This window comes from Streptomyces sp. NPDC030814, from assembly GCF_055572155.1.
The window spans coordinates 56,511-169,755 of record NZ_JBVIDX010000009.1; the positions used below are offsets into that span (position 1 = coordinate 56,511).

Annotated in this window: 100 protein-coding genes and 5 pseudogenes (2 of these 105 only partly in view); 55 read left to right on the top strand and 50 right to left on the bottom strand. The window is 72.1% G+C overall.

Going from position 1 to position 113,245, the window contains the following annotated elements:
• The 7 genes from rhaS to ACZ43N_RS20330 all read left to right on the top strand — a co-directional run.
• Positions 1-803: the 3' portion of a rhamnose ABC transporter substrate-binding protein gene (gene rhaS / locus ACZ43N_RS20300; protein WP_468099125.1), read on the top strand. 280 nt of this gene lie to the left of the window's left edge; only the last 803 of its 1,083 coding nucleotides appear in the window; the start codon falls outside the window, past its left edge; it ends in the stop codon at positions 801-803.
• A gap of 93 nt (positions 804-896) precedes the next feature.
• A complete protein-coding gene (locus tag ACZ43N_RS20305; protein WP_468099127.1) occupies positions 897-1,217 on the top strand; it encodes an L-rhamnose mutarotase in 321 nt (106 codons plus the stop codon).
• A gap of 58 nt (positions 1,218-1,275) precedes the next feature.
• Positions 1,276-2,697 (top strand): BNR repeat-containing protein, encoded by a 1,422-nt coding sequence (locus tag ACZ43N_RS20310; RefSeq protein WP_468099128.1) that lies wholly within the window; start codon positions 1,276-1,278, stop codon positions 2,695-2,697.
• A gap of 109 nt (positions 2,698-2,806) precedes the next feature.
• A complete protein-coding gene (locus tag ACZ43N_RS20315) occupies positions 2,807-3,832 on the top strand; it encodes a LacI family DNA-binding transcriptional regulator (protein ID WP_468099130.1) in 1,026 nt (341 codons plus the stop codon).
• A gap of 146 nt (positions 3,833-3,978) precedes the next feature.
• A complete protein-coding gene (locus ACZ43N_RS20320) occupies positions 3,979-5,280 on the top strand; it encodes an alpha/beta fold hydrolase (RefSeq protein ID WP_468099132.1) in 1,302 nt (433 codons plus the stop codon).
• 2 nt (positions 5,281-5,282) lie between these two features.
• Positions 5,283-6,026, top strand: coding sequence for a PIG-L deacetylase family protein (locus ACZ43N_RS20325; RefSeq protein ID WP_468099134.1), 744 nt, complete (start codon positions 5,283-5,285; stop codon positions 6,024-6,026).
• Positions 6,027-6,069: 43 nt separating this feature from the next.
• Positions 6,070-6,945, top strand: coding sequence for a pentapeptide repeat-containing protein (locus tag ACZ43N_RS20330; protein ID WP_468099136.1), 876 nt, complete (start codon positions 6,070-6,072; stop codon positions 6,943-6,945).
• Here ACZ43N_RS20330 and ACZ43N_RS20335 read toward each other — a convergent pair.
• Positions 6,913-8,478, bottom strand: coding sequence for a cytochrome P450 (locus ACZ43N_RS20335; RefSeq protein WP_468099138.1), 1,566 nt, complete (start codon positions 8,476-8,478; stop codon positions 6,913-6,915). The genes ACZ43N_RS20330 and ACZ43N_RS20335 overlap by 33 nt on opposite strands.
• Before the next feature lie 107 nt (positions 8,479-8,585).
• Here ACZ43N_RS20335 and ACZ43N_RS20340 point away from each other — a divergent pair, with 107 nt between their 5' ends.
• Both ACZ43N_RS20340 and ACZ43N_RS20345 read left to right on the top strand, forming a co-directional pair.
• Positions 8,586-9,194, top strand: coding sequence for a TetR/AcrR family transcriptional regulator (locus ACZ43N_RS20340; protein ID WP_468099139.1), 609 nt, complete (start codon positions 8,586-8,588; stop codon positions 9,192-9,194).
• Between the two features lie 108 nt (positions 9,195-9,302).
• On the top strand, positions 9,303-10,028 hold the full coding sequence (locus ACZ43N_RS20345; protein ID WP_468099140.1) for a DUF2470 domain-containing protein: 726 nt from the start codon (positions 9,303-9,305) through the stop codon (positions 10,026-10,028).
• On the opposite strand, the gene ACZ43N_RS20350 is transcribed toward ACZ43N_RS20345, so the two are convergent.
• The 4 genes from ACZ43N_RS20350 to ACZ43N_RS20365 all read right to left on the bottom strand — a co-directional run bounded on the left by ACZ43N_RS20350 (position 9,996) and on the right by ACZ43N_RS20365 (position 14,477).
• Positions 9,996-11,222, bottom strand: coding sequence for a lactonase family protein (locus ACZ43N_RS20350; protein WP_468099141.1), 1,227 nt, complete (start codon positions 11,220-11,222; stop codon positions 9,996-9,998). The two genes, ACZ43N_RS20345 and ACZ43N_RS20350, sit on opposite strands and share 33 nt — an antisense overlap.
• Positions 11,223-11,410: 188 nt before the next feature.
• Entirely contained in the window at positions 11,411-12,568 is a 1,158-nt protein-coding gene (locus tag ACZ43N_RS20355; RefSeq protein ID WP_468099143.1) for a hypothetical protein, read from the bottom strand.
• A 17-nt stretch (positions 12,569-12,585) separates the two neighbouring features.
• Positions 12,586-13,860 carry an FUSC family protein gene (locus ACZ43N_RS20360; RefSeq protein ID WP_468099145.1) on the bottom strand — a complete coding sequence of 425 codons (1,275 nt, stop codon included), beginning with the start codon at positions 13,858-13,860 and terminating at the stop codon, positions 12,586-12,588.
• A 122-nt stretch (positions 13,861-13,982) separates the two neighbouring features.
• Positions 13,983-14,477: an FBP domain-containing protein gene (locus tag ACZ43N_RS20365; RefSeq protein ID WP_468099146.1), complete on the bottom strand. Its 495-nt coding sequence runs from the start codon at positions 14,475-14,477 to the stop codon at positions 13,983-13,985.
• 484 nt (positions 14,478-14,961) lie between these two features.
• Here ACZ43N_RS20365 and ACZ43N_RS20370 point away from each other — a divergent pair, with 484 nt between their 5' ends.
• Together ACZ43N_RS20370 and ACZ43N_RS20375 are read left to right on the top strand one after the other, a co-directional pair.
• Positions 14,962-15,936 (top strand): phosphotransferase family protein, encoded by a 975-nt coding sequence (locus ACZ43N_RS20370; protein ID WP_468099148.1) that lies wholly within the window; start codon positions 14,962-14,964, stop codon positions 15,934-15,936.
• A gap of 68 nt (positions 15,937-16,004) precedes the next feature.
• Positions 16,005-16,268, top strand: coding sequence for a hypothetical protein (locus ACZ43N_RS20375; RefSeq protein WP_468099150.1), 264 nt, complete (start codon positions 16,005-16,007; stop codon positions 16,266-16,268).
• A 186-nt stretch (positions 16,269-16,454) separates the two neighbouring features.
• On the opposite strand, the gene ACZ43N_RS20380 is transcribed toward ACZ43N_RS20375, so the two are convergent.
• Positions 16,455-17,483, bottom strand: coding sequence for an SDR family oxidoreductase (locus tag ACZ43N_RS20380; protein ID WP_468099151.1), 1,029 nt, complete (start codon positions 17,481-17,483; stop codon positions 16,455-16,457).
• Between the two features lie 132 nt (positions 17,484-17,615).
• Here ACZ43N_RS20380 and ACZ43N_RS20385 point away from each other — a divergent pair, with 132 nt between their 5' ends.
• Positions 17,616-18,272 (top strand): M15 family metallopeptidase, encoded by a 657-nt coding sequence (locus ACZ43N_RS20385; protein WP_468099152.1) that lies wholly within the window; start codon positions 17,616-17,618, stop codon positions 18,270-18,272.
• 301 nt (positions 18,273-18,573) lie between these two features.
• Here ACZ43N_RS20385 and ACZ43N_RS20390 read toward each other — a convergent pair whose 3' ends face one another.
• A complete protein-coding gene (locus ACZ43N_RS20390; protein WP_468099153.1) occupies positions 18,574-19,239 on the bottom strand; it encodes an HAD family hydrolase in 666 nt (221 codons plus the stop codon).
• A 25-nt stretch (positions 19,240-19,264) separates the two neighbouring features.
• Positions 19,265-20,332, bottom strand: a complete 1,068-nt coding sequence (locus tag ACZ43N_RS20395; protein WP_468099155.1) for a PHP domain-containing protein — start codon at positions 20,330-20,332, stop codon at positions 19,265-19,267.
• 269 nt (positions 20,333-20,601) lie between these two features.
• Between ACZ43N_RS20395 and ACZ43N_RS20400 the strand changes: the two genes are divergently transcribed.
• On the top strand, positions 20,602-20,838 hold the full coding sequence (locus ACZ43N_RS20400) for a hypothetical protein (RefSeq protein WP_468099156.1): 237 nt from the start codon (positions 20,602-20,604) through the stop codon (positions 20,836-20,838).
• On the opposite strand, the gene ACZ43N_RS20405 is transcribed toward ACZ43N_RS20400, so the two are convergent.
• The 4 genes from ACZ43N_RS20405 to ACZ43N_RS20420 form a co-directional block, all read right to left on the bottom strand.
• Positions 20,819-21,472 carry a VanZ family protein gene (locus ACZ43N_RS20405; RefSeq protein ID WP_468099157.1) on the bottom strand — a complete coding sequence of 218 codons (654 nt, stop codon included), beginning with the start codon at positions 21,470-21,472 and terminating at the stop codon, positions 20,819-20,821. The genes ACZ43N_RS20400 and ACZ43N_RS20405 overlap by 20 nt on opposite strands.
• Before the next feature lie 94 nt (positions 21,473-21,566).
• Positions 21,567-22,223, bottom strand: coding sequence for a DUF4230 domain-containing protein (locus tag ACZ43N_RS20410; protein ID WP_468099158.1), 657 nt, complete (start codon positions 22,221-22,223; stop codon positions 21,567-21,569).
• A 376-nt stretch (positions 22,224-22,599) separates the two neighbouring features.
• The gene (locus tag ACZ43N_RS20415; RefSeq protein WP_468099159.1) at positions 22,600-22,983 is read right to left on the bottom strand and encodes an anti-sigma factor antagonist; all 384 of its coding nucleotides are present in this window, start codon (positions 22,981-22,983) and stop codon (positions 22,600-22,602) included.
• A gap of 147 nt (positions 22,984-23,130) precedes the next feature.
• Positions 23,131-23,559, bottom strand: a complete 429-nt coding sequence (locus ACZ43N_RS20420) for a MarR family winged helix-turn-helix transcriptional regulator (protein ID WP_468099160.1) — start codon at positions 23,557-23,559, stop codon at positions 23,131-23,133.
• Between the two features lie 106 nt (positions 23,560-23,665).
• Between ACZ43N_RS20420 and ACZ43N_RS20425 the strand changes: the two genes are divergently transcribed.
• The 3 genes from ACZ43N_RS20425 (at position 23,666) to ACZ43N_RS20435 (ending at position 27,328) form a co-directional block, all read left to right on the top strand.
• Complete coding sequence (locus ACZ43N_RS20425) at positions 23,666-25,123, top strand: aldehyde dehydrogenase family protein (protein WP_468099162.1); 1,458 nt, start codon at positions 23,666-23,668, stop codon at positions 25,121-25,123.
• A 70-nt stretch (positions 25,124-25,193) separates the two neighbouring features.
• Positions 25,194-26,303: an NAD(P)-dependent alcohol dehydrogenase gene (locus ACZ43N_RS20430; protein ID WP_468099163.1), complete on the top strand. Its 1,110-nt coding sequence runs from the start codon at positions 25,194-25,196 to the stop codon at positions 26,301-26,303.
• 152 nt (positions 26,304-26,455) lie between these two features.
• On the top strand, positions 26,456-27,328 hold the full coding sequence (locus ACZ43N_RS20435; protein WP_468099164.1) for a hypothetical protein: 873 nt from the start codon (positions 26,456-26,458) through the stop codon (positions 27,326-27,328).
• A gap of 48 nt (positions 27,329-27,376) precedes the next feature.
• Here ACZ43N_RS20435 and ACZ43N_RS20440 read toward each other — a convergent pair whose 3' ends face one another.
• Positions 27,377-27,931, bottom strand: a complete 555-nt coding sequence (locus tag ACZ43N_RS20440; RefSeq protein ID WP_468099166.1) for a TetR/AcrR family transcriptional regulator — start codon at positions 27,929-27,931, stop codon at positions 27,377-27,379.
• Positions 27,928-28,290, bottom strand: a complete 363-nt coding sequence (locus ACZ43N_RS20445; RefSeq protein ID WP_468099168.1) for a DUF1304 domain-containing protein — start codon at positions 28,288-28,290, stop codon at positions 27,928-27,930. The genes ACZ43N_RS20440 and ACZ43N_RS20445 overlap by 4 nt, the downstream gene beginning before the upstream one ends.
• Positions 28,291-28,560: 270 nt before the next feature.
• Here ACZ43N_RS20445 and ACZ43N_RS20450 point away from each other — a divergent pair, with 270 nt between their 5' ends.
• Positions 28,561-28,953 carry a VOC family protein gene (locus tag ACZ43N_RS20450; RefSeq protein ID WP_468099169.1) on the top strand — a complete coding sequence of 131 codons (393 nt, stop codon included), beginning with the start codon at positions 28,561-28,563 and terminating at the stop codon, positions 28,951-28,953.
• 12 nt (positions 28,954-28,965) lie between these two features.
• On the opposite strand, the gene ACZ43N_RS20455 is transcribed toward ACZ43N_RS20450, so the two are convergent.
• Positions 28,966-29,262: a DUF4235 domain-containing protein gene (locus tag ACZ43N_RS20455; protein ID WP_468099170.1), complete on the bottom strand. Its 297-nt coding sequence runs from the start codon at positions 29,260-29,262 to the stop codon at positions 28,966-28,968.
• Between the two features lie 50 nt (positions 29,263-29,312).
• On the bottom strand, positions 29,313-30,329 hold the full coding sequence (locus ACZ43N_RS20460) for a glutathione S-transferase family protein (protein WP_468099171.1): 1,017 nt from the start codon (positions 30,327-30,329) through the stop codon (positions 29,313-29,315).
• A gap of 601 nt (positions 30,330-30,930) precedes the next feature.
• Between ACZ43N_RS20460 and ACZ43N_RS20465 the strand changes: the two are divergent.
• Positions 30,931-31,899 (top strand): annotated as a pseudogene (locus ACZ43N_RS20465) (cation diffusion facilitator family transporter); the annotation flags it as partial.
• An 84-nt stretch (positions 31,900-31,983) separates the two neighbouring features.
• On the opposite strand, the gene ACZ43N_RS20470 reads toward ACZ43N_RS20465, so the two are convergent.
• Positions 31,984-32,433, bottom strand: coding sequence for a nitroreductase family deazaflavin-dependent oxidoreductase (locus ACZ43N_RS20470; protein ID WP_468099172.1), 450 nt, complete (start codon positions 32,431-32,433; stop codon positions 31,984-31,986).
• Positions 32,434-32,736: 303 nt separating this feature from the next.
• Positions 32,737-33,366: a LysE family transporter gene (locus ACZ43N_RS20475; RefSeq protein WP_468099476.1), complete on the bottom strand. Its 630-nt coding sequence runs from the start codon at positions 33,364-33,366 to the stop codon at positions 32,737-32,739.
• Positions 33,367-33,639: 273 nt separating this feature from the next.
• Between ACZ43N_RS20475 and ACZ43N_RS20480 the strand changes: the two genes are divergently transcribed.
• The 4 genes and pseudogenes from ACZ43N_RS20480 (at position 33,640) to ACZ43N_RS20495 (ending at position 35,932) form a co-directional block, all read left to right on the top strand.
• Positions 33,640-34,581 carry a TIGR03619 family F420-dependent LLM class oxidoreductase gene (locus ACZ43N_RS20480; protein WP_468099173.1) on the top strand — a complete coding sequence of 314 codons (942 nt, stop codon included), beginning with the start codon at positions 33,640-33,642 and terminating at the stop codon, positions 34,579-34,581.
• Between the two features lie 128 nt (positions 34,582-34,709).
• A pseudogene (locus tag ACZ43N_RS20485) lies at positions 34,710-35,132 on the top strand (hypothetical protein); the annotation flags it as partial.
• Positions 35,051-35,317, top strand: a complete 267-nt coding sequence (locus tag ACZ43N_RS20490; RefSeq protein WP_468099174.1) for a LuxR family transcriptional regulator — start codon at positions 35,051-35,053, stop codon at positions 35,315-35,317. The pseudogene ACZ43N_RS20485 and the gene ACZ43N_RS20490, both read left to right, overlap by 82 nt.
• 24 nt (positions 35,318-35,341) lie before the next feature.
• A complete protein-coding gene (locus ACZ43N_RS20495; RefSeq protein WP_468099175.1) occupies positions 35,342-35,932 on the top strand; it encodes a flavoprotein in 591 nt (196 codons plus the stop codon).
• Positions 35,933-36,231: 299 nt separating this feature from the next.
• On the opposite strand, the gene ACZ43N_RS20500 is transcribed toward ACZ43N_RS20495, so the two are convergent.
• Positions 36,232-37,026: a phytanoyl-CoA dioxygenase family protein gene (locus ACZ43N_RS20500; RefSeq protein WP_468099176.1), complete on the bottom strand. Its 795-nt coding sequence runs from the start codon at positions 37,024-37,026 to the stop codon at positions 36,232-36,234.
• 64 nt (positions 37,027-37,090) lie between these two features.
• Between ACZ43N_RS20500 and ACZ43N_RS20505 the strand changes: the two genes are divergently transcribed.
• A complete protein-coding gene (locus tag ACZ43N_RS20505) occupies positions 37,091-38,008 on the top strand; it encodes a helix-turn-helix domain-containing protein (protein WP_468099177.1) in 918 nt (305 codons plus the stop codon).
• A gap of 48 nt (positions 38,009-38,056) precedes the next feature.
• Here ACZ43N_RS20505 and ACZ43N_RS20510 read toward each other — a convergent pair whose 3' ends face one another.
• Positions 38,057-39,313, bottom strand: a complete 1,257-nt coding sequence (locus ACZ43N_RS20510; protein WP_468099179.1) for an SLC13 family permease — start codon at positions 39,311-39,313, stop codon at positions 38,057-38,059.
• A 177-nt stretch (positions 39,314-39,490) separates the two neighbouring features.
• The gene (locus ACZ43N_RS20515; protein WP_468099180.1) at positions 39,491-41,905 is read right to left on the bottom strand and encodes a SpoIIE family protein phosphatase; all 2,415 of its coding nucleotides are present in this window, start codon (positions 41,903-41,905) and stop codon (positions 39,491-39,493) included.
• Positions 41,906-42,557: 652 nt separating this feature from the next.
• Here ACZ43N_RS20515 and ACZ43N_RS20520 point away from each other — a divergent pair.
• From ACZ43N_RS20520 to ACZ43N_RS20535, 4 genes are all read left to right on the top strand, one after another.
• Complete coding sequence (locus tag ACZ43N_RS20520; RefSeq protein WP_468099182.1) at positions 42,558-44,801, top strand: glycoside hydrolase family 9 protein; 2,244 nt, start codon at positions 42,558-42,560, stop codon at positions 44,799-44,801.
• 127 nt (positions 44,802-44,928) lie between these two features.
• Entirely contained in the window at positions 44,929-45,177 is a 249-nt protein-coding gene (locus ACZ43N_RS20525; protein WP_468099183.1) for a hypothetical protein, read from the top strand.
• A gap of 3 nt (positions 45,178-45,180) precedes the next feature.
• The gene (locus ACZ43N_RS20530) at positions 45,181-45,558 is read left to right on the top strand and encodes a toxin Doc (RefSeq protein WP_468099185.1); all 378 of its coding nucleotides are present in this window, start codon (positions 45,181-45,183) and stop codon (positions 45,556-45,558) included.
• A gap of 536 nt (positions 45,559-46,094) precedes the next feature.
• The gene (locus ACZ43N_RS20535) at positions 46,095-47,936 is read left to right on the top strand and encodes an RICIN domain-containing protein (protein ID WP_468099186.1); all 1,842 of its coding nucleotides are present in this window, start codon (positions 46,095-46,097) and stop codon (positions 47,934-47,936) included.
• A gap of 156 nt (positions 47,937-48,092) precedes the next feature.
• Here the strand turns inward: ACZ43N_RS20535 and ACZ43N_RS20540 are convergent, their stop codons facing one another.
• Complete coding sequence (locus tag ACZ43N_RS20540) at positions 48,093-48,464, bottom strand: amphi-Trp domain-containing protein (protein WP_468099187.1); 372 nt, start codon at positions 48,462-48,464, stop codon at positions 48,093-48,095.
• 248 nt (positions 48,465-48,712) lie between these two features.
• On the opposite strand from ACZ43N_RS20540, the gene ACZ43N_RS20545 reads away from it, so the two are divergent.
• Together ACZ43N_RS20545 and ACZ43N_RS20550 are read left to right on the top strand one after the other, a co-directional pair.
• The gene (locus ACZ43N_RS20545) at positions 48,713-49,039 is read left to right on the top strand and encodes a carboxymuconolactone decarboxylase family protein (RefSeq protein WP_468099189.1); all 327 of its coding nucleotides are present in this window, start codon (positions 48,713-48,715) and stop codon (positions 49,037-49,039) included.
• 28 nt (positions 49,040-49,067) lie between these two features.
• Positions 49,068-50,498: a DUF2252 domain-containing protein gene (locus ACZ43N_RS20550; RefSeq protein ID WP_468099191.1), complete on the top strand. Its 1,431-nt coding sequence runs from the start codon at positions 49,068-49,070 to the stop codon at positions 50,496-50,498.
• Positions 50,499-50,521: 23 nt separating this feature from the next.
• Here ACZ43N_RS20550 and ACZ43N_RS20555 read toward each other — a convergent pair whose 3' ends face one another.
• The gene (locus ACZ43N_RS20555; RefSeq protein WP_468099192.1) at positions 50,522-51,691 is read right to left on the bottom strand and encodes a lactate 2-monooxygenase; all 1,170 of its coding nucleotides are present in this window, start codon (positions 51,689-51,691) and stop codon (positions 50,522-50,524) included.
• A gap of 459 nt (positions 51,692-52,150) precedes the next feature.
• Here ACZ43N_RS20555 and ACZ43N_RS20560 point away from each other — a divergent pair, with 459 nt between their 5' ends.
• Positions 52,151-52,585 (top strand): protease inhibitor, encoded by a 435-nt coding sequence (locus ACZ43N_RS20560; protein ID WP_468099193.1) that lies wholly within the window; start codon positions 52,151-52,153, stop codon positions 52,583-52,585.
• 444 nt (positions 52,586-53,029) lie between these two features.
• Here ACZ43N_RS20560 and ACZ43N_RS20565 read toward each other — a convergent pair whose 3' ends face one another.
• From ACZ43N_RS20565 to ACZ43N_RS20580, 4 genes are all read right to left on the bottom strand, one after another.
• A complete protein-coding gene (locus ACZ43N_RS20565) occupies positions 53,030-53,221 on the bottom strand; it encodes a hypothetical protein (protein WP_468099194.1) in 192 nt (63 codons plus the stop codon).
• 88 nt (positions 53,222-53,309) lie between these two features.
• A complete protein-coding gene (locus tag ACZ43N_RS20570) occupies positions 53,310-53,753 on the bottom strand; it encodes an STAS domain-containing protein (protein ID WP_468099195.1) in 444 nt (147 codons plus the stop codon).
• 249 nt (positions 53,754-54,002) lie between these two features.
• Complete coding sequence (locus ACZ43N_RS20575) at positions 54,003-54,188, bottom strand: hypothetical protein (protein WP_468099197.1); 186 nt, start codon at positions 54,186-54,188, stop codon at positions 54,003-54,005.
• Between the two features lie 26 nt (positions 54,189-54,214).
• Positions 54,215-55,237 carry a Ppx/GppA family phosphatase gene (locus ACZ43N_RS20580; protein WP_468099199.1) on the bottom strand — a complete coding sequence of 341 codons (1,023 nt, stop codon included), beginning with the start codon at positions 55,235-55,237 and terminating at the stop codon, positions 54,215-54,217.
• Between the two features lie 167 nt (positions 55,238-55,404).
• Here ACZ43N_RS20580 and ACZ43N_RS20585 point away from each other — a divergent pair, with 167 nt between their 5' ends.
• The 5 genes from ACZ43N_RS20585 to ACZ43N_RS20605 all read left to right on the top strand — a co-directional run bounded on the left by ACZ43N_RS20585 (position 55,405) and on the right by ACZ43N_RS20605 (position 62,471).
• Positions 55,405-55,989, top strand: coding sequence for a GNAT family N-acetyltransferase (locus ACZ43N_RS20585; RefSeq protein WP_468099201.1), 585 nt, complete (start codon positions 55,405-55,407; stop codon positions 55,987-55,989).
• Positions 55,990-56,089: 100 nt separating this feature from the next.
• Entirely contained in the window at positions 56,090-57,622 is a 1,533-nt protein-coding gene (locus ACZ43N_RS20590; RefSeq protein ID WP_468099202.1) for an ABC transporter substrate-binding protein, read from the top strand.
• A 299-nt stretch (positions 57,623-57,921) separates the two neighbouring features.
• Positions 57,922-59,388, top strand: a complete 1,467-nt coding sequence (locus ACZ43N_RS20595) for an ABC transporter permease subunit (RefSeq protein ID WP_468099204.1) — start codon at positions 57,922-57,924, stop codon at positions 59,386-59,388.
• Positions 59,385-60,695: an MDR family MFS transporter gene (locus ACZ43N_RS20600; RefSeq protein ID WP_468099205.1), complete on the top strand. Its 1,311-nt coding sequence runs from the start codon at positions 59,385-59,387 to the stop codon at positions 60,693-60,695. Before ACZ43N_RS20595 ends, ACZ43N_RS20600 begins: the two co-directional genes overlap by 4 nt.
• A 606-nt stretch (positions 60,696-61,301) precedes the next feature.
• Entirely contained in the window at positions 61,302-62,471 is a 1,170-nt protein-coding gene (locus ACZ43N_RS20605; protein WP_468099206.1) for an amidohydrolase, read from the top strand.
• Between the two features lie 43 nt (positions 62,472-62,514).
• Here the strand turns inward: ACZ43N_RS20605 and ACZ43N_RS20610 are convergent, their stop codons facing one another.
• The 5 genes from ACZ43N_RS20610 to ACZ43N_RS20630 all read right to left on the bottom strand — a co-directional run bounded on the left by ACZ43N_RS20610 (position 62,515) and on the right by ACZ43N_RS20630 (position 69,609).
• Positions 62,515-65,334 carry an NHLP bacteriocin export ABC transporter permease/ATPase subunit gene (locus tag ACZ43N_RS20610; protein ID WP_468099208.1) on the bottom strand — a complete coding sequence of 940 codons (2,820 nt, stop codon included), beginning with the start codon at positions 65,332-65,334 and terminating at the stop codon, positions 62,515-62,517.
• Position 65,335: 1 nt separating this feature from the next.
• Entirely contained in the window at positions 65,336-67,585 is a 2,250-nt protein-coding gene (locus tag ACZ43N_RS20615; RefSeq protein WP_468099209.1) for an NHLP family bacteriocin export ABC transporter peptidase/permease/ATPase subunit, read from the bottom strand.
• Positions 67,570-68,376 carry a hypothetical protein gene (locus ACZ43N_RS20620; protein WP_468099210.1) on the bottom strand — a complete coding sequence of 269 codons (807 nt, stop codon included), beginning with the start codon at positions 68,374-68,376 and terminating at the stop codon, positions 67,570-67,572. Before ACZ43N_RS20620 ends, ACZ43N_RS20615 begins: the two co-directional genes overlap by 16 nt.
• Before the next feature lie 101 nt (positions 68,377-68,477).
• A complete protein-coding gene (locus ACZ43N_RS20625; RefSeq protein WP_468099211.1) occupies positions 68,478-68,693 on the bottom strand; it encodes a type A2 lantipeptide in 216 nt (71 codons plus the stop codon).
• Positions 68,694-69,195: 502 nt separating this feature from the next.
• Positions 69,196-69,609, bottom strand: a complete 414-nt coding sequence (locus ACZ43N_RS20630) for a PaaI family thioesterase (RefSeq protein WP_468099212.1) — start codon at positions 69,607-69,609, stop codon at positions 69,196-69,198.
• Positions 69,610-69,804: 195 nt separating this feature from the next.
• Between ACZ43N_RS20630 and ACZ43N_RS20635 the strand changes: the two genes are divergently transcribed.
• A complete protein-coding gene (locus ACZ43N_RS20635) occupies positions 69,805-71,244 on the top strand; it encodes a S1 family peptidase (RefSeq protein ID WP_468099213.1) in 1,440 nt (479 codons plus the stop codon).
• A 282-nt stretch (positions 71,245-71,526) separates the two neighbouring features.
• Here the strand turns inward: ACZ43N_RS20635 and ACZ43N_RS20640 are convergent, their stop codons facing one another.
• Together ACZ43N_RS20640 and ACZ43N_RS20645 are read right to left on the bottom strand one after the other, a co-directional pair.
• On the bottom strand, positions 71,527-73,671 hold the full coding sequence (locus tag ACZ43N_RS20640) for a SpoIIE family protein phosphatase (RefSeq protein ID WP_468099214.1): 2,145 nt from the start codon (positions 73,669-73,671) through the stop codon (positions 71,527-71,529).
• Positions 73,672-74,063: 392 nt separating this feature from the next.
• Positions 74,064-74,441, bottom strand: a pseudogene (locus tag ACZ43N_RS20645) (class III lanthionine synthetase LanKC N-terminal domain-containing protein); the annotation flags it as partial.
• Positions 74,442-74,695: 254 nt separating this feature from the next.
• On the opposite strand from ACZ43N_RS20645, the gene ACZ43N_RS20650 reads away from it, so the two are divergent.
• Entirely contained in the window at positions 74,696-77,116 is a 2,421-nt protein-coding gene (locus ACZ43N_RS20650; protein ID WP_468099216.1) for a SpoIIE family protein phosphatase, read from the top strand.
• A gap of 12 nt (positions 77,117-77,128) precedes the next feature.
• Positions 77,129-77,632 (top strand): metallophosphoesterase family protein, encoded by a 504-nt coding sequence (locus ACZ43N_RS20655; protein WP_468099218.1) that lies wholly within the window; start codon positions 77,129-77,131, stop codon positions 77,630-77,632.
• A gap of 16 nt (positions 77,633-77,648) precedes the next feature.
• Here the strand turns inward: ACZ43N_RS20655 and ACZ43N_RS20660 are convergent, their stop codons facing one another.
• The gene (locus tag ACZ43N_RS20660) at positions 77,649-78,752 is read right to left on the bottom strand and encodes an XdhC family protein (RefSeq protein WP_468099219.1); all 1,104 of its coding nucleotides are present in this window, start codon (positions 78,750-78,752) and stop codon (positions 77,649-77,651) included.
• A gap of 137 nt (positions 78,753-78,889) precedes the next feature.
• Here ACZ43N_RS20660 and ACZ43N_RS20665 point away from each other — a divergent pair, with 137 nt between their 5' ends.
• A complete protein-coding gene (locus ACZ43N_RS20665) occupies positions 78,890-79,861 on the top strand; it encodes an LLM class F420-dependent oxidoreductase (RefSeq protein WP_468099221.1) in 972 nt (323 codons plus the stop codon).
• 125 nt (positions 79,862-79,986) lie between these two features.
• Positions 79,987-81,039, top strand: coding sequence for an aldo/keto reductase (locus tag ACZ43N_RS20670; RefSeq protein ID WP_468099223.1), 1,053 nt, complete (start codon positions 79,987-79,989; stop codon positions 81,037-81,039).
• A gap of 218 nt (positions 81,040-81,257) precedes the next feature.
• Here the strand turns inward: ACZ43N_RS20670 and ACZ43N_RS20675 are convergent, their stop codons facing one another.
• Positions 81,258-81,737 carry a hypothetical protein gene (locus tag ACZ43N_RS20675; protein WP_468099224.1) on the bottom strand — a complete coding sequence of 160 codons (480 nt, stop codon included), beginning with the start codon at positions 81,735-81,737 and terminating at the stop codon, positions 81,258-81,260.
• Positions 81,738-82,063: 326 nt separating this feature from the next.
• Here ACZ43N_RS20675 and ACZ43N_RS20680 point away from each other — a divergent pair, with 326 nt between their 5' ends.
• A complete protein-coding gene (locus ACZ43N_RS20680; RefSeq protein WP_468099225.1) occupies positions 82,064-83,929 on the top strand; it encodes a glycoside hydrolase family 5 protein in 1,866 nt (621 codons plus the stop codon).
• Between the two features lie 7 nt (positions 83,930-83,936).
• On the opposite strand, the gene ACZ43N_RS20685 is transcribed toward ACZ43N_RS20680, so the two are convergent.
• Complete coding sequence (locus ACZ43N_RS20685; RefSeq protein WP_468099227.1) at positions 83,937-85,208, bottom strand: YncE family protein; 1,272 nt, start codon at positions 85,206-85,208, stop codon at positions 83,937-83,939.
• Positions 85,209-85,413: 205 nt separating this feature from the next.
• Between ACZ43N_RS20685 and ACZ43N_RS20690 the strand changes: the two genes are divergently transcribed.
• Positions 85,414-86,076, top strand: coding sequence for a TetR/AcrR family transcriptional regulator (locus tag ACZ43N_RS20690; protein ID WP_468099228.1), 663 nt, complete (start codon positions 85,414-85,416; stop codon positions 86,074-86,076).
• An 800-nt stretch (positions 86,077-86,876) separates the two neighbouring features.
• On the opposite strand, the gene ACZ43N_RS20695 is transcribed toward ACZ43N_RS20690, so the two are convergent.
• Positions 86,877-87,673, bottom strand: a protein-coding gene (locus tag ACZ43N_RS20695) for an IS5 family transposase (RefSeq protein WP_468099230.1) whose coding sequence is annotated in 2 segments (ribosomal slippage) — positions 86,877-87,335 and positions 87,338-87,673 — 795 coding nt in all. Because the reading frame shifts where the segments join, the coding sequence is not laid out codon by codon here.
• A 206-nt stretch (positions 87,674-87,879) separates the two neighbouring features.
• On the opposite strand from ACZ43N_RS20695, the gene ACZ43N_RS20700 reads away from it, so the two are divergent.
• Positions 87,880-88,671 (top strand): restriction endonuclease, encoded by a 792-nt coding sequence (locus tag ACZ43N_RS20700; protein WP_468099232.1) that lies wholly within the window; start codon positions 87,880-87,882, stop codon positions 88,669-88,671.
• Here the strand turns inward: ACZ43N_RS20700 and ACZ43N_RS20705 are convergent.
• Positions 88,655-89,299 carry an NAD(P)-dependent oxidoreductase gene (locus tag ACZ43N_RS20705; protein WP_468099233.1) on the bottom strand — a complete coding sequence of 215 codons (645 nt, stop codon included), beginning with the start codon at positions 89,297-89,299 and terminating at the stop codon, positions 88,655-88,657. The genes ACZ43N_RS20700 and ACZ43N_RS20705 overlap by 17 nt on opposite strands.
• A gap of 33 nt (positions 89,300-89,332) precedes the next feature.
• Positions 89,333-90,115, bottom strand: coding sequence for an MBL fold metallo-hydrolase (locus ACZ43N_RS20710; protein WP_468099235.1), 783 nt, complete (start codon positions 90,113-90,115; stop codon positions 89,333-89,335).
• Between the two features lie 92 nt (positions 90,116-90,207).
• Here ACZ43N_RS20710 and ACZ43N_RS20715 point away from each other — a divergent pair, with 92 nt between their 5' ends.
• Positions 90,208-91,182: a helix-turn-helix domain-containing protein gene (locus ACZ43N_RS20715; RefSeq protein WP_468099237.1), complete on the top strand. Its 975-nt coding sequence runs from the start codon at positions 90,208-90,210 to the stop codon at positions 91,180-91,182.
• Positions 91,183-91,280: 98 nt separating this feature from the next.
• Here ACZ43N_RS20715 and ACZ43N_RS20720 read toward each other — a convergent pair.
• Positions 91,281-91,610, bottom strand: a pseudogene (locus tag ACZ43N_RS20720) (helix-turn-helix domain-containing protein); the annotation flags it as partial.
• A gap of 376 nt (positions 91,611-91,986) precedes the next feature.
• Positions 91,987-93,222 carry a glycosyltransferase gene (locus ACZ43N_RS20725; protein WP_468099478.1) on the bottom strand — a complete coding sequence of 412 codons (1,236 nt, stop codon included), beginning with the start codon at positions 93,220-93,222 and terminating at the stop codon, positions 91,987-91,989.
• Between the two features lie 158 nt (positions 93,223-93,380).
• Here ACZ43N_RS20725 and ACZ43N_RS20730 point away from each other — a divergent pair, with 158 nt between their 5' ends.
• Complete coding sequence (locus ACZ43N_RS20730) at positions 93,381-94,769, top strand: hypothetical protein (RefSeq protein WP_468099238.1); 1,389 nt, start codon at positions 93,381-93,383, stop codon at positions 94,767-94,769.
• Positions 94,770-94,825: 56 nt separating this feature from the next.
• On the opposite strand, the gene ACZ43N_RS20735 is transcribed toward ACZ43N_RS20730, so the two are convergent.
• A complete protein-coding gene (locus ACZ43N_RS20735; protein WP_468099239.1) occupies positions 94,826-95,191 on the bottom strand; it encodes a nuclear transport factor 2 family protein in 366 nt (121 codons plus the stop codon).
• A 248-nt stretch (positions 95,192-95,439) separates the two neighbouring features.
• Here ACZ43N_RS20735 and ACZ43N_RS20740 point away from each other — a divergent pair, with 248 nt between their 5' ends.
• Positions 95,440-96,900, top strand: a complete 1,461-nt coding sequence (locus ACZ43N_RS20740) for an aldehyde dehydrogenase family protein (RefSeq protein WP_468099241.1) — start codon at positions 95,440-95,442, stop codon at positions 96,898-96,900.
• Here ACZ43N_RS20740 and ACZ43N_RS20745 read toward each other — a convergent pair.
• The gene (locus ACZ43N_RS20745) at positions 96,888-98,660 is read right to left on the bottom strand and encodes an ABC transporter ATP-binding protein (protein ID WP_468099243.1); all 1,773 of its coding nucleotides are present in this window, start codon (positions 98,658-98,660) and stop codon (positions 96,888-96,890) included. The two genes, ACZ43N_RS20740 and ACZ43N_RS20745, sit on opposite strands and share 13 nt — an antisense overlap.
• Before the next feature lie 195 nt (positions 98,661-98,855).
• Complete coding sequence (locus ACZ43N_RS20750; RefSeq protein ID WP_468099245.1) at positions 98,856-99,449, bottom strand: rhodanese-like domain-containing protein; 594 nt, start codon at positions 99,447-99,449, stop codon at positions 98,856-98,858.
• 71 nt (positions 99,450-99,520) lie between these two features.
• Here ACZ43N_RS20750 and ACZ43N_RS20755 point away from each other — a divergent pair, with 71 nt between their 5' ends.
• Positions 99,521-99,808 carry a metal-sensitive transcriptional regulator gene (locus ACZ43N_RS20755; RefSeq protein ID WP_468099247.1) on the top strand — a complete coding sequence of 96 codons (288 nt, stop codon included), beginning with the start codon at positions 99,521-99,523 and terminating at the stop codon, positions 99,806-99,808.
• Positions 99,809-99,876: 68 nt separating this feature from the next.
• Here ACZ43N_RS20755 and ACZ43N_RS20760 read toward each other — a convergent pair whose 3' ends face one another.
• Positions 99,877-100,623: a sulfite exporter TauE/SafE family protein gene (locus ACZ43N_RS20760; protein ID WP_468099249.1), complete on the bottom strand. Its 747-nt coding sequence runs from the start codon at positions 100,621-100,623 to the stop codon at positions 99,877-99,879.
• 296 nt (positions 100,624-100,919) lie between these two features.
• Positions 100,920-102,275, bottom strand: a pseudogene (locus tag ACZ43N_RS20765) (MBL fold metallo-hydrolase); the annotation flags it as partial.
• A gap of 267 nt (positions 102,276-102,542) precedes the next feature.
• On the opposite strand from ACZ43N_RS20765, the gene ACZ43N_RS20770 reads away from it, so the two are divergent.
• Both ACZ43N_RS20770 and ACZ43N_RS20775 read left to right on the top strand, forming a co-directional pair.
• A complete protein-coding gene (locus ACZ43N_RS20770) occupies positions 102,543-103,631 on the top strand; it encodes an S-(hydroxymethyl)mycothiol dehydrogenase (protein WP_468099250.1) in 1,089 nt (362 codons plus the stop codon).
• Positions 103,631-104,260, top strand: coding sequence for an MBL fold metallo-hydrolase (locus tag ACZ43N_RS20775; RefSeq protein ID WP_468099252.1), 630 nt, complete (start codon positions 103,631-103,633; stop codon positions 104,258-104,260). The genes ACZ43N_RS20770 and ACZ43N_RS20775 overlap by 1 nt, the downstream gene beginning before the upstream one ends.
• Before the next feature lie 149 nt (positions 104,261-104,409).
• Here the strand turns inward: ACZ43N_RS20775 and ACZ43N_RS20780 are convergent, their stop codons facing one another.
• Positions 104,410-105,387 carry a PP2C family protein-serine/threonine phosphatase gene (locus ACZ43N_RS20780; protein ID WP_468099254.1) on the bottom strand — a complete coding sequence of 326 codons (978 nt, stop codon included), beginning with the start codon at positions 105,385-105,387 and terminating at the stop codon, positions 104,410-104,412.
• Between ACZ43N_RS20780 and ACZ43N_RS20785 the strand changes: the two genes are divergently transcribed.
• Positions 105,386-106,300, top strand: coding sequence for an SDR family oxidoreductase (locus ACZ43N_RS20785; RefSeq protein ID WP_468099256.1), 915 nt, complete (start codon positions 105,386-105,388; stop codon positions 106,298-106,300). The two genes, ACZ43N_RS20780 and ACZ43N_RS20785, sit on opposite strands and share 2 nt — an antisense overlap.
• On the opposite strand, the gene ACZ43N_RS20790 is transcribed toward ACZ43N_RS20785, so the two are convergent.
• The gene (locus tag ACZ43N_RS20790) at positions 106,291-106,833 is read right to left on the bottom strand and encodes a hypothetical protein (RefSeq protein ID WP_468099258.1); all 543 of its coding nucleotides are present in this window, start codon (positions 106,831-106,833) and stop codon (positions 106,291-106,293) included. The two genes, ACZ43N_RS20785 and ACZ43N_RS20790, sit on opposite strands and share 10 nt — an antisense overlap.
• Before the next feature lie 72 nt (positions 106,834-106,905).
• Here ACZ43N_RS20790 and ACZ43N_RS20795 point away from each other — a divergent pair, with 72 nt between their 5' ends.
• Complete coding sequence (locus ACZ43N_RS20795; RefSeq protein WP_468099259.1) at positions 106,906-107,727, top strand: SDR family NAD(P)-dependent oxidoreductase; 822 nt, start codon at positions 106,906-106,908, stop codon at positions 107,725-107,727.
• 62 nt (positions 107,728-107,789) lie between these two features.
• Here the strand turns inward: ACZ43N_RS20795 and ACZ43N_RS20800 are convergent, their stop codons facing one another.
• Positions 107,790-108,569 carry a DUF3050 domain-containing protein gene (locus tag ACZ43N_RS20800; protein WP_468099260.1) on the bottom strand — a complete coding sequence of 260 codons (780 nt, stop codon included), beginning with the start codon at positions 108,567-108,569 and terminating at the stop codon, positions 107,790-107,792.
• Between the two features lie 228 nt (positions 108,570-108,797).
• Here ACZ43N_RS20800 and ACZ43N_RS20805 point away from each other — a divergent pair, with 228 nt between their 5' ends.
• The 4 genes in view from ACZ43N_RS20805 to ACZ43N_RS20820 are tightly spaced (at most 51 nt apart) and all read left to right on the top strand, a layout consistent with a single transcriptional unit that may run on beyond the window.
• A complete protein-coding gene (locus tag ACZ43N_RS20805; protein ID WP_468099261.1) occupies positions 108,798-109,385 on the top strand; it encodes an antibiotic biosynthesis monooxygenase in 588 nt (195 codons plus the stop codon).
• Positions 109,386-109,416: 31 nt separating this feature from the next.
• Positions 109,417-111,600, top strand: coding sequence for an aminodeoxychorismate synthase component I (gene pabB / locus ACZ43N_RS20810; RefSeq protein ID WP_468099480.1), 2,184 nt, complete (start codon positions 109,417-109,419; stop codon positions 111,598-111,600).
• Positions 111,597-113,180, top strand: a complete 1,584-nt coding sequence (locus ACZ43N_RS20815) for a benzoate-CoA ligase family protein (protein WP_468099263.1) — start codon at positions 111,597-111,599, stop codon at positions 113,178-113,180. Before pabB ends, ACZ43N_RS20815 begins: the two co-directional genes overlap by 4 nt.
• Before the next feature lie 51 nt (positions 113,181-113,231).
• Positions 113,232-113,245, top strand: the beginning of a protein-coding gene (locus ACZ43N_RS20820) for a class I adenylate-forming enzyme family protein (RefSeq protein ID WP_468099264.1). It continues 1,576 nt past the right edge of the window; the window shows 14 of its 1,590 coding nt (coding positions 1-14); the start codon lies at positions 113,232-113,234; its stop codon lies beyond the right edge, outside the window.

Sequence of the window (113,245 nt, forward strand, 5' to 3'; positions counted from 1 at the left end):
CCTCCAGCGCCACGGACACCTCCGGCCAGGTGAACTACGTCAACACCCTCACCCAGCAGCAGGTCGACGCCATGGCCGTCTCCGCGCAGGACCCGGGCGCCCTGTGCACCGCGCTCAAGCAGGCCATGAGCAACGACATCAAGGTCGTCACCTACGACTCGGACACCAAGCCCGAGTGCCGCAACGCCTTCGTCTCGCAGGCCAGCGCCGAGGACCTGGGCCGTACCGAGGTCCAGCTGCTCGCCGAACAGATCGGCTACAAGGGCGAGATCGCGATCCTGTCGGCCGCGCAGACCGCGACCAACCAGAACACCTGGATCGAGTTCATGAAGGACGAGCTCAAGCAGGACAAGTACAAGAACATCAAGCTCGTCAAGGTCGTCTACGGCGACGACGACGCCCAGAAGTCCTTCCAGCAGACCCAGGGCCTGCTCCAGGAGTACCCGAACCTGAAGGGGATCATCTCCCCGACCACGGTCGGCATCAAGGCCGCCGCCCAGTACCTGTCGGGCTCCAAGTACAAGGGCAAGGTCAAGCTGACCGGCCTCGGCACCCCGAACGACATGCGCAAGTACGTCAAGGACGGCACCGTCGAGGGCTTCGAGCTGTGGGACCCGGCGAAGCTCGGCGAGCTGGCCGCCCGCACCGCGGTGGCGCTGGTCTCCGGCCAGATCACCGGTAAGGAGGGGGAGACCTTCACCGCCGGTGACATGGGCGAGTACACCATCGGCAAGGACGGTGTGATCAACCTCGGCAAGCCCACCGTCTTCACCAAGGAGAACATCGACAAGTTCGACTTCTGACCGGTGGACGGCCGGGCGGAACCCCCGGCCGTCCGATCCCCCGATCGTCCGAACGCGACACAGCCACCCCCTCACCCCCAGGAGCGGTATCTCATGCAGCGCGTCTGCTTCCTGCTCAAGGTCCGCGAGGACCGGATCGACGAGTACCGCGAGCGGCACGCCGCCGTGTGGCCGGAGATGCTCGAAGCGCTCTCGGCCACCGGCTGGCACAACTACTCCCTCTTCCTGCGCGACGACGGCCTCCTCGTCGGCTACCTGGAGACCGAGGACTTCCAGGCCGCCCTCGCCGGCATGGAGGCCACCGAGGTCAACGCCCGCTGGCAGAAGGAGATGGCGCCGTTCTTCGAGTCCCTCGACGGCGCCCGCCCCGACGAGGCCATGAAGCCCCTCACCGAGGTGTTCCACCTGGCCTGAGCCCCCGCTCGACCGGCCCTCCCCCTCCCCATTTCGCACGACAACGGAGTCCCCCGAGATGAAGAGACGTACGCTGCTCGGCGCCGCCCTCACGAGCGCCGTGGTGACCCCCGCCCTCGGCTCCGCCGCCCGCGCTGCCGACCCGGGTCCCTCGGTCGGCCAGACCGGCAGCACCCTGCTGGACAGCCAGGCCATCTACTTCGTCTCCTACGACGGGCTGGTCAACAACAACTCGTTCCAGAAGAACGGCCTGCTGACCTACAAGGGCTACCAGTACGCCGTCTGGTACACCGCCGACCGCAACGCCGTCGTCGGGCGCCGCGCCCTCGGCTCCGCCACCTGGTCCACCGTCAAGGTCGGCCACACGCTGCGCTACAACGACTCCCACAACGTCATCTCCATGGGCGTCTCCGAGGTGGACGGCCGCCTCCACCTCAACATGGACTCCCACAGCGACGGCTTCACCTACGTCAAGTCCGTCGCCGGCCTCATGGACAACCCGGCCGGACTGAGCTGGACCACCAGCCGCTTCGGCGCCCCGCAGTCCACCCTCGACGGGCTCGCCCTCACCACGCAGTTCACCTACCCGCAGTTCATCTCCACCCCCGAGGGAAACCTCCAGCTGAGCTACCGCGCCGGCATCTCCGGCAACGGACGCAACGCCCTCGCCGAGTACAACGGCACCTCCTGGACCAACCTCGGAGAGTGGACCAGCTCCACCGGCACGTACACCAGCGAGCACGGCTCCAGCACGGCCCGGAACATGTACCTGCACGGCATCGACTACGACCGCAACGGCCGCCTGCACGCCATGTTCACCTGGCGCGAGCAGAACGGCGCCGTGATGTGCAACAGCGGCGGCATCACCAACCACGACACCGGCTACGTCTACTCCGACGACCGCGGCCGCACCTGGCGCAACAACGCCGGTACCGTCGTCGGCGTCACCGGCGGCTCCGACCGGGTCTCCGTCAACGACGCGGGCCTCGTCGTCGACCCGCTCAACCCCGACCACTCGCTGATGAACCAGGAGAGCCAGACCACCGACTCGGCCGGCCGCCCGCACGCCATCATCAGCTACGTCCCGGGCCGTTTCGGCCAGTGCACCACGAACTACGTCGCCGACCGGACCGCCAACGGCCGCGCCTTCCTCGTCCGCAAAAGCTCCTCCGGCGCGTGGGCGAAGACCGAGATACCGGTGCCGCTGAACTCCAGCCAGCGCACCAAGCTGGTCCTGGACAAGTACGACAACGCCTATGCGATCTTCCCGTTCGGCCGGATCGCCGGTGCCTCGGTGGCCACCGGGCACACCGACTGGAGGATTCTGTTCGACGGCTCCGGCCTCAACGCCTTCGGTGAGGTCGTCGTCGACGAGACCCGGATCGCGCAGGACAATGTCCTGTCCGTGATGTACCAGGTGAAGTCCAGCGGAACCACGCCGTCGGCGCTCCGCGTCATCGATTTCGCCCTCCCCGCCTGAATCCCGTACGACGGGAGCGTTCCTGCGCGACACGGCCATTCCTGTGGTGGCCCGAAGGTAATGTGAACGTATGCCCGCCGCTCCGCACCTTCCTGGAGGTCCCCACCCCATGGCCCAGTCGGTGGGTATCAAGGACGTCGCCGCCGCCGCCGGAGTCTCCGTCGGCACGGTGTCGAACGTCATCAACCGGCCGGACTCGGTGGCCTCCGGGACCCGGGCCCGGGTGCTGGCCGCCATCGACCGCCTCGGCTACGTCCGAAGCGAGTCGGCGCGTCAGCTGCGGGCCGGGCGGAGCCGGATCATGGGACTGCTCGTACTCGACATGGGCAACCCCTTCTTCGTCGACGTCGCGCGCGGTGCGGAGCGGGCCGCGCGCGACGCCGGGCTCGGCGTGATGGTCTGCAACAGCGCGCAGAGCGCCGGCGAGGAGTCCGAGTATCTGTCGCTCTTCGCCGAGCAGCGCGTCCGGGGCGTGCTGCTGACCCCCGCCGACGCGACCGGACGCAACATCGAGGCGTTCCGCCGCCACGGCATCCCCTTCGTCCTCGTCGACCGCGTCGCCGAGGGCACCACCGAGTGCTCGGTGTCGGTCGACGACGTCGCCGGCGGCGCGCTCGCCGTACGGCACCTGGTGGACGCGGGCCACCGCTCCATCGCGTACGTCAGCGGCCCCTCGGGCCTCAACCAGGTCCGCGACCGCCGCACCGGCGCACTGAAGGCGCTGGAGGAGGCAGGCCTCGGCCCGGAGGCCCTGCGGGAACTGCCCACCGAGCGCCTCGACGTGGCGGCCGGCCGGGACGCGGGAGCCCGTCTCCTCGGCCTCGCCGAGCGTCCCACCGCCGTGTTCTGCGCCAACGACCTGCTCGCCCTCGGCGTCCTCCAGGCCATGTACGCGGCCGGTGTCAGCGTCCCCGACGACCTCGCCATCGTCGGCTACGACGACATCGAGTTCGCCGCCGCGGCCGCCGTCCCCCTCACCTCCGTGCGCCAGCCCGCCGTCACCATGGGCGCCCTTGCCGCCGAGCTGCTCCTGGAGGAGACCGAGGCCGACACCGCGCCGACCCCGCACGAGCACCGCCGGGTCGTGCTCCAGCCGGAGCTGGTGGTGCGCCGCTCCAGCCTCTCGGCGCGCTGAGCGACCGTTCAGCCGCCGCACGGCGACACCGATGCGTGTCCCGACCCGGGAGTCGGCGGGATTTTCTTGATCCACGGGCTCGGCCGGGCGGAGAATCTGTGCTGGACTGGATCATGGCCTGGAATCCGTCCGCGCAAGGAGCCCCGTTGTCCGTCAGCTACCGGCAGCCCGGTGTCGTCCTCACCGACCGCCGCTTCACCGTCCCTCTCGACCACCACGACCCGGCGGGGGAGCGGATCGAGCTGTACGGGCGTGAGGTCGTCGCGAGCGACAAGGCCGGCCGGGACCTGCCCTGGCTGCTCTATCTGCAGGGCGGCCCCGGCTTCGGCGCGAACCGGTTCGTCGGCCGCCAGGCGTGGCTCGACCGGGCCCTGAAGGAGTACCGGGTCCTGCTCCTCGACCAGCGCGGCACCGGCGCCTCCACCCCGGCCAACCGCCAGACGCTCCCGCTGCGCGGCGGCCCCGGGGAGCAGGCCGACTACCTCGCCCGTTTCCGCGCCGACTCCATCGTCCGCGACTGCGAGGCCATCCGCCGAGAGGTCACCGGTGGCGCCCCCTGGACCGTCCTCGGCCAGAGCTTCGGCGGCTTCTGCGCGGTCACCTATCTGTCCTTCGCCCCCGAGGGGCTGAGCACCGCCGTCATCACCGGCGGGCTGCCCTCCCTCGACGCGACCGCCGACGACGTCTACCGGGCCGCCTACCCGCGCATCGAACGCAAGGTCGCCGCCCACTACGCCCGCTACCCGCGGGACGTCGAGCGGGTCCGGCGGATCGCCGAGCACCTGCTCCAGCACGAGGTGGTCCTGCCGAACGGCTACCGGCTCACCGTCGAGGCGTTCCAGTCGCTGGGAATCATGCTCGGCCGCTCCGACGGCAGCCACCGGCTGCACTTCCTGCTGGAGGACGCCTTCGTCCGCACCCCGCAGGGCCCCGCCCTCTCGGACGCCTTCCAGGAGGAGGTCCAGGGACTGCTGTCGTACGCGGGCCACCCGCTGTACGCGCTCCTCCACGAGGCGATCTACGGGCAGGACCCGGGCCCCACGGACTGGGCCGCGGAGCGGGTCCGCGCCAAGTTCCCGCAGTTCGACGCCGCCAAGACCCTCACCGGTGACGGCCCTGTGCTGTTCACGGGCGAGTCCGTCCACCCCTGGATGTTCGAGAACGACCCCGCCCTGCGCCCGCTGCGTGAGACGGCCGAGGACCTGGCGGAGGAACGGGGCTGGGGGCCCCTCTACGACCCGGACCGGCTCGCCGTCAACGAGGTGCCGGTCGCCGCCGCGATCTACCACGACGACATGTATGTCGACACCGCCCACTCGCTGGAGACGGCCCGGGCCATTCGAGGCCTGCGCACCTGGGTCACCGACGAGTTCGAACACGACGGCGTACGGGCCGGAGGGTCGCGGGTCCTGGACCGGCTGCTGGCGCTGGCACGCGACGAGGAGTGACGATGTCCGACGCACCGACCGACCAGCTCCTGCCCCTGCCGGACGACTGGCGGCGCGCACTCGCTGTGGTGGCCCACCCGGACGACCTCGAATACGGCTGTTCGGCGGCGATCGCCGCCTGGACCGACGCCGGACGCGAGGTGGCGTACGTCCTGGCCACCCGGGGTGAGGCGGGCATCGACACCCTGGAGCCCGCGAGGTGCGGCCCGCTGCGCGAGCGGGAGCAGCGGGCCGGTGCGGCCGTCGTGGGCGTCTTCGAGGTCGAGTTCCTGGACCACCGGGACGGCGTCATCGAGTACGGCACCGCCCTGCGCCGGGACATCGCCGCCGCGATCCGCAGACACCGCCCCGAACTGGTGATCACCCTGAACCACCGCGACACCTGGGGCGGCACCGTCTGGAACACCCCCGACCATGTCGCGGTGGGCCGTGCCACCCTGGACGCCGCCCAGGACGCCGGGAACCGCTGGATCTTCCCGGACCTCGTCGACCGGGGCCTGGAGCCGTGGGACGGAGTCCGCTGGGTGGCCGTCGCCGGTTCCCCGCACCCCACCCACGCCGTGGACGCGACCCCCGGCCTGGACCGCGCCGTCGCCTCCCTCCTCGAACACCGCACCTATCTGGAGACGTTGACCCAACAGGACCCCGAGACCTACGCCCGGGACTTCCTCACCAGCCACGCCCGGGCGGCGGGCGAACGCTTCGGCGGGACCCCGGCCGTGGCCTTCGAGGTGTTCCCTCGCTGAACGGCGCGTCCGGCCCCGGTCCGGCGTCGTTAGGGTGAGCCGTATGGAACGAACATCCGGTGATGTGCTCAACCCGAAAGCCCCGCGAGACCCGCACTCTCCGCAGGACCCGCCCGCCCCGCACGACCTGCGGGCCGACTGCGGAAACTGCTTCGGGCTGTGCTGTGTGGCACTGCCCTTCGCCGCCTCGGCGGACTTCGCCGTCGACAAGGCCGCGGGGAAGCCGTGCGGGAACCTCCGGGACGACTTCCGGTGCGGTGTCCACACACGGCTGCGGGACGAGGGCTTCACCGGCTGCACCGTCTACGACTGCTTCGGCGCCGGACAGAAGGTCTCGCAGGTCACCTTCGGCGGCCTTGACTGGCGCACGGGCGGCCGTGAGCACGCCCGCCGGATGTTCGACGTGTTCCCGGTCGTACGCCATCTGCACGAACTGCTCTGGTACTTGACCGAGGCGCTGACGCTGCCCGCCGCCCGCCCGGCGCACGCCGAGGTCCGCCGGGCGCTCGACGAGACCGAGCGACTGACCCGGCGCACGGCCGAGGAGCTGGCGGAGCTGGATGTCGCCGTGCACCGGCAGCGCGTGAACGAGGTGCTGCTGAAGGTCAGCGACCTCATGCGGGCGGGCGCGGGACGGGGGAAGAACCGCAGGGGAGCCGACCTGATGGGCGCGCGTCTCAAGGGCGCCGACCTGCGGAAGGCGAACCTGCGCGGCGCCTATCTGATAGCCGCCGACCTGACGGGAGCCGATCTGCGCGGCGCCGATCTGATCGGCGCGGACCTGCGCGACACGGACCTCACCGACGCCGACCTGACCGGCGCCTTCTTCCTCACCCAGCCGCAGATCAACGCGGCCCGGGGCAGCGCCGGCACGCGCCTCCCGGGGTCAGTCACCCGCCCCGCGCACTGGGCAGCCTGACGCGGACGCCCCGGCCTCCGCGCCTTCGACCGCACCTCCGGTGCCCGGGCCCCGTGCGGTGTCGGCGGCCTCGGCCCGCCCCTCCGCCCGCCGCTCAAGGCGCAGCCGCAGCCCCTCCGGCATCAGCGTCAGCCGCTCGGTGACCGTCAGCCGGTACGCCGGGTCCGGCCGCAGCTCGTAACGGCGCAGCAGCAGCCCCAGCACCAGGGTGGCCTCGTGCAGCGCGAACTGGCGGCCGATGCAGGCCCGTGCCCCCGTGCCGAACGGCTTGTAGGTGTGCGGGGGCCGCGCGCGGACGGCCCCCGCGTCGAAGCGGTCCGGGTCGAACGTCTCGGCGTCGGCGCCCCACACCTCCGGATCCCGGTGCAGCATCGTGGTCAGCACCAGCGCCCAGGCGCCCCGCCGCATCGGATGGACACCGCCGAGCACGGTGTCCTCCCGGGCTTCCCGTGAGTAGGCGGGCGCGGTCGGCCACAGTCGCAGTGTCTCGTCGAGCACCCGCCGGACGTAGCGCACCTTGGCGACCTGGTCGTATGCGGGCCTGGCCGTGTCGCCCCACACCCGGTCCACCTCGGCGCGGGCGCGCGCGGCGAGCTCGGGGCGCAGGGCGAGGTAGTGCAGGGCGAACGACAGGGCGCCCGAGGTGGTCTCGTGCCCGGCGATCAGGAAGGTGATCACCTGGCGGCGCACGTTCTGCGCGGACAGCCGCTCACCGGTCTCCGGATGCGCCGTCTCCAGCATCCGGTCGAGCAGGTCTCCGGCGCCACTGCTCCCGCCGGCACCGGACGACCTGCGTGCGCGTACCACCGCGTCGACCGTGTCGTTCAGGAACGCCATGTCCGCGGTGTTCTGCCGGGCGGCGGCCCGCAGCAGCAGCGGCGCCAGTGGGTCGGGCACGATGTTGCGGCGCTGGGCGTAGGCCAGGACGCCGACCATCGCGGAGACGAAGGGGTGCGGGCGTTCGCGCTCGAAGGAGCCGAAGTCATGGCCGAACCCGGTCCGGGCGATCGTCTCCAGGGTCAGCTTGGTCATGTCGCCGGGCACGTCCACGGACCGCCCGGCCGCACCCGCCCGGTCCCAGTGGTCGATGAGCCGCTCGGTGACGTCGAGCATCATCGGGTGGTACCCGGCCATGGCCTCCCGGCTGAAGCCCGGGGCCAGGACATCGTGGGCGAGCTGCCAGTTGGGCTCGTCGTTGTACGCGGTGAACAGCCCGTCCCCGGCGACCGGCCGCAGATTGGCGACCCCCAGCCCCACATGCTTGGCGAACCGCGACTCGTCCGCCATGTCGGCCGCGAGACCGGCGCCGCCCACGAAGACGATCTCCTTGCCGAACGCCTTCCGCCGGAAGATCGGCCCGAGCCGTCGGCCGAGCCGCATGGAGTCCTGGAGCGGCGTACGGGGGTGGGAGCCGAGGGCGTCGCCGATCAGGGGCAGCCGGTGCGGCGGATGCGGTATCCGGTGGAGCTCCGGCCAGCCCAGCTCCGCGCTGCGGAAACCCCTGGCGGCCGTGATCCCCGTCGTCCCGGTCATGGCACCGTCTCCCTTGTGGGCAGGCCCCGTCGAAGCTGTTGCACTCGGGTTCAATAACGCGCCCAGTCTCGACCCGCTGTTGAACTCGCGTCAAGTAAGGTGACGTCATGACAGCCAAGCAGGGGGAGCGCCCGCGTCGCCGGCTCAGCACCGCCGAGCGGCGGGAGCAGCTCCTCGACGTCGGGGCCCGGCTGTTCTCGGAAAGCCCGTACGACGACGTGTGGATCGAGCAGGTGGCCGAGATCGCGGGCGTCTCGCGGGGGCTGCTCTACCATTACTTCCCGAACAAGCGGGAGTTCTTCGCGGCCGTCGTGGAGTGCGAGAGCGAGCGGATGCTGCGCACGATGACCCCGGCGCCCGGCGGCTCGGCACGTGAGCGGCTCACCAACGGGCTCGACGTCTTCCTCGCGTATGTCGAGGAGCACTCCCACGGCTTCCGGGCCTTCCACCGGGCCGACGCCACCGGCGACCAAGTCGTGCGCAGGGTCTACCAGCGGGCGCTCGCCGCCCAGGAGGCGCAGATCCTCCAGGCGCTCGCGACCGACGCGGAGTTCGGGGCGGCGCTGGACGGGCGGGCCGGGACACGGCTCGCCGTACGGGGGTGGCTGTCCTTCACAACGGCCGTCTGCCTGGAGTGGCTCCGGGGCTCGGAGCTGTCGCGGGAGCAGGTGCGGGACCTGTGTGTGCGGGCGCTCTTCGGGGTCCTCGCTCCCTGACCGGAAGTCATTGCCTTCCGGTCGGGGTCCAAGGAATCGGCGGGTGCCGGTTGGCGTGCGCCCGGATCTTCGATAGCTTAGGCAAGGCTTACCTAAGGGAGGTTTGGGATGGCTGACCGTCACACCTGGACGGCCGCGCCCGCCGCGGCCGAGCGTGCGCGCTCGGTGCTCGCGGCGGCGTGGTCCTGCGCGGTGACCGCCGAGGGCGGCCGCGAGGAGTTCGTCGGCGCGCACACCGTCACCGAGGACGGCCGGGTGATCCTGTGCGTCCCCGAGGACAGCACGCTCGTCGCCGCCGCGATCTGCGCGCCGCGCGGCGAGCCGTCCGCCGTGCTGGAGTTCGCCGACGTGTCGCCGGTCCCTGTTCGCAACCGAGTCCGGGCCAGGCTCTGGCTCGCCGGCTGGTTCGCGCCCAAGGACGGCGACCTCGCATTCCGGCCCACCCGGATCGTGCTGCGCGAACCGTCCGGCGCGGTCGTGGTCGACCTCGACGACTTCGCCGCCGCGGCACCCGACCCGCTGGTCACGGCCGAGCCCCGGCTGCTGACCCACCTCGCCGACGCCCACCCCGACGCCGTCGAGCGACTCACCCGGCTCGTCCCGCACGACACCCTGCACGGCGCCGTACGCGTCCAGCCGCTCGCCGTCGACCGCCACGGCCTCACCCTGCGCATCGAACGGGCCCGGACCAACGGCGACGTACGTCTGACGTTCCACAAACCCGCCGACGACATGGCGCAGCTCACCGAGCGCATGCACGTCCTGCTCTCCCAGGCGAGCGCCGCGTCCTGCCCCCGCGCCCTACAGCGGCAGCGCGCAGACGGCGACGGGTGACGAGAACGCCTCGCCCGCGCGCCGCAGTCCACCGGAGTCCGGATCGACCTGGAAGACACTGACCGCGCTCGACCGCTGGAGCGCGGCGAACAGCAGACCACCGTCGGGGGAGAGGGCGATCTGCCGGGGGAACTCCCCGCCCGCCGGCACCGTGTCCAGCAGCCTCAGCCGGGCGCCCCGCGCCTCGACCGCGTACCGCGTCAGGCTGTCGTGCCCCCGGTTGGCGAGATACGCGTACGCGCCGTTCGGCGTCACCACCAGCTGCGCCGGATAGTTCGTGCCGGACCCCGTCCCCGTGGACTGGGGCTCGCCCGGTGTGAGCCGGCCGCTGTCCGGGTCGTAGGCACAGACCACGACAGTGTTGTCGACCTCGTTGGCCAGGTAGGCGTACCGGCCGTCGGGGTGGAAGGTGAGGTGCCGGGGCCCCGCGCCCGAACGGGTCCGAGCCCGCGAGACCTCGCTCAAGGTGCCCCGGCTCTCGTCGAGACGGTACGTGTACACCGTGTCCGTGCCCAGATCCACGGCCAGGACGTGGCCGCCGTCGGGGCTCGTGACGATCTGGTGCGCGTGCGGGCCCTGCTGCCCCGGGCCCGGTGCCGGGCTGCGGTGCACGACCAGGTCCGTGCGCTCGCCGAGGGCCCCAGAGGGCTCGACGGGATGTACGGCGACACTGCCCGTGCCGTAGTTCGCGCTCAGCAGCCACCGCCCGCCGGGGTGCACGGAGAGGTGGCACGGGGCCTCGCCGCCGCTGCTCCGGGTGCCGAGGACCTTCCGGTCGGACAGCCGCACCGCGGTCACCCCGCCGTCCGCGCGCTCGTTCACGGCGTACAGCGTCCGGCCGTCCGGATGGACCGCGAGATACGACGGATCGCCGACACCGCTGATCGTCCCCCGGCCGGTGATCCGGCCGCTCCGGGCGTCGTACGTCGCCACGCCGATACCGGTGCCGCCGCCTTCCGCCGACGTGTACGTACCGAGGAACAGTGGGCGCGGGCCGGTGGGGGAGGGTGCGGGGGAACGCGCCTGAGCCTCCGTCGCCTCGGCGCTCGCCGAAGGCGAGGAGGGCGAGGTGCCGGTGGTCCCGCCGGTCCCCGAGCACCCCGCCAGGGACGCCGGTACCGCCGTCGCCGCCAGCATGCCCAGAACACGGCGCCTGCTCCAGCCGCCGGGCTCCCGCCCCGCCTCACTCGTCATCCGTCGCACCCCAGGTGTCGCCGTACCGTCCGACACCACCTTGACGGCTACGAGCGGCCCGACGCAAAAAGACGGACGGCGGACGTCGCGCGCCATGCGACGTCCGCCGTGGAGGAGTACGGGGAGGGCCTGGTCCGCCCTGTCGCGGCCCCGCGAGGGCCACGATCCCGGGCCGGCCTGTCCGGCCGCTACCAGTCGCCGTCCTGGATCGGCCGGCCCGGGGCGTCGCCCAGCGGTTTGATCTGGCCGGGGGCGGGCGGCTGCCAGGGGTCGAGGTCGGTGCCGAGCCAGTCGCCGACCGGCTTGACCGCGCCGAGCGCGTCGGCGGGCTCGACGTCGTGCCCGTCCTGGTCGTAGTAGTCGAACCAGGGGAGCCCGGCGTTGGTGTAGGCCGCGCGGTCCACCGGCGACGGCGGCGGGGCCTCACCGGTGATCCGGCGCCACTCGGGCGGGGTGACGAGGTGCACGAAGACCCGGCCGGCCGGCTGCTCCGCCCAGCTGCCGCGCGGCCAGGTGTCCTGGTAGACCTCCTGGCGCATCGAGCCGCCGACACCGAGCCCCATCGCGGCCGGCGCCCGCGGCGGCACCGCCGCGCGGGCCGCGGGCGCGGCGCCGGGAGCCGCCATCGGGAACGCGGCACCCGGAGCCGTCGGGCCGCCGCCGGGAGCCGGGGGAGGCAGGGGCGCGCCGCCGGGCGGCGCGGCCATGGGCGCGGGCATCGGGGCGGCGCCAGGCGGCGGCATCGGGACCGGGCCGCCGTAGCCGCCGACCGGCCCGATGTTCCGCTCGCGCGCGGCCCGCTGCCGCTCCGCCTCCCGCCAGACGGCGAGCTGGGTGTCGTTCAGCGGGAACGACTGCAGCTGCACCCCGCCGAACACCTCCTCACCGGTGACCTGCCCCTCGACCGTCGCACCGAGCCCGAGCGGGACCGCGACGAACTGACGGACGGTGCCCTTGCCGGAGTTGATGCCGTCGAGCCACGGCTGACGTGGCAGCACCACGTAGTTCTGCGGCTTCCGGCTGAGCCGGTTGGTCCACGGTTCGCCCGACACCGCGCACACCTTGCCGACACCGACCTGGAGCGCGGCCGGTTCCAGGGAACCGCCGAAGTGCAGCCACATGGCCTCACGGAGATACACGGGGAGCATCACCCCGCCGCGCGCCCGCATCTCCTCGGGGGCCGTGTGCGGATAGTCCTCGACCCGGCGGATCGGGAAGTCGCCGAGCCCGGGCGGAAGCTGGTGCGTACCCGTCTCGGGCAGGCGCAGCGTGCGGATGAAGCGCACCCGCACACCACCCGGCAGGTGAAGTGTCGTCCCGTCGATCCGCACGGTGCCGTCGGCCATTCCGTACGCTCCCCTCGTCATCGCGTCGTGCTGTGCTCCCTAGTACGTCCAGGGGGGCCGGACCGGTTCCGCCGGGAGGCAAGCGCGATGCGCAGGCGGTCACGCAGACCGGTGAGGCGTGGGGAGCGCTCGCGCTGTTCACGGGTGCAGCGGTCGAGTTCCTCCAGCAGCCGCTGGGAGCGGTGCTCGGTGTCCAGCTCGTCCAGTATGCGGTTGACCTCGGTCAGCACGGCACCGTGCAGCTGCCACTGACTCGAGTCGCGCCGGATCTCCTCCAGCAGCAGCTGGGCGAGCTTGTCGCGGGTCGCGACGGCCGTGGACAGCTCGGCGGCGAGGCGGTCCTCCGCCGACTCGGCGCTGCGGCTGACATCGGTGGTGACGAGCACCGCGAAGCTGACCACCGCGTCACCGATCTCGCCGAGCAGCCGTTCGAGGGTCGCCCCCACCTCGGCGGAGAACAGCGGGCTGGGCTCCCGCTCGCGCGCCAGGTCGGTGAGGGTACGGGCCAGCACGCGCAGCACCACCGTGCAGATCTCCAGCGTGTCCAGGCCGGTGCGCAGCACGACCCGGTGCAGCAGCCCCTCCCGGACCCGTGGATTGAGCTTCAGACTGTCCTCGGCCTGTTTGAGGGCCGCGTCCACCTCGACGATGTCGAAGTCGAGCTCACGCGCCTCGTGCAGCCGTGCCGCCGCCACCTCGAAGGCGGGGCGGCCGGCGGCCTCCTCGCCGACCCGGATCATGAGCTGCCGCATCCGGCGGGCCAGGTCCTCGATGGACTCGCCGGCCGCCTCCACCCACACCGGGGGAGCGAGCAGCAGGTTGAAGGCGAGTCCGACGACGGCGCCGATCAGCGTTTCCAGGACCCGGGTCCACGCCGTGTCACCGACCCTGGTCACCCCGAGCACCAGCATCGCGCTGATCGCCACTTCGGGTACGTACTCGCTGACCCGGACCAGATGACCGACGGCCAGTGAGGCGAGGATCAACAGGGCGAGGCTCCACCAGGTCAGGCCCACCAGCACACTGAAGCCGATGGCGACGACGACGCCCGCGACCACCGAGTTCACCCGGCGGATGCCGTTGGTCAGGGTGGCGTAGAGGGTGACCTGGACGACGAGCAGCGCGGTCAGCGGGGCGGTCAGGGGCGCCGACGACGTGCTGAACTGCAGCGCCACCACATAGGCGACCGAGGCCGCGGCGGCCGACCGCACCGACTGGACGACCACCGGATCCTGTCGCCACTTGGACACCCGTGTGCTCGCCAGGGTCCACACACCACGTACGTCTTGCATCCTTGCGCTGTTCCCCTTGCCGGTCGCCGGACTCCTGACCGAGGACCCTAATCACCGAAACGATTCGGCAGGAGAAGGGGGGTGCCCGCTTGTCCTGCGGTTTCGCCCCACCGGCACGCGGCTCAGTCGTACAGCTTGTCCAGGAATGCGGACAGGTGGCCGACCGTCCGGGCGATCTGCTCCTCCGTGGTGAGGCTCTCCTCGAACCTGCTGCCGGTGTCGAGGGCCTTCTTTCCCCGTACGTACAGGGAGCACGCCAGGTCGGCGCACATGTACACCCCCACCGAGTTTCCCTCCCGTCCGGCCGCGCCCGCCTTGCGGGCCGTCATCAGCGAGACCCCGCTGCCCCGTTGCGTCGTCAGGCACAGCGAGCACATGCTGCGGTGCAGGAAGCCGCGTTGCGCGGAGGGGAACCGCAGGGTGACTCCGACGGGCCGGCCGTCGCGTTCGGTGACCAGATAGCTGCGGTCGGGCGCTCCGGGATCGCGCCAGCCGAGGAAGTCCAGGTCGTCCCATGGCCGTTCGTCGAGGTCGCGGGGCAGGGAGATGCGCTTCGCCTCGCCCTTGGAGCAGTTGATGAACGAGCTGCGGATCTCCTGCTCGGTGAGCGGCTTCATGACGGTCCTCCAGAAGAGCGGTACGACGAGTGCTGCAAAAGCCCAAACCTAGGGTCACTAGGTTCTGGCCTAAGCTACTCAGAACTTCCGGGGAGGGGCCAATGGATTTCACCGCCGCGCCGGGGCGGGCGGCCGCACCCCCGGAGCCAGGGCTCCGAGGGCACAGGTGCGAGCCACCACTTCCGTACGGCCCGTGGCGGCCCCGCGGGCGGACGGACGGCCGCCGCAGGTGGCAGCTGACGCCGTCGACGGTGCGGCCGGTCTCCCGGGCGGCCCGCGCGCTGGTCGCGCCGCCGGCCGGCAGCGCCAGGATGCGGGCCCCGGTGGGACTCACCGGGGGAGCGGCGGAGGTGCGCTGGAGGACCTGATCGCCTCCGGCCGCCATGCGGAGGGCGTCCACGCGGCTGGATGACCGATGTGAACCGTGGGGCCCACCTGGCACAGTGGCCGGGGTATGTCCGGATGCGAACGAAGGGGGACCGCGGTGGACGCGGAGGAGCGCGCTCGGCTCGTACTGGCGGCGGCGGGACTGCCGCCCGAGAGCCTCGCCGAGCGGCTGGCGCTCGGCGGCGGCACGTACAACACGGTCGAGGGACTCCGCCTCACCGACGGCACCCGGCTGGTGCTCAAGGTCCCCCCGCCGTCCACCGTCCCCGGTCTGTCCCACGAGCATGACCTCCTCATCGGCGAGGCCGCGTTCTGCCGGGCGGCCGGGACCGTCGGCGTCCCCGCACCGCGTGTGGTCGGCGCCGCCTTCGACGAGACCGCGCCGACGGGCCGCCACGTCCTGCTGTCCCACTGTCCCGGCGCCGGGTGGGATGGGCTGACGCCACATCAGAAGTCGGTTCTGCGGCGCGAGTTGGGCGGTCTGGTGGCCCGGCTGCACCAGGTCACCGGGCCGGGCTTCGGCTATCCGACCGGTGCCCTCGGCCCCCTCGCCCCCGACTGGCGCACCGCCTTCACCGCCATGTACGACGCCGTGCTCGACGACGCCCGCCGCTACGCCGCCTGGCTGCCCCGGCCCGTCGACGAGGTGGCCCGTACCGCGAAGTACGCCTACGACGCCCTCGACGAGGTGACCGTGCCGAGACTGGTCCACTTCGACCTGTGGAACGGCAACATCCTCGTGGAGCACGGCGCCTCGACCCGAGTGGGCGGTCTGATCGACGGCGAGCGCATGTTCTGGGGTGACCCGGTCGCTGACTTCGTGTCGCTCGCGCTGCTCGGGGACATCCGGCAGGACGCCGACTTCCTGGCGGGCTATCAGCAAGCGGGAGTGGAACCCCACTTCTCGGCCTCCGCCGCCCGGCGCTACGCCCTCTACCGCAGCTACCTCTACCTGATCATGCTGGTCGAGACGGTGCCGCGCGAGGCGGACGAGGACGACGTCGCCTGGCGGCGGGAGCTGGTCGCACCGCAGCTGACATCCGCCCTCGACGAACTGGCCGGCCGGGTCTGAGGACCCGAGGTTTCAGCCGACCGGTACGCGGTACTCGCGCGCGGTGCACGAAAGGAAGGGAGCACGCCGTGACCGATCACAGGCTGGAGGGTCCCGGCGAGAACGGCGACCCGATACCGAGGGACCTGCCCGACCAGCAGGCGCACACCGGCGAGGACCCCTGGGAGGTGGCTCCCGCGCAAGGCACCGGTGGCGCCGAGGACGACGACGCGTCCGGCGAGACAGCCACCGACGTGCCCGACACGGACGAGGCGGGCACCGGACGACAGGGCGCGCCCCGCTCCGGCGGCGTCAACCCCGAGCAGCCCGTCCCCGACGAGCCGTCCGGCTGATCCGCGGGGCCGTGCGGCCGCCCCGCTAAGCAGTGGGCCCCCCATGGCCGCCCACGGCGCACAGAACGCCCACGGCGCACAGAACTCGGCGCCTCCCCGGTGGGACCCGGGGAGGCGCCGTCATGTTCGCGCCGAAGGCGTCAGTCCCACGCCGCCGAGGCCGGACGAACGGCGGGCGGGGCCTGCTCAGCCCACCTTCCGCCCCCGAAGCGGTTCCGTGTCGGCGCCGGCCCCCTGCCGCAGCCCCTCCAGGAACTCCTCCAGCACTTCCACGGCCGTCCGCTCGGGCCGCCAGTGCAACTCGTCGCGTGCCCGGCTGCAGTCCATCAGCGGCAGCCGCACCACCGCGTCGAAGAGGTGCGGCGAGGCGGGCAGCAGCCGCAGGTTCCACGCGGCGGCGACCGCCGACCGGACGGCGGCCCGGGGCAGCCGCATCGGACGCGACCCCGTCATCTCGCCCAGCAGTCCCGCGTCGACGGGCGGCTCCGCCGCCAGGTTGAAGGCGCCGCGCACATCGGAGTGGAGCGCCAGCCGGTACGCGTGGGCGGCGTCGTCGGTGTGCAGCGCCTGCACCCGCAGCCCCGGAATGTCGGGCATGAACGGCAGCAGCTCGGGCCGGGCGAGCGGCCCCGGCAGGAAACGTCCGCCGAAGATCCGGCGCTGCTCGCTGGCCGACTCCCGCTTGAACAGGAACGCCGGCCGCATCCGCACCACCCGTACCTCGGGGTGCTCGTACTCGAAGGAGTCCAGGGCGCGCTCCAGATAGGCCTTCTCCCGGCAGTACGCGGCGTCCGGCCAGCCGTGCGTGGGCCATGACTCGTCGACCGACCGGTCCTTCGGGCCCGGCGAGTACGCGCCGACCGACGAGGCGTGCACCAGGGCCGGGACCTTCGCCGCCGCCACCGCCTCGAAGATACGCATGCTGCCGAGCACATTGGTCCGCCAGGTGGAGGCCGGGTCGTGCGTGGGCTGGAACGCCCACGCGAGGTGCACGACCGCCGCCGCCCCCTCGAACTCCTTCGTCAGATCGGCGTCCTCGGACCCCAGGTCCACGGCCGACCACTCCGTCTTCTCGGGCGACCAGTCCGGAACCCGACGGGCCAGGCCCCGCACGTGTCCGACCCGCGCGTCCTGCGCGAGCAGTCGTACCAGGCTCGTTCCCACATTGCCGGTGGCGCCCGTGATCACGATCTTGTCGCCGGACTCTCCGTTCACCGCTGACTCCTCTCGCGCTGCGACTCCCAGGGGCCGCGCACGAGTACCCGGACGCCGCCGATGCACGCAGCGGCCCGTGCCGGCCGGCCGAATCCCGCGGTGCCGGGACACGCCCACGAGAAGATCGCCCCCATGACCGAGATCATCCTGATGTCCGATCCGAGGGTGGCGGCCGTACCCGTCCAGGACTGCGACGAGCCGCTCGTCGACGTACGCCGGGACGGCCTGCTGCAGGTCGACCCCCGCAAGACCGACGCCACCGGTGCCTACGCCCACCTGCGCGCGGGCGTGCTGGACCGGCTGGTCGAGGCCCAGTCGCTGCTGCCGGACGGACTGCGCCTGCTGTTCGTCGAGGGATACCGGCCCCCGGCGCTGCAACGCCGGTACTTCGACGAGTACGCGGCCGAGATGCGCGAGCTGCACCCCGACTGGGACGCCGCCCGGGTCCGCTCGGCGGCCAGCCGCTATGTCTCGCCGCCCGAGATGGCCCCGCACTCGGCGGGTGCCGCCGTCGACCTGACCCTCGTCGACGCCGACGGCCGCGAACTCGACTGCGGTACGCCGGTCAACGCCAGCCCCGAGGACAGCGCCGGCGCCTGCTACACCGGCGCCGGCACCATCGGAGTCGAGGCCCGCGCCCACCGGGACACCCTGGTCGCCGCCCTCACCGCGGCCGGGCTGGTCAACTACCCGACCGAGTGGTGGCACTGGTCGTACGGCGACCGTTACTGGGCCCTGATGACGGGCGCGCCGGCCGCGTCGTACGGGCCGAGGGAACTGACGGGCTGACGCCCGCGGACCACGTGGCTCACACCCGCGCAAGAAAGGAGAAGCCCCGACCGGACGGGGGAATCACGGTCGGGGCGGCCTGTGGGTGGGCGCGGATGGCGGTCGCCTCTCGGCGAACGGCTCCACAGGGCTTCAGCCGAACGATCGTCCCTGTGGGCAAAAGGTGAGGCCCGGGGACACTGTCCCATCCGCACCCACGGTTGGTTCAACGGACAACCACCAGTGGCTGTTCCCTGCGATCCGGACATCGCCGGTGATCCGCGTCACGTCGACCGGGCGTGCCCGCCCCTGCCTCACCGGGTCATTCGTCGCGGCCCAGCGGGCTCTCGTCCAGGGCGGACAGCAGATGCGCCGCATTGCGGAACACCATCTCCGCGCCGGCGGCCTCCAGTTCGGGGCGCGGAATGCCCCCGCTCAGCACCGCCACACAGCGCACCCCTGCCCGGGCGCCCGCCCGCATGTCCCACACCGTGTCCCCGACGAACACCGAGTGCTCGGCGGGGGCCTTCGCCAGCTCCAGCGCGTGCTCCACCGGGTCGGGGGCCGGTTTCCCCTCGGCCACGTCCTCCGCGCTCGCCATCGCCATGATGGCGTCGTCCGCGCCGATGGCGCGCCGCAGCGCGGCCAGCTCCGCCCCGCTGGCGGACGTCGCGAGCACCACCCGCCAGCCCCGCCCGTCGAGCCGCCGCAGCAGCCGTCCGGCTTCCGGCAGCGCGGGCAGCCGCTCGAAGTACGTCCCGTACAACGCCTTGTGCGCCGCGCTCAGCGCTTCGCTCTCCTCCGGCTCCGGCTTCTCGGCCAGCACATGGGTGATCAGGTCCTCCGACGGCAGCCCCACCGCCCGGTGGATGTCATGCATCGCCACCTGATGCCCGGCTTGCCGAAACGCCTCCCACCAGGTGACCACATGCAGATGGTTGGTATCGACAAGAGTCCCGTCGACATCGAACACAGCGGCCTTGACCATGACACACCTTTCTTCGCATCGGGCGTTACCTCGCGTGCTTCGAGAGGGGCGGTGCCCCCTGCGGAGCGCGCGGATCGGGAACCTCCCGGTCCCGGGCCCACCGCAGCAGGTCCGCCACGCCCCACGTCGTCACCACCCGCTCGGCGGGTACCCCGCACTCCTCGGCCCGCGCACACCCGTGGACCTGCCAGGTGAGCTGCCCGGGCGCATGCGCGTCCGTGTCGACGGAGAACAGCACCCCGGCCTCCACCGCCCGCCGCAGCAACCGCCGGGGCGGGTCCAGCCGCTCGGGCCTGGAATTGATCTCCACGGCCGTCCCGGTCTCCGCGCAGGCCGCGAACACCGCGTCCGCGTCGAACTCCGACTCCGGCCGGCCCCGCCCGGTGAGCAGCCTCCCCGTGCAGTGCCCCAGCACGTCGGAGTGCGGATCGCGGACCGCGGCGACCATCCGCCGGGTCATCGAACGGGCGTCCATCCGCAGCTTGGAGTGCACGGACACCACCACGACGTCGAGCCGGTCCAGCAACTCCGGTTCCTGGTCCAGCGACCCGTCGTCGAGGATGTCGCACTCGATGCCGGTGAGCAGCCGGAACGGTGCCCATGTCTCGTTCAGCGCGGCCACCACGTCGAGCTGTTCGCGCAGCCGGTCGGGGGACAGGCCACGCGCGACGGTCAGTCGGGGAGAGTGGTCGGTGAGCACGGTCCACTCGTGGCCGAGGCGTGCGGCGGTCCGGCCCATCTCCTCGATCGGACTGCCCCCGTCCGACCAGTCGGAGTGCACATGGCAGTCGCCCCTGATCAGCTCCATCAACCGGCGGCCGCTCTCCGCGAGCGGGGTCTCGGCCTCCCGCTCCAGCTTCCGCAGGTAGTCCGGCACCTGCCCGGCCAACGCCTCCCGCACCACCTGCGCGGTCTTCGGCCCGACGCCCTTCAGCGACTCCAGGGACCCCGAGGCCGCCCGTTCGGCCACCTCGGCCGCGGAGAAGGCCCCGAGCACGGCGGCGGCGGTACGGAACGCCCGTACGCGATAGGTGGGGGCCCGGTCCCGCTCCAGCAGGAAAGCGATCCGGTCCAGGGCCTCGACGGGATCCATGGCACCTCCGGCGTTGCGCTTAGGGGTCCTTTCCCTATGAGCGTCCGATCAGGTCGCACGGTCTGGTGCCGTGCATCGCAAGGCGCCGGAAGGTCCTCGTAGCGGAGCTACTAGGACCTTGGGCAACGCGGCGAGGTGCGGTGCCAGGCCACGCGACCCGGGCGGGCAGAGTGAAAGGACCCCTTACAGCCTCGCCCAGGCACCGGGTACCCGCACGGCGGCCGTCCGCCGCCCGGTCACGGATGGCGGAACGGGCCTACGCTCTAGACATGACGGAAATCGCGAGTCCCTACATTTCCCACCCCAGGGTCATGGTGCTCGGGGTGCAGCCGGGTACGCCGCCGTTCCGGATCGTGGAGATCGACGGTCAGGTGGTCGCCGAGGCGAAGGCGATGACGGACGTGCTCCAGGCCGCGGCGGCGTACGGCATCACCGTCCATGACCTCGACGACCCGGAGCAGGTCCGCTGGGTGGGCGGCGACAAGTTCACTTGGACGCTGCACTAGCCCGCTTGGTGTCCGTCCCCGCCTTGGCCCGGCGCGGCAGGCGCCATGCCATCCTGCGGGTGCCGCGCGCCCGCCCGGCAGCGCCGCCGCGCGGGGTCTTCGGCTGCGTCCGGGCCGCCGGGGCGTGCACGGCCCGGCCGAGCCGCCGCCCGAGAAGCAGATAGCCGAGCAGCGCGCCCGTGGTGTTGAGGATGACGTCGTCGATGTCGAACGCGCGCCCGGTCACGACCGCGCCCTGCACCAGTTCGACCAGCAGCATCACCAGGGCGGTCAGCGCGGGCACCCGCAGCAGCCCGCGGGCCCCCGGCGCCAGCACCGGCAGCAGGATCCCGAAGGGCACCCCCAGCAGGATGTTCCCGCCCAGCTGCTTGACGGCGTCCCGCGGGGACGGGTGGTGCCAGTAGAGCTCCAGGGAGCTGCCGGGGCGCAGGTTGCTGTGGGTGAGGGTCTCCGAGGCGGGGGACGGCTGGAGTGTGAGCCCTGCCAGTACCGCCCCGAACGCCACCATGGCCGCGAAGGCCAGCGCCATCACCAGCAGCCGCACGGGCAGCGGAAGGGGCCGTCGATCGCCTTGCGTGGTCGGCGAACGGCGGCCCGAGACGGTGGACCGGGAACGTGACGTGGTACGGGCCATCCAACCCTCCCAGTTTCAATTTCCTTTTGTCATAAGGCGGTTACCCCCGAAGCGGCCCACGATGCGCGCGCCCCGGGAGCTCCCGACGGGCGGGTCAGTCGCCGTAGGTCACCTTCACCTCCGTGAAGCCCAGGGACGTCAGCAGTCCTTCGAGCATGTCGGTGGTGTTGGCCTCGGCGCGCTCCGTCAGCCGGCTGTCCTTCGCGGCGTCGCCGATGTGCTTGACCGCCAGACGCTGGACGGCCCGTTCGCTGTTGGGGTTGTCGGAGAACAGATCACCGAGGCGGTCGAGGAGACCGCGCTGCTTGGAGACGGCGTAGGAGTGCTCGGTGTCGAGGGCGGGGGTGCCGAGCCGGGCGTGCGGGAGGTTGATGGTGGCCGACGTGCGGTCCTCGTCGACCTTCACGTCGTCGTCGCCGACCTTGCCGAGGTCGACATAGGCGTCGACGGTGCCCGCGCCGACGTACAGCGTGCGGGTGCCGCGGATCGCGTCCGGCAGATACTTGGCGTCCTTCTCCAGGTCGACGACCACCTGGAAGTTGCCCGAGGCGGCCTCGTAACGGCTCATGTCCTGGATGGACCGGAGCAGTGTGGGCCCGGAGCGGTCGTGCTCCTCGGTCCCGAACATGTCGTCGAATCCCTTGAAGACGAGCAGCCTCAGCGCGGCCAGCAGCACCACGATGAGGACGACCACGGCGGCGAGCAGCTTGGCCCAGCCGGGCAGACGCGTGCGCTTGATGGACGTCGTCATGTCGACGGTCCTCCTTCCTGATTCAACGAATGCCCGCAATAGCCATGGGAGAACGCCGAGTTGGGGATTGGCCGCACTTCGCCGTGCACCGGGGGCGCGCTTCGGCCCGGAGGTGACGCCCAGAACTGCGGAGAAGAGACGGCCGGTGGCGGAGACCGTCCGTACCGACACCGTGCCCGTGTCGGTCGGAAAGCGCACCGGGAAGCCGCAGGTCCTTTCCATCGCCCCCGGCCTTGGCTGGGGGGCGTACGCCGTGTCCACGACGGCGGGTCCGTCCGTGCCCGGTTCGACGCGCTGCCGGGGCGCTGGGCGCGCGCGAGTACGGAGAGAAGCCGCGCTCCGGAGGCCGTGCACGGAGATGGGCCTCCGAAGCGGGTCATAAGGTGCCGGAGGTGGCCTCGGGCTGATCCAGGGCCGCGTCCAGTGACGGAGCCGGCGGCAGCAGCCGGGCCAGGCCCGTGACCTTGAGGACGCGCAGGGTGAGCGGGTGGGTGCAGACCAGGCGCAGCTCACCGCCGCGGTCGAGGACCCGGTGCCGGGCCCGGTGGAGCAGGCGCAGGCCGGAGCAGTCGAAGAACTCGACGTGTCTGAGGTCGATCACGATCCGGGCGCCGGGGCGGCCGGTCAGCGCGTCCAGGTGCGGGATGATCTCCACGGCCGCAGCGATGTCGATCTCGCCGTGCAGTTCGAGCACGGTGCGGCCGCGGTCCTCGTGCACGCGCAGATGGCCGGTGCCCGGAGGTGTGGGGTCGCTCGACACGACGGCATCGCCTCCAACCGGACTGTGTGAGGGCAAAACCCGTCCCCGCCCTGCAAGTTACCCCCGTCAGGGTGAATTTCAGCATGTTCGATTGACATATGTCTTCGATTTCTTCGGCCAGTCGGCCGGAGTCCCGCGCGGCACCGTCTACGACAGTGCCTGCCACGCCTTGGACAGGGCCTGCCGGAACTGCTCGGCCTGGTGCGCGGTGAGCTCGCGGATCATGCGTTCCTCCAGGTCGCGCACCGGACCGGCATGGCGGGCGAGGAGCTCGCGACCTTCGTCGGTGAGCAGGATCAGCAGCTCGCGCCGGTTGCGCGGATTGCGCTCCCGTCGTACCAGTCCGCGGTTCTCCAGGCTCCGGACCAGATCCGCGATGGACTGGGCGGTGACGAACGAGTCGCGGGCGAGCTGTGCCGCCGAGAGTCCGTCGTGCCGCTCCAGCACGGTCAGGGCGGTGTACTGCAGGGCCGTGATCCCGGCCGGTTTCACCAGCTCGTCCAGGCGTGAGCGGACAACGAGCTCGACCTGTTTGACCATGTAGAGCAGGGACGGGGGTGCCTTGGTGCCGACCATGGGGGTCAGCGTAAGGCATTGACAGGAAACCTGTGTGTGTTGAGACTGCGGACCAACAGGATTCCTGTTTGTTGAACACTTGGCGATCAAGGCTGAGGAGTGGGCAATGACGACCACCTTCGAGAGCGGGCCGGGGCGGCTGTTCATCGGTGGACAGTGGCGCGAGGCGGCTGACGGGGCACGCATGGACGTGATCGACCCGTCCGACGGACAGGTGGTCACGACCGTTGCGGAAGCCGGCGCGGCCGACGTCGACGCCGCGGTACGGGCCGCACGCGAGGCCTTCGACAGCGGTGCCTGGTCCGGGCTGAGCGGCCGGGAGCGCGGGCGGGTGCTCCACCGGGTCGCCCAGCTGATCCGCGAGAACGCCGACGAGATTGCGGCTCTGGAGAGCCGTGACGTCGGCAAGCCCATCACCCTGTGCCACGCCGTCGACGTGACGAACGCCGCCAACGACTACGAGTACTACGCCTCCCTCGCCTGGACCCTGGACGGCGGCAACCGCGACGTCCCGATGAACCGCCTCGCCTACACCAAGCGCGGTCCGATCGGCGTCGTCGGCGCCATCACCCCCTTCAACTTCCCGCTCATCCTGGCCGGCAGCAAGATCGCCCCGGCGCTCGCGGCCGGCAACACGGTCGTCCACAAGCCCGCCGAGGAGACCCCCCTCAGCGCCCTGTACATGGCGGAGCTCCTGAAGAAGGCCGGTGTTCCCGACGGCGTCTACAACGTCGTCACCGGCACCGGCCCGGTCGCCGGCGAGGCCCTGCTGCGCAACGCCGGGGTCGACAAGATCGCCTTCACCGGTTCCACCGCCGTCGGCCGGCACGCGGCGAGCGTCGCCGGTGAGGGCCTGAAGCCGGTCACGATGGAACTCGGCGGCAACGCGGCGCACATCGTCTTCGAGGACGCCGACATCGAGAAGGCCGTCGGCGCGATCATCAAGGGCTTCGTCTTCAACACCGGCCAGTTCTGCATGGGCGGCCCCCGCCTGCTCGTCGCCCGCCCGCTGTACGAGACCCTGGTCGGCATCCTCGCCGACGCCGTGCCCGGTGTGCCCGTCGGCGACCCCCGGCAGCCCGAGACCGTGGTCGGCCCGATGGCGGGGGAGCGGCACCTGAGGAAGGTCGAGGAGTACGTCGAACTGGCCCGCAAGGAGGGCGCCCGTATCGTCTGCGGCGGCGAGCGCCTCGACCTGAACGGCGGCTTCTACTACCGGCCCACCGTCATCGCGGACCTCGCGAACGACTCCCGGGTCGTCCAGGAGGAGATCTTCGGCCCGGTCCTCACCGTGCAGCCCTTCGACACCGAGGACGAGGCCGTGGCCCTGGCCAACTCCACCCCGTACGGCCTCGCCTCCGGCCTCCAGACCACGGACCTGGCCCGCGCCCACCGCGTCGCCGACAAGCTGGAGGCGGGCATCGTCTGGATCAACGACTGGGCCATGCTCGACCCCGCCGTGCCCTTCGGCGGCGTGAAGTCCTCCGGCTTCGGACGCGAGTACGGCCCCGAGGCCCTGGAGTCGTACACCAAGGTCAAGTCCGTCGTCGTCTCGCTCGACTGAGTGCCGTCCCGGGATCACCGGCGGGCCGCGGCGCTCCGGCGGCCCGCCACCGAAGAAGGAGTACACGAGCATGTCCACCACCACACGTGCCGCCGTGGTCGAGTCCGGGGGCGCGCCCTTCACCCTCTGCGAGGTCGTCCTCGACCAGCCGGGGCCGGGCGAGGCGCTGGTCCGCATGGCCGCCGCGGGGCTGTGCCACACCGACCTCGGTGTCGCCAGCGGTGCGCTGCCCTTCCCCCTGCCCGGCGTCCTGGGCCACGAGGGCGCCGGTGTCGTCGAGGCCGTCGGCCCGGGCGTCACGTCAGTCGAGCCGGGCGACCATGTCGTCCTGTCCTTCACCTCCTGCGGCGGCTGCCGCAACTGCCGTGACGGGCACCCGGCGTACTGCGCCACCTGGCTGCCGCTGAACCTCATCGGCGGCCGCCGCGCCGACGGCACCAGCACCATCAGCCGCGACGGGCAGGAGCTCGGCGGCCACTTCTTCGGCCAGTCGTCCTTCGCCGAGCGCGCCCTGGTCGACGAGCGCGGTCTCGTCAAGGTCGACCCCGAGGTGCCGCTGGACTCCATCGCCCCGCTGGGCTGCGGCGTCCAGACCGGTGTCGGCGCCGTCTGGAACGTCCTGGAACCCCGCGCGGGCAGCACGCTCCTCGTCCTCGGCGCCGGAGCCGTCGGCCTGTCCGCCGTCATGGCCGCCGCCCTCACCCCGGCGACCACGATCATCGCTGTCGACAAGGTCGGCGAGCGCCTGGAGCTGGCCAAGGAACTGGGCGCCACGCACACGGTGAACGCGAGCGAGGCCGCCGACATCACCGAGGCCGTCATGGAGATCACCGGCGGCCAGGGTGCCGACGGCGCCGTGGAGACCACCGGCAGCGTCTTCGTCCTGCGCAAGGGCGTGGACGCCCTGGCCGCGCGCGGCACCCTCGTCATCGTCGGCGCCCCGCCGTTCGGCACCGAGGTCTCCCTCGACGTCAACGGCATGCTCGGCGGCAAGCGCGTCGTCGGTCTCACCCTCGGCGACAACGAGATCCAGACCGCCATCCCCGTCCTCGTCCAACTGGTCAAGGACGGCAAGCTCCCGCTGGAGCGCCTCATCAGCCGCTACAAGTTCGAGGACATCGACCAGGCAGTGGCCGACATGAGCGACGGCACCAGCATCAAGCCCGTGCTGACGTTCTGACCCGAGCCCTCCCCCCGAGCCGCGCTCTCCCCGCGTGGCTCCGGCCCGGTGGGTGACCGCGTACCAGGTCACCCGCCGGGCCGTCGAACGTCCGCGGCCCCCGCGGCGTCGGAGGAGGGAGAGCAGGTCCGAAAGCGAGCAAGGGGTGGGGAATGCGCAGAGGGCTCATGGTGACGGGGCTCGCCCTGGCCGCGCTGGCCGTGGGCTGCGGCGCCGACGGGGACAACCACGCGGTGATCACCGGCACACCGCCCGCCACCCCGTACGACGGGCCGCTGTACATGCCGCACAAGGAGGTCGACGAGGACGGCGCCGACGCGATGCGGACGGAGTCGGGCGCGGCCGGCCGGGCGCTGGAGTGCGACGGCGAACTCTACTCGGGCGGCGGCGGCCCGGGCGGCTGGGGCGAGGACGACGGCGGGAAGACGCCCGAGGAGGGGCTGGAGGCGTACTTCGACATCGAGCAGCCCGACGTACCCAGGGACGGCTACCGTCTGGAACGCGAGGAGAAGGACCAGGCCCTGTTCTCCTACGACGTGGACGGCCGCACCAAGGTCGCCGTGATCGTCGCCAAGGACCGGAAGGACAGCCCCGGCTGGGGTCCCGAGACCAGCGCGTCCTGCGATCCGGCCGAACTGCCCGCGAGCTACACGGACGGGCAGTGGTACGAGATCTGGACCGACGCGAAGGGCCGGCGGGTGCCGATCACCACCGTGCACACCTCCGAGGGTGCGGAGCACTGCGACTGGCAGAAGGCCCACTTCCTGTCGACCGGCCGGGACGGGGCCGACGACAGTGGGCTGTACGGCCGTGACCCCGAAGGCGTCCTCCCCGACGGGATGCTCACCTCCGCCTACGACGGCGACGTCCGCATGCCCGACAAGGCCCGCGACACCGGCTACCGCTACCAGGACGAGGGCTGGGAGCTGTGGCTGGTCGAGGACGACCCGTCGAAGGCGTACATCCGCACGGCGGACGGCGTCGAGGCCTGGCCCCGGGTGGCCGAGGGCCACGGCTGCGCCTGACCGGGTACGGGGCTCACGGGCCGCGTCGGCCCCGTGCGGGCGTGGGGCTCACCGGCTGCGGTGCAGGGCGACCAGCAGTTGCCACGACTGGTGGGCGATCTCCTCCGACGTGGCCTCGATCCGGCCGTGCAGCCAGTCGGCGAGGACCCCCGCGAAGGTGGCGGCCACGGCCGACGCCACCAGCGGGGCGTCCGCGGCCCCCGCCAGCTCCCGCTCCCGGAGGCTGTACGCCCGCAGGTCCTGGTACAGCACCCGCCCCAGCGGGCCGCTGCCGCCTGGTGCCAGCAGGGTGCGGTACAGGGCGGTGTGCGGGGTGAGCGAGGCGAAGAACTCCACCAGGGCCGCGGGGGCCCGTACCGGGTCGGGGCGGCCGCGCCAGGCGTGCAGTGCCTCCACCGCCTCCCGTACGACGTCGGCGCAGGCGTCCACCGCCAGCGCCTCCAGGTCGGCGTAGTGCACGTAGAACGTCGCCCGGCCGACCCCCGCCCGGCGGGCCAGCGCGGCCACGCTGACCTCGTCCAGGGGGCGCCGGGCGCACTCGTCGAGGAGGGCTTCCCGCAGCTTGGCCCGGGTGCGGGCGGCCCGGGGGTCCTCCGCGGTCATCCGGCGACGAGGACGGCGGCCAGGGCGAGCGCGGCGGGCAGCGCCTGCATGACGAGGATGCGGCGGTTGGCCGTGGCGGCGCCGTACACACCGGCGACGATGACGCAGCTCAGGAAGAAGACCTGGGCGCGGAACCCGGTCGGGTCGTCCGCGACCAGCCCCCACACCAGACCGGCCGCGAGAAAGCCGTTGTAGAGACCCTGGTTGGCCGCCATCGCCGCCGTCCGCTGCGCCAGGTCCGCGTCGAACCCGTGGAATCTCATCCCCGGCGCCTTCTGCCACAGGAACATCTCCATCACCAGGATGTACAGATGCTCCACCGCCACCAGCGCAACCAGCACTTCGGCCAGGATCTCCATGCTTGACAGCCTCCGTAACCCACTCAATCCACACCGGAAATTTCTTGGACAGGTGTCCACTATACCTGGACGGCTGTCTAGGAAGCAGGGGCGGGTTCCGTACGACGGCGTGGGCGGGGAACGTCGAGGAAATCCGAAAGTTCTCACCGTGCGGGGGAGTTGTCCGCGAGCAGGCCGTCACTCCGCGGCTGAAGCCGTTGTGCCGGGGTACCCGGGGAGCGTATGGGCGCCGGGGGTCCGCCCGCGTCCGGGAGACTGTGCGGAGGAGACATGGCACTGGTACGGGCAGGGCTCGTGGTGTTGGACTGCGCCGAGCCGGAGAAGCTCGCCGGGTTCTACAAGGAGCTGCTCGACGCGGAGGAGACGGACGCGACCGCCAATCGTGTGGAGATCCGGGGAGCCTGCGGCACCCGGCTGGCCTTCCGTCGCGATGTGAACGCGACCCCGCCGAGCTGGCCGCGCCCCGAGAACTCCCTCCAGGCCCATCTGGACTTCTACGTCGACGACCTGGACGAGGCCGAACGGCGCATCGTCTCGCTGGGCGGGCGCCCGCTCGACACGAAGGAGCCGGCCGGGCCGTTCGAGGAGCGTGGCTACTCCGACCCGGCCGGCCACTCCTTCACCCTGCGCCGCGAACACCCCACGGCACCCAAACAGGGCTGACCTCCGGCAGGCTCAGTCCCGGCCGCCCTTCTCCTGAGCCGGCCACACGCCCGTGGACCGCTCGATGGCCTTCGCGCCCGTGCGGTCCACCGCGCTGCGCACGACCGCGAAGATCGCGCCCTGCACGGCCGCCGCCAGCAGGATCTCGCCCCACCCGCGATCGCGGTCCAGCGCGTCCGGCGCGTCGTCCTCGTGCCGGATCACCTTCCACGTCTTCTGGAACGCCAGCGAGGCCAGCGCTCCGCTCGCCCAGCCGAGGGCGAAGCCGACCGGCTTGTAGGCAAGGGGCAGTTTCTTCTTCTTGGACACTTGGCCTTCCTCCTTCACGTTGGGGTCTCCGCGTCGCCGTGCGGCCGGCGTCAGGCCCGCCCCTGCGGGGGCACCACCTCGGCGGCCGGCACGGGCCCCGGCGGCGTGCCGTCGCCGAAGGGGCGCCCGCCCAGGTCCTCGCGGCCGTGCGGCGTGAGCCAGCCGGACAGATCGGGCCCGAGCGGCACGATGCCGGTCGGGTTGATGCCGGTGTGCACCCGGTAGTAGTGCCGTTTGATGTGGTCGAAGTCGACGGTGTCACCGAACCCGGGGGTCTGGAACAGATCACGCGCGTACGCCCACAGCACCGGCTCCTCCGTCAGCTTCCAGCGGTTGCACTTGAAGTGACCGTGATAGACGGAATCGAAACGCACCAGCGTGGTGAACAGCCGGATGTCCGCCTCCGTGATCGTCTCCCCGACCAGGTACCGCCGGCCCGACAGCCGCTCCGACAGCGCCTCCAGCCGCCGGAAGACCCCGGCGCACGCCTCCTCGTACTCCTTCTGCTCCGTGGCGAAGCCCGCCCGGTACACACCGTTGTTGACGTCCTCGTAGACCTCCGCCATCACCGCGTCGATCTCGTCGCGCAGCCGCTCCGGATACAGATCCGGCGCGCCGTCCCGGTGCAGGGCGGTCCACTCGGTGGCGAGGTCGAGGGTGAGCCGCTGGTAGTCGTTGGTGACAAGCCTGCCGCTCGGCACGTCCACGACCGCGGGGACGCTCACCCCACCCGGATAGTCGCTCTCCCGCGCGTCGTACGCCTCCTTCAGGAAGCGGATCCCGAGCACGGGGTCGCGTCCGTCCGGGTCCAGCGTGAACCGCCAGCTGCGGTCGTCCTGGACGGGGTCGGCGATCGCCATCGACAGAGCGTCCTCCAGCCCCAGCAGCCGCCGCGAGATCACCGCCCGGCTCGCCCAGGGACAGGCCCTGCTCACGACCAGCCGGTACCGGCCGGCCTCCACCCGCCGGCCGTCCCGGCCGTCGGCGGTGATGCGGTCCGTGAAATGGCTCGCCGACCGCTCGAACCGCTTCCGGCCGTACTCCTCGTTGCCCTCGCCGCCACTCACCGTGCTCGCCCTTTCCGATCCGCTCGCCTCGACACCTGTGTCCTGGTGCGGGTTCCCCGATTTCCGCGACCCCCACGGTGTGAGCGGGACCGGCCGGGGCAGTCGGGCGTAGGTAACCGGACAGTGACGGTCACGAGGACATCGGACGGCGGGGGCCAGGAGGAGCTTCATGGGGCGGGAACGGCCCGGAATCGGGATGCCCGGGGACGGGATGGGCGGGGACGGAACGCCGGGGAAGGGGACGGGCGGCGACGGATCGCCCGGCAGGGCGATGGGCCGGGACACGGACGGAGCTGGGCTCGAGGGGCCGGGACGCGCACGGCAGGGCATGGATGGAGCGGGGCTCGAGGAGCCGGGACGCGCACGGCAGGGCATGGATGGACCGGGGCTCGAGGGGCCGGGACGCGCACGGCAGGGTACGGATGGAGCGGGGCTCGAGGGGCCGGGACGCGCACGGCAGGGTACGGACGGAGCGGGGCTCGAGGGGCCGGAATGCGCACGGCAGGGTACGGACGGAGCGGGGCTCGACGAGCGGGAGCGGCCCGGCGACGGACCGGCGGAGCTCTGCGAGCCGACGCCGCGGCAGGGCGACGCGGCCGGTGCCGACCGCAGGACCCGCGTCACCGTCCTGGTGGCGCTCGGAGCGAACCTCGTGATCGCCGTCGCCAAGACCGTCGGCGGGCTGCTCGCCGGGTCACCGGCACTCCTCTCCGAGGCCGCGCACTCGGTGGCCGACAGCCTCAACGAGGTCTTCCTGCTCGCCGCGCTGCGCCGCAGCCGCCGCCCGGCGGACAGCCGGCACCCCTTCGGCTACGGCAAGGAACGCTTCTTCTGGTCCCTGCTCGCCGCCGTCGGCATCTTCGTCATGGGCGGCTGCTTCTCCGTGTTCCAGGGGTTCCACGCCCTGGCCGGCGGCTCCGAGGACTCCTACGACGGTTATGTCGCCGGTCTCGCCGTCCTCGGCGTGGCCCTGCTCTCCGAGGGCGCCTCACTGCTGCGCGCACTGCACCAGGTGCGCGGGCAGGGTGGCGGCGCGGGCGGCCTGCGGGACCCGGCGCTGCGCACGGTCGTCGCCGAGGACGGTACCGCCGTGCTGGGCGTGACCCTCGCGATCGCCGGAATGGCCCTGCACATGGTGACGGGGCAGGCGCTCTGGGAGGCGCTCGCCTCGTTCGGGATCGGCGCCCTCCTCATGTACGTCGCCTTCTGGCTCGGCCGGGACGCCCGCGAACAGCTCATCGGGCGCGCGGCGGGCGCCGAGGCGAGCCGCAGGATCCGCGCCCTGCTGGAGGCACAGCCCGAGATCGACAGCGTCGAGGCCCTGCTCACCATGGAACTCGGCCTGGACTCCACCCTGGTCGCCGCCCGCGTGGACCTCGTCCCCGGTCTCGACAGCGAGCGGGTCGAGGAGATCGCCGTCCGCATCAAGCGCTCCATCGCCCACATCGTCCCCGAGTCCGATCAGATCTTCCTCGATGTGACGGACGCCCGCGCCGCGCGACGAGCACGACAGGGGGACGAGAAGGCAGCGAAAAGCCCCGCCGCGACGGGGGAACGCGGCGGGGCCTGAGACTCGGATGCCCGGTGCCCGGGGGATCATGCGCGTCGGTTCGAAAAATCCTCTCCGGCCCCCAACCGGTCATCACGGCCCCGGCTACGCGCCGTCCGCCGGCTCCAGTACGAAGACCGGTATCTCCCGGTCGGTCTTCTTCTGGTAGTCGTCGTACGGCGGATACGCGGCGACCGCTCGCTCCCACCACACGGCCTTCTCGTCCCCGGTGACCTCACGGGCCGTCATGTCCTGCCGGGTGGGGCCGTCCTGGAGCTCCACGTGAGGGTCGGACGTGACGTTGTGGTACCAGACGGGGTGCTTGGGCGAGCCGCCCTGTGACGCCACGACCGCGTACCGCCCGTCGTGCTCCACACGCATCAGCGGGGTCTTGCGGATCTTGCCGCTCTTCGCGCCGCGGGTGGTGAGGACGACGACGGGCATTCCCGTGTCCAACAGCGTCGTCCCCTCGGTGCCGCCCGAGCTCTCGTACAACTCCACCTGCTCGCGCACCCATTGCGTGGGGCTCGGCACATACTCGCCTTCAAGAGGCATGGGGCAACAGTCCCTTCCTGTCGGGTCCGGATACTGCCCCGTCTTCAACACACGTCCCCGCCGTTTTCATCCTCACCGGGCGGCCCGGCCGCGGCGATCGGCTCCGCCGGGCCGCCGGGGGGTTGTGAACTGCTCAGGGTTGACTGCGCACAAGCTTGTTCCACCCCATATGAGTGAGTGGCCGGGCTGCTTCCCGTGTGGCCTCATGGGCGTGAACGGAGGTTCCTCGGTCGAATGTGTGACCTTTGCCCTGAGCATGAGTTCTGGCAACAGGACTCACTCCCGCTCAGTCTTTGGGAACGGTCACGCCGGCATCAGCACGCGCGCCGCCAGGACCGCGATGACGGCACTCGACACGAGCCCCGTCGCCAGCCGCCCGCGGTGCCCGGTCAGCGCGCGGCCGAGCAGGGCGCCGCCACCGGCCAGCAGCAGTTGCCAGCTCGCGGAGGCGAGGAACGCGGCGAGGACGAACACCGCCTGTTCCAGCGGGTGTACGACCTCGGTGGCGCGGCTGCCCAGGACGAGTGCGGCGAAGTAGACGACGGTGGTGGGGTTCAGAAGGGTGATCCCGAGGAGCGCGGCGTACGCGCGTGCCGGGCCCACCGGGTCCCGCTGCCGCCGGGTGACCAGCCGTCGGGTGCGGTACTGGCGCAGGGCGGTGACCGCGCCGTGCAGCGCGAGGGCGAGGAGCACCAGGGCGGACGTCCAGCGCAGTGGCACCAGCAGGGGCTGGAGGGTGACGGCCAGCGCCGTGCCGCCCAGGGTGGCGACCAGGGCGTAGAGCCCGTCGGCGGTGGCGACGCCGAGTGCGGCGCAGGCGCCGGTCGGCAGGGACGTACGGGCGGTGAGGGAGACCAGATAGGTCGCGACCGCTCCGACGGGGATGGCGATGCCATAGCCCGCGAGGAGCCCCGCGACGAGTGCGGCCGTCATGACCGGGGCGGCGTCGGTCCCCACGGTCGGCCGGACTGCTGCTGCCCCGGCACCGGGCGAACGGCGGCGGAGGTCGGCGGCAGGAAGGCGTCGGTGATGAACATGCGCAGAGCTTGGGGCTGAGCGCCCCGCCCCCGCAATCGAATTACGGCGGCCGGGCGGCAGCGACGGGCGGGCCGCCAGTGAAGGGGCAAGGTATCCATCTGGACAGGTATTGACCGGGGAATCCAACCCTCCCTATCTTATTTGAAGTCAAACGAATCTGGGGGTGTCATGGTCGTCGCACCACGCATGCTGCTCGTGCTCAGCGAGAACTGGACGCTGACGGGCGGCCGGGCCGATCTGCCCACCGCCGTACGGTGGGCGCGCGAGGCGGAGGACGCCGGATTCGACTCCGTCATGGTCAGCGAGCACATCGTGCTCGGCCCCGACGCCGGTGCCGCCGGCATCATGGGCAACGCCCGCGACTACGCCCTCCCGGGCAACCAGGACCCGTACACCCCCTGGCCCAACTCCCTGCTCCTGCTCGCCGCGATCGCCTCCGTCACCGAGCGTCTGCGGCTCGCCGCCGCCGCGGTGCTCGCCCCGCTGCGCCACCCCCTGCTGATGGCCAGGGAACTCGGCACCCTCGACCTCATCAGCGAGGGCCGGTTGCTGGTGCAGCCCACCGTCAGCTGGAGCAGGGACGAGTACGACGCGCTCGGCGTGCCCTTCGGCAGCCGGGGGCGGCTGCTCGACGAGCACCTCGACGTCTGGGCGAAGGCCTGGGGGCCGTCCCCGATCTCCCACGACGGCGAGCACTACCCGTTCCGGGACGTCTACTTCGAGCCCAAGGCATACCGGCCGGAAGGGCCCCGGCTGTGGTTCGGCGGGCAGCGCCTGAACGGTCCCGTGCTGCGCCGGCTGGTCCGGTACGGCCACGGCTTCCACCCGCTGGGCCGGCCCACGCCCCAGGACCTCCAGATGCTGAAGGAGGCGATGACCGCCGCCGGCCGGGACATCACCGAGCTGGAGATGATCGGCGGCATCCAGGCGGTCTTCCCCGACGACCACTCCCCGGCGGACCTCGGCGCCGCCCTCGCCTCCCTGCCGGAACAGCTGGAGCAGGGGTTCACGACCTTCTGTGTCAAGCCGAACCAGTTCATCGACGACCCCGACGGGGTGGGGGCCTTCTGCAGGGACGTCATCCGACGGGTGGCCGCACTCACGGGCTGACACGGCGGAGGGGCCCCGGACATGGCTCCCACCCGTCCGGGGCCCCTGGCTCGGGCCCGGCCCCGTCAGCGCTCGAAGACGATCCCGCCGTCGCACACCGTCATGTCCACCTCGACCCGGGTGATGTCGTGCGGGTCGAGGCCGAGCAGCGGCCGGTCGAGAACGCACAGGTCCGCCACCACTGCCCGCCCTCGGCGTCCTCGCCGACCCCACCGCCCACGCCGGCGACCTCCACGACCTGCCGCCGGACGGCGGAGCGAGCCTGCTCGTCGCCGACGAGACCCTCGGCGTCCCCGGCCGGGCTCCCGCCGCGGTCCTGCGGGACACCGAGTTCCGTCGCCTGGCCCGCGCCTTCGCCGCGTCACACGGCACGCGACTGCGCCTGCTGTGACCCGTCGGGCAGGACTGGTACCGCGTCACCCTCCGCCGGCACACCCTCGGCGCCGCCCTCGCCCGGCAGGCGGTCCTCGTGCACGAGACGCCCGGCCCGCTGCCGTACGGCCTCAGCCCGCGAGCTGGAGGTGCTCACCCGCGCGGCCACCGGCCAGACCAACCAGGCCATCGCACAGGCGCTCTTCCTGTCGCCGCGCACCTGCACACCCATGTCGAGCATCTGCTGCGCAAGACCGGCGCCGCCTCCCGGGCGGAGGCCACGGCCCTCGCCGTACGGGACGGACTGCTCCGCCCGACCGCCGCGGACGTCGAACGTCTCGTCGAGCGGGCTCCCGGCGGCTGACGGCGGTTCAGTAAGGTTCCGCGGATGACCGATACCGCGCCCGGAACCCGGCAGAGCCCGGCACCCGCCTCCGGCAAGCCCTTCCTCTACGTCGTCGTCTGTGCCGCCGGCATCGCCGTCGACGTCGGCAGGCTCATCACGGCGGCACAGGAACGGAACTGGGAGGTCGGGGTCTTCGCCACCCCCGTCGCCATGGGCGGGTTCTTCGACACGGCGGACGTCGAGGCGCGGACCGGCCGCCCCATCCGCTCAGCCTGGCGCTCCCCGGGCGACCCGCGGCCCTTCCCGCCGCCGGACGCCGTCGTGGTCGCGCCCGCCACCTTCAACACCCTCAACAAGTGGGCGGCGGGCACGGCCGACACCCTCGCCCTCGGCACCCTGTGCGAGGCGTACGGCCTCGGCGTCCCCATCGCCGTCCTGCCCTGCGTCTCGGACGCCCTGGCGGCCCACCCGGCGTACCGCGCGAGCCTGGAGCGACTGCGCGGCATGGGCGTACGGTTCGGCGACCCGTACACCGGTGAGGCCCCACCCGACGGCGCACGCCCCGAGTTCCGCTGGGAGCGGGCGCTGGACCTGCTGGAGACGGAAGGCCGCCGCGTTCAACCGAACGGTTGAACCGGTCACCGGTCACCGGTCACCGGCCCACGGGCGACACGCGAGGTCCTTGCCCGGCCGCAGACTGACGGCGCCACCACAGCGGCCCGCCGAACGACACGGAGCCGCGGAAGGACCATGCCCTCCATGGCCGGCGATCTCAGTCGACGACACGTCCCCACCATCGGAGCGGGCCCCGCGCTCGGCGGACTCGTCGCCGTCGGCACCGCCCGGGCCGCCGCCCCGGGGACGTCGTCGAACCGGACGGCGCTCGGCCGCGGCCGGACGGCACGCCGTCGGACCCCCGGCGCCGGCCGCCGTCAGTGGGCGCCCGCCGGCTCGAACTCCGTGCCGCACGGGCCCGCGCCCTCGCTCTCCGCCAGTGGAACGGGCTCACCGCCCATCGTCAGCGTCTCGTAGTAGCGCCCGATGCGTTCGGTGGAACGGCCGACGTAGTGGCCGATGAAGGAGCGCCGGAAGCGGTCGGCGGTGCGGTTGGGCTGCGAGCCGTGCACCAGGCTGCCGTTGAAGAACAGCACATCGCCCGGGGCCATGTCGACGGGAACCGGCGTGAGGCCGGGCGGCGGGGGGACGTACTCGCGGACGAAGGACAGCTCCTCGTCCGCCTCCTGCGGGCAGAACAGGTCCATGCGGTGCGTGCCCGGCACGACCTCCAGGCCGCCGTTGTCCCGGTCGATCACATCGCAGGCGATCCACGCCGCCACACAGGTGCCCGGCTCCACCCGCAGATAGAAGTTGTCCTGGTGCAGCGCCTGCCCCCGGGCGCCCGGCGGCTTGAAGTAGAACATGCTCTGCGCGGCCAGGACCTCCTCGCCGAGCAGCTCCTCGAGGACCTCCCGCAGCCGGGCGTCCAGGAGCACCCGCAGGGACAGGTCGTCGATGCGGTGGGGGTGCATGACCCGGGGGTGGGTGTGGAGCGGGTCGGCGGGCCCGTCGGCCGCCGGCGGGCGGGGCTGGAAGTGCCCCGGGATCGGGCCGCCCGCCTGCAGCGCCGCGAACCGCTCGCACAGCCGATCGATCTCGGTGGGGGAGAACAGCCCCCGCACCACCAGATAGCCGTTCTCCTCGAAGTCGACCTTGCCTGTGACTGCCATCCGAGCGTCCCTTCCCTTCGGTGTCCGATGTGCTTCACGCTAGGTCGAAGCGCCTTCCGGGAGGATGCCTGTGTGTGCTGACTACTTGCCCGAGACCGCTGCACCCGCGGATCCGTCACCCCCGCCGGGCCAGGTGATCATCGGCCGTTTCCACCAGCGCCCGCCGTACGCCGTGAACCGGCCGGACGGCGCCGACAGCTGGCTGTTCACCTGGACCACGGGCGGCGGGGGAGTCCTGCGGCAGAGCGCGGCGGAGACCGTCGCGCTCCCGGGCGACCTTGTCGTCCTCGGGCCCGGCGTGCCGCAGCACTACGCCGTCGGGCCCGGCGCCGGGCACTGGGCGTTCTGGTGGGTGCACTGCCAGGCGAGGGCGTCCTGGGCGGCGTGGCTGCGGCCGTACGAGATCGGTGACCGGGTGTACGCCGTCACTGCGACCTCCGAGGGCAGCCGTGAGCGCGTCGACGCCGCCTTCCGCCGGATGCTCGCCGACGCCCGCTGGACGGGGGAGGGCTCACCCCCGGCATCCGACGGCACCCCGGTGGACGGCGAGGTCGCCGTGGCCCACGGCACGGCGGCCCGCGAACTCGCCCTGTGCTCGCTGGAGGAGGTCGTGCTGCTCACCGCGGCCCACGCCGAACCCCACCGGTCGGGGATCGACCCGCGGGTCCGCCGCGCGCAGCACCTGATCACCGCGGACCCCGGAGCTCCGCACACCGTCCGCTCCCTCGCCGAGCGGGTCGCGCTCTCCCCGTCGCGGTTCGCCCACCTCTTCACCGAACAGCTCGGCCACCCCCCGATGCGCGCCCTGCTCCACGCCCGCCTGCTGCACGCCGCCCGGCTCCTGGAGGCGACCGAACTGCCCGTCGAGCGGGTGGCCACGGCCTCCGGGTTCGGCAGTCCGTTCCACTTCAGCCGGGTGTTCCGGCAGCGCTACGGGGTCCCGCCGGGCGCGTACCGGCAGGCGCTCAGGGACGGCGGCTGAGCCGCGACCGCCCCGCCGGCCACGGCCGGCGCAGCCGCGCGGAGCCGTTCAGCCGTCGAACACGCGCAGCGACAGCCACAGCGCCACCACGGCCGAGCCCAGCGCCGCCGGGACGGTGAGCAGCCCGAGCCGGGTGAACTCGCCGAGGTCCACGTCGTGGTCGTGGTGGTGGACGATGCGCCGCCACAGCAGGGTGGCCAGCGACCCCGCGTACGTGAGGTTCGGACCGATGTTGACGCCGAGGAGGACGGCGAGGACGGCGCCCGTGCCGAGCGGCGCCGCGAGCGGCACCAGGACGAGGACGGCGGGCAGGTTGTTGATGACGTTGGCGATCAGAGCGGCCAGCGCGGCGACACCCAGCAGCGCCAGGAGGCCCGACCCGGACGGCATCACCCGGCTCAGCGCGTCGGCGAGGCCGTTGTCCACCACCGCCCGCACCACGACGCCCAGCGCCAGCACGAACGCGAGGAAGGGCAGCGAGACGGACCGGAAGAGGGCCACCGGGGTGGTGCTGCGCCGTACCAGCGCCCGCACCGACAACACCAGGGCACCGGCCAGCGCCGCCCACGCGGGCTCGATGCCGAGCGCCGACGTCACCACGAACCCGGCGAGCGTGCACAGCACCGTGACCAGCGCGAAGATCGGCATCTGCGGCCGCTCGACCGTCTCCTCCACAGGAGCCGCCATGCGGAGGTCGTCCGCGAAGAACCGCCGGAACACCACGTACTCGGCGGCCACCGCCACCGCCCAGGGCGCCGCCATCAGCAGCGCGAACCGGGTGAAGGTGAGCCCGCTCGCGGTGAACGCCAGCAGGTTGGTCAGGTTGGAGACGGGCAGCAGCAGCGACGCCGTGTTCGACAGATGCGCGGTGGCGTACACATGCGGCTTGGGGCGGGCGCCCAGCCGGGCGACGGTCGCGAACACCACCGGCGTGAGCAGCACGATCGTCGCGTCCAGGCTCAGCACCGCCGTGATCCCGGAGGCCAGCAGGAACGTCGAGCCCAGCAGCCGCTGGGGGCGCCCCGCCGAGGCCCGTGCCATCCATGCCCCGCACGCCTTGAAGAGCCCCTCGTCGTCGCACAGCTTGGCCAGCACGAGCACGGCGGCGAGGAACCCGAGCACGGGGCCGAGCAGTTCGGCCTCGGCACGCGCGTGGTCGACGGAGACGGCGCCGGTCGCGACCGCGACCCCGGCCGCCGGTACGGCGACGACGGCCTCCGGCAGCCCGAACGGGCGGGCTACCGCTGCGCCGAGGACCACGATGAGCAGAAAGACGGAGAGAACCTCGGCGAGGGGGGTGTTCACAAGGGGACTTTCGGGACTTCGGCGGCGCGACGACTGACGCACCTTACCGCCGCGAAACGGTGCCCGACGAACAGGCGTACGGTCCTCAGGCTCGCTCCGGGAGGCGGCCCCCGGCGGAGAAACGCTGGTCGGACGAGTCGCTTCCTCGGCAGGCGCCACAGCCCCGTAGGACCGATGTCACTCCTCCGACAGTGTCAGCTCCGCCCAGATCGTCTTGCCGTCCTCGGTGTGCCGGCTGCCCCACCGCTGGGTGAGCTGGGCGACCAGCAGCAGACCACGGCCGCCCTCGTCGAAGGTCTTCGCCCGGCGCAGATGCGGGGCGGTGCCGCTGCCGTCGGACACCTCGCAGATCAGCGTGCTCTCGTCGTGGATCAGCCGCAGCTGGATGGGCGGGGCGCCGTGCCGGATGGCGTTGGTGACCAGCTCGCTCACCACCAGCTCGGCCGTGAACGCGGCCTCGCTGATGCCCCACAGGGCCATCTGGGTGAGCACGTACTGACGGGTGCGGGCGACGAACGCCGGGTCGGCCGGGATCGGCCAGGTCGCGACCTGGTTGGGTCTGAGCCCCTTGGTGCGGGCCAGCAGAAGCGCCACGTCGTCGGGGGCGCCGCCCGCGGGGAGGAGGGACTGGACGACGTCACGGCAGATGTCGTCCAGCGGCCCCTTGCGGCCGGAGAGGGCATCGGCCAGCAGTTCCTGGCCGGCGTCGATGTCGCGGTCGCGGGTCTCGATCAGCCCGTCGGTGTAGAGGGCGATGACGGTGCCCTCGGGCAGTTCGAGTTCGGCGGACTCGAAGGGCAGTCCGCCGAGGCCGAGGGGCTGCCCCGACGGTACGTGCACCGCCATCGGCCGCCCGTCCGGGTCCAGTACCACCGGAGGCGGATGGCCGGCCCGGGCGAAGGTGCAGCGGCGGGTCACCGGGTCGTAGACGGCGTACAGACAGGTGGCGCCCACCTCCCCGGTCACACCCTCGCTGCCGGCCTCCTCGGAGAGCCGTACGACGAGGTCGTCGAGGTGGGTCAGCAATTCGTCCGGGGCGAGGTCGACGTCGGCGAGGGTGCGGACGGCGGTGCGCAGCCGGCCCATGGTGGCCGACGCCTGGACGCCGTGTCCGACGACGTCGCCGACGACCATCGCGACCCGCATCCCGGACAACGGGATCACGTCGAACCAGTCGCCGCCCACCCCGGCCTGCGCCGCCGGGAGATACCGCGAGGCCGCCTCCAGGGCCGGCATGTGCGGCAGGGTCTGCGGGAGGAGACTGCGCTGCAGGGCGAGGGCGGTCTCCCGCTCGCGGGAGTAGCGGCGGGCGTTGTCGATGCAGACGGCCGCCCGCGCCGTGACCTCCTCGGCCAGCAGCTCGTCGTCCGCGGTGAACGGGTCGAGCCGCTTGAAGCGGGTCAGCACGGCCACGCCGAGGGTCGTGCCGCGGGCCCGGATGGGCACCGACATGGTGGTGTGGACACCCAGCTCCTTGACCCGCGCGGAGCGTATCGGGTCCCAGACGAGCCAGTCCACGAGTGTGTTGGCGGGGTCGGTCGCCACGATCGTGTGCCCCACCGACAGCGACGCCGCCTGCGGTGAGGTGGCCGGGTAGACATCGGTCCGGCCGAGCTCGACGACGGCCTCGGGGCAGCCCGGGGTGATCGACTGGTGGGCCGTGCGGCGCAGGGTGAAGGGCGCGGACAGCGGACCCTCGTGCGGTTCGTCGCCGTGGTCCGGGGATTCCACGAGGTCGACGCTGACGAAGTCGGCGAGGGCCGGGACGCACACGTCGGCCAGCTCCTGGGCGGTGCGCCGGACGTCGAGGGTGGTGCCGATGCGGATGCTCGCCTCGTTCACCAGCTGCAGCCGCTGACGGGCCAGGTACTGCTCGGTGATGTCGTGCCCGGTGACACAGACACCGATCGGCCGGCCGGTGTCGTCGAAGAGTGGGGCGATGGCCGCCGACCAGGCGTGGGCGCTGTTCTCGTCGGCGGCTCGAAGGAACGTCTGCACGTCCTTGCGCCGGCCCAGGGCGAGCACCTCACGCAGATGCTCCTCCAGCTTCTCGCCCTGCCGCCCGCCCACGATCTCCGACATGTGCAGTCCCCGGAGCTTCTTCTCGGGGATGCCCACCGCGTCGGCCATCACGCCGTTGATGCCGCGCAGCCGGAGCCGGTCGTCGAAGACCGCCATGGCGCACGGCGACTGGACCATGACCGCCGCGGCCAGCGGATCGTCGCGTACCAGCGGACCGGGGTCGTCCAACGGGCACAGAACCAGCCAGCCGCCGCTGTCGTCGCCGTCCTTCGACCCGCGCTGGTGTGCGAGCAACCACACCGTCACGTTGTGTCCGTCACGATGACGCAGCGTGAGGGTGCCGCTCCAGCTGAGGCTGCCGGGCGGGGGTGGCAGAAAGGCCGCCTCCGGGGCCAGCAGCTCGGCGGCGGGCCGGCCGACGACCTCCGCCGCGGGCCGGCCCAGCAGGCGTCCGGCTCCTTCGTTCCACTCGACGACGCGGCCGTCGCGGTCCACGACTGCCCGCGCCGTGGCGGCACCGTCCAGGGCATACGCAGGCTGGTCACCGTGCGTTACCTTGCGGGTCCTCATCGTCGCGAGTTCCATTCCGCCGGACCGAACGGGCTTACGGGCGAATTCCAGCCTATGTGCTTTGCGGGGAATGCGGACGGGAAACCGCATGCCCACAGGGCTCGGTGGCCCGTCCGCGCCCAAGGGGCTCCAGGGGCTGGTGATGCCTGTGGGGCAGTTCGGTGGATTCTGATTGATCTTGATTGATCGTGATCGTTTATGGTGTCGGCCTCGCTGTCGGTGTTCGCCCGGGGTGTGGTCCCGAGGGCTGGGCGCCGGGTGGAAGGCAAGGGTCGGTGCTGTCGGCCAATCGAGGGGGCCCTCCCTCCGTCGGGGAGGGGTGCGCGCTGCCCGGGCTGTCAGATGTCGCGATCGTCGACGGCGGGCTGTGTGTTCCCGTCGAAGGTGTGGAGGTCGACCGTGGTGCCGCTTCAGTCACGGTCACCTTCACCCCGCGGCAGGCTCCCGACTTCGGCTCACTTTGACGAGCCGTCATCCCTCCTCGCTGCGAGGTGTGCTGCGCGTGAGTGGGTCGGACATCCTGAAACCCGTTCTGTCCGGACCGTTGACGGGCTGTCATGTCTCGAACAGCATGGCCATCGTCCGCATCTGGGAGCGCTCCCACGCCCCGTGTCACCGCTGTGCGCCCCCACCTCCTCCGAGGAGCCCAGACGTGAAACGACCCAGAACCACCCTGCTCGCCCTGACCACCCTCCTCGCGGCGGCGCTCACCGCGCTGCCCGCCGGTTCGGCCCAGGCCGAGGAGGTCGAACAGGTCAAGAACGGCACCTTCGACACCACCACCGCCCCGTGGTGGACCACCGGAAACGTCACCGCCGGTCTCAGCGACGGCCGCCTCTGCGCCGAGATACCCGGCGGTACCGCCAACCGCTGGGACGCCGCAGTGGGACAGAACGACCTCACCCTGGTCAAGGGCGAGTCCTACCGGTTCAGCTTCTCCGCCTCCGGTACCCCCCAGGGCAAGATCCTGCGGGCGATCGTCGGCCTCCAGGTCGCGCCGTACGACACCTACTTCGAGGTGAGCCCGCAGCTGAACGTCTCGGGCGACCGGTACTCGTACACCTTCACCTCCCCGGTCGACACCACCCAGGGCCAGGTCGGCTTCCAAGTCGGCGGCAACGCCGATCCATTCACCTTCTGCATGGATGACGTCTCCCTGCTCGGCGGAGTGCCGCCGGAGGTCTACGAGCCCGACACCGGGCCACGGATACGCGTCAACCAGGTCGCCTATCTGCCCGCCGGACCGAAGAACGCCACCCTGGTCACCAAGGCCACGACCAAGCTCCCCTGGGAGCTGAGGACCGCCTCGGGTTCCGTGGTCGCCCGGGGCTCCACCCGGCCGCGTGGCGTGGACGCCTCCTCCGGGCAGAACGTCCACTCCCTCGACTTCGGCTCCTACCGCAAGCGCGGCACCGGCTTCACCCTGGTGGTCGACGGCGAGACCAGCCGCCCCTTCGACATCGACCCGAGCGCCTACGAAAGGCTGCGGCTCGACTCGCTGAAGTACTACTACACCCAGCGCAGCGGCATCGCGATCAAGGACGAACTGCGTCCCGGCTACGGCCGTGCCGCCGGGCACCTGAACGTCGCCCCCAACAAGGGCGACGACCACGTGCCCTGCCAGCCCGGCGTCTGCGACTACACCCGTGACGTCACCGGCGGCTGGTACGACGCCGGCGACCACGGCAAGTACGTCGTCAACGGCGGCATCTCCACCTGGGAGGTGCTGAGCACCTACGAGCGCTCGCTCTACGCCCGCACCGGGCGGACCCACACACTCGGTGACGGCTCGCTGAACATCCCCGAGAGCGGCAACAAGGTCCCCGACCTGCTGGACGAGGTCCGCTGGGAGCTGGACTTCCTGCTGAAGATGCAGGTACCGCAGGGCAAGCCGCTCGCGGGCATGGCCCACCACAAGATCCACGACGAGCAGTGGACAGGACTGCCGCTCATGCCGGCCGACGACCCGCAGAAGCGGGAACTGCACCCGGCGAGCACGGCGGCGACACTGAACCTCGCGGCCACCGCCGCCCAGGCGGCCCGCCTCTACCGCCCCTACGACCGCGCCTTCGCGGCGAAGAACCTCGCGGCGGCCCGCACGGCCTGGGCGGCGGCCCTGGAGCACCCCGACATGTACGCCTCCGAGAGCGACGGCACCGGCGGCGGCACCTACGCCGACAGCAACGTCGCCGACGAGTTCTACTGGGCGGCCGCCCAGCTCTACCTCACCACCGGCGAGAAGAAGTTCGCCGACTTCGTGCTCGGCTCACCGGTGCACACGGCCGACATCTTCGGTCCCATCGGCTTCGACTGGGCGAGGACGGCCGCCGCCGGGCGCCTCGACCTCGCGCTCGTGCCGAACAGGCTGCCGGGCCGGGACAAGGTCCGCGAGTCCGTGATCAAGGGTGCCGACCGCTACCTGGCCACGCTCAAGGACCACCCGTACGGCATGCCGTACGCGCCCGAGAAGAACGCCTACGACTGGGGCTCCAACCACCAGATCCTGAACAACGCGGTCGTCATCGCCTCGGCCTACGACATCACCGGGGCGTCGAAGTACCGCGAGGGCGCGCTCCAGAGCATGGACTACCTCTTCGGCCGCAACGCCCTCAACATCTCGTACGTCACCGGCTACGGCGAGGTCAACGCCCGCAACCAGCACAGCCGGTGGTATGCCCACCAACTGGACCCGGCCCAGCCGAACCCGCCGGTGGGCACCCTGGCGGGAGGCGCCAACTCGGGCATTCAGGACCCCTTCGCGCAGAGCAAACTCCAGGGCTGTGTCGGTCAGTTCTGCTACATCGACGACATCCAGTCCTGGTCGACCAACGAGCACGCGATCAACTGGAACGCGGCGCTGGCCCGGATGGCCTCGTTCGTGGCGGACCAGACCTGAGTCCCCGCTGATCATGTGGCCGGCACCCCTGACCGAGGGGTGCCGGCCGCACCCGTTCGGTACCGCACCGCATACGCGATGACCTGGGAATATTTACGGGTAAGTACCCGCGCGGTACCGTTGGCGCATGCCAGCTCTGAATGTGGAGTTCAGCGACCGTGAGCTAGAGGACCTGAGGCAGATAGCCAAGGAGCGCGGTACGTCGATGAAGGCGCTCGTGCGTGAGGCGGCCGCGGCCGACATCGTGCGCCACCGGGCGCTGAAGGAGGGGGCCGAGGCCTTCCGGCAGTTCTTCACCACGCACGCCTACGAGTTCGCCGCCGCCTTCCCGGACGACGAACCGGTCTCCGCGGCGGCGGAAGGACGGGCCGGCTGAGCGATGGCCGCCGTCATCCACATCGACGTGCCCTGGCTGCTCCAGCGCCACGAAGAGGTCCTTCCCGAGCAGCCCACGATCAACGACTTCTCCGCCCTCGTCGCCGCCGTGGCCAGGCACCGCGTCGACCCGCCACGCCTCGGGGTCGACTCCGACCCGGCCTGGCGGGCCGCCGCGCTGCTGCACACCCTCGCGGTGCTGAAGCCCCTGCCGGCCGCCAACGCGCGCTTCGCCTGCGCCACGGCCGTCGCGTACATGTTCGTCAGCGGTGTCGGGATCAACCCGCCCTACGGGGCCCTCGTGGACCTCGCCCGCGATCTGATCTCAGGGAAGGCCGACGTGTACGGGGCGGCGGACCGGCTCCGCTCATGGCAGATCTGACGGACGGGACGCCGGGGCCGCCGACCCAGGGCGGGAGGAACAGGGTCGGCGGCCCGTTTCGCGCGGGAGAGCCGCCGTTCCGCGCGTGGCCCAGGCGATTCGGCCGTTTTCAGTGAACAACCAACCCTCACCGGGCCGGGAGAGTGCGTGGGCCACCGAGGCGTGCGCACGGTTCACACGGGGCGCTTGGACCTGGAATCCCCAGCGGAACCGGAAGGGTTCGTTCTGCGAATCGGAGCGCACCATTCCGGTCATCTGACCTGCTTTTAGTGATGCAGATGTTGTCCAAGTGCCTTGTTAGCCGCGAGTAACTTGTGCAAGGGTGAATCTCCTGCGCAGGGGCAATGGCCCGGCCTGAAAGGCCATTTGGGTTTTCGGGTCGCCGAAGAGTCCAAAAGGCTCAAGGTGGACGGCCATCATGCGGCTCAGTCCCCGGCCGCTTTCCCGGCGCCCGCCAAAAGGTACGCACCAATCCAGGGCCCTTTCGGCGGTCACAACTCCGTGTGCCATCTTGCGCCTTGGAAGGAACCCGCTCTGTGCACACCCCCCACCCCCCCCGCCCTGCCTACGCGCCCGCGCCAGGACCGGTCCCCGGGGAGTCCGACGAGATTCTCGCCGCCCGGCTGCGAGGCTGGCCGGAAGGCGGTACCGGCGATCCCGTCGCCCTGCTGATGGCGCGGCACTGGCAGCCGACGTACGACTATGCCGTCATCTGCCTCGCCTCGGGGTCGAGTGTCGCCTCGATGGTCACCGCGACCGCCTTCCACCGGGTGCTCGACGGGCTGATGCGGGGCGAGTCGGGTGTCGCTCTGCGGCCCAGGCTGCTCGTGGCCGCGCGTGACACGGTCAAGGAGTGGTCCGCGGAGGAGGGCGTCTCCGGCGTTCTGCCGGACTTGCGGAAACCCGCCGGAGGCCGTGGCATGCGCGCGGCGCAGTCCATGACGCCCGAAAATCGCAAGCTCGTGGAACGGTCCTTTCAGGCCCTCCCGGCCGTTGCCCAGTGTCTGTTGTGGCACACCGAGGTAGAAGCCGAAACGATAACCATACCCACCGGTCTGCTGGGTCTGGACGCCGACAGCGCGACCGCCACGCTGGAGCAGGCGCGCGAGAAATTCCGCGAGGGCTGCGTCCGCGCCCACCGCGAACTCGCGCCGTCCAAGGACTGCCGCTTCTACAACCGCCTGCTGGACGTGCCGATTCGCCGCGGCGGCGCCCTGCTCCCGGATGTCCAGCAGCATCTGCTGGAGTGCCGCTACTGCCGTTACGCGGCGGACCAGCTCAGCCATTTCGAGGGCGGACTCGGCGGGGTCCTCGCCGAGGCCGTACTCGGCTGGGGCGCGCGGCGCTATCTCGACTCCCGGCCCGGCCGGATGCCGTACAAGGGGAATTCAAAACGGTCCGGGGGTGGCGGCAAGCACCGTCTGCTCTCCCAGATCCCCGCCCAGCGCCGCCGCATCACCGCCGGTGCGCGCACCCCCCGGACGCTGCTCACCGTCGGTGTCTCCTCCGGGGCGCTGCTCGCCGCGATCCTCGGTGCCGCTCTGCTGTCCGACGACGGCAGCGGCGCGGATCCCGCCGCGTCCACCAGCGCCGGCGGCGGTGTCGCCACAGCACCCGACACCGGCGACGACAGCAGCGGTACCAGCGCCTCCCCGACGCCGCCCGCCAACGCCGGCCGCCCCACGGCACCCCAGCAGACCCGGCTGCGCAACCAGGTCGCCGACCTGTGCCTCGACGTCCAGGGCGGCAAGGCCGTGAAGGGTGCCTCGACGGAACTCGCCGTGTGCTCCTCCGACTGGACCCAGAAGTGGTCCTACGAGGAGGACGGACTGCTGCGCAGCGTCGCCAACCCGGAGCTGTGCCTGGACTCCCAGGTGGACGCCGGTGTCGTCGTGCTCGGCACCTGCGCCGACGAGGACTCCGCGCGCGGCGACGACGTGCGCTACGACTTCACGGTGCAGGGGGAGCTGCTGCCCCGGTGGGGCGAAGGGCTGGCCGTCGCCCCGACCGAGACCGAGGCCAAGGCCGATGTCGTGGTGAAGGGCCGGGACAACTCCACCACCCAGCGCTGGCTCACCGACGGCGTCACCGCCAGCCCCGAGTCGCTCTCCGTCTCAGGCTCCGAGGCGCCCACCGCCGAGACCAGGACGGTCACGAAGGAGCCGGAGGCGAAGGACGATGCGCCGGTGCCGGGGCCGGAGAAGCAGGACGGGCCCGTGCCCGGGGTGTCCCCGGACGCCGAGCTCAACGGCTCGATCATGTCCATCGGAGACGGCACGCCGCGAGCGCCCGAGGCGGACTCCGGCGCACTGCCGTCCCTGTCGACGCTGCACCTGCCGGATCTGCCGCCGGGCGTACCGCCGGAGGCCGAACTGTAGGAGGACCCGCCGGGCAGGGGCGCGTACGGGGCCGGACGCGCGCGTGGCCGGGTGTGTGGGTGCCGGGTGCCGGGTGCCGGGTGCCGGGTGCGTGCGGGGCTCCGCCCCCGGCGCCGTCCCGCTCCTCCCGCCCCGAGCGGCGCGGCCACCGGCGGATCAGGACGCCTTCGCCGGGGGCCGCTTCGTGCTCCTGCCCCTGCCCGTTCCCGTGCCGCTCCGGCTCGTCTTGGCGAGCTGGTTCTTCCGTGCCGCCGGCTTCTCCGCGTCCGCGGTCGTCGCCGGGCTCGGCGCGGTGCGGCTCGCCGCCGTCGGCCACGTGAGCTCGATCTCCAACTCGATCTCGCCGTCTCCGATCTCGACCTCGATCTCGCTGCGCAGATCGTCCGGGATCCGCAGACTCAGCGTTCCGGGAGCGAGTTCGATGTCGGCCTCCCCGCCCTCCCGCAGCGCCTCCGCCAGCGCCGTGAGTTGGTCGGCCGCCTCAAGACGTGACAGCGAGCGCTTCTGCTCGAACCTGAGGTCCTTCATGGAGGTCTCCGATCCATCGCGCAAAGGGTGGACCACATGAGGGTGAACACTGACCATTCTGCTGCCGTGCGCGGGATCGGACATCCGCATGACCGCCGCGGAAACCTCCGCGTCGGGGCCCCACCAAGGCCTTCCCGTGCGGGCCGCCGGAACCGGCTCTACGGTTGAGGGAGCTTCGAGCTCGCGGGACCCGGTGCTCCTGCGCCCATGCCTCCCCGGGCTCCCACCTCACCTGGAGGGCATTCGCCATGGCCACTGCGTCGGAAACCCCTGTCCTGGACACCCTCGCCGCCATGACGGTCGACTCGTTGGAGCGGTGCGGGCTGCCCCCGGACATGCTGATCCTCACGCGGATCGCGGCACTCGCCGCGTCGGATGCCCCGCCCATCTCCTACGTGGCCCACATCGACCCCGCCCTCAGGGCCGGTCTGACCACCGAGCAGATGCAGGACGTGCTGGTCGCCATCGCGCCCATCGTGGGCACCGCCCGCGTCATGACGGCGGCGGGGAACATCTCCACCGCCCTGGGCATCGCCATCGCCGTCGCCGATGCCGGGATCGAACCCCAGGCCTGACGGCACCCACGGGCAGAAGGGCGCTTCGATGTCCCGGAACGCGACCACGGCGATGCGCGCGGCACCACACGCCACGCCCGAGGAACGCGCGGCCCTCGGCAAGGCGGCTCGCCGCCGCTCGCCGCGGTCGGGCCATGCCGTGTACAAGCCGTCCCCCGACCGGCCGGATCCGCTGTCGATCCTGGAGGCGCAGTCCGCGGCACGGGTGCCCGAACTCGTCCCGATCCGCTACGGCCGGATGAGGGAGTCCCCGTTCCGCTTCTACCGGGGCGCCGCCGCGATCATGGCCTCCGATCTGGCCGACAGCCCGAGCTCGGGCCTCACAGCCCAACTGTGCGGGGACGCACACATGTTGAACTTCCGGCTGCTGGCCTCGCCGGAGAGGCAGTTGGTGTTCGACATCAACGACTTCGACGAGACGCTGCCGGGCCCCTGGGAGTGGGACGTCAAGCGGCTGTCGGCCAGTCTCGTCATCGCGGGCCGGGCGAACGGGTTCGACGACGCCGAGCGAGCCCGTATCGTGCGGGCGACGGTCCGCCAGTACCGCGAGTCGATGATCCGCTTCGCGCGGACGGGGAACCTCGACGTCTGGTACGCGAAGATCGGAGCGGATCTTCTCGAATCCCTCGCCGCGGGCCGGCTCCACAGGCGCAGTCAGCGGAATCTGGCCCAGGCGCTGGCGAAGGCCCGTTCCCGCGACAGCCTTCAGGCGTTCGACAAGCTCACCGAGACGGTCGACGGCCGGCCCAGGATCGCGGCGGATCCCCCGTTGCTCATCCCGGCCTCCGACCTGCTGCCGGATGTCGAGCGCAGCGGCCTCGAACGCCAGTTCCGCGGTCTTCTCGAGCGGTACGGCAGGACGCTGCCGTCCGACCGGCGCACGCTCCTGGAGGACTACCGGCTCGTCGACGTCGCGCGAAAGGTCGTCGGCGTCGGCAGCGTGGGCACCCGGTGCTGGATCTTCCTCCTGCTCGGCCGGGACGGTCGCGACCCGCTCTTCCTCCAGGCCAAGGAGGCGGACACCTCCGTACTCGCCCCCCATGTCGGCGCGAGCAAGTACAGCAACCAGGGCGAGCGGGTGGTCTCGGGCCAGCGGCTGATGCAGGCCACGAGCGACATCTTCCTCGGCTGGGAACGGGTGGACGGATTCGACGGCAAGCAGCGCGACTTCTACGTCCGCCAACTGCGCGACTGGAAGGGCATCGCCGTGCCGGAGCGGATGCGGCCGAAGGACATGGGGGCGTTCGGCGAGCTGTGCGGGGTCACCCTGGCGCGGGCGCACGCCCGGTCCGGGGACCGGATCGCCATCGCCGCGTACCTGGGCGGCGGCGACTCCTTCGACCGGGCCCTCGCCATCTTCGCGGAGGCCTACGCCGACCAGAACGAGCGTGACCACGAGTCCCTGACCGACGCCGTACGCGCGGGCCGGCTCCCCGCGGAGGAACTGCCGGCGGCCTGATCGCGCGGGCCGCCGACGGGCGGTCACGGGGTGGCGCCGACCAGGGAGCCCCTGTCGATCGTGCCGGGCGTCCGGTGTCCCGACAGGGCGAGCGTGAGATCGAACTCGGCCAGCAGGGAACGGATCACGTGCTCGACGCCGGGCTGCCCGTCGAGGGCGAGGCCGTACACGTAGGGACGGCCGACGAGGACGGCGCGGGCGCCGAGCGCGAGCGCCTTGAAGACGTCGTCGCCGGTGCGCACCCCGCTGTCGAAGAGCACGGCCAGCCGCTCCCCGACCGCCTCGGCCACCCCCGGCAGGGCATCCGCCGCGCCGACGCAGCCGGCCACCTGCCGGCCGCCGTGGTTGGACACGACGACACCGTCCATTCCGGCGTCGGCCGCGAGCCGGGCGTCGTCGGGATGCAGGACTCCCTTGAGGACGATCGGTCCGTCCCAGTGCTCCCTCAGGAACGCGAGGTCGGGCCAGGTCTTCCCGGGGTCCCCGAACATGCCCACGAAGTGCAGGACGGCCGTGTCGGGATCCTCGTGCACCGGCTTGGCGAGCCCCGCCCGGAACGCCGGGTCGGAGAAGTAGTTGGCGGTGCCGACGCCGTGCAGGAACGGCAGATACGCCCGCTCCAGGTCCCGTGGCCGCCAGCCCAGCATCGGTGTGTCCAGGGTGACGACGAGCACCGAGAACCCGGCGGCCCGGGCCCGGCCGAGGAAGCTCCGGGTGACCTCGCGGTCCTTCGCCCAGTACAGCTGGAACCAGCGCTCCGCGTCGCCCATCACCTCCGCGACCTGCTCCATGGGGGTGCTGGACGCCGAGGACAGGATGTACGGCACACCCTGCGCGGCGGCGGCCCGGGCGGCGGCGGACTCCGCGTCCGGGTGCACGATCGACAGCACGCCCACCGGGGCGAGGGCCACGGGCGCGGGCAGCGTGCGGCCCAGTACCTCGACGGTCAGGTCCCGTTCCCGCACGTCCCGCAGCAGCCGCGGCACGATCCGGAGGCGTTCCAGGGCGGCGCGGTTGGCGCGGGCGGTGCTGCCGTCGCCCGCGCTGCCCGCCACATAGCCCACGGGACCGGCGCCCAGCCGGTGCTCGGCGAGCTCCTCCAGCCGGGTGAGGTCGGTGGGCATCCGGGGCACGGCCCCCGTCATCCCGTTCAGATAGATCTCGTACTGGAAATCCGCCCAGTGCTTCGCCATCCGCTCCGTCCCACCTCTCCTCGTCGAGCACGCGCCGTTCCGCCGACGATCCTGACGAGTCGGTCCGCCGCCGTCCACCGCCCAGGACACAACGCGTCAAGTCACCCTGGCCCCCTGCGTCCCGACATGAACATCAGGGGTCTTCTGAGGGTCACAGCGGGGTTCGTCACGGCGGCAAGCGGAATGTTTCAGGCCTATTGCCGAGCCGTGGAGATCCAGCCATCTGCGATCATCGGACGATCAAGAACCGCTCAGAATCGGGGTTTGCATGTTCGAATTCCGTGACTTCACGCCACTACTTCAACACTCAAAGTTACTGAAACCTGGGGGGTCGATGTGTGTTCCGGTCCCGGACCCGGCAGACTCGCGCTCGCCGAACCGGCACCGACCGGACGGGCTTCGTCCACGTGACAGGTGAGACGAAACGTCCGGCACTCCAAGAGCGGAAGGATGCACACAATGCCGAAAACCGCGCGATGGGCAGCGACTCTCACCCTGACGGCCACCGCCGTCTGCGGCCCCTTCGCGGGCTCTGCGCTGGCCGCCCCCCAGCCCGGGACATCCGGGCTGTACGCGCCGTCCGCCCTGGTCCTGACCACGGGCCACGGCGAGTTCGCGGCGGCCGCCACCCCTGAGCGCGCGGTCACCCTGACCTGCGCGCCGCGCCCGTCCGGAACACACCCGGCCGCCGTCGAGGCCTGCGCCGAACTCCGGGCCAGCGACGGGGACTTCGACGCCCTGAGCGGTACGACCGGGGCCTTCTGCACCAAGCAGTACGACCCGGTGGTCGTCACCGTTCAGGGCGTATGGCAGGGCAAGCGCGTCGCCTACGAGCGCGTCTTCTCCAACGACTGCGTGAAGAACTCCGCGACGACGGCCCTGTTCTCCTTCTAGGAGGAGAACTTCCGAGACCGGGGTCGTGTGGTTCCGCGAGTGATGAGCGAGGGCCCGTAACTGGGGAGTGCGAGCCCTGTCGTGGTGAGCCACGCGATCCCATCGGGGGTCGGCCAAGGCAGAGTGGGGCTGCCGGCCGGCCCCCGGCATCGTGTCCGGGGTGGGATCAGCCACTGGGCCCCGACTGGATCACGCCTGGGCCCCGGCGTCTGGATCACGCCCGCGCCGCCGGGTGTGGTGCGCACACCCGCGGCGTTGCCGTCGGTTGCCCACGCTCCGCATGGACGCCCTCCTCCGCCTCGCACGTGCACGCACCACGCCCCGCTCACCGGCAGTCCGACGGCACCGGTCCGGCAGCCGGCGTGATCCAAACGACAGACCCCGGTCCGGCGCCGACCGGTCGTCCGCCGGGATCGGCCGCCCGTCCGGACCGGGGCCGGCCGGTCACTCGGACGTGACGGTCCAGTGGCCCACCTCCCGGTGCCCGGAGTCGTACAGGGCCTGCCCGTCCCCCGGTGCCATCTCGCAGTGCCGGAGGTTGCCGCCCCAGTACCGCAGGATGCGCTCCAGCTCCTGGACGGTGGTTCCCTCGTCCCAGCCCGTACTGTCCAGGTCGACCTCGAGAAGGAACTTCACTTCGCGCGTCTCCACTTCTGTGTGGCTCGGATGTCCGTACCGGTGCGGCCGGAACGGTGTACACCTGCCCCCAGGTCCTTCAATCGTTTCATCCCCATGGCTCGTCAGGGCTTGGCCGTGGGATCGGGGGAGAGGCGACGGGAAGTTCCGGGAGCGGCGGGAAGCGGCCCAGCAACCGTGTGGCGCGCAGCAGTTGGTGGACGCGGGGCTGGTCGGAGACGAGGCGCAGCCGGCCGCCGCGCCCTCGCGCCGTGGCCTCGGCCCGGCACAGCACACGCAGCGCCGAGCAGTCGAGGAAGACCACCCGGCGCAGGTCGACCAGGATGTCCGGCCTGCCGTCGCCGGCCACGGCGGCCGTCAGATGCTCGGCCAGGAAGGCAGCCGACGCCATGTCGATCTCGCCGGACGCCTCGACCACGGTGAACGGGCCGGTCCGACGGCTGCGGGCGTACGCGTTCGGCTCGCCGAGTCGATGTCCCGTGGTCGTGCCCTCGCGGCGACCGGTGGATCGTTCATCAGCTTCCGGAGGCATGGCGGCTCCACCTTCTGAGGGGTAGGGCGCAGTCGATCCCGGTACATACCCCGGCATGGTGGCAGCCATCCCCGTAGTGTCGCCCACCTCGTTTGATGGCACTCGAAATGGTGAATTCCGGTTTCAGGTGTTGACCTTTCAGGTGCGGTTTCGCGGGACACGGGCGCTGTCCTCCCCGTGTTCGCGCATGAAGGGGGCCGGGCGGTCCGTTCGCCCGGCCCCCATGCGTCGTCACCGATCTCGTCGGCGTCAGTCGTGACGCGACTCCTCCTGGGCCCGCTCGTTGGGCGTGATCGCCTCACCGGCCTCGCCCCGGCGGCGACGCTGCCGGGCGGATTCGGTGATCCGGGTCCCGGCCTCCTCGGCCTCGTGCAGCACCTCCTCCAGGGCCGTCTCGGGCCGGTCGCCGGACTCACGCTTGGGGTGACGGGTCATGGGGCTCCTTCTCCTTCCCTGTGACATCAGCCGGCCGGTGTCGCTATCCGCAGGGGGACCGCGCCGGCCGGACTCGGCAGATGGGCCGCGGGCTCGACGTCGTCGTGGGTGACCTCGGCCCACCAGGCCGGGCCGTCCTCGATGTGCCGTAAGAACACTCCCTCGCGGATCGCCCACGGGCAGACGGTCACCGTCCTGAGGCCGGTCAGCTTCATGGTGGTGTGGCCGACCACCGCTCCGGCCAGGCTCTGCGCCGCGCGTGGCGCGGAGATTCCCGGGAGTGCGGACCGCTCGGCCGCGGGGAGCGCGGCGAGGCGGTCGATCGCCCGCGCCAGGTTCGCCCGGTGCAACTCCCGCTCCACGAAAGGCCCGTGCCGGCCCGGCTGGGCCCCGCACAGTCTGGCCAACTGCTGGAAGGTGCGGGACGTGGCCACGGCGGTGCGTGGCCCTTCCCACCGGATCCGCGCGGCGACGTCCCGGAGTTGATGGCGGACCTTGCGGCGCAGCGCCTTCACGCTCTCGGGTGCCGGAGGGTCCTGCCCGTCGAAGAACTCATGGGTCAGCCGGCCCGCGCCCAGCGGCAGCGACGCGACGAAGTCCGGCAGCCGCCCCCGCCCGAACGCGACCTCCAGGGAGCCGCCCCCGATGTCGAGCAGTGCGAGCGGTCCCGACCGCCAGCCCATCCACCGCCGCGCCCCGAGGAAGGTCAACTCGGCCTCGACCTCGCCGGGGAGTGTGCACAGTCGTACGTCGGTCTCCTCCCGCACGGCGCGCAGCACGTCCCGGCAGTTCGGCGCGGAGCGCACCACGTTCGTCGCGAAGGCCAACGGGGCCGAGGCGCCCCAGCGTTCCGCCGTGCGTGCCGCGGCCGCGACCGCCTCCGAGAGTTGTCGTACGGCTTCGTCGGGGACGTCCCCTCCGGGAGGCACCTGCTCCGACAGCCGCAGCCGCCACTTGGCGGTGTGCACCGGCAGCGGAACTCCGCCCTCCGTGTCCGCCACCACGAGCCGTACGGTGTTCGATCCCACATCCACCACGCTCATCCGCATGTCCCCGGGAGTACCCGCCAGTCGCCGCAACACGCGTAACGGGAACGGCGGCCGGTGGCGAAGAGTCGCGTACCGGCCGCCCGCGCGCTCCCGCTCACCACCTGGGCAGTGGCCGACCACCGCTACCCCCGCATCAAGACGATCTCCTTATTGCATATGATGTGCAGGTGCTGGATTACGACATCAGGCCCGCGGGTCCCGACGATCTCGACCGTGCTCGCGCGGTGATGCTCGACACCGTTTACCGGGACTTCGGCACGGGGTACGTGCCGCGCTGGCACGGCGACATCATCGATCTCCACGGCGCGTACGTCCTGCCCGCCCGGCACACCCTCCTGGTGGCGGTCGACGGGCGGGACGGGACGGTCGTCGCCACCGGCGCGCTGGACTCCCGCGGCCCCGCGCATCCGCCCAACCCGCGCCGTCTGGCCGAGCGCTATCCGTCCGGCCGGACCGCCCAGCTGCGCCGCATCTATGTGCGCCCCGAGCACCGGCGGCGGGGCCTCGCCCGGCGGCTGGTCGCGGCGCTGCTGGACTTCGCGACGGCCGACGGCGGCTACCGCTCCGTCTATCTGCACACCGACCCCGCGGTCCCCGGCGCCGAGGACTTCTGGCGCTCGCAGGGCGACGTGGTGTGCGACGAACGCGTGGAGACCGGTGAGCGGGTCGTGCACTTCGAGATCCCACTGACCGCGCAGCCCGTCCCCGGCCCGCCCGTCGGCGCGTCCGCCTCGCCCCTCGGACGGGATTGATCGCCACGTGGGCAGCCACCGCTCCTCGTCTGCCCGCCCCACCCCCAGCGGCCCCTCCCTCCCCTCAACGACCGTCCTCGCCCCCGGAGAACCAAGGACCATGCGCTCTCCCCGCCGCCGTCGCGTCGTCGCGGGACTGCTCCTCGCCCCCGCTCTGACCGGCTGCTTCGCCTCCGGAGGTGACCCGTCCCGGGACGACTCCGCCGACGGCACCCGGCTGCGAGTCGCCCTCGCCTTCCCGCCCGCCGAGAACCTCTCGCCGTACGGCGCCGACGCCACCCTCCTCAGCCGGCTCGGTGTCACCGAGGGGCTGACCGCGCTGGACGCCAACGGCGCAGCGGCGCCCGCGCTCGCCGCGTCCTGGACCCGCGAGAACGACCGGAACTGGCTCTTCACCCTGCGCGACGCCACCTTCCAGGACGGCACCGACGTCACCCCCGAGGCCGTCGCCGCCGCCCTCACCCACGCCGCCGAGGCCGAGCCCGTCACCGCCGCCCTCTCCGGCATCACCCTCACCGCGAGGAAGAGCGGCGACCACCAGGTCCGGGTCACCACCGAGGACCCGGACCCCGTGCTGCCGCTGCGCCTGTCCAGCCCCGGCCTCGCGATCCTCTCCGCCAAGGCCTACACCGGCAAGCGCGTGAACCCCGTCGGCACGGCCACCGGCCCGTTCGAGGTCACCCACGTCACCGGCACCACCGCCGCCACCCTGGACCGCTACGACGACCACTGGGGCGGCCGAGCCCAGGCGTCCGGCATCGACGCCCGGTTCATCGCCGACGGCACCGCCCGCACCAACGCCCTGCGCACCGGCCAGGTCGACGTGGCCGAGGCCGTCCCCGTGTCGCAGGTGTCCGCCCTCGCCAAGGGCACCCGCCACGAGACGGCCACCACCCGCACCACCAGCCTCCTCCTCAACACCCGGAGGGGCGTCTTCAAGGACCCGCGGCTCCGCGCCGCCGCCCGCGAGGCCATTGACGGATCCGTCCTCGCCAAGGATGTGTACGAAGGACACGCCGACCCCGGCGTCGGCATCTTCGGACCCGCTGTGACCTGGGCCGCCGGTGCGCGAAGTGCGTTGGGGGTCCCCCCGGCCGAAGGCTGGGGGAGCGTCGAACCCGCCGGACAGGCGGAGGCGGCCGACCCCGCGGGCGCCTCCCTCACCCTCGCCACCTACGACAACCGGCCCGAACTGCCCGAAGTCGCCCAGGTACTGCAACAGCAGCTGGAGAAGGCCGGGTTCGAGGTGAAGCTGGAGGTGCGCGAGTACTCGCGGCTGGAGAGCGACGCCCTCGCCGGGAAGTTCGACGCGTTCGTCGGCGCCCGCAACTCCCTGCTCGACACCGGCGACCCCATTTCCCTCCTCGCCGGCGACTTCACCTGCGACGGCGGCTACAACCTCGCGCTGCTGTGCGACAAGGAGGTCGACCGGGCCGTCGCGGACGCCGGGAAGGAGTCCGACACCGCCGAGCGGCAGCAGGCGGCGCTGACCGCCGAGGCGGCGATCCTCGGCACCGACGCCACCGTCCCGCTCGTCCACCAGCGGATCATCACCGGCGTCCGCGCCTCCGTACGGGGCGTGATGCTCGACCCGTACGAGCGGGCCCTCATCGGAACGGGGACCCGGCGCTGAGACGGACACTCTGGCGCGCCCTGCTCGCCGCCGCCCTGCTCTGCGGCATCGGCCTGCTGCCGTGGCTGTCGCGCACCGACCCGGCGCTCACCGTCCTCAAGGCGCGCTCGGCGGAACGCGACCCGACTCCGGACGCCCTGGCCGGCGTACGTGAGCAACTGGGCCTCGAAGCAGGCCCGTCGAAGCTGCTGGGGGAGTGGTTCGGCGGGCTGGCGCACGGTGACGCGGGACGGTCGTGGATCTCCGGCGGCGAGGTCACCCCCGCCGTCGTCCAGGCGCTCGGCGTCTCCCTGCTGTTGATGGCCGCCGCGCTCCTGGTGGCGCTGCTCACCGCAGCGGCGGTGTGCGCCCGCACTCTGCGGCGCGGTGCGGGCCGACGCCTCGACGACCGCAGGGGCTCGGGCGGCGGGGCGGCGATCCTGGCCGCGCTGCCCGAGTTCCTCACCGGGTCCGTGCTCGCGGCCGTGGTCGGGGTTCACCTCGGCTGGCTGCCCGCGCTCGGCTGGTACGGGCCACGGTGGATGGTGCTGCCCGCCCTCGCCCTCGGTCTGCCCGCCGGGGCGCTGCTCGGCCGGATGCTCGACGACCTGCTTCCGGGCGCCTTCGCCGAACCCTGGGCGCGGGCCGCCGCCGCGCGCGGCATACCCGGGCGGAGGGTGGCCCGCCAGGCCATACGCCGCTGCGTGCCCGGACTCCTGCCGAACGTCGGCCTGTTCGTGGTCGGCCTCACGGGCGGCGCCGTCGCCGTCGAGCAGATCTTCGACATCCCGGGCCTCGGCCGCACCACCCTCCAGGCCGCCATCGCCCAGGACCTTCCCGTCCTCCAGGCCGGCGCCCTCACCCTCGTCCTGCTGGCCGCCCTCGCCGGGGCCCTCGCCCGGCTCACCGCCCGCCTCCTCATCGGCCCCGCCCTGCGTGACGGAGCCCTGGCGTCGCTGCACCGCCCGAAGCACCCCGAGCCGCGAGTCGCCCCGCTCCTCCTCGGCGCCGTCCTTCTCGGCACCGTCGTCCTCGGACTGACCCGGGATCCGCTCGCCCTCGACACCGGCGCCCGGCTCCGCCCCCCGTCCTGGGCACACCCGTTGGGTACCGACGCGCTGGGCCGCGACCTCCTCGCCCGTATCGGACACGGCGCGTTCACCACCCTGGCCCTGGCCGCCGCGATCAGCGCGGCCGCGCTGGTGACCGGTGTCCTGCTCGGACTGCTGCCGCGCCTGTCCGGGCCGCTCGTCGACACCGTCAACGCGATACCGGGGGCCCTCGCCGGTCTGCTCGTCGCCGGCGTCGCCGGGAGCGGGGCGTCCACCCCGGCGCTCGCCGTGGCCGCCGTCGCATGGGTGCCGCTCGCCACCCACACCACCGCCCTGCTCGAACAGGAGAGGGCCACCACCCACATCACCGCCACCAAGGGCCTCGGCGCGACAGACGGTCAGCTGCTCCGTCACGACATCCTCCCCGCGCTCCTCCCGCCCGTCACCCGCCACGCCCTGCTGCGGCTGCCCGCCGTGGCCCTCGCCCTGACCTCCCTCGGCTTCCTCGGCCTCGGCACCCAGCCCCCCGACCCCGAGTGGGGCCTCCTCCTCGCCGAGAACCAGCCGTACGCCGAACGTGCCCCCTGGGCCGTCCTCGCACCCGCCGCCGCCCTCGCCCTGCTCGGCGCGCTGGCCGTCACGGCGGCGGACGGAGTGCGCCTGCCCCGCCCGAAGGCAAAGGCCGTACGGCAGGCGCAGTCCGCCGTCGCCACCCCCACAGGAGAGAACGCATGACCGAGCCCCAGCCACAGCCGACCCGGACCGCCCCGGAGCGGGCGAGCGACAGGGGCGACCTGCCCGCGCCGCGGCCCGCCACGCCCTCGCGGCGCCGCACCTTGGCGCAGCTCAACCCGCTGCTGCGGCTGCTGATCCTCACACAGCTGGCCTTCAACGTCGGCTTCTACGCCGTGCTGCCCTTCCTCGCCGAGCACCTCGGCACGGCGATCGGGATGGCCGGCTGGATGGTCGGATTCGTGCTCGGACTGCGGACGTTCAGCCAGCAGGGCCTCTTCGTGGTGGGCGGAGCGCTCGCCGACCGGTACGGCGTACGCCCCGTCGTCCTCGCGGGGTGTGCGCTCCGGATCGCCGGGTTCGCCTGGCTCGGGTACGCCGACGCGTCCTGGTCGGTCATCGGCGCCGTCCTGCTGATCGGCTTCGCCGCGGCGCTGTTCTCGCCAGCCGTCGAGTCCGAGGTCGCCCGGCAGGCCGTCGTCTGGGAGGAGTCGGGTGGCGGGCCCCGTACGCGTGTGCTCGCGCTGTTCACGGTGGCCGGGCAGGCCGGGGCGTTCGTCGGCCCGCTCATCGGCGCGCTGCTGCTCGCCGTCGACTACCGCGTGGTGTGCCTCGGGGGCGCGGGGGTGTTCGTTCTCGTCCTCGCCGGCCATGCCCGGCTGCTGCCGCAGCACATACCCGGCCGGGAGCGGGTCGAGGTGCGGGGCGGTCTCGGCGGGCTGCTGCGCAACCGCCGTTTCCTGGCCCTGTGCGGCGCCTACGGGGCCTATCTGCTGGCCTACAACCAGCTGTACCTCCTCCTGCCCGACGAGGTGGAGCGTGCGACCGGGTCGCAGTCGGCGCTCGCCTGGCTGTTCGGACTGTCCTCGCTGCTGGTGGTGACCGCGCAGTTGCCGGTGACCCGCTGGGCGGCGGGCCGGCTGGACCTGCGGCGGTCGATGACGGCGGGGCTGCTGCTGATCGCGGCCGGGTTCGGGGTGGTGGCCGTGGCCCGGCCCGCCGGGGGGACGGGCACTGCGGGACTGCTGCCCGCCGCCGGGTTCGTGGTGCTGCTGACGCTGGGGCAGATGCTGGTGGCTCCGGCGGCGCGGGCCTGGGTGCCGGACCTCGCGGTCGAGGGGCGGCTCGGGCTCTACACGGGGGCCATGTCCTCCGTCTCCGGGCTGATCGTCCTGCTGGGCAGCGCGGGCACCGGGTCCCTCATGGACACCGGGCTGCCTCCGGCCGTGCCCTGGGCGGTGCTGGCCGCGATCCCGGTCGCCTCGATCATGCTGCTGCCCCGCCGCCCGGGGGCGGCCGGGCGGCCCTGACGGCCCGGAGCCGGTCTCCCATCGGGAACCTGCTGTTGCCCAGACGGTCACGGCGACGGCCGGGCCCCGGCGGTGCGGTTCACCACCCCGGAGGACCTGTGCGAGGTGCTGGAGTGCCGGCCGGGGGACCGGCTCCGCCGGGAGCCCGGCACACGGGAGCACGGTGACGCCGAAGCCGGCGCCGCCGAGGCATGTGCTGTCGAGCAAGGTGCCGTCGAGGCCGTTGCCGCCGGCTTGCACGCACCGGAGGCCGCCGGGTTGGGGAACGCCGCAAGGGTGACCCGCCCTCCAGGGGGGCGAGGTGCGAGGGCGGAGTGACGGGTCCCGGACCTTCACCGGCGGACCGGCCCCCGCGAGGGTCGACGCGACGGCGGAGGCGGGCGGCGGTGCGCGATTGCTTGGGCCACCATCACGACCTCCGCCACCTGGACCGTCGGCGTCGGCGTCGGCGGCCCCTCCGGGTTTCCGTACCCTTCAACCGCCACATCGCGTGAATCGGATATAAGCGGGCGAAACGTACGGACGGTGGCCGGGCGGTGTCGGCCGGCTGTCCGGTGAAACCCGGAGGCAGAACAGGACAGGTCCGCCGAGCCTCCGGGAGGCCCCGTGTTCCACGACTCCGACGCCCTGTACCGGCGCGTGCGCGCGGCGGTCGCCGAACGGTCCGACGCGTCCTGGAAGGTGGCGACCACCCTGCACGCCGACCCCGAGTACGCGTTCGCCGAGCGGCGGGCGGCGGCGCTGCTGACGGGCGAGCTGCGCCGGGCCGGTTTCGAGGTCCAGGAGGCTGTGGCGGGAATGCCGACGGCCTTCGTGGCAAGGTCGGGCACGCAGCGGCCCGCGGTGGCGCTGCTGCTGGAGTACGACGCCCTGCCCGGGCTCGGCCACGCCTGCGGCCACAACCTGATCGCCGCCGCGGGTCTCGGTGCCGCCCTCGCCGCCCGCACCGCCCTGGACGACGGCTCCGGATCGGTGCTGGCGGTGGGCACCCCGGCCGAGGAGGGCGGCGGGGGCAAGGCACTGGAGGCGGAGGCGGGCGTCTTCGACGGCATCGACGCCGCGCTCATGTTCCATCCGGGGGTGCACGACTGGATGCGGGCCCCTCTCACTGCGCAGGAGCAGTACCGGGTCGCCTTCCACGGGCGGGCCGCCCATCCCACGGGCAACCCCACCGAGGGCATCGACGCGCTCGCCGCCCTCGTGGAACTCTTCAACGTGCTGGCCGCACTCGGCCGCCGACTGCCGCGGGCCTCCCACATCCAGGGCATCGTCACCCACGGCGGCGAGGCCACGAACATCGTCCCCGCCCACGCGGAGGGCCGCTTCGGGCTGCGCGCGGCCACCACCGGCGCACTGGACGACCTCGCCGGACAGCTCGCGACCTGCGCCGAGGGCGTGGCCCTGGCCACCGGCACGACCGTCATGGTCGAGCGGGCCACCGTCCGCTACGAGCACTTCCGCGACAGCGGGCCGCTCTCCGACCGCTTCGCCGCCCACCTCGACCACGCCGGCATCCGCCTGGGCCTGCCCGCGGACGGCGTGTACCTCGGCTCCTCCGACATCGGCAACGTCAGCGCCCGCGTGCCCGCCATCCACCCGTTCGTCGCGATCATGGACGAGGACGGCTCCGACCACACACCCGAGTTCGCCGACGCCGCCGCCTCCGAACGGGCCCGCCGGGTCCTGGGGGCGGTCACGGAGGCGCTGGCGTGCACGGCCGTCGACGTCCTGCGCGACCCCCACCTGCGGGAGCGGGCCTGGCGCGCGCACGGCTGAGGCGCGCCGCGGACCGGCCGGCCACCGACGCCCGGGGCGGACGTCAGGCCATCTGCCGCCGCACCAACTCGCGCAGCCGCCCGCCGACGTCCGCCAGCAGCCGCGCCGGCGGACCCACCTCCACGACCTTCCCGTCCTCCATCACGACCACCCGGTCCGCGTCCATGACCGTGGACAGCCGGTGTGCGATCACGACCCGCGTGGCGTTGAGGGTGCGGGTGCTCTCCATGACCGTGCGCTGGGTCTCGTTGTCGAGGGCGCTCGTCGCCTCGTCGAAGAACAGGATGCGGGGGCGCCGGATCAGGGCCTGGGCGATCATGAGCCGCTGGCGCTGGCCGCCGGAGACCGCCCCGTTGCCCTGGACGATGGTGTGCAGACCCATGGGCATGCGCTGGATGTCCTCCGCGAGACCCGCCATCTCGGCCGCCGCCATCGCCTCCTGAGGCGTGTACGGCTCGGTGCCGCAGATGACGTCCAGGATCGAGCCCGTGAACGGCTGGGCGTGCTGAAGCACCACACCGCACTGCCGGCGCACCGCGGACTGGTCGAGAGCGGTCAGATCCTGCCCGTCGTACAGGACACTGCCCGACACCGGCCGGTCGAAGCCGATGAGCAGACGCAGCAGCGTCGACTTGCCGCAGCCGCTCGGACCGACCACCGCGACGAACTCGCCGGGCTCGACGGTGAACGACACGTCGTCCAGCACCAGCGGGCCGTCGTCCGCGTACCGGAAGGACAGCCGGCGGGCCTCGATCGCGCCGGAGAGCACGCCGGGGCGGGTGCTCGCCGTGCGCACCTCCGGGGTGGCCTCCAGCACCGGCTTGATCTCCTCGAACAGCGGCAGCGCGGCCACCGCCGACACGAACGCGCCGGTCAGCTGGGTCACCGAAGTGAGGAGCATGGTCACCGAGGTGTTGAAGGTGAGGAACTCCGCCGCCGACATCGAGCCGCGCGCGGGGCCCGCCAGCAGCATGAACATCAGCAGGGTGCACAGCGGCAGATACACCGCGCCCAGCACCGTGTTCAGGTTCTTGATCCCGCCGACCTTCTGCTGGAGCTCCCGGCTCCGCGCGAACTCGCCCGCCCAGGCCGCGTAAGCGTAGTTCTCGGCGGCCGCCACCCGCAGCTTCGGCAGTCCGCGCAGGGTCTGGAAGGCCTGGTTGTTCAGCTTGTTGCTGAGGACCACCAGGCGGCGCTGCCAGCGCACCTGCCACAGACCGAGGCCGAGGAACACCGCGGTCACGACCGCCAGCATGCCGATCGCGGCGAGTGCCATCGGCACGCTGTACCAGAGCAGCAGCGCCAGGTTCACGGCACCGACCGTCACCGACTGCGCGACCACCGGGCCAACCCCGGCGAGCGTGCGCCGGATCGCACTGATGCCCATGGCGGCGCTCGCCAGCTCACCCGTCGAACGGGCCGCGAAGAACTTCGTCGGCAGCCTCAGCAGCCGGTCCCACACCGCCGGTTGAAGCGTCGCCTCGATCCGGCCCTCCAGACGCAGGATCGTCAGGTTCTGCAACAGCAGGAAAGCCGCCGACACCACGCTCGCGAGCATCACCGCGAGACACGCCTGCGCGATCAGGTTCTCCTGCGCCTTCGGCACGTACTCGCCCAGGATCCGGCCCGTCGCGATCGGCACCAGCGAGCCCAGCACCACCGTCACCAGACCGCTCAGCAGCAGGCCCGTCATGTCGCCGCCGGTGCCGTGGAGGCTGAACCTCATCAACCGCAGCGGGGTCAGCACCCGCTCGGGCAGCGGGCGGTAGAACATCACCGCCCGCGGCTCGAACTCCGCCGCGTTCGCCTTCTCGACCGGCGTCTCCCGGCCGGACGACGGCTGCACGGCCACATAACCGCCGCGCCGCCACAACAGGGCCACCGGCGCGCCGGACAGGGCCCGGTGGCCGACCAGCGGACCGACGTCGTCCCGCCACCAGTGCCCGTCGAGCCGCACGGCACGGACCCGGACGCGGGAGGCCAGCGCGATCCGCTCGACCGGATCGAGCCGGTCGCTCTCCGTACCGCTCTGCGCCGGCTCCGCGAGGGCGATACCGGCGGCGCGGGCGACTAGCTTGCAGGCCGCGTACGTGGCGTCGGCGTCCGCGGCCGTCGTACGCCGGGCCGCCGAGGACCGTCCGATGGAGGCGAGCAGAGTGCGGTCGGCCTGGGCGCGGACGGCCTCACCGGCCTTGATGCCGGCGGCCGTACGGTCCTCGTGGGTGCGCTCCAGCTGTTCGATCCAGCGGTCCAGGGTGGCCAGCAGCCGGTACTGCTGGTCGACCATGCTCTGCCAGACCCCCGGGTCCATCAGCAGATCGGCCGCCGCCTCCGCCCCGTACAGCGAGCCGTACTGGACACTGCCCGGCGGGACCTGCATCCAGAACACGTCGTCGTCGGTGGGGGCCGCGGCCTGCTCGGTGGCCATCGGCGCCTGGAAGAGGATGGACAGACCGCGACCCACGCCCAGGGCGAGTGCGTACTCCAGCGGACTGGTCTGCGGAGGCACCAGCTGGGGGTTGCCCCACTCGTCGTACGACCAGGTCTCGGTGCTCACCGGCTGGTACAGCTCCCGCAGCCCGATACGGCGCACCACACAGTCCCTCAGCGGACGTGCGACCAGGGTGTGCTGGGGCCCGGCGACCGGGCCGAGGAGCAGGGATCCCGCCTCCAGCCGGCCGAGATGGTGCCAGTGGCCCTGCGCCACCGCGTCGACCGCGAACAGGTCCAGCGCACCGGAGGCCACCAGCCACAGCACCTGCGGGCCTTCGAGGTCGAGCCGGGTGAGGCCGGCGCAGTCGAGGGGCGTGCCCATGGCACCCAGCGCACCGAGAACGAGGTCTCCCTCGTGGACGGCAGTCATCTCACCGCTCCCTGACCAACTGGGCGTACGCGCCGCCGCGCGCCACCAGCTCCTCGTGCCGGCCGCGCTCCACGATCGTGCCGTGCTGCAGGACGACGATCTCGTCGCTGTCGCGGACCGTGCTGAGCCGGTGGGCGATCACCACGCAGGCACAGCCGCGCTTGCGCAGGTTGTCCATGACGACCAGCTCGGTCTCCGCGTCGAGCGCGCTGGTCACCTCGTCGAGGACGAGGATGCTGGGCCGGCGGACCAGCGCCCGGGCGATCTCCAGACGTTGCCGTTGGCCGCCGGAGAAGTTCCGCCCGTCCTGCTCCACCCTGCTGTGGATGCCGCCGGGGCGACGGGCCACCACGTCGTACAGGGCCGCGTCCCGCAGCGCCTCCACCACGGCCTCGTCCGGGATCGACGGATCCCACAGGGCCACGTTGTCGCGGATGGTGCCCTCGAACAGGAACACCTCCTGGTCGACGAAGGACACGGACGCCGCGAGCGCGCCGCGCGGGATGTCCTCAAGACGCCGGCCGTCGATCCGGATGACCCCCTCCCAGGGGGCGTACAGGCCCGAGATCAGCCGGGACACCGTCGACTTGCCGCTGCCGGAACCGCCGACCAGCGCCACCTGCCGGCCCGGCCCCACCGTCAGGTCGAAGCCGATGAGCAGCGGCTTGTCGAGCGGGCTGTAGCCGAAGGTGATGTTCTCCAGCTCGACGTGGCCGTGGAGCCGGCGCGTGGACTCGGCGGAGTCGGGGCGGGCGTACAGCGGATCGGCCTGGAAGTTCTCCACGTCCTTCAGCCGGGCGACGTCGGCCGCGAAGTCCTGGATACGGCCCGCGACACCGTTGAGACGGGTGATCGGCGCGGTGAAACGGGTGACCAGTGCCTGGAAGGCCACCAGCAGGCCGACCGATATGTGGCCCTCGACCGCGCGCATCCCGCCGATCCAGAGGATCAGCGCGCTGTTGAGGGTGGCGAGGGTCGGGGCGACCACCCCCAGCCAGGCGCTCGGCACGCCCAGCCGCTGCTGCTCCTCCAGCGTGGTCGCGTGCTGTCCGGCCCACTTGCGGAAGTAGCCGTCCTCGCCGCCGGTCGCCTTCATCGTCTCGATCAGCTGCAGACCGGTGTACGCGGTGTTGGTCAGCCGGGCGTTGTCGGCGCGCAGCTTGGCGGTGCGGGTCGCGCGCAGCCGGATCACGACCCGCATCGCCACCACGTTCAGCAGGGCGACCGCGATGCCGACGAAGGTGAGCTGCGGGTCGTAGGTGTAGAGGAGCACGGCGTAGAGGACGACGACGATCGCGTCGACGCCGGCCGCGGCGAGGTCGCGGGCCAGGGTCTCGGCGACCGCGTCGTTGGACTGGAGCCGCTGGACGAGGTCGGCGGGGCTGCGCTGCGCGAAGAACGTGACGGGCAGGCGCAGGAGATGGCGCAGGAAGCGGGCACTGCTGAGCGTCGACGAGATCAGCCGGCCGCGCAGCAGGTTCGCCTGTTGCAGCCAGGTCAGCAGGACCGTCAGCAGCACGCAGGCGCCCATGGACGCGAACAGCACGCCGAGCAGTGAGGTCTGGCCGCCGATCAGGAAGATGTCGATGTAGGTGCGGCTGAGCGCGGGCACCGCCGCGCCGACCGCCACCAGCAGCAGACTCGCGAGCACGGCGGCCGGCAGGGTGCCGGACGTGCCGCGCATCCGGGCGGGCATGGCGCCCAGCACCCCCGGCTTGCGGCCGCCCTTCTCGAAGTCGTCGCCCGGTTCCATGACGAGGACGACACCCGTGAAGCTGGAGTCGAAGTCCTCCATCGCCACGAAACGGCGGCCCTTGCCGGGGTCGTTGATGTGGACGCCGCGCCGGCCGAAGCGGCGCCCCGTCCCGTCGTAGACGACGTAGTGGTTGAACTCCCAGAACAGGATGGCCGGGGCCCGCACCTCGGCGAGCGCGGCCATGTCCATCTGCATGCCCTTGGCGGTCAGGCCGTAACTACGGGCCGCTTTCAGCAGGTTGCTCGCGCGGGAGCCGTCACGGGAGACACCGCAGGCGATGCGCAGTTCCTCCAGCGGGATGTGCCGCCCGTAGTGGCCGAGGACCATGGCGAGGGACGCGGCGCCGCACTCCACCGCCTCCATCTGGAGCACGGTCGGGGTGCGGACGGCCTTGCGTCCGCCCTTGGGCGCCGGGCGTCTCCTCGGTGCCGCCTTGCGCCTGCCCTGCGTCGACGGCGGCGCGGTTTCCGGGGTTGAGGTCACGGGAGCAGCCAATCGATCGGACGCTCGTCGGCCATGCGGATGGAGCCCGTGGCCATGGTCATGGAGGTCAGCTGGAACGGCGGCCCGTCCTGCGACGACCACTTGTAGCCCGACGTGGTCGACGCCTCCCGGTCCAGCCGCACGGTGACGGCCACCGGCCGGCCCTTCTTGGTGAACTGCTCGCCGAGCTGGCCGTCCCCGAGGAACGCGGCGATCGACTGCGGGGTCTGCGCGGTCCGGTCGACCGACTTCACATGGCCGCGCAGCACCCCGTACTGCTGGGTGGGCGCCGACTGGACGGTCAGGTCCACCCGGGCGTTCCCCGGGATGGAGGCGGCGTTCTCGGCGGGCACGTACACCGTGGCGTACAGCGGGTCGTCGGGGTCCGCGACCTTCTCCACGGCGGCGACATCGGCGCCGGTACGGATGATCTGGCCCATGGTGGCGGCGAGCGCGGAGACCCGGCCCGCGGCGACGGACCGTACGACCGTCTCGCCGTCCGCGGTGGCGACCTTCAGGACCGGGGCCCTCGCGGGGAGCCGCTCGCCCTGCTTCGCGAGGACGGCGGTGACCTGGCCCGCGACCGGGCTCTGCAGCACGTAACTGCCCTGGTTGTGCGTGAGGACGGCGGGGGCGCTGACCGTGGACGCGACGGAACCCGTGACCGCCCACACGGACGCGGCGGCCATGGCGGCCACCGTCACGGACAGCACGAGCCAGCCCTGGGGGCGGGCGAAACGCACGGGGAGGTCGAGTTCCTCCGGTGACTGGAGCTTGGCGAGGGCCTGTTGGCGGAACTGCACGGGACTTCCCTCACCTGCGAACAAAGGGGGACGGCTTCTGCGGCACCCGAGAGCCCCGGAACCGTCAGGCGGTTCCGGGACTCAGCGGTGCTGGGGGTCGATCAGAGACCGGCGACCAGGCCGGCGACCGGGGCGGTGTTCAGGCCGGTCACACCCTCGACGGTGCCGACGGCCGTGTTGACCAGACCGGAAACCGGGGCGATGCCGTCCACCACGCCGGTGACGGTGCCGACGGCGTTGACCTGCAGACCACCGGCAACGGCGTCCAGCGCGGCGTCCGACAGCTCGGCGGTCTCGACCTGGGGGGTGGAGTTCATGATGGAACTTCCCTTCGTATGGATATTCATAAGGGGGGAGCGGCCCCCTTCTGGGGACAGAACGACGGCCGCACACGGGGGCGCTCGACTCTCGTCTCCGAGAGCTCGGCGGCCCCTCGCGGTGCGATGGATCAAAGCAGATCGCCGTGGCGGACAGCCAATCAAGAAGCGCTCCCACCAGGGGACTTGGTGCCCAGGACCGGACTTCCGTGCAGGGTCGCGCACGCGGTGGGGCCAAGTTCTTCACAGCGCGCCCGGCATCGTCATGGCCGGTTCATTGCCACCCGGAAAACGAACTGGACACTCCCGCCTCAAAGGCGCGGCGCCCGGCGGACCGCTGTGCAGATCCGTCGAGCGCCGTGACCTCGCTGGGCATTCGGTGTGGAGATTCCCTGCAGTCGTCGTTTCCATCGGTGACCGGAACGGAGCGCTGTCGGATGGTCACCGAACGTGCCCGTCGTGGCGATGATTCGTAACGTTTGATCCCGGGACGGGGGTCTTGTCACCCCAACAGGGCGTACACCGTGCTCGCCCGGGCCGCCAGCTCGCCCGTGCCCGCCGTGGTCATGGCGATCTCGGCGAAGGCCATACGGCGGCCCAGTTTGGTGAGGACGGCCTCGACGAGCACGTCCTGTCCCACCACCGCCCGCTGGAAGCTGGTGGACTGCTGGACCGTCGTCATCGGCACGAAGGAGCCGCGCGCCGCCGACACGGCGATCACCGTCGCCGTGTCGGCCGCAGCCATCAGCGCCTGGCCCGACAGGGCCCCGCCCTCGCGGGCCAGCCGTTCGGACCACGGAAGTCGCAGCACCGCGCGTCCCTCGTCCAGATCGACGGCCGAGAGGCCCAGATCGAGCACCCAGGGGGCGAAGTTGGCGGCGAGGATCTTGTCGGCTTCGGCGGTTGTGAGAGTCATGCCCGCATCGTTCCCGCCCGCGAGGGCGGGAAGTCGTGAAATGCCACCCGAACCGCACTTTGCGAAACGCAACATCGAAATCTTTTTGCTGGGGGTTGAACACCGCACCGGAAGCATCCGTACCAACTGGCAACCAGGCGCCCCCAGTTCACCCGCCGGACGGCGGCACGGACCCCGTCCCCAGGAGGTCAAGAGTTGAGTCACAAACGAGCCACCAAGCGTAAGGCGTTCATTGCCGCAGGCGGTGTGGCGGCGCTCGGGGCCGCGGCCCTCATCCTGCCGAACGCGATGGCGTCCCAGACCGAGTCGAACGGCGCCGCCCCGAAGACGCTCGCCGCGGGTGACGCCTCCGACCTCGCCACCCAGCTCCAGAAGCAGCTCGGTGAGGCGTTCGCAGGCGCGTACTACGACTCGGGCGAGAAGCAGCTCGTCGTCAACGTCATCGACGGCCTTCAGGTCGAGGGCGACGACAACAACGTGATCGTCCAGGCCAAGAAGGCCGGTGCGAAGATCCGCGAGGTCGACAACAGCTGGTCCGAACTCAAGTCCGGAGCCGCCACGCTGAAGAAGGAGGCGACCGTCCCGGGCACCGCCTGGGCGATCGACCCCCGCACCAACAAGATCCAGGTCACCGCCGACTCCACGGTCACCGGGGAGAACTGGGACACCATCGAGTCCACGGTGAAGTCCCTCGGCTCCGGCATGGCGACCATCAAGAAGTCCGCCGGCACCTTCAAGCCCTTCCTGGAGGGCGGCGACGCCATCTTCGGCGGCGGCGCGCGCTGCTCGGCCGGCTTCAACGTCACCAACGCCGACGGCACCCCGGGCTTCCTGACGGCCGGTCACTGCGGTGTCGCCGAGGCCGAGTGGTCGGAGGAGGAGGGCGGCGCGCCGATCGGCACCGTCGACGCGCAGACCGCCACCTTCCCCGGCGCCGGTGACTTCGCCCTGGTCAAGTACAATGACCCTGCCACCCAGGCCGCCAGCACCGTCGACCTCGGCAACGGCCAGACGGTGAACATCAACGCGGCGGGCGAGGCCACGGTCGGTCTCCAGGTGTTCCGCATGGGCAGCACCACCGGCCTCGCCGACGGCCAGGTCACCGGCCTCGACGCGACGGTCAACTACCCCGAGGGCACCGTCACGGGCCTTATCCAGACCAACGTCTGTGCCGAGCCCGGCGACAGCGGCGGCTCGCTCTTCACCCAGGACGGCCAGGCCATCGGTCTGACGTCCGGCGGCAGCGGTGACTGCACCGTCGGCGGCGAGACCTTCTTCCAGCCCGTCACCACCGCCCTCGCGGCGGTCGGCGCCAGCATCGGCGAGGGCGGCGCGGGCGCCGGCGAGGAGGCCGCCGGCGGTGCCGGTGACGCCGCGGGCGCCGGCGAGGAAGCGGCCGGTGGCGCGGGCGCGGGCGAGGAGGCCGCCGGTGGCGCCGCCGGTGCCGGTGAGGAAGAGGGCGCCGGCGCGGCGGGCGCCGGTGACCAGGCGGCTGGCGGTGCCGGTGACGCGGGCGACGCCGCCGGTGCGGGCGACAAGGGCGACGCGGGTGCCGTGGCCGGTGCGGGCGACGCCGGTGCGGGCCAGGAGCAGCAGCAGGGCGTCGACGAGCAGGGCGGCATCGCCGGTCAGTGACCTCACACCGGTGAAGGCGTGGGCGATGATTCCGTGATCAGCGGCCACTGACAGCGGACCGTCGGCCCCACGAACCACCTGCCGGCCACACCACTCCGGCCCCCAGGTGGAACGGTCCGGCCCTCCGAGGGGAGGGCCGGACCGCCGTCGTGTCCAGGGGCGGCGACGGTCAGGCCGGCTGCCGCAGTCAGACGTCGGGCATCGTCTGCCGGGTGCACCCGGCCAGGGCGGCGGACCCCGGCCCGGCCGGCGCACGGCGCCCGGAAGCGCGAAGCGCCCGTGTCATTCGGCGGCGGCCCGCAGCAACAGCAACGCCACGTCGTCCGACCGCTCCTCCGCCGTACCCGTCTCCCGGACGAGCCCGTCGGCGAGTGTCTCCAGCGGACGGTCCCCGGCCGTGGCCAGCCGCTCCCCGAGATCGGCCAGGGCGTCCTCGATGTCGACGCCCGGGGACTCGATGAGCCCGTCGGTGTAGAGGGCGAGCACGGAGCCCTCGGCGAGCGAAACCTCGGTCGTCGGGTACGTGGCGGACGCGTCGATGCCGAGGAGCGGTCCGCCCGCGAGGTCCAGCACCTTCACCCGCCCGTCCGGTCTGCGCAGCAGCGGCGGCGGATGACCCGCCCGCGCCATGACGGCCTTCCCGTGCTCCGGGTCGAGACGCAGATACAGACAGCTGGCGAACAACTCGCTGCCGAGGTCGATCAGCAGCCGGTTCGTACTGCTCATCACGTCCTCCGGGGCCTGGCCCACGGTCGTGTACGCGCGGACCGCCGTACGGATCTGACCCATCAGCCCCGCCGCCGTCACGTTGTGCCCCTGCACGTCGCCGATCACGGCGGAGGCCCGGCCGTGCGAGAGCACCAGGTCGAAGAAGTCGCCGCCGATGTCCATGCCCCGGGTTGCCGGCAGATAGCGGGAGGCCGCCTCGATGCCGGGGATCGACGGCAGCGAGTGCGGCAGCAGCGCGGCCTGCAGACCGTGCGCGAGCTGATGCTTGGCGTCGTACAGCAGCGCCCGCTGCAACGCCTGGGCGATCAGTCCGCTGAGGCTGGTCAGCACCGCGCGCTCCTCCGCCGGGAAGGGGTGCGGATCGGCGTACCCGAGCACACAGGTGCCCACGGGCTGCCCCTGGGCGATCAGCGGCAGATAGGCCCAGGCGGCCAGCCCGTCCGGGGTCGTCTGCCGCATCGGATACAGATGCTCCAGCTGCTGCCGGCTCTCGAAGAAGGCCGGCACCCCGGCGGTCAGGGCACGGGCGCCGGGGGTCTGCGCGCTGAGCGGCATGCCGTCGAACCGTTCGACGAGGTGCGGGTCCGTGTACCCGTGGTGGCCCAGCACATGGAGCCGTCCCGCCCGTGAGCCGAGCATCACCACCGCCTGGGAGCCGACGGCCGGGACGATCTCGTTCGCGACCAGCTCCACCACGTCCTGCACCCCCACCGCCTCGGTGAGCGCGCTCGCCATGGCCAGCACATGATCGATGGTCACCAGCCGGCCCGGCCCGTCGTCGTCGCTCTCCTGGCGGGCGGCCCCTCTCGGCGAGGCGACCGCGCGGGCCCGGGAGATCCGTACGCTCAGCCCGTTCGTCCCCGGGTACAGCCGGAACGACAGCCATTCGTGGGGCGGCTTCAGCGCCATGAACGACGTGACGTGCTGACTCATCAGCGCGGCCCGGTAGCGGTCCTCGTGTGCCGGGTCGTTCAGCCACGGCACGGACGCCCACAGCTGCATGCCCAGCAGTGCGCTGACCGGGATGCCGAGCAGTTCGGCGGTGGCCGCGTTGGCGAAGGTGATCCGCCCGTGCAGATCGAGCGCGCACATCCCGTACGGCAGCCGCGCCACCATCCGGGCCGCCTCCACCGTGCCGAGCGTGCCCGCCACCGTGGTCGTCGAGGGCGCGGACAGGTCCGGCTCCGGCAGCACCGGCCGGCCCTCCTCCTCCGCGCGCCGCAGCCGTATCGCGAGCCGGTCGCAGGCCGAGGTGAGCTTGTCCCGCTCGCGTTCGCTGAGCTCCGGCGGGTGCGAGCCCGGCCAGGTCAGGAAGACGGCGCCGTAGGTGGTGTCCCGGGTCGCCACCGGCAGCGCGGCCATGGCGAACGGGTAGGGCAGGACCACCGCGATCCGGGGATAGCGGCGGGCCATCTGCTCCTCGCCGTTGACCCAGACCAGCCTCCGGTCACGTACGGCCTCGGAGACCGGCGCCGGGGCGCTCAGGCTCACCCGCTCCCACGGCGCGGCGAAGGACCGCGGCAGCCCCGCCATCACCGCCATCTCCAGCACCGGAGCGTCGGGGGCCAGCAGGTACACCGCACCGGAGTGCGCCCCCACGTCGTCCATCATCGCGGCCAGCGCCAGGGACAGCAGGGGGTGGCCCATGCGTGCCGTCTCGACCGTCGTCCGCTCACCGGACGCCGGGACGTCGGACATGCCGACCACCTCCTCGTACGGTCGCGCCACGCGCCCCCCGCGTCAAGGCTCCCTCTTGAGGGCCCGATACGCACGGCGAGCACCCCGCGGATGCCGGGCCCCCGTACCCCCTCATCCGGCGGACACGCCCCCGGACGGAAGCGCGCCCTCGCGTACGGGCGCTGCGCGTGCGCCCCCACGCACCCCGTTGGCTGGTTCTTCGCGCCCGGGCGCGACCAGGGACGCCAGCAATGGGCACGCGCTGAGACGAGGAATCGGCGGCCGGGGGAGGCGGAGGGCGAACGTGATCCGGGTACTTCTCGTGCACGACGAGTGTCCGGTCCGGTCTCCCGGCGGAGTGGCTCCGCCGGGAGACCGACCCCTGGTACGGCATGGCGTGCCACCCGAGCGCAGCCGCTGCTGTCGCGGGCGGCGTACGTGGCGTTGCGCGGGTGCAGCAGATGAGGGCCAGGCACGAACTTGAACGGGATCTGCCGGGGCACGCAGTAGTCCCACACGGTCGCCGCGATGCGCTCCGCGTTCGCCCGGGTGGCGCAGGCGTGCACCTTCCAGCCCTGGGCCGGCGCCGAACGAGGACGGCCGGCGCGGTCGACCGGGGTCAGCGTCAGCCAGTCGCCGATCCGGGCGGCCCGCCAGCCCTCGGGCACCGCCCGCCGGGCCGTCTCGTACTGGGGCGGGGTGGTGCCGGCGCGCTCACCGGCCGAGAGCCGGTCCGGTGTCCCGTAGAAGTCCTTGTCGGCGAGCGTGTACGCCTCGTACCGCTTGTCCATGCGATCCCCCCGGGTGATGTGAGCCGTGTCCCCTGGGCCGTGTGCCGTCGAGCCTTCCAGCCGGGCGGGGCGGCACGACAGGCACGGCTGTCACCAGAAACCCCTCACGCGTGTCACGCGATCACCGGCGGGAACGCATGGTTAAAGACTTGTTCGGGGCTTTTCGATCCCTGTCGTGGGGGACGTGGGCCCCGAGCTCCACGGAACGGCCACAGGGGCTGCGCGAGCGTGCCGGAAGCGCTGTAATTGCGGACGTGGTCAGTGAGGGCACGGCGGAACGCGGACTGAGGAAGCCGCGTGTCGAACTTGCCCTCGAAGCGCTGCCCGACGATCTCGATCCGCGTGAGCGCCTCCACGCCATCCTCGAACAGGTGCTCGTCTTCACACAGGCGACGCTCGCCGCCGTGTACATCCCGGACGCCGAGGGCGAACTGCTCGCCGTGGCCGCGTCGGCCGGCGTCCCGACGAGCCTGTACGGGCTGCTCGACAGCTATCCCACCTCCGGCGCGACCTCCCCCGCCGAGGTGTGCCGCACGCGTCGGCCGGTGTGGCGCGGCTCCGCCGATCTCGTCCAGGACGCCGACGTCCGCCGCTCGGTCGTCGGTGAGTTCTCGGTGGGGGTGCTGCCGCTCGACGAGCGGGGCTGTCTGCTCGCCGTGAGTGACGACCCGGACGGTTTCACCGCCGAGGACCGGCGGTCCCTGGACCGGTTCGCGCAGGCGGTCACCCGGGCCGCCCCGGCACCGCCCCTCGGGCCGGGCGCCTCGTTCGACCTGGCCATGGACAGCGGACAGGTCGAGGTCGACGACCAGTTGCTGGAGCTGTTCGGGATCGGCCCCCGAGACTTCGAGGGCCGGGTCGAGACCCTGCTCGCGATGACCGTGCCCGAGGACCTGCCCGCGCTGATGTCCGTCGTGGAGGCGGACCACATGTCCATCGGCGACCGGGAGCTGGAGTTCCGCATCCGGCAGCCCTCCGGCGAACAGAAGTGGCTGCGGCTGCGCGGCCGGCTGCTGCCCGGCGGCGAGGACCGCCCGGCCCGCCTCGTCGGAACCGTCGCCGACGCCTCCACCCTGCGCACCGGCCGCGGCGACGTGGCCCGCGTCCAGCGCCTCGCCGCCGCCCTCGCCACCGCCGGCACCGTCCGCGACGTCAGCCAGGCCGTCGTCGCCGCCCTCCGCAAGCCCCTCCAGGCGGACCGGATCGCCCTCGCCGAACTGGAGGGGGACCGCCTCGTCGTCACCGTTCTCGACCCGCCCCAGCCCGAGGCCTGGCCCGAGGTCTGGCGCACCGAATGGCGCTCCGAGTGGCCCGACGCGCCGGTGCGCACCATGCCCACCCTCGCCGCGGCACTCCGCGAGGGCCGCGCCGCGATCTGGCCCGCCGACGCCGATCTGGAACCCGCCCTCGCCGAGGTCGGCCCCGGCGGCCTCGCCGTCCTCCCGCTGCCGGCCGGCGGCAGGATGGCCGGGGCCTGCCTGATCGGCTGGGACAGCCCCCACGACTTCGGCCCCGACGAGCGCGCCCTGCTCACCGCCGCCGCGGGCCTCGCGGGCCAGGCCCTGATGCGTGCCCACGCCTTCGACGCCGAACACGAACTCGTCGGCATGCTCCAGCGCACCCTCCTCCCGCGCCGCCTGCCGCAGCTGCCCGGCGCGGTCGCCGTCGCCCGCTATCTGCCCACCACCGCGGGCCTGGAGGTGGGCGGCGACTGGTACGACGTGATCCCCCTGCCCGACAACCACGTCGCGTTCGTCATCGGCGACGTCCAGGGCCACAACGCGGGCGCCGCCACCCTCATGGGCCAGATGCGCACCGCCCTGCGCGCGTACGCCGTCGAGAGGCACCCCCCGGACGTCGTCGTGTCCCACGCCAACCGCCTCCTCGTCGACATGGAGACCGACCTCTTCGCCACCTGCTGCTACGTCGACGTCGACATGGAGGAGGGCCTGGCCTGGTACGTGCGCGCCGGCCACATCCCGCCCGTGCTGCGCCACCCGGACGGCACCGTCGAGATCTCCGAGTCCGACGGCGGCCCCCCGCTCGGCGTGCTCCGGCAGGCCGACTTCCCCATGACCTCGCTGCGCCTGCCCCCCGGCAGCCTCCTCGCCCTCACCACGGACGGCCTCGTCGAGTCGGCCGACCTCGACGTGGAGGACGGACTCGACCAGCTCGCCGCCGGCCTGTCCGCCGCCGACCCCGCCCACCTCGGCGTCGTCGCCGACACCCTGCTCGGCGGTGCCAACCGCGACGACGACGTGGCCCTGCTCCTCGTGCGCTACGACGGCATGGCCCTGCGCCCGCGCCGTGAGAACTGGACGGTGTGGCGGGTGCCCCAGGCGGTCGGCCACGCCCGCCGCTACACCCGGCGCGTCCTGCGGGCCTGGGGCATCCAGGACGAGGCGGACGCCGTCCTCCTCGTGGTCTCCGAACTCGTCACCAACGCCCTCGTGCACACCGACGGCCGGGTCCGCCTCGACCTCACCCTCCTCCACGACCGGCTGCGCGTCGCCGTCGCCGACACCTCGCCCCGCACACCGATCAAGCCGGCCGGCATCGGCTGGGAGGCCACCGGCGGCCGTGGCATCCTCCTCGTCGAGGCCATGTCGTCGGCGTGGGGCACCGTGCCGGCGAGCGGCGGCAAGCAGGTGTGGGCGGAGATCCCCATCGGCTGACACCCTGGTGGTGTGCGCCTGCTCCTGATGTCCGACACCCACCTGCCCAAACGCGCCAAGGCGCTGCCCGAGCGGCTCCTCGCCGACCTCCCGCACGCCGACCTGGTCGTCCACGCCGGCGACTGGGTCGACGAGGCCACCCTCGACCTCCTCGAACGCCGCTCCCGCCGCCTCATCGGCGTGTACGGCAACAACGACGGCCCCGCCCTGCGAGCCCGCCTGCCCGAGGTGGCCCACGCCGACCTGGACGGTCTGCGCCTCGCCGTGGTCCACGAGACGGGCCCCGCCCAGGGCCGCGAACGCCGCTGCGCCGACCGCTTCCCCGACACCGACGTCCTCGTCTTCGGCCACAGCCACATCCCCTGGGACACCACCGCCGACAACGGTCTCAGGCTGCTCAACCCCGGCTCCCCGACCGACCGGCGCCGACAGCCGCACTGCACCTACATGACGGCGACCGCGGCGGACGGCCGGCTGACGGAGGTACGACTGCACCGGCTGCCACCTCGCACCTGAGTCCTCGGGGCAGCCTTCACGGAGCCGGCGGGTGGATCACCCCGGACGTCGCTGTCAGCGGCACCCCGCTGCCGCCCCACCTGAGCGCGACGATCTCCGCGGCGACGGACACCGCGACCTCCTCGGGCGTACGGGCCCCCAGGTCGAGGCCGACCGGGGAGCGCAGCCGGGCGAGCTCGGAGTCCACGAGACCGGCCTCCCGCAGCCGCCGCATCCGGTCGTCGTGCGTACGGCGGCTGCCCATCGCACCGATGTACGCGGCCGGCCGCCGCAGCGCCTCCTCCAGCAGCGGCACGTCGAACTTCGGGTCATGGGTGAGGACGCAGACGACCGTGCGCTCGTCGGTGGGCGTCCCGCGCAGAAAGCGGTGCGGCCAGTCGACGACCACCTCGACGGCGGCGGGGAACCGCCTGGGCGTCGCGAAGACCGGACGGGCGTCGCACACGGTCACCCGATAGCCCAGGAAGTCGCCGATACGGGCGACCGCGGCCGCGTAGTCGATCGCGCCGAACACCAGCATGCGGGGCGGCGGCGCGAACGAGTGCAGGAAGACAGTGACGGCATCCTCGCGGCGCTCGCCGTGCGGCCCGTAGTGCCGCTGCACCGTGGCCCCCAGGGCCAGCTCCCCGCGCGCGTCGGCGGCGACCGCCGCGTCCAGCCCGGCCGCGCCGAGGGAGCCGGACACCGCCTCCGGCCGGACGGCGAGCGTGGCGCCGCGCGGGGCGGGGCCGTCGACGACGGTCGCCAGGGTCACCGGCCGGCCGGCGGCCACGGACCGGACGACCTCCCCCAGCGCCGGGTCCGCCTCCGGGGTCACCCGCCGCACCAGCACACCGATCTCCCCACCGCAGGTGAGCCCCACCGCGAACGCGTCCTCGTCGCTGTACCCGAACATCTCCAGCCGCGCCCGCCCGGACGCCACCACCTCCTGGGCCAGCTCGAACACCGCGCCCTCCACACAGCCGCCGGAGACACTGCCCACGACCTCGCCGCCGGGGCCGACCGCCATGGCGGCCCCCGGCTCGCGGGGCGCGCTCCGGGTGACCGTGACGACGGTCGCGAGCCCGAAGGGGGCGCCCGCCGCGTACCACTCGCCGACCGCCGGGAGGACCTCACGCATGGCCCGCGCTCCTTCCACCACCCCCGCGCCTCCAGCGTCCGACAGTTCCGCCTCCGCCGCCCCTCAGCCCACGGGGGCCGCGCCTGTCCCGGCAGGTGAACCGTTTCGGACCCTCCTCCCTCGGGGACCCGGGGTCCATGGTGCACATCGGATACACGATGATGACCGAGCAGGCCGGTCCGCGGGAGCTCGTCGACCATGTCGTCCGGGCCGAGGACGCGGGCTTCGACTTCTCGGTCACCTCCGACCACTACTTCCCGTGGCTGCGTTCGCAGGGGCACTCGCCGTACGCGTGGAGTGTGCTCGGTGCCGCCGCCCAGGCGACCTCCCGCATCCCGCTGATGACCTATGTGACGTGCCCGTCGTTCCGCTATCACCCGGCGGTGGTGGCGCAGAAGGCGGCGACGATGCAACTGCTGTCCCAGGGGCGTTTCCGGCTGGGGCTCGGCTCGGGCGAGAACCTCAACGAGCACGTCGTGGGCGGCGGCTGGCCGCCGGTCGACATACGGCACGAGATGCTGGAGGAGGCCGTGGAGATCATCCGGGCGCTCTTCGAGGGCGGCCACGTGACCCACCACGGCACCCACTTCGACGTGGAGTCCGCCCGGTTGTGGGACCTCCCGGACGAGCCGCCGCCCCTCGGCATCGCCGTCTCCGGCGAACAGTCCTGCTCCCTCGCGGGCAGGCTCGCCGACCTCGTCATCGCCACGGAGCCGGATGCCGGGCTGCTGCGGGCCTTCGACCGGCACGGCGGCGAGGGCAAGCCGCGCGTCGGCCAGTTGCCGGTCTGCTACGACCCCGACCGCGACACCGCCGTCCGCCGCGCCCACGACCAGTTCCGCTGGTTCGGCGGCGGCTGGAAGGTCAACTCCGAGCTGCCGCACCCCGATTCGTTCGCCTCGGCCACCCAGTTCGTCAGGCCCGAGGACGTCGCCGGGTCCGTCCCGTGCGGCGACGACCCGGACGCCTTCGTCGAGGCCGTACGGCCCTACGCCGAGGCCGGGTTCACCGAGATCGCCCTGGTGCAGATCGGCGGCGACTCCCAACCCGCCTATCTGGACTGGTCGGAGAAGACACTGCTGCCCGCACTGCGCGACGTCTTCGGGTGAGGTCCGGGCAACGGGCGGGCGGGGCGGCCGGAAGCCACCGGAGCCGCCCCGCCCCTTGCCGTCGAGTGCGCTCCAACTCCTAGGCTGACGCTCCCGACCCACCCCACCTGCGACGGAGCACAGGCATGCGCTATCGAGTCCTCGGCAAGACCGGCATCGAGGTCAGCACCCACTGCCTCGGCACGATGATGTTCGGCGCCGTCGGCAACCCCGACCACGAGGACGGCGCGCGCATCATCCGCGCCGCGCTCGACGCCGGCATCAACTTCGTGGACACCGCCGACATGTACTCGACCGGAGAGAGCGAGGAGATCGTCGGCAAGGCGCTCAAGGGCGTGCGCGACGACGTCGTGCTCGCCACCAAGGTGCACTTCCCGCTGGGCGAGGGACGCAACCGCAGCGGCAACTCCCGCCGCTGGATCGTGCAGGCCGTCGAGGACAGCCTGCGGCGGCTGGACACCGACTGGATCGACCTCTACCAGGTGCACCGCCCCGACCACACCACCGACATCGAGGAGACCCTGTCCGTCCTCACCGACCTGGTGCGGGCGGGCAAGATCCGGGCGTTCGGCTGCTCCACGTTCCCCGCGGAGGACCTCGTCGAGGCGCACCACGTGGCGGAGCGGCGCGGACTGATGCGGCTGCGCACGGAGCAGCCGCCGTACTCGATCCTCGCGCGCGGCATCGAACGGGCCGTGCTGCCCACCGCCCAGCGCCTGGGCATGGGGGTGCTGACCTGGTCGCCGCTCGCCTCGGGCTTCCTGTCCGGCGCCTACCGCGAGGGACGCCCCGTCGACCTCACCGCCGGCCGGCCCAGGCTCACCCCGCACCGCTTCGACCCGGCGCTCCCGGGCAACGCGGAGAAGTACGCGGCCGTCGAGCGCCTCGTCGCCCTCGCCGAGGAGATGGGCCGCACCCTGCCGGAACTGGCCGTCGCCTTCCCGCTGGTGCACCCGGCCGTCACCTCGGTCATCATCGGCCCGCGCACGATGGACCAGCTCACCTCGCTGCTCAAGGGGGCCGACCTGGTGCTCGACGACGCGGTGCTCGACCGGATCGACGAGATCGTGGCGCCGGGCACGGACCTCTACCGCGCCGACGGCGTCTGGCAGCCCCGCCCCCTCACCGAGCCGACCCTGCGCAGGCGCCCGACAGGCGAGCGAGCGGCCACGGACTGACCCTCGCCGGAGGGCGGTGACGGCCGCGCGGGCCAGGGCCTTCGCGACCGGCCGCCTCGCCGGTCGCGGGGCGCCGACGCGTTGGTCGACGACATCGGCGCAGCGTGGTCGATCAGGGCCTCGATCACCTGTACGTCAGACGGTGGTCACTCCGCGGCCGTCACCGCGAGGGCTTCCGGCCGGGACACCACGACCAGCGTGCCCGGGTCGATGTGCCCTCAGCAGATGTCGATGTGAGTGAAGTCGTACACCGCCTCGTTCGGGCCGACCTCGGTGATCCGGCCGTTCGCCTCGATGTCGGCGTGATACTTGGGACCCCAGAAACGGACTACGGCTCCGCCGGTCTGGTTGTTGCGAACAGCCAGCGCGTCGATGAAGTTCGAGAGCGAACGCGTTTCGCACCTGAACAGGTGGAAGACGCTGTGATTGCCGTCGCCCTGGCCAACCGACACGCAGGCGATTCCGGACGCCGCGGAGCACGCAAGCAGCGCCGCGTTCCGATTGGCACTGGACACATCCCGTGCCCATACCCGCTCGCCCGAGTACAGCGGGTAGATCTCCGGTGTCCATGCGGCCCTTCCGGCCGCAACGTTCGGCGCTGCCTGTGCCGGTGCCTGCGCCGCCAGCGGAAGGGCCAATGCGGCGATCATCGTCACGACCATGGCGGCCGCCCGCTTTCTGAAACCTGTCACGCTCATTTGATCTCCTCTGTGGTCGCAACCGGTCCAGCCGGACCGCCCCCTCCCGCGAAGGTGCCCTGACCCTCGGGCTTGGTGGGGCTCCTGTGGTTCGGCCTCAGTGTGGTCCGCGCACCGAAAAGCAGGCCACGCCTTTCGGTCAGCGCCGAAAGGCCGTGGTCACAGCCCCGTTCGCACAACCGCATGACCCACCCGCCGCGGTGGCGGCGAAGAATCGCCGTTGCAGGTGAACTGTCTTGCGAAAACGGGTACTTACTCGTGAGTCAGATGCTATTGACGGCTCGGCTGTCCATTGGGACGGTAGGGACATGTCGAATGTGGCGGACATGTCAAGATTGCGCACACGTCTGCTCGGTGTCCTGGTACTCGTCACCGGCTTCCTGACCACGGCGGGCCCCACCCAGCCCGCCTCCGCTCTCACTGACGAACTCTGGTTCGACTCCCAGGCCGCGGCGACCCTCACGGTCGACGGCGGCAGGTTCAAGGACGGCCTCGGCCGCGAGGTCGTCCTGCGCGGCTACAACGTCTCCGGCGAGACGAAGCTCAGGGAGAACAACGGTCTGCCCTTCGCCTCGGTCGCCGACGCCAGGAAATCGGCGACCGCGCTCCGGGCGCTCGGCGGCGGCAACTCCGTCCGCTTCCTGCTGTCCTGGGCGTACGCCGAGCCCGTGCGCGGCCAGGTGGACACCGCCTACCTCTCGGCGGCCACCGCCCAGATGGGCGCCTTCCTCGACGCCGGGATCCGCGTCTACCCGGACTTCCACCAGGACCTCTACTCCCGGTGGCTGTTCGACTCCGACAGTTGGTACACCGGCGACGGCGCCCCCAAGTGGGCCGTCGACCTCGGAAACTATCCCGACGAGTACTGCGGCATCTGCCCGTTCTGGGGGCAGAACATCACCTCCAACGCCGCCGTCACGAAGTCGACGTACGACTTCTGGCACAACACGTACGGCGTCCAGGACTCCTTCCTGGCCACCGCCCAGAAGACCATGGCGTACATCAAGCAGAACCTCTCGGCCGCACAATTCCAGGGCGTCGTCGGCTTCGACCCGTGGAACGAGCCGCATCCCGGCGTCCTCGACTCGGGGCAGACGAGCAGGGCGTGGGAGAAGGACGTCATGTGGCCGTTCTACGTCAAGTTCCGCGCGCGGATGGACGCGGCGGGCTGGCAGTCCAAGCCCGCCTTCGTCGAGCCGAACCTCTTCTGGAACGCCAACATCGACTTCCAGAAGCAGGAGGGCGGACTGCTCGACGCGGGCACCATCGGCCCCCGCTACGTCTTCAACACCCACTTCTACGACCAGAAGGCGATCTCCGGCGTCTTCATGTGGGGCAAGGCGGAGAACGGCCAGTACACGACCGACTTCGGGACCATCCGTGACCGGGCGGCCGCCGGCGGCACGACCGCGATCGTCAGCGAGTTCGGGCACCCGCTCGCCGGGTCCGTCTCCGACAAGGCGCCCACGGTCTACAAGGCCATGTACCAGGCGCTCGACTCCCGCGTGAAGGGCGGCAGCTGGTGGTCGGACCCGGCCGCCTCCGGCCCGGTCCTGTCCGGTTCGCAGTGGCAGTGGGACCTCTACCACGGCCGCCACCGCGAGCTGATGAACGACAACCCCGACAAGGTGCAGAGGGAGGGCGACGCCTGGAACGGCGAGGACCTCTCCGCCGTACGCCTCGACGACTCCGGTACGGCCGTGCTCCGCCAGGACGCCCGGCTCCTCGACCGGGTCTATCCGAGCGCCACGGCGGGCAGCACCCTCGCCTTCACCTACGAGGACCGCTCCCGCGACGGTTCCACCACGCTGACCTGGAACCCGGTGCCCAGCACCCTGCCGAACGTCTCCTCGCTCGTCGGGTCCGGGCAGTACGCCCTGCTGGTGTGGCGCTCCGACGGCAGCAGCGAGCCGACGGAACTGCACCTGCCGGCGTCCTTCCCCACCGCGTCCACGACCGTGGTGTCCGACCTCGGGGTGACGTCCGCGCCGCCGGCGTACACCACGTCCACTCCCGTCGCGGCGGCCAGGGAGCCCGGCGGCACCGGCAGCCGACGGCTGCTGCTCACCGCCCCCGACTCGGGCAAGCTGCACTACGCCCTGGTCACCAACGGGGCGACAGCCCCGTCCGCGACGCGGTTGGACGCGGCGCGCACGGAGCTGTCGGGGTGGCTGGCCTCGAAGTTCAGCTAGCGGAAGGTCAGCGGGCGGAGGTCCCGGTCCAGCCGGCGGGCACCTGCGCGACGCGCACCCGCTGCGGGTGGTCGCCGACCGGCACGGACAGGATCTTCTTCCCTGTGGCGAAGTCGATCACCGTGACCTGGTCGGCGCCGCTCTCGGAGACCACGCAGGACTTGCCGTCACCGCTGACGGTCGACCAGTACGGCTTGGAGACGGGGACGAGCGGCCCTTCCTGGAGGGTCGCTCGGTCCACGACGGTCGCGTAGTCGTCCATCGTCCCCGCGATGCACAGCTTGGTGCCGTCCGGCTTCATCGTGAGGCCGTGGTGACGGGAGTCGTTGACGAAGGTGGTGCGGTCGTCGCTGACTCCCGGCGACTTCGGCAGGGTCTTGGTCCGGGTGATCTTGTCCGTGGCGATGTCGTACTCGAAGAAGCCGTTGAAGAACGACACCTGGAAGTACAGCTTCGTCTCGTCGGGCGAGAACGCGGCGGGGCGGACGGCGTCCGAGTAGTCGTTCAGCCCGATCGCGTTCAGCCGCTCGCGCATGTCGATCACCTTGACCTGCTGGAAGGTGTTCGCGTCGGCGATGGTGATCTTCCGGTCGCCCTTCGTCCAGTCCAGCCAGGGCGCGTCGGACTGGGTGTTCACATCGCCGATCGCCATGTTCCAGATGTACTTGCCGTCACGGGTGAAGATGTTCTCGTGGGGCTTGTCGCCGGTCTTGAAGGAACCGACCTGCTTGCCGGTGACGATGTCGAGGACGTGCACGGTGTTGCCCGTCGAGGCCGACACAGCGACCCGTTTGCCGTCGGGGGAGACCGCCATGTGGTCGGCGCGGAAACCGGACACGGGGAAACGCCAGTTGATGGCACCGGTGGTGAGGTTGATCGACACGACGTCGGCGAAGCTGGGGCGGGAGACGACCATCGACGAGCCGTCGGGCGTGGAGTACATGTCGTCCACGAACTGGTCGTGGCCCTCGCCCACGCTGTTGCGGATCGTCATGAAGGCGATCCACTTGATCGGGTCGGCGTTGATCTCCGCCATCCGCTGGGCCTTGTCCGGGATGACGTTCACCCGGCCGATCTTCGCGAAGTCGCCGGAGCCCTTGATGACATCGGCGGTGCCCTCCCAGTTGTTGCCCACGAACATCACCTCGCGCAGGTCCGCGGCGCCGGCCGCGGGGGCGGCGGACGCGGTCGCGGCGGCGGAGGCGGTCAGGGTGAGCGCGGCGGCCACGGCACCGAGGTGACGGGTCCGGCGCCGACGAGGGCCGGGGGTGGGGATCATGGCTGGTTCCTCCTGCTTGCTGGGGGCATGACAAGGCGGCTCTGGGGAGAGAACGGGGCGAGAAATCTGAATACAGCAGCGTTCAGAGTTGACTTACTGGAAAGTAAGGAACGGGCGTGCTTCTCCACAAGACCACGGACGCGACAAAATCGGGGGAGCGCCGGTTCGACCGTCGAACGGGTGACGCTGCGTCGGGAGGGGAAGCGTGGCGGGCAGGCTCAAACAGCCCACCGGCCGTTACGGAGGACGGTCCGCCGAGGAGCGCCAGGCCGAGCGCCGTCGCCGCTTCCTCGACGCGGGCCTCCAACTCTTCGGTGACAGCCCGGGGTTCCGGGGCACCACCATCGCGGCGCTCAGTGAGGCGGCGGGTCTGTCGACCCGTCAGTTCTACGAGGAGTTCCGCACCCTGGAGGACGTGCTGGCCGCGCTCCACCTCCAGGTCAACGACTGGGCCGAGGAGGCCGCGCTCGCCGGCCTCGCCACGGCGGAGGGGCGGCCGGTCGCCGAGCGGGTCACCGCGGCGTTCCGCGCCTACGCCGCGAACGTCACCGGCGACCCCCGCCGGCTGCGGATCACCTTCACCGAGATCATCGGCGTCAGCCCCCGTCTGGAGCGCCAGCGTCTCGAACGCCGCTCCCGCTGGGTCGACTTCCTCTGCGCGGAGGCCGCCGCGGCCGCCGACCGGGGCGAGGCCGCCCACCGCGACTACCGGCTCGCCGCCACGGCCTTCATCGGCAGCGTCAACGGCCTCCTCCACGACTGGCAGGCCGGCTTCGTCGACGCCGACCTCGACGAGGTGGTCGACGAACTCGTCCGCCTGCTCCTGGGGATACTCCGCCCGGTGGGGTGGCGAGCGGAGGGCGCTTGAGATGTGGGACGAGGTGGAGAGTGGTCGCCAGAGGATGCCCTGCGAGCGCGGCGGGTGGCGGCCGGAGGGGCCAGAGAGGGCGGCGGGATGGCGATCGAAGCGAGCCTGGGACGGCGGCGGATGGCGGCCTGAGAGGCGCCGGGGCCGTGTTGCATGCGCCCCGGTCCTGAGAAGTCGGCGAGACGCGAACCGAAAGGTGCGGGCCGAGGCGGCGGACTGACGGGTGCGGGTTGAGTCGGCGGGAGAAGCCAGTTGAGGCGGCGGACCGGACGGGTGCGGTTTGGGGTGGCATGGAGGCGGTGCGGGCTTGAGATGGCGGCCCGGGAGGGTGTGGGGCTTGAGGCGGTGGCCCGGGAGGGTATGGGGCCTGAAGCGGTGGTCCGGAGGGGTGCGGGGCCTGAAGCGGTGGTCCGGTGTGCGGGGCTTGAAGCGGTGGTCCGGAGGGGTGCGGGGCTTGAGGCGGTGGTCCGGGGTGTGGGGCTTGAGGCGGTGGCCCGGGAGGGTGTGGGCTTGAGGGGGGCCGGAAGGGCGTGGGCTTGAGGCGGTGGTCCGGGGTGTGGGGCTTGAGGCGGTGGCCCGGGAGGGTGCGGGCTTGAGGGGGCCCGGAAGGGCGTGGGCCTGAGGCGGTGGCCCGGGAGGGTGTGGGGCTTGAAGCGGTGGTCCGGAGGGATGCGGGGCTTGAGGCGGTGGTCCGGGGTGTGGGGCTTGAGGCGGTGGCCCGGGAGGGTGTGGGCTTGGGGGGGGGCCGGAAGGGCGTGGGCTTGAGGCGGTGGTCCGGGGTGCGGGGCTTAGACGCCGTCTCATTTGGTGAGTCTGCGGTAGCAGATGAGGCTGCAGGCGATGGCGGTGAAGGCCAGGAAGTGTTCGGGCTTGCGTTCGTAGCGGCGGTGCAGACGGCGGCAGCCGCCCAGCCAGGACATCGTGCGCTCGATCGTCCAGCGATGCCGGCCCAGCCGGGTGGAGGACTCGATGCCCTTGCGGGCGATGCGGTGCCGGATGCCTCGCTTGCGTAGCCATCGGCGCAGGTGGTCGTAGTCGTAGCCCTTGTCCGCGTGCAGCTTGGCGGGGCGCCGTCTGCGCGGGCCGCGGCGGGAGCGGATCGGCGGGATACCGCGCACGAGCGGCTCGAGCGCCTGGCTGTCGTGCAGGTTCGCGCCGGAGATCCCCATCGAGAGGGGTAAACCGGTCCGCTCGGTGATCAAGTGGATCTTCGAGCCCTTCTTGCCCCGGTCCACAGGATTCGGACCTGTCAGGTCCCCCCTTTCAAGGCCCGCATGTTCACCGAGTCGATCGCGCACCGAGACCAGTCCAGCTCTCCGCGCGAGCCCAGTTCGTCGAGGATGAGGCGGTGCAGCTTCGCCCAGACCCGGGCGGCGGTCCACTCGGTGAAGCGCCGGTGCGCGGTCGGCCCCGACGGGCCGAAGACCGGCGGTAGCTGCCGCCAGGTGCAGCCCGTCGTGGCCACGAAGATGATCGCGGCCAGTACCTCGCGATCCCCATACCGCCGCCGACCGCCACCCTGCGGCCGCGATGGAGCAGGCGGAACCACCCGCTCGAACAGCTCCCACAACTCGTCCGGTACCAAGCGCTCAACCATCACCACGCCGTGCAGACTACCCAGCACCCCAAATGAGACGACACCTTAGCCGTAGTCGGGTTCGGCAACAGCAATGTCTCTGCAGGGAGTGAAGGGACTCCACGGCCGAGGTCCACGGTGCAGTACCCGATCCGGTTCGACAACGTCCCTGCTGTGCGGATCCCGGAACCTCGTCCCACGGTGTCGTACCCGATCCGGTGGGAGCGGTGACCCGGCGGCGGCCGCCGGCGCGGCGGCGTACGAGGCGGCCCAGCAAGAGACAGCAGCAGCGAGACGCGCAGCTGTTCACCTTCTTCGTGGTGGCGGCTGCCGGCATCGGTCTCGTGGTGACGGTGGTCAACTGGCTGCTGGCGCACTGGTGGGTGCTCGTCGCGGTCCTGGTGCTCGCCCTGGTGGCGGGTCTCGGCTGGCTCTACCAGCGCCAGCAGCGGGCTCAATGGGAGGCGGTGCGGGCCCAGGGCCTGCGCTACGGACTGCCTCAGCTGGACGCGCTGCACCATTCCCGGTTCGAGGATGCGATCCGGGACCTGATGCAGCGGGACGGCTGCCGGGATGCTCAGCGGGTCGGCGGCCGCGGGGACCTGGGCGCGGACGTGAAGGCCACCGACCCGTTCGGGCGGTGCTGGGTGATCCAGTGCAAGCACCGCCGCAACGGCGCTCAGGGCTCAGCGGTGGGCACGCCTGATCTGCAGGTGCTCAACGGAACGGCCCGGCAAGTGCACGGGGCGGACGTCGCGGTCATCGTCACGAACGGCCGGGTGACCGGTCCGGCCGTGGCCTTCGCCAAGCAACAGCGGCTGCACGTCGTCGACCGCCAGACGCTGGCCGTGTGGGCCTCGGGCTCCCGACCGCTGTGGGAGCTGCTGCAGGCAGTGCCGCCCCCTCGTCGCCCCACCCCTTCGGTCGGTTGCGTGGATGTATGGCGGCCTCTGGCCGCCCGCGCACGCACCCACGCCGCCAGGGGCCGTTATGGCTGGTTGTTCAGTAGCCGACGGTGAAGCGTCGGTTGAGGTGGCGGGGGTTTTCGATCTCGTCGACGAGTGCGGCGGCGTAGTCCTCGTAGGAGATGCGGGCCTGGCCGTCGTCGCCGACGACGGGGTGGTCGAGGCCGGTGCGGTAGTGGCCGGAACGCGTGCCGGGGGCGAAGTGGACCGGGGGCGGGGACAGGTAGGTCCAGGTCACGTCGTCGCCGAGGGCGAGGTAGGCGTCGAGTGCGCGGATCTGGCCGATGGCGTAGGGCTTGAACTCCTCGGGGAAGCCGGGGGCGTCGAAGAAGCGCACGCCCTCGCTGTTGAGGAGGCTCGCGCCGCCGCCCATGTGGAGGATGCGCGGGCCGGCCAGGCCCAGGGCGCGGGCGGCCGATGCGGCGGCGGAGACGGCGTTCGTGTAGAGGGCGGCTTCCGGGCCGCCGACGGTCAGGACGATCACATCGGCGTCCTTGGCGAGGGCGGCGACGGACTCGGGGTCGGTGACGTCGCCAGCAGTCGCCTGCACGCCGTCGGGGAGGACCGACAGTGCGTCGAGGTCGCGGACGACGGCGGTGACCTGGTGGCCGCGGGCGGCGGCCTCGGCGACGACGCGGGAGCCGGCCTTTCCGGCGGCGCCGAACACGGTGATCCTGCTCATGTTGGGGGTTTCTTTCACTAGAGGGGGCGATGGTCAGGCGTTGTCGGTACTGAAGAGGTACTGGTTGCCGATGTCGATCAGGAACGCACCGCCGAAGCCTCGATGACGCGTCGTGATGGCCTGCTTGTACGCCTCGCCGTCGTCGCCGAGCAGCTCGGCCGCATCAGCGAGGTAGCGGCGCAGCTGGTCAAAGACCTCGGGGCCGGCAGGCAGGCCGTGGCCAGGCAGGACGGTGCCGTAGGCGGGGTCGGCGGCGAGCTCATCGACGGCCTTGATCCAACCGGGAATGTCGTTGTTACCCAGGAAGAGGTGGGTGGCGTGGTAGACGAGGTCCTGGGCAACCAGCACCCCATGCTCGGGAAGCTTGATCACCAGCTCGTCGGCGGCCTCGCCGCCACTGTGGCTCTCGAAAACGAACGGCACGCCGTCGATGACCTGCGTGCCCGGTACGACCTCCACGGTCGGCGTCATGTCCGCGACCGGGATCACCGCGCCCGTCGGGTCCTGGCTGTCGCCCTGGGCGGCGATCTGCTCGCGTACCGCGGCCAGCGCGTGCACGGGGGCGCCAAAGCGGGCGGCGCCGTGGAAGTGGTCCGGGTGGGCGTGGGTGATGATCACCCGGTCCAGTGGCTTGCCCAGGCCGCGCGCGTAGGCGACGACCTCGTCGGCGTAGGCCAGGGCGTACTGGGCGTCCACGGCGATCACTCGCGCCGGAGTCTCGATCAGCTGAGTGGTGACGTTGAGGCTGTCATCGGGGGCCATGTAGCTGTGGATGCGCACCGTGCCCCTGTCGATGACCGTCATGGTGCCGTTCATGGTCTGCGTCCTTCTGGTGGGTCGAGGTCCTTGTTCGTACTCGCCTTCCACTGTCCGGGTAAAACCACAGGCCAGCGAGGTACGGTGGAGACGTGTCATGGTCAGAAACGGACAGGAAGGGCAGCGATAGAAGCCATGCCCCCGAGCCTGCGGGCGGGGAGGCCATCCCCGGGTTCGGCTTCAACCCGCCCAGCGCCCCGGTTCCCGGCATCGAGATCACCGACCTGTCCGCGCTGCACCGCAGGGTCGCCGACGGCAGCCTGCAACGGGTCCACCGCGCCGACTTCCACTCCCTCACCCTGATCATGCAGGGCAGTGCCGAGCACACCATCGACTTCGTTGCCTACCCGTGCCGGCCCGGCACCCTGCTGTGGGTCCGCCCCGGCCAGGTGCAACGCTTTGCCGAGCCCGGCCGGATGAACGGCACGCACCTGCTGTTCACCCCCGCCTTCCCCGAGGCGACGGCGGCTGCCAGCCGCCTCGCCGACGACTGGTCCGCCCCCAACTGCTGGCAACTGGGCACCAGCAGCGACTACGCCGCCACCTCCGCCCTGCTCGCCCGACTCCATGCCGAATACCGTCGCCCCGACGGCGCGTCCCGCGAGATCCTGCGCCTGCTGCTGGCCGCACTGCTACTGCACATCGACCGCCTCCCCCGCCAAGGTGCGCCCGCCGACCCCCACGCCGGCGGCGAGGTCTACGCCCGCTTCCACGCCGAACTGGAACGCTCCTACGCCACCACCCGGCGTGCCGAGGACTACGCCAACCGCCTCGGCTACACCGTCAAGACCCTCACCCGTGCCTGCCAGGCAGCCACCGGACGATCTGTCAAACACGTCATCGACACCCGCGTCACGCTCCAGGCGCAGCGGCTTCTCGCGCACACCGACGAACCCGTCGCCACCATCGCACGCCGCCTCGGTTTCTCCGAACCCACCAACTTCGGCAAGTTCTTCACCCGCCACACCGGCGCCAGCCCTGGCGACTTCCGTCGCGCCCAGCAGGCCATCGCCGCACCTCCGGGCGAAGACAACGGACCCGCTGCGCACGATCTGTCCGAACTGTGACCAACCCCCGTCCCGCCGCAGGGAATCCGTTCGGATCCGATGGTGATCGCCGGCAGGGCTTGCCGACAGCGAGGGCTCGATCCTCCGTGCGCGACTCGCTCCAGGGTCCACAGGTCGGCCTCGAAACCATGAGCCTGAGCTCCTCGCGCCAATGCGGCCCGGACAGTCTCGACCTGGGCGTCGTCCAGTTTGGGCGGGCGACCGGTGGCCGCACGCCGCCGCAGGGCCGAAACGCCGCCCTGCTCCCACACCCGACGCCAACGCCGCACACTCTCGGCACACACACCCACCGCCCGCGCGATCGCCGCATTCGAGGCGCCCTCCTCGAACAACTCGACCGCCCGAACACGCCGTGCCTCCGCCAACTGAGGCCGCGACAAAGGAGGAAGAGACGAGCTGGCATCTGAAGGCGAGGGTCGATAAGCCACCCCGGAAGCCTCCCACTCACAAGGTCAGCACATCCACCGAACTTACGAAAAGGTCAGTAAGGCGGTGGCCCGGGAGGGTGCGGGCTTGAGGGGGCCCGGAAGGGCGTGGGCCTGAGGCGGCGGTCCGGAGGAGTGTGGGGCCTGAGGCGGTGGACCGGGAGGGTGCGGGCTTGAGGGGGCCCGGAGGGATGTGGGGCTTGAGGCGGTGGCCCGGGGTGCGGGCCTGATGTGGTGGACCGGAAGGGCGCAGGCCGAGGCGGCCGGACCGTAGGGGCGGCGAGGCGGCGGCCGGGCGGTGCTGAGGTGGCTGCCGGAGGGATTTCGCGGCGGTCGGCCGCTGCCTCGCGGCATGCTCTCCCTGGGAGCGACCCCTGGCTCAGGCCTTCAGTCCGTTCACCGCCTCCAGGACCGGTGCCACCCCGTCCTCCGCCCCCAACTCCTCCGCGAGGGCCCGCGCCCGGCGGCCGTACGACGGGTCGGCGGTCGCCTGTCGCAACGCGGCGGCCAGGGCGTCGGCGGTGAAGCCGCGCAGCGGCACCGCTCCCGGTGACACCCCGAGGGCGACCAGCCGGGCCGCCCAGAAGGCTTCGTCGAACTGCACGGGAACGGGGACGGCGGGAACACCCGCGCGCAGGCCCGCCGCCGTGGTGCCGGCGCCCGCGTGGTGGACGACCGCCGCCATCCGGGGGAAGAGCAGGGAGTGCGGCACCTCGCCGATGGTGAGCATGTCGTCGCCCTCGCCCCGCAGTTCGCCCCAGCCGCGCTGGATCACCCCGCGCAGCCCGGCCGCCCGCAGGGCCCGTACGACCTCGTCACTCATCCGCTCGGCATCGGGCACCGTGGCACTGCCGAGACCCACGAAGACCGGCGCGGGCCCGGCATCGAGGAAGTCCACCAGCTCCGCGGGGAGCCGGTCCTCGAGGTCGTACGGCCACCAGTAACCGGTGACGTCCAGCCCGGGCCGCCAGTCGCGGGGCCGGGGCACCACCCGGGCACTGAAGCCGTGGAACACCGTCCACCCCCGCCGCTCCCGCTCCCGGGCCCGCCGCGCCGCGGTCCGCCCGGTGAGCGGCAGCCCGTACGCGGCGGGCAGTCTGCGCACCTCCTGCGTGAAGATCCACTCCATGGACATGTTCACCGCGTGTCCGGCCGCCCGGTTGAGGAAGGGCCCCCAAGACCGTACGCCGGTCATCGGCGGCGCGAACTCGCCCGTCGGCGCCAGAGGTTGGAGATTCATGCCGAAGCTCGGGATCGACAGTCCCTCGGCCACCGTGTGCCCGAACGGGGCGAGCGCACCGGCCAGCAGCATGGCGTCGCTGGCGCGGGCGGCGGCCACCAGGTCGTCGGCCATCCGCCCGACGGCATCGCGGGCCATCCTCACCGCCCGCAGCAGCTTCCCGGCGCCGGTGGTGCTGCGGTGCAGGTTCCGCCCGCGGTCCGACTCCAGCTCGGCCCGCGGGTCCACGGGCAGCGCGTGGAAGGTGAGTCCCGAGCCCGCCACCAGCGGCCGGAAGCGGTCGTGCGTCACGAGGGTGACCTCGTGCCCGGCCCGCACCAGCCTGTGACCCAACCCGGTGTACGGGGCCACGTCACCCCGGGAACCCGCCGTCATGATCGCTATCCGCACGCACGCCAGTATGGCGGCGCGACCGCGACCGAACAGACGGACGGACCGCGATGGCTCGAAAGGGCCGACTCTCGGCTCGCTCCCGGCCGCCGACCCCGCCGTAGGATGACCGGCCGCTGCGACGACTGACGGGGGGCCGATCGATGACGTACGAACGGAACGAGGTGATCCAGGGCCTGGCCCTGAACAGGGCCGCGAGCGCCGAGGTGCTGCTGCGGCTGTTGCACCCCGAGGCGAGGGCAGCATGGTTCTGGCTCTGCCAACGGGCAGGGCTGCCCGCCGCCTTGGTCGACGCGTTCGTGACCCACCCGGACTGGCGGATGCGCGCCGGTTTCGCCCGGAACGACGGTGCCTTGGCGGCCGACCGGGCACGGCTGGTGGACGACGCCGACCGCCGGGTGCTGCTGGAGCTGGCGCACGGCCCGGTGCCGTACCGTGGCGTCGCCGAACCCCTGCCCGACGCCGTCTACGCCCGACTGCTCGCCTCCGCAGACCCGGAGGTACGCGGTACGGCGGCGAGGTCGCCGAGCATCCCGGCCCGTGTCCTCGCCGGTCACGCCGGCCACGACGACCCCGGGGTCCGTACAGGGGTGTGCCGGGCCTGGGACGCGCTGACCCCGGCCGAACGGGAGGCACTGCTCGCCGACCCCGACGCCGCTGTACGCGGGGCGGCGGCCCGGGAGGCCTGCCGTACGGACCCCGCCCACACCGACGGCGTGCTCGCCGCCATGACGCCCTGTCACCGCCGGGAGATCCTGGCCGGGGCCTGCCTGTCCCGCGCCACCGCCGAGCACCTGATGGATCTCGACGACCCGTACGACCGGCAGATGCTGGCGGGCAATCCGTCCCTGCCGCCCGACCTGGTGGCGCGACTGGCCGTGGACCCCGAGCACGAGGTGCGCCGGGCGGTGTCGGCGCGCCCCGAACTGACCGAGGACCAACGTGCGGCCGTCGACTGCACCGTGCGGCGCTCGGACGCTCTGCGGCCCCTCGGCTGGGTTCTGCAGCTGGCCGGTGACTCGGACGCCCTGCGCGCCTGTGCGGCTTCCGCCCACCGCTGGCTGCGCAGGAGCGCGGCCGTCCACCCGGCGCTCCCGCCGGACCTCGTCGAACGGCTCGCCGTGGACGAGGACTTCGTGGTCCGGTTGATGATCTGCGAGTACCAGCCGGACGCACCGGCGGAGGCGTTGCTGCGGACGGTGCTGGAGTGGGACGGCCGCTCGGTCCTCGACATGCTGCGCATGCCGCAGTTCCCGAGGAAGGGTCTCGCCGAGTACGCCGACCACGAGGAACCCCGCTTGCGACGGCTGGCCGCGCACGACCCCGAGGCCTCACCGGAGCTGATCGAGCGTCTGACCCACGACGAGGCCGTGTGGGTGCGCCGCGCCGTCGCGTCCGATCCCCGGCTCACCCGGGTCCGGATCGAGGAACTGCTGAGGGACCCGGACACGGCCAGGCCCGCGGCCTCCAACCCCGAACTCGCCGAGGCCGACATGCACCGTCTGCTGGACCTGCTGGGGGTACCCGCCTGACGGCCGCGCCGTTGCTCGCGGAGGCCGACGGCCGCCCGGCTGCTCGCGCGGCCCGGCTACTCGTCCCAGGCCTGGAGCAGCGTATGGTCGACGATCTTGCCGTCGCGCAGGGTGATCATCGAGCTGGCCAGTACCCGCACACCGTCCGGGTACTCGCAGGACTCGGTGTAGGCGACCTGGTCGCCCTGGACGACGCACTGCTCCAGCTTGTGCGTCATGTCCCGGCTGCAGACCTCCTCCAGCATCTCGCCGATCTCCCCTCGGCCGTGCAGGACCTTGGGGTGGCTGGGCTGGGTGTTGCGGTCGACGACCCGTATCTCGGCGTCGTCGGCATAGAGCGACAGCAGGGTCGACGCGTCCGCCTGTTCGGTGCCTCGGCGCAGAATCTCGGTGTCGAAGGCGGGGCTTGCCGCGGTAGCCATGGGTGACCTCCTTGGAAGGCCGCGGCCCGACGGGGGACGGGCCGCGGGGGGCTCCTGCTATCGAGGCTCCTCCGCCGGGCCGAACCCGGCAAGCGCGAACCGAACCGGTTGAACGCTTGACTTTCTCGGGAGGCCGGGCAGAGCATCACAGAGGAGTAGCGTGAATTGATCTTCACTTTACGAACAAAACGGAGCGATTCCGCATACTCCCGTACCGTCGTCGACCGTACTCCGAGGAAGCCCCGCCCATGGCCATAACCCGTGACCTTCTGATCGGCGGCAAGGACGTACCCGCCGCGTCCGGCCGCACCACCGAGGACTTCGAGCCGTACACCGGGGAGGTGTACGCGAGGGTCGCGGCGGCCGGTCCGGAGGATGTCCGGCGGGCCGTGGACGCCGCCGACGCGGCGTTCGAGGACTGGGCGGCGCTCGCGCCCTTCGCCCGGCGGGCCGTCTTCTTCAAGGCCGCCGAACTGCTGGAGGCACGGGGCGAGCAGGTCGCCGAGATCATGGCGCAGGAGGCCGGCGGCACCCGTCCCTGGGCGCTGTTCAACGTGATGCTCGCCGCCAACATCCTGCGCGAGGCGGCGGCCGCGATCACCGCCCCGCGCGGCGAGGTGCTCAGCAGCCAGAAGGAGGGCGCGCTGAGCCTCGCGGTGCGTGAACCGCTCGGCGTGGTCGCGGCGTTCGCGCCGTGGAACGCGCCCGTCATCCTCGGTGTACGGGCCGTCGCGGCACCGCTGGCCGCGGGCAACACCGTCGTCGTCAAGCCCAGCGAGGACGCGCCCATCGCCTGCGGTCTGCTCGTCGCCGACGTGTTCCGGGAGGCCGGCCTGCCCGACGGTGTCCTCAATGTGATCACCAACGCGCCCGAGGACGCGGCCGAGATCGCCGAGGCACTGATCTCGGACGAGCGGGTGCGCGCGGTGAACTTCACCGGCTCCACCAACGTCGGACGGATCATCGGTGAGCACGCGGCCCGCCATCTCAAGCCCGCCGTCCTGGAGTTGGGCGGCAAGAACGCGGTCATCGTGCTCGACGACGCCGACGTGGACTACGCGGTCGACGCCGTCACCTTCAGCGTCTTCATGAACGCCGGACAGATCTGCATGTCCGGCGACCGGATCCTCGTCCACGAGTCGCTGGCCGAGGAGTTCGCCCAGAAGTTCACCGCCAAGGTCGCCACACTGCGCGCCGGCGACCCCGGTCACCCGCACACCGTGGTCGGGCCCCTGGTGAGCGCCTCCGCCGCCGAGCGGATCGCGGGGCTGGTGCGGGACGCCGTCGCCAAGGGAGCCACCGTCCTCACCGGGGGCGGCCGGCCCGAGGGCGCGGTGCACCCGGCGACCGTGCTCACGGACGTCCCCAAGGACGCCGAGCTCTACTACACCGAATCCTTCGGCCCGCTCTGCGTCCTGGAGACGTTCACCGAGGACGACACCGCGGTGAAGCTCGCCAACGACACCGACAACGGCCTGAGCTGCGGCATCATCACCGAGAACGCCACCCACGGTCTGGCCGTCGCCCGCCGGATCCGCACCGGCATCGTGCACATCAACGACCAGTCCGTGGCCGACGAGCCCCAGGTGCCCTTCGGCGGTGTGAAGGCCTCCGGCTACGGGCGGTTCGGCGGCCGCTGGGGCATCGAGTCCTTCTCCAACACCCGCTGGGTGACCATGTCCACCCAGCAGGCGCACTACCCGTTCTGAGCGACCGGGTCGGACGCCAGGAACTGTGTGGCCGCCAGCTCCGCGTACAGCGGGTCGGCGGCCACCAGTTCCCGGTGGGTGCCGACCGCGCGGACCCGCCCGGCGTCCATGACCACGATGCGGTCGGCCATCGTCACCGTCGACAGCCGGTGCGCCACCACCAGCACCGTCGTCGTCCGGGCCACGTCGGCGACCGTGTCGCGCAGCGCCGCCTCGTTGACCGCGTCCAGCTGACTGGTCGCCTCGTCGAGCAGCAGCAGACGCGGCCGCCGCAGCAGCGCACGGGCGATGGCGACGCGCTGGCGCTCACCCCCGGACAGCTTGGTGCCCCGATGGCCGACCAGGGTCTCCAGCCCCTGCGGCAGCTTGGCGACCAGGCCGTCCAGCCGGGTCGTCTTCAGCACCCGGCCGAGTTCGCCCTCGTCGGCCTCGGGGTTGCCCAGCAGCAGGTTGTCCCGCAGGGTGCCGGACAGCACCGGCGCGTCCTGCTCCACATAGCCGATCGCCGCCCGCAGCCGGGGCAGCTCCCACGCGGTGACGTCCCGGCCGTCGACCGTGATGACGCCCGCCTCCGGGTCGTAGAACCGCTCGATGAGCGAGAACACGGTGGTCTTGCCCGCGCCGGAGGGCCCGACGAACGCGGTCATGCCCCGCGCCGGGACCTCGAACGTCACTCCGTGGTGCACATACGGCAGGTCGTCGGCGTACCGGAAGCGGACATCGGTGAAGGCGAGTGCGGCGGGCTCGGTGTCGGGCCCGGGCAGCGGTGCGGGCCGGGCGGCAGGCTCGGCGGGCAGCCGCAGCGCCTCCTGGATGCGGGCGAGCGCGGCGGCACCCGTCTGGTACTGGGTGATGGCGCCCACGACCTGCTGTATCGGCGACATCAGATAGAACACGTACAACAGGAACGCGACCAGCGTGCCCACGTCGATCGCGCCGGTGGCGACCCGGGCGCCGCCCACCGCCAGCACCGTGATGAAGGCGATCTGCAGGGCGAGCCCGGCTGTGTTGCCCGCGGCCGCCGACCACTTGGCGGCCCGTACGCTCTGCCGCCACGACTCCTCTGCCGCCGCGTGCACGGTCTCCTCCTCACGGTGCTCGGCGCCGGACGCCTTCACCGTGCGCAGCGCGCCGAGGATCCGCTCCAGCGAGGCGCCCATCGCCCCGACCGCGTCCTGCGCCGCCCGGCTCGCCCGGTTGATGCGCGGCACGATCACCCCGAACACCACACCCGCGCCGAGGATCACGCCCAGCGTCACCGCCAGCAGCACCGGGTCGACGAAGCCCATCAGCACCACCGTCGCGACGAGGGTCAGTCCGCCGGTGCCGAGACCCACCAGGGTGTCGGTGGTGACCTCGCGCAGCAGGGTCGTGTCGGAGGTGATCCGCGCCATCAGGTCGCCCGGCTCGCTGCGGTCCACCGCCGTGATGCGCAGCCGCAGCAGATACGACGACAGGGTGCGCCGCGCGCCCAGCACCACCGACTCGGCGGTGCGCCGCAGCACGTACGAACCCAGCGCGCCCACCGCCGCGTTGCCCACGACCAGAGCCGACATCAGCAGCAACGCCCAGGTGATGGCCCGGTCGTGGGACAGGTCGTCGATCAGCTCCCGCGCCACCAGCGGCAGGGCGAGCCCGGTCGCTCCGGTGACCAGGGACAGCAGTGCGCCCAGCAGAAGTGCCCAGCGATGGGGCCGTACATAGCCGAGCAGCAGCCGCCAGTTGGGCTGCTGCTCGGCCTGGGGGTCAGTCGTGCTCACGACGCTCCTCGGCAGGTCGGTCGGGGAGTGGGGACCGGGCGCGGAGCTTCAGCCTACGTCGGTGGTGAGCGGTACCGGGAACGCCTTTTCGACCACCCGGCACGGAGTCGAGGCGCGGGTGGTTGGTGGTTTCTCGCGCAGTTCCCCCATTCGCACTCGCCGGCGAACCCGGCCCCCGGTCCGCGCGAGATTCCGCTACCGCGTGCCGGACGCCGCGAGCGCGGCAAGCGTCGTGTCGAGGTCGGCGGCGCGCGGGCGGTTGTGCGGCAGCCGCCCCAGCACCGCTCCCATGCCGCAGGTGTCGGTGAGCGCCGAGACGACGAGACCGCCCGCGATGCCCGCCGAGAGCACCTGCCAGGCCGGGTGGAGCAGCCCGAGGCCGAGTCCGACGAGCACCAGCGCGCCCGCGGTGAACCTGACCTGACGTTCCATCGCCCAGGTGGCCCGGGTGCCCCCGGCCGGGCGGTGCAGCTCATGGCCGTCGGCCGCCCAGGCGGTCGTGCCGCCGGCCAGGTCGGCCGTCGCGATGCCGCGCTCGGCGAGCAGGGCGCACGCCTTCGCGGACCGCGCGCCCGACCTGCAGACGATCAGCAGATCACCGCGTGCCGCCTGCAGCGCCGGCAGCGCGCGCTCCATCCGGTCGAGCGGGACGTTCAGGGCGCCGGGCAGATGCCCGGAGGCGTACTCGCCGGGCGTACGGACGTCGACGACGGTCAGCTCCGCCAGGCGCTCGCGGACCTCGGGGACGGAGAGGCGGCGTGGGGCGGAGGGAGTGAGGGGAGTGGTCATGGAATCCTGCGATCCTTTCCGGAGGGGGAGGTAAAATACCCCCAAGGGTATGTAGAGGAAGTGGGTCGGTCGTGGAGTTGCAGTTCGAGGGCGATGAGCTCAAGTCGGTTCTGAACCGGCTGCGCCGGGCGCAGGGGCAGATCTCAGGAGTGATCAAGATGATCGAGGAGGGACGCGACTGCGAGGACGTCGTCACCCAGCTCGCCGCGGCCTCCCGGGCCCTCGACCGCGCGGGCTTCGCGATCATCGCCACCGGTCTGCAGCAGTGCCTCACCGACACCGAGAAGAACGAGCGGAACGGGGAGACGACGGAGCAGATGCGGGCGCGGCTGGAGAAGCTGTTCCTGTCGCTGGCGTGAGGGACGGGGCGAACCCGGTCGACGGCGCCGTCCTGGGGCGGCCCGTACGGGGTGCCCCGACCGCGGGGTCAGATGAGCGCGTCGGCCAGCATGAGCGTGGCCACCGCCAGCAGTGCCCAGGCGAAGATCCGCCGCAGGGTGTCACCGGAGACCTTGCCCGCCAGCCGTCTGCCGTCCCAGGCGCCGAGGATCGCGGCCCCCGTGAACGGAGCGACGACCGCCCAGTCGAGGTTCGTGCTCGTCCCCGCGCGAGCGGCCAGCGCGGCCAGCGAGTTGACGGTGATCACGAGCAGGCTGGTGCCCACCGCGTCGCGCATCCGCAGCCCCACCACGTTCACCAGGGCCGGTACGGCGAGGAAGCCGCCGCCCACCCCGAGGACCCCGGTGACCGCGCCGAGCCCCGCGCCGGACGCGGCCACCCGGCTCGCCCGCACGGTCGGCTCCGCCGGGGGTGTGGCCGAGGGACGCAGCATCCGGTGGGCGGCGAGCCCGGCGACCAGGGCGAACGCCATGGTCAGCAGTCTGGCGGGCAGTTGAGCGCTCAGCGCTCCACCCAGGGCCGCGGGCACCAGACCGGCGGCCGCGAAGAGCATCCCGCCGCGCCAGCGGACCGCACCGGACCGGGCGTGCACGGCCAGCGCGGTCGCCGAGGTGAGCGTGACGATCACCAGACTCGCCGTCGTGGCCGCGGCCGGCCCGAACCCCAGCAGATAGACCAGCGCGGGCACGGCGAGCACACTGCCCCCGCCCCCCAACGCCCCGAGGGCCAGCCCGATCACACCCCCGGCAGCCAGGGCCAGAACGAGGGCGGTCATACGTGCGGGGCATCCGTCGACGCCGGCGAGGGAAGGACGGAGGCGCGGGCCGCAACGGCCCGCTCCCCGCGGGACCGGGGTGCCGTGCCGCCGCCTGGGCCGGGGGAACCGCCGGCCGGAACGAGGGGTGCCCCGGCTGGTCCGGGCGCCGGACCGACGCGTGGGGCGGCGGCGCCGGCCCCGGCAGCGGAGGTCCTGCCCGCGGAGCCGGTCGCCGATGCTGCGCTCTCCTCGGTGGGCCCGATCCCCGCAGTGGACTCGGCGGCGTCTGTCGTCGTCGCCCCTGCCCCGGTGGCCCCCGCCATGGGCAGCCCCGCCTCGGCCGCGTTCCCGAAGGTGTCGTCCACGGCGACGACCCGGTGGCCGGCCGCGTCGAGGAGGGAGGCGGCGATCGCGGCGCGCATGCCTCCGGCGCAGTGGACCCAGACCGTGCCGCCCGGTATCTCGGAAAGCCGTTCGCGCAGCCGGTGCACGGGGATGTGCATGGAGCCCGCGATGTGGCCGCCGGAGCGCTCGGAGTCGCGCCGGACGTCGAGGACGACGGTCCCCTGGACACCGTGCACCCGCGCCAGGTCGGCGAAGGTGCCCCGCGGGAACGACCGGGGGCGCTCCCCCTCGCGCAGCCAGTCGTCCGGTGAGCCGGTCGCGGCCGCGGCGGGCCGGTCGATGCCGACCCGCACCAACTCCCGCTGTGCCGAGGCCAGTTGCTCGGGGGATGCGGCGAGCAACGTCACCGGCTTGCCCCACGGCAGCAGCCAGGCGAGATAGGTGGCGAGCTGCCCCTCCGCCTCGACGTTCACCGCCCCGGCCACATGCCCCTGTGCGAACGCGACGCGATTGCGCAGATCCACGACCCACTCGCCCGCAGCCAGCCGGGCGGCGATCTCCTCGGCGTCCGCCGGGGCGGGCGGCGTCAGGTCCACCGGGGCGGGACCCCGCGCGTTCACGGGACCCATCTGCGCGTAGTACGCCGGAATGTCGTCGAGGTCGGCCAGGAGATCGGCGACGAACGTCTCCACGTCCTTGACCAGCGCCTCGTTGGCGACCCGCTCGTGCCCGACGGTCGTCCCCCCGCCCGTCGCCCGCCCGGCGGAACAGAAGCTCCCGAAGCCGTGCGTGGGCAGCACGGCCGTCTCCTGTGGCAAGGCGTCGGCCAGCCGGCGCACCGAGGCGTGCTGCGCGCGGGCGAGCTCACCGGTCAGCCGGGGCTCGACGAGATCGGGGCGGCCCACTGTGCCGATGAGCAGGGACCCGCCGGTGAACACGGCCGCCGCCCGGCCGCCCTCCTCGAGGACGTACGCGGTGTGGTGCGGGGTGTGTCCCGGGGTGGCGACGGCGCGCAGGGTCAGTTCCGCGTCGATCTTCACCGTGTCGCCGTCGTGCACCGGCACCCGTTCGTACGCGACCCGCGCCCCGGCGGGCACCAGGTACGCGGCGCCGGTCAGCCGGGCCAGCTCCAGACCGCCGGTGACGTAGTCGTTGTGGACATGAGTCTCGACGACGTACGCGATCCGCACACCCCGCCGGGCGGCGGCCGTGATCATCCGGTCGATGTCGCGCGGCGGATCGACCACCACGGCACCCCGCGGACCGCCCGCCAGGTAGCTGCGGTTGCCCAGCCCGGGCACCTCGATCGTGTCGACGAAGTACACGGCAGCGCTCCTCTCCTCGTTCCGGCAGCAGATGCCTGAGAACCTTTGTGTGAAGTACCCCGGGGGGTATGTTCGCAACCGTAGCAGAAATACCCAGGGGGGTATCCAGAGGTTCGAGGTATGGGGGGCGGAGCGGGCTTCAGGCATCCGGCGGGGCCGAGTTTTTCGGCCACGCAACCACCCGTACCGGAGGGCCTACCCGCTGGTCAGTCCGTAGGGTGACCGTGGACGGGAGACCGTCCGTACGGAACGACGGAAGGGTTCACCATGGCGCAGGAAGTACGCGGCGTGATCGCACCGGGCAAGAACGAACCGGTGCGGATCGAGACGATCGTCGTGCCCGATCCGGGGCCCGGGGAGGCCGTGGTGAAGGTGCAGGCGTGCGGGGTGTGCCACACCGATCTTCACTACAAGCAGGGCGGCATCAACGACGACTTCCCCTTCCTGCTCGGCCATGAGGCGGCGGGGCTGGTGGAGTCGGTCGGCGAAGGCGTCACGGACGTCGCGCCAGGCGACTTCGTCATCCTCAACTGGCGTGCTGTGTGCGGCAATTGCCGCGCCTGTCGACGGGGCCGACCCTGGTACTGCTTCGCCACGCACAACGCCACGCAGAAGATGACCCTCGCCTCCACCGGCCAGGAGCTGTCGCCCGCCCTCGGTATCGGCGCCTTCGCCGAGAAGACGCTCGTCGCCGCCGGGCAGTGCACCAAGGTCGACCCGGCCGCCTCCCCGGCGGTCGCCGGTCTGCTGGGCTGCGGGGTGATGGCCGGTATCGGCGCGGCGATCAACACCGGCAACGTGGGCCGGGGCGACAGCGTCGCCGTGATCGGCTGCGGCGGCGTCGGGGACGCGGCCATCGCCGGGTCCCTGCTGGCCGGCGCCGAGAAGATCATCGCTGTCGACATCGACGACCGGAAGCTGAGCACCGCCAAGAAGATCGGTGCCACCCACACCGTCAACTCCCGCGAGAACGACCCCGTCGAGGCGATCCGCGAGCTGACCGGCGGCTTCGGCGCAGACGTCGTCATCGAGGCGGTGGGCCGCCCGGAGACCTACCAGCAGGCGTTCTACGCCCGTGACCTCGCCGGCACGGTCGTCCTCGTCGGCGTTCCCACCCCCGACATGAAGCTGGAACTCCCGCTCCTCGACGTGTTCGGCCGGGGCGGCGCCCTGAAGTCCTCCTGGTACGGCGACTGCCTGCCCGACCGTGACTTCCCCATGCTGATCAACCTCTATCTCCAGGGCCGCCTGGACCTGGAGGCGTTCGTCACCGAGACCATCGGACTCGACGACGTGGAGAAGGCGTTCGAGCGGATGCACGCCGGGGACGTCCTGCGTTCGGTGGTGACCCTCTGATGGCCGTCCGGATCGAACACCTCGTCACGTCCGGCACGTTCAGCCTGGACGGTGGCACCTGGGACGTCGACAACAACGTGTGGATCGTCGGCGACGACCACGAGGTCGTCGTCATCGACGCCGCCCATGACGCCGGCGCCATCGCCGAGGCCATCGGCGACCGCAGGCTGACGGCCATCATCTGCACCCACGCCCACAACGACCACATCGACGCCGCGCCCGCCCTGGCCGAGCGCACCGGCGCCCCCATCTGGCTCCACCCCGACGACATGCCGCTGTGGAAGCAGACCCATCCCGACCGGCAGCCCGACCACTGGCTTGCCGACGGCCAGGTCATCGAGACCGCCGGCGCCGACCTCACCGTGCTGCACACCCCCGGACACGCCCCGGGCGCCGTGTGCCTCTACGACCCGGGCCTCGGGACGGTCTTCACCGGCGACACCCTCTTCGCGGGCGGCCCCGGCGCCACCGGCCGCTCCTACTCCCACTTCCCGACCATCATCGGTTCCATCCGCGACCGCCTGCTGACCCTGCCGCCCGACACGGTCGTCCGCACCGGTCACGGCGACAGCACCACCATCGGGGCCGAGGCCCCGAACCTCCAGGAGTGGATCGACCGGGGTCACTGAGCCACCGCCGTGTCCGTCTCCGCACCCGCGGCCCCGCGTGGTGCCGGCTGCCGCGAAGGCATGGCAGTCGGCGCCACCGGGCGTCGCAGGCGCACGAGGCGGGGCGGGGTGTGCCTCAAGGCTGCCGACGGGGCGTCCGCTGGTTCGCCTCAGCCCCTCGCCGCCATGACTGGGACAAGGAGCGCGGTGACGTTGTCCCGGCCGCCGGCCTCCAGGGCGTACGACACCAGCGCCCGCGCCCCGGACAACGGCCCGGACCCGCGCACCAGGGCCCTGAGCCCGGCCGCGTCCGGCAGATACCGCCACAGGCCGTCCGTGCACAGCAGCAACCGCCCCGCACACCCCGGCCGACAACTCCGGACCTGCGGCACGGTCTCGTCCGCGTCGCGGCCCAGCCAGGCGGTGAGGGCGTCCAGGTCGCCTGTGTCGTCCTCGGTGAGCGCCATGCCGGGGCCCTCGTCCGGCAGCCAGTAGGCACGGCTGTCACCGACCGAGGCGCTCCAGATGCCCTCCGGTCCCACGACGCCCGCCACCCAGGTGCACGCCGGCGCGACCGCGTGCCGTTCCCGGGCCTGCGCCAGCCCCGCGACCGCCCGCCCCGCGCGACCGGCGGCCTCGACGAGTGCGACCTCCGGCAGCACACCGGAATCCAGCAGCCTCGCAAGCGAGGTGGCGCTCACCTCGGCCGCGACCCGGGCGGCCCGCTCGGCACGCGGCGCCATCGACACACCGTCGCAGACGACACCGGTCGTCCACGCCCCGCACCTCACCAGCGCCATCGCGTCCGCGTTGATCTCGCGCCGCAGGCCACGGTCGCTCACCCCGGCCGCACCGCTGTCGTCCTCGATCTCCAGGTGCGCGCGGAAGGCGGCCTGGGCCTCGCCGCAGTCCCAGCAGTGCCCATCCGGGGCGACTGTTCCTCCACACCGCACGCAGGGCGCCGTCTCGTCCATGATCCGCGCATCCTGCCAGGTGCACTCGTCACGGGAAAGCGAGAAAAGGCGACAGAAGGTGTCCGGCTTCTCGGAGAGGCTCGTGTCGAGGGCGCCGGGCCGTACCCGGCGTCGGCCAAGGTGCCGTACGTACAGGAGTCGGCCAAGGTGCCGTACGTACAGGAGGTCGGGCATGGTGAAACCGTTGGACGGCAAGGTCGCATTGGTGGCGGGAGCGACACGCGGAGCGGGGCGCGGGATCGCGGTCGAACTGGGGGCGGCCGGGGCGACGGTGTACGTGACAGGGCGCAGTACACGGCAGCGGCGGTCGGAGTACGACCGTCCGGAAACGCTGGAGGACACGGCCGACCTGGTCACCGAGGCGGGCGGACGCGGCATCGCCGTCCCCACGGACCACCTCGAACCGGACCAGGTGAAGGCCCTGGTGGACCGGATCGACAAGGAGCAGGGCCGGCTCGACGTCCTGGTCAACGACATCTGGGGCGGCGAGAAGCTCTTCGCATGGGACGCCCCGGTCTGGGAGCACGACCTCGACAACGGGCTGCGGCTGCTGCGGCTCGCCGTGGAGACCCATGCGATCACCAGCCACCACGCGCTGCCCCTGCTGCTGCGTCACCCCGGCGGCCTCGTCATCGAGATGACCGACGGCACCGCCGACTACAACCGCGACACCTACCGCGTCTCCTTCTTCTACGACCTCGCCAAGGCCTCCGTCCTGCGCATGGCCTTCGCCCTCGGCCACGAACTCGGCCCGCGCGGCGCCACCGCCGTCGCCCTCACCCCGGGCTGGCTCCGCTCGGAGATGATGCTCGACGGCTTCGGCGTCACCGAGGACAACTGGCGCGACGCCCTGGACCGCGTCCCCCACTTCGCCATCTCCGAGACCCCGCGCTACGTCGGCCGAGCGGTCGTCGCCCTCGCCGCCGACCCGGACGTCGCCCGCCACAACGGCGCGTCCTTCTCCAGCGGCGGCCTCGCCCAGGTGTACGGCTTCACCGACCTGGACGGAAGCCGCCCGGACGCCTGGCGCTACCTCGTCGAGGTCCAGGACGCGGACAAGCCCGCCGACACCACCGGCTACCGCTGACCTCCGGGCGCCGACGGCAGCTGCCAGCGTGCCGAGTGGCCCGGTGGCAGCGCCAGATCCTCCCGTACGGCGGAGTAGTAGCCCTCGCGCCCGGCGCGCTGGCGGTCCAGCAGGGCCTGCCACGCGCGCGGGTCCCGGGTCCCGGCTCGCAGGAACTCCTCCATCTCCAGCACCACGACGACCCAGGCCCGTGCCCTCTCCACGACCTCCGGGCTGCCGAGGAGGAGAAGCGCCTCACCGGAAGGATCCCGGGCGACGGTCGCCTCCGCCTGGAGCGGCGCGGCCTCCTCCGGGGACAGCGGGTGGGGATGCGGATCGTTGCCGAAGTAGGAGGCAACCCGGTAGGCCAGGGTGACGGACTGCTTCAAGGCCCGGGCCCAGTCCGCGTACACCGTGAGGCGGCGCTCCTCCCACCGCGCGGCCTGCTCACGGCGGAAGCGGACCTGGTCGCCCCGCATGACCACGAGATACGAACCCAACGCGCCGATCACCACGCCGAGCAGCGCCGGGAGTTGCTGGATGAAGGTTGACATGCCCGCACCGTAACGGGGCCACGCCCGCGTCGCGTCCGTCGTGGTGATCGCCCGCGCAGTACGTTCTGCCGTATGCATGCGCAGGGACGCTTCGAGGGGTACGGCGTGCTCCTCACGGGTGCGGCACGGGGCATCGGGGCGGCCACCGCCCGGCGACTGGCCGAGGAGGGCGCCCGGGTCCTCGTCACCGACGTGGACCTGCCGGCGGCCGAACGGACCGTGACGGACCTGCGTGGCCGGGGACTGGCGGTGCACGCCTTCCCCTGCGACGTCGGCGACCGGGACTCCGTCGAGGCGGCCGTAGCCCACGCCGTGGACACGTTCGGCTCGCTCGACGTGCTCGTGAACAACGCCTTCGGCTGCACTCCGGACGAGCCGCTCTTCGAGGACACCTCCGACGAGACCTGGGACCATGACCTCGACCTGACCCTCACGAGCGCGTTCCGCTGCTCCCGCGCCGCGCTGCCGCACCTGGTGGCCTCCGGGCGCGGGGCGATCGTCAACATCGGCTCCGTCAACGGCCTCCAGGACTTCGGCAACCACGCCTACAGCGCCGCCAAGGCGGGCCTCGTCTCACTGACCCGCACTCTCGCCGGGGACGCCGCGCCGCGCGGTGTCCGCGTCAATCTGGTGGCCCCGGGCACGGTCCGCACCTCCGGCTGGGCGGGCCGCGAGGCCCACCTCGACGCCCTGGGCGAGATCTATCCGCTGGGCCGGGTCGGCGAACCGGAGGACATCGCGGCGGCCGTCGCGTTCCTGGCCTCCCGGGACGCCGCCTGGATCACCGGGACGACCCTCCGGGTCGACGGCGGCCTGCTGGCCGTGAACACCTCCTTCGCGCGGGTGGCACGCGCCTGGCGCGAGGAGGAGCGTGCGGCTGGTGAGGACGGGTAGCACGGCGGCACATGCAGAGCTCACCGACGGCTTCGACGGGCTCACGCACGGCGGCCGCGGCACTACCCCATCGCCTCGACGATCCCGTCCCACAGGCGGGACCTCGCCTCAAGGGCGAGGGTCGCCGTCTCCACGGCCTCCTCCCACCGCTTGTCCTCGTCCCCGCACAGATCCGCCACCATGGCCATAGCCATCGGGGTGTGCTCCTCACCGTCGACCTCGATGTGCCGCGCGAGATAGTCGCAGAACAGGGGGAACCGATCGGCCCCGTCCGTCTTGATCACCTGGTCGAACATGTCGGGGATCAGGTCCTCCCGCGAGAACGCGAACGCGGCGGCCCGGCAGTGCAACGGGCGCTCCCCGATGATCTCGAACGTCGTCCGGACGAACTCCGCGGCGGGGACCGGCACCTGGGCGACCCGCAGGGCGGCCGGGACGGCATGGCCCTCCCCGACGAGCCCCAGGAACGTGTCGAGGCGGGCGGTGCCGGCGCCGGCCTCGGCCATGCCCGCCCGGTACAGCTCGAAGTGACTGGTGAACCCGCCGTTCAGCTCGTCGCTCTCCTCCACCAGGACGATGTCGTTGATGAGCCGCCGGCTCACCTCCGAGCCACGCGGCACCCACGGAACGTCGACACAGGTCAGGTCCCGCTGGAGGGACTTGAGCAGGGACATGAAGTCCCACACCGCGAACACATGGTGCTCCATGAAGACGGCCATGTCGGCACGGCTGTCGATGCGCCGATAGATCGGATGCGTGGTGACCTCCTTTCGTACGGGTTCGATCGCGGCGCGCGCCCTGTCGATTCCCTCGTGGCGCATATCCCAGTCGTACCTGGACATGGCTCTCCCATTCTTTCCGGCGCTTATGCGCGGAGCATGAGGGTGATGGTGCGCCTTTCACGCTTTCCGCGGCAAGCGCTTCCGGAAAATGGTGAAAGCAACGTGCGAGTACTTCCCGACAGACGGATCCAAGGCGGCTGAAAGAGCGCCATACGGCAACGATCCGGACACCTTGAAAAAGTTCGTTGAGATTTGAACGGGGCGTCAGTTTCTCGCGTACTCGACGGTGTGAGCAGGAATCCCGTTACCGTCACCGTCGCGTATCACGTGGTGCCGGGGCGCGAGGCCGACTTCCACTCGTGGGGGTGGGCCGCGCTGCGTACGAGTGCGCGGCAACCGGGCTTTCTGGGGGGTGGCGTACTCGTCGACGGAGAGGCGGAATGGCATGTGGTCTACCGCTTTGACGGTGAGGATTCGGCCCGGACCTGGGAAAACTCCCCGGACTGGGCCCAGTGGGCGGCACGCGCCGAGGGGCTGGCCCGGGAGACCGGGCGCCGGAGCGTGACGGGCTCCAAGGCGTGGTTCGACTCCCAGACCACCCGGGAACCGGCGCCGGCCGCCCCGCGCCCGCCCCCGAAATGGAAACTCTGGCTGGTGAATATGAGTGCGGTCTTCCCACCCGTGCTCTTATTCAACCTGCTGGTCCTCCCTTATCTCACCGATCTCAATCCACTGTTTCGAACACTTCTGCTGTGTCTGTCCGTGACGGCCATCGTCACCTGGATTCTCATGCCGAGGCTCCAGCGGTTTCTCAAGAAATGGCTGTACCCGCCGCTGCAGGCGCTGCGCGGCCGGCACAAACGTCGGACCGCCTAGGTCCGAGAACGATCAGAGGGGGGTGAGCGGGTTGAAGACCCTGCTCATCGACAATTATGACTCGTACACGTACAACCTGTTCCAGCTGATCGCCGAGGTCAACGGCGAGGAACCGGTGGTCGTGCTCAACGACGCCTCGCCCGACGACATTCCGGAACTCCGGGAAGTCGACAACGTCGTGGTCTCGCCCGGGCCCGGCCACCCCGCGGAGCCGCGTGACTTCGGCATCGCCGCACAGGTCATCGCCGAGGCCGCCATCCCCGTGCTGGGCGTCTGCCTGGGCCACCAGGGCATCGCGGTGGGGGAGCGGGCCGACGTCGAGCCGGCCCCGTGGCCCCGTCACGGACATCTCTCCACGGTCCGGCACGACGGCCGTGACCTGTTCCGCGGACTGCCGCAGAACTTCACCGTCGTCCGCTACCACTCGCTGTGCGTGCGCGAGCCGCTGCCGCCGACCCTGGAGGCCACCGCCTGGTCCGAGGACGGCGTCCTCATGGGCCTGCGCCACCGCGAACGGCCGCTGTGGGGCGTGCAGTTCCACCCGGAGTCCGTCCTCACCGACCACGGCCACCGCCTCCTGGTCAACTTCCGCGACCTCACGGAGGAACGAGCCGGCGGCCTCCGTACGAGAAACCCCCGAGTCGCCGTCACCACCCCGCCCAGGAGCACCCCGGTCACCGCGCCGGCCCGCACGGAGACCACCGCCGTCACCCCCCTCTCCGGCGCGATCCCCCGCCCCCGGCGGGCCCTGGGCCCCGCGTACCGGCTGCACACCCGCCGCATCGCCACCGCCGTCGACGCCGAGGCCGCCTTCACCCGGATGCACGCCGACGAGCCGCGCGCCTTCTGGCTGGACAGCTCCCGCGTCGAGGAGGGCCTGTCCCGGTTCTCGTTCTTCGGCGACGGCAGTGGCCCCCTCGCCGAACTCGTCCGCTACGACGTCGACAGCGGCGTCTGCGAGATCGAGCGGGAGGGACGGCCCACCCGCCGGGTCCGGGCGAGCGTCTACGACTATCTGAAACGGCAGCTGGCGAGCCGCAAGGTCGACGCGGCGGGCCTCCCCTTCGACTTCACCGGCGGATACGTCGGCTACTTCGGCTACGAGCTCAAGGCCGACGGCGGTTCCCCGAACCGCCACACCGCCGACACCCCCGACGCCTGCTGGCTCTTCGCGGACCGGCTGATCGCCGTCGACCACCAGGAGGGCCACACCTACGCCGTCTGCCTGGCCGAGGACACCCCGGCCGCCGCCCGCGAGGCCGGCGACTGGCTCGACACAGCGCTCGCCCAGCTGACCTTCGTCGCCTCGAACCCCACCCTGCCCCTGAGGTCGTCGACGCCCTATCCGCGCGCCGCCGAACCCTGGCTCGTCCGCGACCGCGCCACCTACTTCGCCGACATCGACGCCTGCAAGGCGGAACTGCACGCGGGCACCAGCTACGAGATCTGTCTGACCAACGCAGCCCGTTTACCCGCCCCGTACGATCCCTACGACTTCTACCGGGCGCTGCGACGCGTCAACCCCGCCCCGTACGCGGCCTTCCTCAGGTTCGGCGACCTCGACATCGCGGGCTCCTCGCCCGAACGCTTCCTGCGGATCACCCGCGACGGCGTCGCCGAGGCCAAACCCATCAAGGGCACCGCCCCGCGAGGCGCCACGCCTGAGGAGGACGACCGGCTGCGGGACGCACTCGCCGCGGACGCCAAGACCCGCGCCGAGAACCTGATGATCGTCGACCTGCTCCGCAACGACCTCGGCCGGGTCTCGCGGACCGGCACGGTGCGCGTCTCCCGCCTCATGGCCACCGAGACCTACGCCACCGTGCACCAGCTCGTCTCCACCGTCGAGGGACGGCTGCGCGAGGGCACCGACGCCGTGGACTGCGTCCGGGCCTGCTTCCCGGGCGGCTCCATGACCGGGGCACCCAAGCTGCGCACGATGGAGATCATCGACTCCCTGGAGACCGAGGCACGCGGCGTGTACTCGGGCTCCCTCGGCTACCTCGGGTGCGGTGGCGGCGCCGACCTCAACATCGTCATCCGCACCGCCGTCTTCCAGGGCGGACGTATGCACCTGGGAGCCGGCGGCGCGATCGTCCTCGACTCCCACCCGGCCGCCGAGTACGACGAGATGCTCCTGAAGACCGCGGCACTGATGCGCGCCCACCGCGAACACGCCTCCGCCCCGGCCGTCACCGAGGAGACCACCCGATGACGACGACACCCCACCCCGCGCTGCTTCGGACCGCCGCGGGCATCCCCGCCCAACGGGCGGCCTCGGCGCCTCAGCCGGCCGACGCGGACGCCCCCGGAAACCTCGCAGCCCACCTGGCGGCCCTCGCCGAACGCCGCGGCTGGAGGGACCGCCCGGCCTTCCACCAGGGCCACCGGGCCCATTCCCACGGTGAGATCCACGACCTGGCGTCCCGCACCGCCACCGTCCTCCACGACCACGGAGTCCGCCCCGGAGACCGGGTCCTGCTGGCCCTGCCCGACTCCGTGGCCTGGGTGACGGCCTTCCTGGCCACGGCCCGCCTGGGCGCGGTCGCGGTCCTGGCCAACCCGGAACTGCCGCCGCCCGAGATCCAGTTCATGGCACAGGACACGGAGGCGGTCCTCTGGGTGACGGGCCCGCGCCTGGACGCCCGTGTCCCGGCCGGTACGGCGCGGTGCCTCGGTTCCGACCAGCTGACCGCGCTGAGTGCGACGGCGAAGCCCTGGGACACGGCACACCCGGTGGACGCCCACACCCCGCTCTACATCCAGTACACCTCCGGTACCACGGGCCGCCCCAAGGGCGTCGTCCACGTCCACGGCGACCCCAGGACCTACCACGACCTCATCGGCCGCCGGGTCCTGCGCATCACCCCGGACGACGTCACCCTCTCCGTCTCCCGGCTCTACTTCGCCTACGGCTTCGGCAACGCGTTCGTCTTCCCCCTCTTCTCCGGCTCCAGCGCGGTCCTCACCGACCGTCGCCCCACCCCGGCGACCGTGGACGAACTGGTCGCCCGCCACCGCGTGACCCTGCTGTACTCGGTGCCGTCGGCGTACGCCGCCCTCGTCGCCGACCGCGCGGACGGCCACGAGAACTGCTTCGCCTCGGTACGCGCGGCGGTCTCCGCCGGTGAGGGCATGCCCGCCGGCATCGGGAAGCAGGTCACCGAACTGCTGGGCGCGCCCGTCCTGGAGCAGATCGGCTCCACGGAGGCGGGCCACGCGTTCTGCGCCAACGGCTTCGACCACAACCACCCCGGCACGGTCGGCCGGCCCGTACCCGGCTTCGAGATCGAGCTGCGCGACCGTGCCGGGAACCCCGTGCCCGACGGCGAGACCGGTGAACTCTGGGTGCGCGGGCCGACGGTGACGCCCGGATACCTCAACCGGCCCGAGGAGACCGAGCGGGCCCTCGTCGGCGGCTGGCTGGGCACCCGGGACCGGGCCCGCCGCGAACCCGACGGCACCTACCGGCACCTGGGCCGGGCCGACGACATGGAGATGGTCGGCGGCATCACCGTCTCCCCGCTGGAGGTGGAGGCCCTGCTACGCACCCACCCCGGGGTACGGGACGTCGCCGTCGTGGCCGTCACCGACGAACGCGGCGCGAGCCGTCTGCGGGCCTTCGTCGTGCCCGTCCCGCCCATCGCGGTGGGCCTGGAGGCCGAACTCATCTGCAAGGCCCGCGACAACCTCGCCGCCTTCAAGGTCCCCCGCAGCGTGAGCTTCGTGCCCACCCTGCCCCGCACGGCGACCGGCAAGCTCCGCCGGCACCTCGTCCGCCAAGGAGCGTGGTGAGCCATGGCCGAGGCTTCCGCCGCCCCCGCCCCCGCAGAAAGGTTGGGCCCCATGCGACACCAGCA

Excerpts from the sequence above, each read along its gene's own strand:
- ACZ43N_RS20400 (WP_468099156.1), top strand. The coding sequence starts at position 20,602 with ATGACGGAAATCGCGAGTCCCTACATTTCCCACCCCAGGGTCATGGTG.
- ACZ43N_RS20740 (WP_468099241.1), top strand. The coding sequence starts at position 95,440 with ATGGCCATAACCCGTGACCTTCTGATCGGCGGCAAGGACGTACCCGCC.
- ACZ43N_RS20545 (WP_468099189.1), top strand. The coding sequence starts at position 48,713 with ATGGCCACTGCGTCGGAAACCCCTGTCCTGGACACCCTCGCCGCCATG.
- ACZ43N_RS20305 (WP_468099127.1), top strand. The coding sequence starts at position 897 with ATGCAGCGCGTCTGCTTCCTGCTCAAGGTCCGCGAGGACCGGATCGAC.
- ACZ43N_RS20340 (WP_468099139.1), top strand. The coding sequence starts at position 8,586 with ATGACAGCCAAGCAGGGGGAGCGCCCGCGTCGCCGGCTCAGCACCGCC.
- ACZ43N_RS20385 (WP_468099152.1), top strand. The coding sequence starts at position 17,616 with ATGACCGAGATCATCCTGATGTCCGATCCGAGGGTGGCGGCCGTACCC.
- ACZ43N_RS20665 (WP_468099221.1), top strand. The coding sequence starts at position 78,890 with ATGGTGCACATCGGATACACGATGATGACCGAGCAGGCCGGTCCGCGG.
- ACZ43N_RS20525 (WP_468099183.1), top strand. The coding sequence starts at position 44,929 with ATGCCAGCTCTGAATGTGGAGTTCAGCGACCGTGAGCTAGAGGACCTG.
- ACZ43N_RS20815 (WP_468099263.1), top strand. The coding sequence starts at position 111,597 with ATGACGACGACACCCCACCCCGCGCTGCTTCGGACCGCCGCGGGCATC.
- ACZ43N_RS20540 (WP_468099187.1), bottom strand. The coding sequence starts at position 48,464 with ATGAAGGACCTCAGGTTCGAGCAGAAGCGCTCGCTGTCACGTCTTGAG.
- ACZ43N_RS20595 (WP_468099204.1), top strand. The coding sequence starts at position 57,922 with ATGGCCGCCGCGCTCCTGGTGGCGCTGCTCACCGCAGCGGCGGTGTGC.
- ACZ43N_RS20560 (WP_468099193.1), top strand. The coding sequence starts at position 52,151 with ATGCCGAAAACCGCGCGATGGGCAGCGACTCTCACCCTGACGGCCACC.
- ACZ43N_RS20780 (WP_468099254.1), bottom strand. The coding sequence starts at position 105,387 with ATGCCCGACCTCCTGTACGTACGGCACCTTGGCCGACTCCTGTACGTA.
- ACZ43N_RS20440 (WP_468099166.1), bottom strand. The coding sequence starts at position 27,931 with ATGACCGCGGAGGACCCCCGGGCCGCCCGCACCCGGGCCAAGCTGCGG.
- ACZ43N_RS20790 (WP_468099258.1), bottom strand. The coding sequence starts at position 106,833 with ATGTCAACCTTCATCCAGCAACTCCCGGCGCTGCTCGGCGTGGTGATC.
- ACZ43N_RS20710 (WP_468099235.1), bottom strand. The coding sequence starts at position 90,115 with ATGAACGGCACCATGACGGTCATCGACAGGGGCACGGTGCGCATCCAC.
- ACZ43N_RS20570 (WP_468099195.1), bottom strand. The coding sequence starts at position 53,753 with ATGCCTCCGGAAGCTGATGAACGATCCACCGGTCGCCGCGAGGGCACG.
- ACZ43N_RS20590 (WP_468099202.1), top strand. The coding sequence starts at position 56,090 with ATGCGCTCTCCCCGCCGCCGTCGCGTCGTCGCGGGACTGCTCCTCGCC.
- ACZ43N_RS20750 (WP_468099245.1), bottom strand. The coding sequence starts at position 99,449 with ATGACCACTCCCCTCACTCCCTCCGCCCCACGCCGCCTCTCCGTCCCC.
- ACZ43N_RS20480 (WP_468099173.1), top strand. The coding sequence starts at position 33,640 with ATGGTCGTCGCACCACGCATGCTGCTCGTGCTCAGCGAGAACTGGACG.
- ACZ43N_RS20475 (WP_468099476.1), bottom strand. The coding sequence starts at position 33,366 with ATGACGGCCGCACTCGTCGCGGGGCTCCTCGCGGGCTATGGCATCGCC.
- ACZ43N_RS20420 (WP_468099160.1), bottom strand. The coding sequence starts at position 23,559 with ATGGTCGGCACCAAGGCACCCCCGTCCCTGCTCTACATGGTCAAACAG.
- ACZ43N_RS20550 (WP_468099191.1), top strand. The coding sequence starts at position 49,068 with ATGTCCCGGAACGCGACCACGGCGATGCGCGCGGCACCACACGCCACG.
- ACZ43N_RS20310 (WP_468099128.1), top strand. The coding sequence starts at position 1,276 with ATGAAGAGACGTACGCTGCTCGGCGCCGCCCTCACGAGCGCCGTGGTG.
- ACZ43N_RS20445 (WP_468099168.1), bottom strand. The coding sequence starts at position 28,290 with ATGGAGATCCTGGCCGAAGTGCTGGTTGCGCTGGTGGCGGTGGAGCAT.
- ACZ43N_RS20685 (WP_468099227.1), bottom strand. The coding sequence starts at position 85,208 with ATGATCCCCACCCCCGGCCCTCGTCGGCGCCGGACCCGTCACCTCGGT.
- ACZ43N_RS20785 (WP_468099256.1), top strand. The coding sequence starts at position 105,386 with ATGGTGAAACCGTTGGACGGCAAGGTCGCATTGGTGGCGGGAGCGACA.
- ACZ43N_RS20625 (WP_468099211.1), bottom strand. The coding sequence starts at position 68,693 with ATGAACTCCACCCCCCAGGTCGAGACCGCCGAGCTGTCGGACGCCGCG.
- ACZ43N_RS20610 (WP_468099208.1), bottom strand. The coding sequence starts at position 65,334 with ATGACTGCCGTCCACGAGGGAGACCTCGTTCTCGGTGCGCTGGGTGCC.
- ACZ43N_RS20350 (WP_468099141.1), bottom strand. The coding sequence starts at position 11,222 with ATGACGAGTGAGGCGGGGCGGGAGCCCGGCGGCTGGAGCAGGCGCCGT.
- ACZ43N_RS20530 (WP_468099185.1), top strand. The coding sequence starts at position 45,181 with ATGGCCGCCGTCATCCACATCGACGTGCCCTGGCTGCTCCAGCGCCAC.
- ACZ43N_RS20505 (WP_468099177.1), top strand. The coding sequence starts at position 37,091 with ATGCCTGTGTGTGCTGACTACTTGCCCGAGACCGCTGCACCCGCGGAT.
- ACZ43N_RS20555 (WP_468099192.1), bottom strand. The coding sequence starts at position 51,691 with ATGGCGAAGCACTGGGCGGATTTCCAGTACGAGATCTATCTGAACGGG.
- ACZ43N_RS20680 (WP_468099225.1), top strand. The coding sequence starts at position 82,064 with ATGTCAAGATTGCGCACACGTCTGCTCGGTGTCCTGGTACTCGTCACC.
- ACZ43N_RS20335 (WP_468099138.1), bottom strand. The coding sequence starts at position 8,478 with ATGACCGGGACGACGGGGATCACGGCCGCCAGGGGTTTCCGCAGCGCG.
- ACZ43N_RS20675 (WP_468099224.1), bottom strand. The coding sequence starts at position 81,737 with ATGAGCGTGACAGGTTTCAGAAAGCGGGCGGCCGCCATGGTCGTGACG.
- ACZ43N_RS20425 (WP_468099162.1), top strand. The coding sequence starts at position 23,666 with ATGACGACCACCTTCGAGAGCGGGCCGGGGCGGCTGTTCATCGGTGGA.
- ACZ43N_RS20360 (WP_468099145.1), bottom strand. The coding sequence starts at position 13,860 with ATGCAAGACGTACGTGGTGTGTGGACCCTGGCGAGCACACGGGTGTCC.
- ACZ43N_RS20670 (WP_468099223.1), top strand. The coding sequence starts at position 79,987 with ATGCGCTATCGAGTCCTCGGCAAGACCGGCATCGAGGTCAGCACCCAC.
- ACZ43N_RS20725 (WP_468099478.1), bottom strand. The coding sequence starts at position 93,222 with ATGACGGCGGGTTCCCGGGGTGACGTGGCCCCGTACACCGGGTTGGGT.
- ACZ43N_RS20405 (WP_468099157.1), bottom strand. The coding sequence starts at position 21,472 with ATGGCCCGTACCACGTCACGTTCCCGGTCCACCGTCTCGGGCCGCCGT.
- ACZ43N_RS20735 (WP_468099239.1), bottom strand. The coding sequence starts at position 95,191 with ATGGCTACCGCGGCAAGCCCCGCCTTCGACACCGAGATTCTGCGCCGA.
- ACZ43N_RS20450 (WP_468099169.1), top strand. The coding sequence starts at position 28,561 with ATGGCACTGGTACGGGCAGGGCTCGTGGTGTTGGACTGCGCCGAGCCG.
- ACZ43N_RS20410 (WP_468099158.1), bottom strand. The coding sequence starts at position 22,223 with ATGACGACGTCCATCAAGCGCACGCGTCTGCCCGGCTGGGCCAAGCTG.
- ACZ43N_RS20760 (WP_468099249.1), bottom strand. The coding sequence starts at position 100,623 with ATGACCGCCCTCGTTCTGGCCCTGGCTGCCGGGGGTGTGATCGGGCTG.
- ACZ43N_RS20640 (WP_468099214.1), bottom strand. The coding sequence starts at position 73,671 with ATGTCCGACGTCCCGGCGTCCGGTGAGCGGACGACGGTCGAGACGGCA.
- ACZ43N_RS20500 (WP_468099176.1), bottom strand. The coding sequence starts at position 37,026 with ATGGCAGTCACAGGCAAGGTCGACTTCGAGGAGAACGGCTATCTGGTG.
- ACZ43N_RS20495 (WP_468099175.1), top strand. The coding sequence starts at position 35,342 with ATGACCGATACCGCGCCCGGAACCCGGCAGAGCCCGGCACCCGCCTCC.
- ACZ43N_RS20365 (WP_468099146.1), bottom strand. The coding sequence starts at position 14,477 with ATGAAGCCGCTCACCGAGCAGGAGATCCGCAGCTCGTTCATCAACTGC.
- ACZ43N_RS20325 (WP_468099134.1), top strand. The coding sequence starts at position 5,283 with ATGTCCGACGCACCGACCGACCAGCTCCTGCCCCTGCCGGACGACTGG.
- ACZ43N_RS20395 (WP_468099155.1), bottom strand. The coding sequence starts at position 20,332 with ATGGATCCCGTCGAGGCCCTGGACCGGATCGCTTTCCTGCTGGAGCGG.
- ACZ43N_RS20315 (WP_468099130.1), top strand. The coding sequence starts at position 2,807 with ATGGCCCAGTCGGTGGGTATCAAGGACGTCGCCGCCGCCGCCGGAGTC.
- ACZ43N_RS20705 (WP_468099233.1), bottom strand. The coding sequence starts at position 89,299 with ATGAGCAGGATCACCGTGTTCGGCGCCGCCGGAAAGGCCGGCTCCCGC.
- ACZ43N_RS20390 (WP_468099153.1), bottom strand. The coding sequence starts at position 19,239 with ATGGTCAAGGCCGCTGTGTTCGATGTCGACGGGACTCTTGTCGATACC.
- ACZ43N_RS20430 (WP_468099163.1), top strand. The coding sequence starts at position 25,194 with ATGTCCACCACCACACGTGCCGCCGTGGTCGAGTCCGGGGGCGCGCCC.
- ACZ43N_RS20795 (WP_468099259.1), top strand. The coding sequence starts at position 106,906 with ATGCATGCGCAGGGACGCTTCGAGGGGTACGGCGTGCTCCTCACGGGT.
- ACZ43N_RS20330 (WP_468099136.1), top strand. The coding sequence starts at position 6,070 with ATGGAACGAACATCCGGTGATGTGCTCAACCCGAAAGCCCCGCGAGAC.
- ACZ43N_RS20600 (WP_468099205.1), top strand. The coding sequence starts at position 59,385 with ATGACCGAGCCCCAGCCACAGCCGACCCGGACCGCCCCGGAGCGGGCG.
- ACZ43N_RS20435 (WP_468099164.1), top strand. The coding sequence starts at position 26,456 with ATGCGCAGAGGGCTCATGGTGACGGGGCTCGCCCTGGCCGCGCTGGCC.
- ACZ43N_RS20580 (WP_468099199.1), bottom strand. The coding sequence starts at position 55,237 with ATGCGGATGAGCGTGGTGGATGTGGGATCGAACACCGTACGGCTCGTG.
- ACZ43N_RS20470 (WP_468099172.1), bottom strand. The coding sequence starts at position 32,433 with ATGCCTCTTGAAGGCGAGTATGTGCCGAGCCCCACGCAATGGGTGCGC.
- ACZ43N_RS20775 (WP_468099252.1), top strand. The coding sequence starts at position 103,631 with ATGGCCGTCCGGATCGAACACCTCGTCACGTCCGGCACGTTCAGCCTG.
- ACZ43N_RS20770 (WP_468099250.1), top strand. The coding sequence starts at position 102,543 with ATGGCGCAGGAAGTACGCGGCGTGATCGCACCGGGCAAGAACGAACCG.
- ACZ43N_RS20800 (WP_468099260.1), bottom strand. The coding sequence starts at position 108,569 with ATGTCCAGGTACGACTGGGATATGCGCCACGAGGGAATCGACAGGGCG.
- ACZ43N_RS20660 (WP_468099219.1), bottom strand. The coding sequence starts at position 78,752 with ATGCGTGAGGTCCTCCCGGCGGTCGGCGAGTGGTACGCGGCGGGCGCC.
- ACZ43N_RS20630 (WP_468099212.1), bottom strand. The coding sequence starts at position 69,609 with ATGACTCTCACAACCGCCGAAGCCGACAAGATCCTCGCCGCCAACTTC.
- ACZ43N_RS20515 (WP_468099180.1), bottom strand. The coding sequence starts at position 41,905 with ATGAGGACCCGCAAGGTAACGCACGGTGACCAGCCTGCGTATGCCCTG.
- ACZ43N_RS20575 (WP_468099197.1), bottom strand. The coding sequence starts at position 54,188 with ATGACCCGTCACCCCAAGCGTGAGTCCGGCGACCGGCCCGAGACGGCC.
- ACZ43N_RS20730 (WP_468099238.1), top strand. The coding sequence starts at position 93,381 with ATGACGTACGAACGGAACGAGGTGATCCAGGGCCTGGCCCTGAACAGG.
- ACZ43N_RS20355 (WP_468099143.1), bottom strand. The coding sequence starts at position 12,568 with ATGGCCGACGGCACCGTGCGGATCGACGGGACGACACTTCACCTGCCG.
- ACZ43N_RS20345 (WP_468099140.1), top strand. The coding sequence starts at position 9,303 with ATGGCTGACCGTCACACCTGGACGGCCGCGCCCGCCGCGGCCGAGCGT.